We start from the raw sequence: 115343 nt of genomic DNA, 5'->3' as shown, positions 1-115343 counted from the left end.
ATAGATAAAATACGATCTGCAACTTGCGCTAATAAGTTATCGCCAGCATCATGCCCTAAGCTGTCATTGACTTCTTTAAAGCGGTCTAAATCAATAAACATCACAGCGAGTAGATCATCGTTTCGCTTAGCCGCACTTAATGCAATTGAAAGCCGGTCATTAAATAAGCGTCGATTAGGCAGACCGGTCAATTCATCGTAATAGGCAAGCTGTGAAATCTTTTCTTCTGCGCGCTTACGCTCCGTGATATCACTGAAAATAGCAGCGTAAAGAATTTCATCAACATTAGGGTCTTTAATTTTAATGATGGTCAACCACTCAACAAACTCTTCTCCCCCTTTTTTGCAGTTACAAATTTCTCCCTGCCAAACTCCGTCGTACTCAATGGCATGCCACATTTTCTGATAAAAAGAACGACTGTGTTTTGTAGAACTTAAAATACTCGGCCGTTTGCCGATGACTTCATGCTCAGCAAAACCTGTTAGCTTTGTGAACGCGGGGTTTACTTGAATAATCGTGCCGTCTCTTTGAGTCAGCATAATGCCATCGAGTGAAGCATCAATAATCTTATTAGCAAGGAATAAGTTACGCTGAGACTTTTGTAGTGCAATGTCGCGTTGTTCAATTGCACGCTCTAATTCACAGCAATAAGCCGATTCAATTTCAGTAATCAAATCGGCAAATGAAATAACGCCACAAATATCGGTATCTCTCACAACAAGATGACGTACATTTCGATCAGACATCAATCGGTACGCATCAAATAGGCTGCTTTCACTATCAATTTCAATCAATGGATAACTTGCATACTGCCAACAAGGATTGAGCCATTCAGTTTGAATGATCAACCCAACAATATCACGCTGCGTAATAATGCCATGAATGTCTAACGCTTGATTATAAACAAGAACGCTTTCAAGGCGCTTCGCGCGCATAATCTCAACCACGCCTTCGATAGACATCGCTGAGTCCACAATTTCTAAATCGGTACGGTATTGCTCATGAATGGGTCTAAACTGTAAATAATGATCAAGCCCTTGATTATGAACTATATCAGAAAGGCTGAGCATTCCCGCAGGCTGCTTATCGTTATCCAATACCAACAAGTGACGAATCCCATGCTGCTGAAAACGTAATGTCGCATCACTCAGCAAGCACTGACTTGGCACAGACACAACTGGCGCCGACATCACCTCGTGAATCGCCACATCTTTAAAAACTGGGCTGGTAATGTCTACCTGCAAGCAGTCAGCTTCGGTCCAAATACCGACAATTGATTGTTCGTGTTTAACAAAAATAGCCGTTACATTATGAACATGCATCAACCGCACAGCATCAACCAGCGGAGTATGCGCAGGGCACGATACCAGCTTTTGCGAGAAAACATCACCGACCTTTTGATGGCGTCTTGGTTGATTCATAAGCAAACTTACCTAGTTTTGAAAGGAGTTAGCAATTATAATCATTTCAACCTATGTAGCTTTGATGCAGGACAATAAATGCACCAATCATTTCCCTTGATCATCTGCGCACAGCAGGAGTTGGACTACTTAAAAGATGAGAGTGATCTGGAGAGTTTCTTATTTAATTTAGATGAAAATCAAAAAAATCAGATCATTTTAATAGCCAAAAACGGCCAGCACTTTGACTTATATAATAACCAACTTGCCCCATTGAGTGATACAGATCTGGCAAAGCGCGTAACGCAACATTTAACTCAAGAAGGTATTTGTTGTCTCAGTAAAGTGACGAGACTGACCACGCAACAAGCATTTTCACTGCTGGAGTCTTAGGGCGCATCCACCAGCGCTTTTACATGAGCAACGGCGCTGCGACCTAATGCAGAAAGAGCGTATCCCCCTTCTAAAAAAGACACAATTCCCCGGCAGTGTTGTTGCTCACACAGCTCAGCGAGCTGAGATGTTAGCCATGCATAGTCATCTTCTACAAACTTTAAGCTTGCCATATCATCTTCTAAATGAGCATCAAATCCCGCACTTATGAATAATAATTCAGGCTGAAATTCAGTCAGTTTAGGAAGCCATTGCTCAAGATAAACAGCTTTTAAATCATTACCATCACTGGCAATTGGCAAGGGGGAATTAACCAGAGTTTGATTATTTTCAACAGCCGTATTCGGATAAAAAGGATGTTGGAACAAAGAACAAAATAATACATTTTCATCGTCTAAAAAGATGTCTTGCGTACCATTACCATGGTGGACATCAAAATCAACAATTGCAATGCGTTGAACCCCTTTACTTTGGGCATACTTAACCGCAATTGCTAAATTATTAAAGACACAAAACCCTGCAGAAGTGGTGCGGTTAGCATGATGGCCAGGGGGTCTTATAGAACAAAATGCCGCATCAATGTTATCAGCAAGAATTTCATCAACCGCAAGTATGCCCGCCCCTACAGCTCGCTCAATGGCTTTCATCGAGTCGGGACATAACCATGTATCACCATCTAGTTCAGCAAGGCCAGAGCTTGGAATCGTTTGCTCAACATACCGAACAAGGGATTCATCGTGAGCACGTAAGAAGTCATTCCGGGTGGCTTTAGGCGCTTGTAAATGAGTTACCGCAATATCAACACCACTTGCCAGTAAGCGATCAGTGATCATATCTAATCGTGCTGGACACTCTGGATGATCTTCTATCATTTTGTGTTTACGGCACATTGGGTGTGAGATAACAGCCGTTCTCATAACATGCTCCTTGAACAATTTTCTCCGATTATAACAAAGCCGCCATGTGGCGGCTTTGCGACTTTGGTTTACTTTTTAGCCTGTAAATCGAGGTTTCTAAAGTCAAAGCTAAAGTCAGTGACCTCGGTCGAAACGGCACGCATTGTTGCGCTACTGACACGGTTATCGGGGTTCATTTGGAACTCGATATACGCATCTGCTTCAAGCAGCTTCTCATCCCATTTAACAATAAACGTATTACCCGTGTAATGCTCAAGCTGACCTTTTAAACGTTTGGTATGAGTGAAATCAATACGTAGTTGACCATTTAATTCTTCAATTATTACATCGCCATACCAGTTATCATGCAATGTGCCTGTGTAATTAATATTAGGCAGTTTAGGTTGATAATCAGCGGGGGTTTCTGGCGTAGCGTTCGCGTAGGCCTTTTCTTTGTTCTCAAAATGCTTTTTCGCTAACTCTTCCACCCAATCTTTATCGTCAAGTTCAAGGGCATCTTCCAATACTTCGTAAGTCACAGCTGATAATGCACTGAATGCTTGCTGGTTACTTAAAATGACAATCCCAAGGTTTTTCTCTGGGAGTAACGTTACTTGCGAAACCATGCCAAGAATCCCCCCACCATGGCCTAGCTTTTTAATTCCATGAAAATCTTCAATACTCCACCCTAAGCCATAACCTCTAAATTGCTGATGATACATGTCATAGGCACTTTTTGATGCCAGTGAGGTAATGTGTGGATGCCACATTTGCTGCTGTTGTTTTTCTGTGAATAGTTGCTCACCGTTAGGCATTTTTCCGTGAGCAAGTTGTGTACGTAGCCACTGGCTCATATCGTTTACACTGGATGCTATTGCACCTGCACCACGAAAATCTTCTAAGTAATTAACGAAAAATGGGTGTAACTGACCATCCATCGGAATGTGACCTATTGCCCAGTTTTTATTGCTTTTAGGAATACGTGAAAAACCTGCTCGTGAATTCTCCATCGCAAGGGGTTGTAGTATGTTTTTTTCGATATAATCATTCCAGCTCATGCCTGAGACGCGTGCAACGACTTCGCCTGCCGTAACAAACATTAAATTGTTATACGCATACTTACTGCGAAAACTACTTGCCGGTTTTAAATATTTTAGACCTGCGATAATCTCATCAATCGATTTATCCGTGTCAGGCCAGATCATCAAATCGCCTTGGCCTAAACCAAGGCCACTGCGATGGCTTAATAAATCGCGTATGGTCATTTCTCGGGTCACGTACGAATCGTATAAACGAAACTCAGGTAGGTGATCAATCACCTTGTCATCCCAATTTAACTTACCTTCATCAATCAGTTTTGCTAACGCGGCTGCCGTGAATGCTTTTGTATTAGAGGCGATACCAAATAACGTGTCTTTGTTCACTTTTTTACCGGTATCAAGGTTCGCAATACCAAAGCCTTTAGCTAGCACTACCTTGTCATTTTCAACAATCGCAACAGCCATCCCCGGTACATCAAAACGTGCCATTGAGGTTTCAATAACTTTTTCTATTTTTTTCGTGTCGATATCGGCATAGCTGTTAAATGCACAGCTAGTTAACAGCGCAGCTGCTACGGCTAATTTACGGAATGTCATAATGTACCTTGGTGATTTTTATTGTTATGAATAGCGAACTCTTTCGCTGCTCGGGTTTTATCTGGATCATCGCGACTGTCTCGCGATAGGATAGCTTCACTGTAATGATTTGGCACGCCAGCTTCAAGTGCGCCGCGATGAACATGCTGAAGATACCAGTCGAATGGCAGTAACGCGCTGTCTAATGTATTTGCAATGTAGCAATGCGCTGTCAATTGCTCACCTTCAACCAGTTCTACACACACATCAACACAATCGTATCGTGGACCTTCAATTTCATCTAATATCGCTTTTTCAGCTAAACTTAACTGATACACCACACCATAAACTAACGCTTCAGGCTCGTGGGTTTGACGAATACTGCATTTAGCTGAGCCATCTGTGCTCACCATATCAAACGTCAGTTCGTAGCCTTTCAATACCGCTGTCCCGACACGCTTTGCTTCAGGCAGCCTAGCTAATAGACGACTTGACGACATGTTTGACCCAAATGAAAAGTTATATACTGTCATAATCACCTCACACGACTACACGAATGGCTAAGGCAATTAGCACCACACCAATGCCTCTATCAAACCAATAACCACGCTTTAAAAAAAATGCGCGAACCGATGCCTTGGAAAGCATCAGTGATAAAAATGAAAACCACAGCCAAGTAGCCACAGCCATATACACCCCATAGCTAGCTTGCACTCCAACTGGCGTATCTGGGCTAATTACAAGTGTGAATAACGACATAAAAAATAATGTCGCTTTAGGATTAAGCGCATTAGTAAAAAAGCCACGTCGAAACGCTTTGAAGTAGGATTCAGGTGCAGTTTCAGTGAGTGTTTGTTCATCAGTGTGAGCGGGCTTAGCACTGCGAATTGCGTGTACGCCTAAATAAGCTAGATATGCACCTGCCACGTATTTAAGCACCATAAATAAGCTGGGTGATTGTGACAAAATAAGCGCCACGCCTAAAACACAATAGCCAATATGCAGCAGTATTGCCGCGCCCACTCCCGCACTAGTCCAAAGCGCATTTTTACGCCCTTGTTGAATACTTTGTTTAAGCACAACAGCAAAATCAGGGCCGGGGCTTGCCACAGCAAAAAAATGCGCCACAGCAATTAATAAAAATTCATCAACATATTGCACGTGCTAACTAACCTACTTTTTGTTCATCTAAAGCAAGTAGCAAAGGATTAGCGCTATCATTAATAAAGGCTTTTATCTGCTTTTGTGCTTTTTTATATTGGCTACGTAAATGTGGTTTCAAATATTTTTTAGTTTGATTGTCTGTTTTAAAGTGCGTGACCAGTGCATGCATAAATAACGTTTGAGGCTCTGTTAATGCAGCCTGACGATTTGCATACGGATTATAACCACACCCACATCCACCTTTAAACTGATAGACCGTGTTACTCATCATAACCCCAAACCCTAAATAACACGCAAGTGCATCACTGGCCTGTGGTAAAAACTCTTTTCCACCTGGCGGTAACACGCCAACATGATGAATCAATATAGTTGCCAACGTACCAGCAAAGCTCGCCACTAAATCTTGTGGTTGGTTAATTTGATTTTGGTTAAACGACACATTAATCAAATGATTGGCAGGTACCATAAGCGTTGCACTCTCTCCTCTTAATGAGTCTTGAAACGCAAAATGAGGAAATACCTGTGGTGTTAATTGCGAGGGCGAGACCAAATTAACTGGCCACGCTTGCATGCCGGCATAATCAACAACGCGGGCAAATACCTTTTTTGCCATGTCTTCAATGCTAGACACACTGTCAGGAAAGAACTGACTATTCGGCAAAATTATTTGTGTCTGATTTAAAAAGTAATCGCTGTCAAAGTGCTCAACAGCCCACATAAACGTGTCTATTAACCATTGTTGTTCTTGTTCATCAACTAATGGGGCTGATTTAAATAGTGCTAACATAATTTACTCTTGTGAAAGTGCCCACTGCCATGCTTCGGTATTATACAAAGGCACCGTAGATAAGGCGTGATGATGGCTGCCTGTTGACTCTTTGGTTGAATAAGATAGATACAATAAAGTACGCGTTGGCGCATCATAAATGCGACGGACTTTTAACGATTTAAATAAAATACTTTTCGATGACTTAAACACCACTTCACCAGATTTACTACGATCGATACTTTGTAACTGCTGAGCCGTAATTGGTCCCGTTTGACGACACGATATCGACATATCCGATGGATCGGCAAAATCGAGGTTCGCCTCAATATGACTAATATGACAGGTTACACCGCTAATAAGTGGGTCTTGTTGTGATACAACTTTAATATCTTTAGTCGTAAATAGCCCTAAACTGACTGACGCAGCCTCATCCGAACAGCCGTTGAGCAACGCCAAAGTCGCTGCACAGGCTACATATTTCAGTAACTTCATGTTAGTTATCCTTATAAAAACGCGCGTTATGCATTTACAACAATTTGCCTGCTATGTTTCAATACTATCTCAAAACATCCTCAACAACGAGCACCTAAACAATGAAAAAGTCGCTAACTGTATTGTGCTTAATGCTAACGAGTTTCACCGCCTCTGCTGGGTATTCTGTCAGTGCAGGTTTTGGCAAGAATTTCAGTCAATCATTAGAAACCGAAGAAAACCTAAAAATTGATCTCGACGATGATAGTCAATTTACATTCAGCATTGACCGAACTATTGAATCAGCACGGTATGGGCTATTTTACTCAGCAACAACATTGAATATGGAAGCACAGAGTGATAAGAAAATCGAGATGCAATACCTACTATTTCAAAGTGCTGTTGAAGTGCCTCTAGGTAAAAACATCAGTGGCTTTGTCGGTGCACAAATTGGTGCAAACCATGTTAGTACCAACTTTACAGAGTCTGATACCTTTTTTACCACAGGCTTATATGCCGGTGCTGAGTACTTATTTACCGACAATGTACGTGTTTATGTTGAAAGTCGCTGGTTGGCGACTATTGTAAATAATGCAAGTAATGTGTCATGTACCTTGCCCACATCAGAAAACGAACAATGCCTTTGGCATTTCGACGGTGATGTGTTGAACCAATTTCAGACAAACATCGGTTTTAGCTACCGCTTTTAAGGAACACCCCATGCCGCATATTGTTATTGAACACTCTGAAGACTTACCAATTCTTCCGCAAGTGCTGGTTGAAAAAGTACACTTGGCAGTCTTTGATTCTGGTTTATTCGAACTATCAACCATAAAAACGCGTGCCATCGCTTATCAACACTACCAGCTAGGTGAAGGAAAAGACGGTTTTATTCACATTAGCGCATCGATAATGCAAGGTCGTACCGTTGAACAAAAGCAACTCTTGAGTGAGCAATTGCTGAATTGTTTGAGAACATACTGTCGTCGTTCGTACAGCTTAAGTGTCAACATTTCCGACATGAACCCAGACATTTACTGCAAGTGTTAAACAATTTGCTGAGTTAGAAACTCTATTCATAAGCATTTCATTTCTATTTAAGGCAACAAATAAGCAGTAAGCACTCACCACGCTCATTGGGCGACAATGCAAAACCCAATGAGCAACTCTGTGCATATTCAGCTCTCCCTTTAAATCAAAAGAATGTGCTGTTTAAAAAATGATAATAACTTGCTTGCTTAGTCATTAAGCGAACATCCTCAGTACACTTAGATTAGTGTCGTGGTTCTCACTCAATGCTTTACTCTCCCTCTAACACTATTTCAGCGCCGAATGCTGTTAGTAGTCGCTTTTTCAAAGTGTTACCCAGTAATAAAACAAGCTAATAAACCATCAAAAGAGAGCGAATATTACATAGTTACTGGCTTTTAGGTACTGGCTTTAACGTACTCACTTTAGACTAATGAGTTACATAGCTACAATCTTATTCGCTTCTCTTTAAAATCATCAAAAACATAACAAATTGTTTTTATTAAACAATATTTAAAAATAGATGTAAAAAAGACATATAAGCCATCAAAAATAGAGTTTAAATGATTTGTTACCTCATTCTGTACTTGCGATAACTCATTACAGGTGCTCTTTTCGCCTTACCTTAGTGATGGATGTTGCAATGAATTAACACCTTCGAGTACATCCCTAGCACCTGATGATAGAGACAAATAACGTAACGCACATAGAAAATTAGGAGGTAAAAATGAATAATCACTCCATAGCAAAGCGAAAGCATAAGTATCGTGAAGAGCAAAAAGGTGTACTGGCTTTAATGCTTGATTTTACGTTTATTATTTTCGTTACATTAATCTGCTCTTTATATATTTACTCACTTTGCTTTATATCTCTTAAAGCTTTGTAATACGCAATTAAAGAGAACCCGAGGTATTAACATGCTCTTTTCTAAGTTTTTAATTTACACATTACTTCTTACAAACTCATTGTTTATCACCACAGCATTGGCACACAATAACGATGAAAAAAGCACCAAGTATGATGATGGCCCTTATTTATTTTATAATAACAATCACATCCAACAATTTGATGTGATTAACAGCAAGCTAGAAATTACAAACTATGCTGGCCCACTTGCTATTCCTGAGGAGTTTAAAGCGACAGACAAGGATCAATATAGTGATGTAAAAAAGTTTGCTGCAATCAGTGATATCCATGGGCAATTTGCAATATTTAAAAAATTGCTCATCAACAATGGTGTAATAAACGACGCATTAAATTGGCAGTATGGTACTGGGCACCTAATCATAACTGGCGATATTTTTGACCGTGGCGACACTGTTACAGAAGCACTTTGGCTAGTATTCAAGCTTGAGCAACAAGCAGCAATTGCCGGAGGTCACGTTCATTACCTTCTCGGTAATCATGAATATCTAGTTTTGCGAAATGACCAACGCTACCTGCACCCCAAATATAAACATACCGTCTCGTTTTTTAACGATAATCTAACAGAGCAATACAGCGTGCAAAGTGTGTTAGGCCGCTGGTTAAGAAGTAAATCAACCATTATAAAATTAAATGACTTTATTTTTTTACATGGGGGCATTCATGAGGACTTTCTGAATCTAAACATGACACTTGAAAGTGCAAACCAAGCGTTTAGAGACAGCATATCTAAAAGTAAGAAGGAATTAAAAGCCAATCCTTTATGGGCTACTTTACATGGAAAAACAGGCCCTATCTGGTATCGAGGCTACTTTAGAGATGAGCAACTTAAAGATGAAGCGGTTGCTGGCGTGCTAAGAAAGTTACAAGCGAGTAAAGTAATCGTAGGCCATACTTCAATGCCATCAATCGAAATGCGTTTCGATGGTAAGGTTATCGCGATCGACAGCTCAATCAAACGAGGAAAAGAAGGTGAATTGCTCCTATGGGAAAACAACCAGTTTTTTAGAGCAACGCTTACCGGTGAAAAAAAGCCACTGTAATAAATGCAATTTAAAGCTGCAACATTAACCACCCAATGCTTAAAGGAGTGCTTAATGTTGCAGTTAACTACACCGTTAATGAGAATGGGTAATGAATAACAGGTAACTGAACAGATTAAGACGTACTTGCACTTAAGGCATTTAGTTTTAAACCCACAGTGTTAAAACCCACTTAGTCTTGTACGCGCTTAGCCTTAAGCCCTCTTGTTTTACACAGAATTTGTCCCCTATTTCGCTGCCTTGGCTATCAGATAAAGACACCGTAATTACATATACATGCCTTTTCTTTTAATACTTACCGGCAAAGCTGTAAAACAGAGGCAGCAAAACTAGAGTTAGAGAAACTAGGGTATAAACTCGGCAGGTAAACGCTTGATCTCTATCTCAGGCAATAAATAAGCGGTATAGACTAACCAACGCTCATTAGGTATGTAGGTTAAACCTGATGAGCGGCTGTATGCTCGTTCAGGTAACGCAATTAAATCAAAATGACGTTGTGTTTCTAAATCATAATAGCTAATACGGTAGTCGCCTAAGCGCACTTTATAGTAATAAATACGCCCTTCATGAAAAGCATTTTCAGCAACATATAACCATGTATAGTGATGCGCTAAATTAATATCCTGTACCAGTAATTCTTCTACACCTGTGTCGTGATGCTTAACCCAAATAGCATCATTTGAGTTACTAAATAATATATCGCCTTGCGATGTCTCAATACCATAACGAGCTTTAGTATTTACAGCCTTGCCTTTAATTTGCCCATTTAAATCATAACGGTATAAATAATCACCATCCGACACCAAAAACGATTGACTGTCTGCTGAAAATCTCGGCTTAATATCAGGCTTAAATGGCAGCGTTAGCGCTTGGCTTTGCTCGACTTTGAAATCATAAAAATATAAAGACGTGCGTCCTTTGTTTTCCAAAAAGAACAAAATATAGCGGCCATCAGGTGACCACGTGGGATCGAGTATTTGCCCTGTAACATGACTAAAATCAGTAAGCTGTTTGCGAGAACTACTATCAGGGTTCACAATCCATAATTGTGAACTACCAGATTCATCAGATACATATAAAAGTTTATTCTGTTGCTCGTTATATTCAGGAAAACGAGAGCTAAAATTAGTTGAAAGCATTGAAAAAGGTGAACTTGCAACTTGCTCGTCTATTTTCAAGCGCGTGATCACTCTATCGAGATCCCACTGATGATAATACACACTGCCATCACTACTAAAGTTAGGTGAACTCATACCTGCAATTTGTGTATTTATTAAAGAGTTGTCACTTATGTCGTAAAAGTACCCATAACGCTTTCCTGCTTCCACAGCTGTAAAAGCCAGTTTATCTTTATGTGGATGCCAATCAACGCCATGAATATCAACAAAATTATCGGTAATGCGGCGGCTTTCCCCAGAAGACACATCGATTAAAAACAATGCTTTTTGATCATTTTCAACATTTCGAGTCACCACTACTTGCTGAGCATCCGGAGAAAATGACACTGATTCATCGATTACGTCACAGTGATCTGTACAGGGTATAAATGTTTCACTTAATTGATTAGCATGTAAATCAAGTAGTTTTAAGCGACTAACAGACTTACCAGATTCAGAAATTTGTTCATCAATATAAACTAATGTACGACCATCAGCACTAATGTCTAAATCAGTTCGAAACTGACGACTACACTCAGTCAGTACCACACTGGTTGCGCTCACTAAAGAGAGTTTAACAATCTCACAAAACTTATTTGTTTGATACCGATAATAATAGAGAGTCTTTGCATCAGGACTGAATACAGAGTGGCCTTTAGTGTAAGGTGAGTCAGTGAGTTGTTTTGCTGGGTGCTCAGGAAAGTGCAAATCACGTAAGTATAAGTTGGTCGGTTTGCCTAACTGTCGCCATAAATACACTAAATAATGCTGGTCGTTTGATATCGCAGGGTATATTTCTCGCCCGGGACTTGCCGTTACGCTTTCGATACTGTTAAGGGGGAGTGAAAATGCAGTATTATCTTGATTATCGGGTTGGGTAGAAAACTGCCAATACAAAGCAACAACACTAATAACAAAAACGGCTACAAAAGCACCCGCAAGAATCGGCCTAATCAATGATAAGCGCCTACTTTTGTTTTTTTCGTTTCCACTTAACGCACATTCAGAGGGAGGTTGAACCAGTCGATACCCTGTTTTACGCAACGTTTCTATATAAGTCTGTTCAGGGTCAAGCTCTTTAAATGCTTTACGTAAATGCCATATTGCATTGGTTAATGCTTTTTCACCAACATAAAAATTCCCCTCCCATACAATATTGATTAACTCTTCTCGGGTAATAGCTTCAGGATAACGCGCAACAAGACAAGCGAGTAATTCAATAAACTTTGGTTGTAAGATTTGCTCGCTATTATCATGGATCAGTTTGTTTTCTAGCGGGTTAATAACACAACGACCCAATTGATAAGCACGATTAGTTGTTTCCATTAACTCAAAATAACCCTCATTGTTGGTATGTAGCAGTATATAGCTTATTCAAGTTATCTTAAATCCTCCCTTTTAACCAGCTTTAAAGTTAAGAACTAGTTAATAGCATCTTCACAGCTAACCTACTGATTTTAAATAAATAGACATTCAATAGATGTTAAATAGAGACATAAACGAGTCATGGTTAGTTGTAGTTGCATTCACATTTATATAAAAGTTTTAACGTCAATACCTGACAACCAGAGTGTTGCTCGCTGTACATTTATACTTAACTGCCCTTAATTGAGCTTCACTCTGGTTTTTTAGAACTAAAAATAAACACAACATAAGTAGGAACACCCGTGAGAAATCAACTAATCAAACCGTGTGCTATCGCGCTTGCTGTAACGAGCGCTTTATGCCAGCAAGCTTATGCAAATGAAGCTGAAGAAGTTAAAATTGACCGTCAACAAACTGCTAACTCTGTTAATGTTGAACCCGAAGCCAAAGAAGACGTTGAGCAAATCATTGTTACTGGTTCGCGCTTAAAGCGTGATAGTTTTTCTGTAACAACCCCCTTAGTAACGATGGACAAAGCGGCGATTGAAGACACTGGTTTATCTAATTTATCAGATATACTTGTGGATAATATGCCCGGTTTAGGTATAGATATTGGTAACACAACTAGCCAATCAAATAACTCTAATACAGGTTTATCAACTGTTGAACTTCGTAATCTAGGTGCTAATAGAACTCTTACCCTAATAGATGGTCGTCGTGTTGTAGCAAATAGTTACAGTGGTAACTATGTAAGCCTTAACACTATCCCGAGTGGTATGGTTGAACGTGTTGAAATCATTAGCGGTGGTGCCTCTGCTACTTATGGCGCTGATGCCGTAGCCGGTGTAGTTAATATTATTACCCAGTCGAAAAAAGAAGGCTTTGATTTTTCGGCTAAAACTGGCCGCACTGATGAAGGTGGAGGTAAAACCTTTACCATAGATGCAAACTACGGCAGTTCATTTGCAGAAGATCGTGGTTATATGTATGTCAGTGCAAACTGGGACCGCGATTTTGGTATTAGTTACTACGATAGAAAGCGTGCCCAGATGGAAGCCGACGTATTCTATAACGAAGATGAACTATGTAATGGTGTTGGCACAACTACGGGCGACCAATGTATGCGCGATACCACACGTGCTGACTGGCGAGATAGAAGTGACGGTCTTCCTGGCGGTGTTTTCTTAGAAAGCTCAAAGAATGATACGCAGTTTTGGTATGACGGTACAAATTTACGTGATGATTGGGCTGGAAACGAAGAATTATACGGCATCAACTCAGCTCAGTATGTAATGTTAAACGTACCGAGTGATAACTTATCACTTGCTCTAAAAGCTGATTTTGATATCAATGATAGCACTACTGCATATGCGCAAGTGCAATTTAGTAAAAGTGGTTCATTTAATAACAAATCACCAGAAGACACATCAGAAGGCAGTGAGGTCGTTTATATTAACCCAACGACTGGTGAAGCAGAACCATTCTCAGCTGGTTATATTCCTATTGATAACCCTTACGTACCGCAAAGAATTATCGATAGCGACCCGTATAAAGACCGTATATATTGGGACCGAAGATTCAATGAAGTGGGCAATATTAGCACTGACAATAACCGCGAGACAATTCGAACATGGGCGGGCTTACAAGGCACTATGTTTGATGAAATGTGGGATTGGGATGTTTCTGTAGGTTATGGTCGATACAAGCAAAAACAAGTACGCGCCAATGAACTTAGCTTAGTACGTTTAGCACAAGCCCTTGATGCTGAAAAGCTAAATGATGGCACTATTCAATGTGCTGACAGTGATGCACGTGATGAAGGTTGTGTGGCTGTTAATTTATTTGGTGAAGGCTCTATCACACCTGAAATGGCTGACTGGATCCGCTCGACACCAGTACTTGAAACAACCAATGAACAACTTACCTTAATGGGTTACATTAGTGGTGATTTATTCGAATTACCAGCGGGTTATGTGTCGTCTGTTTTTGGTGGTGAATACCGTAGAGATTCGCAAGACATTAAAACATCTACAGACATGCAAACGGGCGGTATTACTTATAACTACATGCCAGAATTTTACGGTGAAATTGATGTAGTTGAGGCCTTCGCAGAGTTTGGTATTCCCCTTTTACGTGATGCTCCTTTAGCAAAAAGTTTAGACGCTGAAACATCAATACGTATCTCTAACTACGACATTGACGAAGTAGGCACTGTTGCTAGTTATAAGTTAGGGTTATTTTGGAAACCTGTTGATACACTCGCTTTACGTGCAAATTATGCACGAGCTCAACGCGCTCCTACAATTACCGAATTCATGTCACCTGAACGTGGTGATTACGATTCATACAAAGACATCTGTGATGGGGTGACAGCAACTTCTGACGATATAGGTCACAATAACTGTCGTCTAGATCCAGCTATCGCAGCTCTAATTACAGAGGATGCTAGTTTTGAACTTGATGATGACAACAGCGGTTATTCTCCATCATCTGGTAACAGTAATATAAAAGAAGAAACCGCAGATACTTATACTGCTGGCTTCACTTATTCACCAGAGAGTCTAAAAGACTTCAATTTAGCGGTTGATTATTACGATATCGCAATTGAGGATGCAATTGATGAAATAAGTAATGAGAATATTCTATATCAATGTTACGCATCAGATACTGGCTATGGTACGACTAACCCATTTTGTAATGATATTACCCGCGGTAGTGATGGACAAATCAATAAGATACAGCAGCGTGAATATAACCTTGATGAAATTAGAACTCGCGGTTATGACGTTGTAGCTACCTATAACTTTGACCTAGATGACATGGGTAATATCGCAGTCAAACTTGATTACAACCATATCATTGAACACTCTCAAACATTTTTAGGTGAAGATGGTGATTTCGTAACAACCAACTATGTTGGCTATGGACGAGGTAAAGATAAAGCTGCATTCTCGCTTTCGTGGAGCAATGAAAACTTACGTATTCGTTGGAGCTCTCAGTTCCAAGGAAGCTTCCGAGAAGATGAACAGCTAGATCGAGATTACGAAAAAGCGATTGCTAAAAATACTGAAAAGTGTGCAAATGAATCAGCTGATTGTATTAGTAACCCTGAGCCACTTGCATTTCAAAAGTTTGGCTCATTTATAAAACACAACTTAGCAGCTTCATACACTATGGAACTAGATAATAACAGCGAATTACGTTTATCAGGTGGTATTAACAACATCTTTGATAACAATGGGGCGTTTTTCCCACATGGAACAGGTAACTTCAACTCTGATTGGGGTGGTGGTAAAGGCCGCTATATGTTTATTGGAGCGCAATATAGCTTCTAAAAAAATATTTTAATGCTCCCAAGCAATCCCTGGTAAAGGCGAAGCGTGATGGCTTCGTCTTTTTTCACCATGTTTGTACCTCAATAAGGCGTGATTCTGCTCGGGCGTATTCAAATGCTAACTTGTGGCCTTGATACAACTCACTTATGCTCCCCTCGGCTGATATAATCAACAGCCTATTTCTATCATAAAATTCATCCACTAAAGCAATAAAACGCCGCGCTTCATCATCTAAAAAATGTTCTTGTAAATCTTGTTTCTCACGCTGATAACTGTCTTCAATACCGTGTACTATCTGCTTACCTGTCGCACCTCGTCCCATAACGGGGACGTTAAGCAAATACACTCGTTTAAACTGCTCAGCTAAATAGATATAATCAGCCGTACTGCGTGCTCCTGAGCACAGCGCCATAAAATCAAACATAATGGCTTCTTTTGCCTTTAGCACGAAGCAAATACTTCGATTGTGAACCGTTATAGCCTGATTCTCAGTAATTGCTTGCTCTTGCGCATAAAAGCGCTCTTTTATTGCTTCATCATTATTGATAACAAAGTGTTTATTTTGTTTTCCAAAGCGAAGCCGATGATCAGTCTCGCCCGCAATACTCATCACACAGCAATTTTGTTGTAATAAATCAATAGTCGGTAAAAAACGTGCACGTTGTAGGCCATTCCAATATAGCCTCTCAGGCTGACAATTTGAGGTGGTAACCAGTACAACTTGATGCTCGAATAGCGCTTCAAAAAGCCCTGCTAAAATCATTGCATCGCCAATATCAGAGACAAAAAATTCATCAAAACAAAGTATTTTAATTCGCGCGGCCCACTCTTTGGCAATAACAGACAGCGGATTTTTTTGTCCTTGTAATTCTCCCAAACGTGCATGCACTTGCTTCATAAAATGGTGAAAGTGCAACCGCACTTTTTCTTTGATATCGACATGATGGAAAAACACATCCATCAGCATCGACTTACCGCGTCCAACTGGACCGTGCAGATAAAGGCCTTTAATTGGCTTTCGTCTTTTCCAGAAAGGTGTTGGGGCTGTTAACTCAAAGGCTAAACTATCAAGCGCAGTAATGGCATTGCGCTGAGCAACATCATCACTTAAGACTCCCTGCTCTATTTGCGCATTGTAGTACTGTAAAATTTGTCCTTGCTGTACTGTCATAGGTCACTAGTATCCGCTATACTCGCCGCCATTGTAGCCGACTAAAAATGTGATCCCAATGAAATTTCCATGCCGTTTAGATAAATTTATCAGCCATATTGCAGAGTTACCTCGCAGTAAAACCAGAGCGGGTATAAAGCGTAAGTACGCTAGCGTTAATGGTGAGGTGATCACCTCGTTTGATTATTCAATAACTCAAGAAGACGATGTACGTTGGCAAGGCGAACCGTTAGTATTTTTAGGTAAACGCTACTTTATGCTCAATAAGCCCTCAGGCTATGTATGCGCAAATAAAGATGACTTACACCCAACTGTGTTTGATTTATTAGACGAACCAAACATGAGTGATTTTCATGTTGCCGGACGCTTAGATATCGATACGACAGGTCTTGTTATCATCACTAACGATGGCGATTGGTCACACAAAATTACGGCCCCTAAACACAATAAATTCAAAACGTATTTAGTTGAAACACAAGAGCCTATCGATGAAGATGCTATTTTAGCTCTGCAGCAAGGTGTGCAATTACATAACGAAAAAGAGTTAACTCGCCCAGCCATTGTTGAGCAACTTGCGAGTTACAGTTTACGTTTATCAATCTGCGAAGGTAAGTACCATCAAGTTAAGCGAATGCTTGCCGCTGTTGGCAATAAAGTCGTTGAATTGCATCGTGAAAAAATAGGCGACATTCACCTTGATGAAAACTTAAAGAGTGGTGAATATCGTCCGCTAACAGACGCTGAATTGATACTCTAAATAGGGACTTGAGTAAAAATCATGATAACGCTGTCATTTTTTCTTAATTAATGCTGATAAACATGGTAGAAGATTAAAGGGGAAATAATAAAGGAGGCTGACTGTGTTATCAGGACTAGCTTTAAAAACAAAAATCACCTTTTTTGCTATCGCTATTTTTATCGCGTTATCAGCGATAGCTTTACTAGGTTTGCAATCATTACGTCATGCCAGTGAAAGCGACAATATCGCTCGCATAAACCAACTAATGAAAAGTACTACCAACATTGTAGAGCAGTTTGAGTTGATGGTTAAAAACGGTCAACTTGAAGAAGCACAAGCCAAAAAACTCGCAATCCAAGTACTTAGAGAAAATAAATATCACGACTCTGAATACGTGTATGTGGTCAACAACAACCTTGATTTTGTTGCTACTCCGCATGATCCCGAGTTGCATGGTACGAGCTTTAATGACTTTAAAGATGCCAGTGGTAACAGTATTGGTCGCATGGTTGAAAAACTGGTGGGTAATACTACCAATAAAATTATTACTTATCATTGGGACTCTGTCCGTGACGGTGAAACCGTCGACTTAACCTCTGTCGTGCAAAAAACACCTCTGTTCGGTTGGTATGTTGGTACTGGTATCAGCGCAAAAGAAGTTGATGAGCGCTACTGGAGCACCGCAAAATGGTTGCTCGCTTTATCAATGCTCATTGCGATAGCTCTCACGTTTGCTATCGCTCGGTTTGGCTCATCACTCACCAATGCTTTAGGCGGTGAAATTGATGAAGTAATTGGCATTGTTAAAAACGTATCGCGTGGTAATTTGCATTCGCCTATTCGCCAAGATGCTCCTAGTGAAAGCATTATTGCCGCTATGCATTATATGCAACAAGGTTTGCGAGGCGTTGTTGGCGGTATTAAAGACGTGACCGACAGCTTACAAAATCAAAGTGTTGACAATGAATCACGTTCAATTGAACTTGATAGACTTACTCGCAGCTTAAATGAGGAAACGCAGATAGTCGCCTCTGCAATTACCGAATTAACCGCCTCAGCGCAAACCGTCGTTGAGCATGCCGAGCAAGCCGCTTATTCAGTCCAAGAAGCTGAGAATCAAGGGCAAAGTGCCAGCCATTTAACCAACGAAGCAGCCGAAACCATTGCCCTGTTAGAGAAGCAAATTGACAATGCGGGCAATAACATTCAAGTACTTGATGATGAGGTAAATAATATCGCTAACGTACTAAGCGTTATTCAAGGTATTGCGGAGCAAACAAATTTACTTGCTCTGAATGCAGCCATTGAAGCCGCCCGAGCCGGGGAGCAAGGTCGTGGTTTTGCCGTTGTCGCCGATGAAGTGCGTGGTCTTGCGCAGCGTACTCAAACCAGTACCGAAGAAATACGTAATATGATTGGGAAACTGCAATCAGCAACGCAAGACGCTAAATCATCCGTGTCGTTAAGTATTGCAACCAGTGAACAAACGGTAGAAAAGTCGACTAAAGCAAACGAAGCACTTAATCGCGTCGCCAGCTCGCTTAGTGCCATTGCTCAAATGAGTCACCAAATTGCAATTGCAGCGAAAGAGCAGCTAGATGCAGGTGAAGATACGGCAAAACGTATTGTGACCATCTCTGATACCGCAGCACAAACAGCCAATGTATCAAATCAAGCACACACTGCGACTGATTTAATTAAAGGCCTCACCACAAACTTAGAAACCGAAACAGCTAAGTTTAGCTAATGAGTACACTTAACGTGTTATTTATGTGCATTTGTCATAATGAGTTCTCAGTGTGTCAGCACATTTAAAACAACACAGTACATGACACTAAAAAGCCCAGAAAACAACTGGGCTTTTTATTATTGATTATCTAACTAAGGCCTGAACTGTACTAGGATTTAATCTGTACCAAATCAAAGTCAGCCATCCCTGGTACTATTTTTTGCAACCGTGACTCGGTAACATCTAACGAGTTCAAACACTCACAATACTCAGAGGCTTTCATTTCAAGTTGCTCTGCTTTCTTTTGGAGGGACTTATCTATTTCTTTAGATATAATATCCATACGCTGTCCCATGTCGTTGATGCGGTCTTCAATATTTCCTTCGCGAGATTTAAAGGCATCCCCCAACGAAACTAAAATAGCGCCTAATGAACCATGCACCGCTGAGTGAATTTTTTGACTGATCTCTTTAGTAAAGAAATCATCAATTTTCGATAATGATTGCGGAGCAATAAAGAAAAAGTCATCACCGCGCTTAAATTTATCCATCAACGCGCGTTCTACATATTGTAGTTGAGTTTTTAATACTTCAGGCTCTTTATCAGACATCCCTTCAACAACTTGTTCAATTGCGCTCAACCCTAAATTCACACCGTCAGTGGCCAGTTCAACTAATTCTGGCACCGTATCTCGGATACCAAGACTAAATTGCTCAACAACTTTGGTTTCTTCTGGATTTAAATCAACCCAATAACCACGAATAAACAGCTGGTTATTATTATTAATTTGCACACGAGTTTGGCCTTTATCAACAATACGAATGACATCGTCAGTAATAATTAAGCCATGACTTAACTCGACCTCACATTGTTTTTTTTCTAACGAGGCATAACTAGAAAAGCTAGAGAATGCAATGGCCGCTGCCAATAACGAGCGAGAGAGTAACGCCATATACACCCCAAAAAGACAAAAAAGAGAGGCCGCTAGATTAGCAAATATCCAATTTTATGCAAGTAAAACGCCAAAGCCTAACGTCGCTTTCGCAATAGCTCAAACGTTCATCCATGGTAAGGCTTGGCGTTTTACTTTTTAGACTAATAAGTTAAATTGGCGAGCCCGGAGGCATGGGTAATGCCTTAAAGTTATCCGGCCATTTCCCCGTGTCTAAAAATTGCGACACCTGCTCGCTCAAAAATTGCTTAAATGCACTGTTCCCTACCGAGGCACTGCCTAGCATTGACTCTTGCTGATAACTTTTTGCAAGCTTTGCCAAGTAATAACGAAACTGCGCTTGCACCTCAGGATCAACCTCATCACTGGCAACTAAATCAGCGAACTGCTTTGCCGTTAACAGTTGTACACGCTGAGTTATTTTACCCGCTAGGCCGTCCCCCATTTTTTGCTCAAAAATTTGCTGATACGTTTGTGCTATTAACGCATCTAACCCATAAAACGCATCGCTTCTGGCGTGTTGTTGTGCCAAACGGTTAACACGTTGACTATTAAACAGTAAGCTTAAACTATGTGTCGCCGCCACTTCGGGAAGTGCCATTGCATCAAGGGTCAGTCCTGTACGACCAACAATACTCTCACGTGATTTTGACTCTCCGTACGCTTTTGGCGGAATAAGCGATAATATCGATTCAGGCAAGACAAGATTATCAGCCTTAAGCGTTTCAAGAAGCGCATTAACGGCTAATTGTTGCGTTTGTTTTGCAACCACCTGTGCACCTTTAGGTTGTGAGCCATTTCGTACTTCATATTCGTAGTTTACGCCAGCTACGAGCTTTACTGCAGCTTCAACTTGATAGCGGTGGAACAAATATAACGGCACTAACATTTCCTCTAACTGCGACAATGCAGTACCCGTTTTAATATTATGAATGCCAAAACTAGCGAGTGCTTGTTTGCGCACAGCAAGTACACGCATTAATTCATCACTGGGCGAACTGCCATTATCCCAAAGATGTCCCGTAGGGTGTGCCCCACCTTGTGCCCGAGCATCACTGTCTGAGATGAACTCAAGACCTTTACTTTTGTTTTCGGCAAGAATAGCAGCAAGCTGCTTTGTTTCATCTTGATTGCTAAAATCACTGTAGCCATATTTAACGACTTGAGTATCCCAAACGCCCATCCCAGATGCATAGCCGCGACTAACATCCAATTTACCGTGCTCATTAAAACTTAATAAAGGATGCGGGTAATCCATGACAGAGGCTCTGTCGCCAACAGACGCTGCAAAGTTGTGAGAAATACCCAGTGTGTGCCCTACTTCGTGCGCACTGAGTTGACGAATACGGTCAAGCGCCATCGCATGTAAACGCGTTGCCACTTCATTTCCTTCTAAATACGGGGCAGCTAATGCTTCTGCTAGTAAGATATCTTGACGTACACGCAATGAACCAAGAGTCACGTGGCCTTTAATTATTTCACCCGTACGTGGGTCAATCACTGAACTGCCATATGACCATCCTCGGGTTGCTCTATGCACCCATTGAATCACGTTGTAACGCACATCCATAGGGTCAGCATCATCAGGCAGCACCTTCACAATAAAGGCATTTTTGTAGCCTGCTGCTGTAAAAGCATCGTTCCACCATTTAGCCCCATCTATCAGTGCCGTTTTCACTGGCTCAGGCACACCTGGATCTAAATAATACACAATCGGCTCAACGGGCTCACTAACTGGTAAGCTTGGATCTTTTTTAGCTAAACGGTGACGCGGGATATAACGCACATACATGGTTTCATCCAGTGGTGCCGCATAATCTTTATGTTCAATACTCCAAAAACCAGCCTGCGGATGGAATTTACGCGGCGTGTAGTTATCATCGGGCAATTTAATTAAAGAGTGATGCATGTGCACTGTCAGGGCATAAGGGTGCGCACTAACTTGACGAACATACTTACCAGGGTTGCTACCTTGAAAGGTTAAAACCGCTTCAAGCTCAGTATTTTCTGGGAATGCGTTTGAGCGCGTTAAATACACCGCACTTCGATTGGCGTCTACATTAAAACTACCCTGCCCCCGAGCTGCTAAGCTGCGAGTAACGCCATGCACATCACTTAATAAGTAAGGAGTGTAATCAATTAGGGTGGCAGAATCGGATTGGGCGACAACATCAAAGCCGGCAAGAATACTTGACGCGAATGCCTCTTTTATACTTTGTTGTTCAGCGACATTGGTAGTGTTAGCGCGATAATACGTATTGAGTGCACGTAACATGACTTTATCGCCAAAACGCTCGAACTGCACAAGGTGGGTATTGCCAAGTTGCCCTCGGTCTAGACCAATATCATTCGAGCCAACGCCATACGGCAAGCTTTGTTGTAATAAAAACGGCTGCGTGAGTTTATCTACCTCAACATAGACTTTGCCGTTTTCAGTGTCGTAATAAAAGGAAAAGTAACCTGAAAAATGTGTCATTTTTTCAGTAAAATCATTTATAGACTTAATTGCTGCGTGTGCTTGGGTTATCATAGTAAGTAACACGGCTAAGAGCAGGTATCGTAGTAATGGTATTTTTTGCATAATCTTATCTTTGTTATTCGCGTTTTAAATACTGTACAGGTATTAGGCAGTATAAAGTATCGCCGATAAAAAACAGCTATTTAAGACGAAATTCAGCGCTTGCTAAGACATTCTCTCTCACACTAAAAAATGTCTAGCTACAACGTTATCAGGAAAATAGAATGCGTAGACTCCCACCGGTATTGCTAGAAGATGGCTGCCCACGAGAACTGATTTCATTGATCAGAACGGTTCTTGCGGCATGTAAAGAAATTTCATTCCGTGTTGGCCAAGGCGCCCTTTCTGGCGTATTAGGGTCAACTCTTGATGAAAATATTCAAGGTGAAACACAAAAGAAGCTTGATGTCCTTACCAACCAGCTTTTAAAAGATATCTTATTAGAATCGGGCTACGTAAAAGCCATCGCTTCTGAAGAAGAAGATTTCACTGTAGCAGGGAATCCGGACGCAAAGTATATTGTGGCGTTTGACCCGCTTGATGGTTCATCAAATACCGACATAAACTCCTTAGTTGGTACTATTTTTTCAATAATGGAAGCCCCTGAAGGTGCAGACCCAGCTGACCAAAGTATTTTCATGCAACCAGGTAAAAACCAAGTTGCGGCTGGTTATGTTTTATATGGCCCATCGACAGTACTGGCATTAACAACGGGTAAAGGCACTCGCTTTTTTACGTTAGATAAAACACACGGTACCTTTTTATTAACAGAAGACTTTGCCAGTATCCCTGAAGAGACCAGTGAGTTTGCAATTAACGCCTCTAACCAACGTCATTGGCAACCGGCTATGCAAAACTACATTACTGACTTGATTGCTGGTGATACAGGTCCTCGTGGACGCAACTTTAACATGCGCTGGATTGCCGCAATGGTCGGAGATGTTCACCGCGTGTTATGTCGAGGGGGGATTTTTACTTACCCTACTGACACAAAAGATCCCAATAAACCAAACAAATTACGTTTACTATACGAAGCAAACCCTATGGCAATGTTAATTGAACAAGCTGGCGGTATTGCTTCTACCGGCACTGAGCGCATTATGGATATCCAACCTAATGCCATTCACCAACGTGTTGCGGTGATTTTAGGTTCCAAAAACGAAGTAGAAACTTGCTTGAGTTATCATAAGTAGCGACAGCTATTAAAAATAATAAAACCGTGTTTGTTAAAGCAGCACGGTTTTTTATTACTCACTCCCGATTGTGCAATCACAGGGCCAACAAAAGTTACTTAATAAGTGCTAATAACGTAATCAGCGTCTCTTTATTCAGCTCGCCCATTTGCTCAGCATTACTCAACGCAAAAATAGCCCCTTCAACAGCACTTTCATCGATATCTTGGCGTGACTCTAAAACACTCGCCCATAATTCTAACTCATCAATATCAATTTCATTGCTGATCACACGCTCTAGTACATTACAAAAAGTTGCTTTTGTTAGTGTATATATAGCGCCTTGATCATCTGCGGTATTAACGATTACAGCCACAGCTTGCTCGCGTTTCTTACCAAAACTCGCAAACTGACTTAGTGCGTCTAATTTATCCATTTGCTATGCTTACCTATTAATATCAAAAAATTACTTCTAGCCAATGACCATCCTTAGTTGTTCACAGTGTAATGCGACACTGACATGCCGTGCCGACGATATAAACGCATGCTGGTGTAATGAGTTACCTGCTATTTTACCACTTGATGACGCCGCAACATCCTGTTTATGCCGTGATTGTACAATTAAAAAGATAAATCTATTTTTATCTACACTATATGAACAGCCCCTTGCACAGCAATTGGCTTTTGCTAAACCCTTTTCGCATCATGGAAACTTAATAGAAAATCTCGATTACACAATGCAGAACAACTACATGGTATTTAGCCGCTGGTTCTTTTTAAAGCGTGGTCATTGCTGTTCAAATGGCTGCACTCACTGCCCATTTACCGATAAATAACAGTAAAGTAGAGTATTTATTCAATTATTTTGCATTTAATTGCAAATAACGCATGACTGCAAGAATAAAAATACATTATAATTGGATATAAATTCACTTAATATCCCTTATTTATTGCTTAAACTATTAACTTAGTGTGTTTTTTAAGCATAATTTTACTGTAACTTTATCGGAATCAAACATGAATACCTTTAAGCCTGCTCTACTTGCCAGTGCAATTTCTGCGGTTTTAATCAATAGCAACATCGCACTCGCTGCTGATGATACTGTTGAACTTGATAAATCAATTGAAACTATTCAAATCACTGCAACGCGACGAGCAGGTTCAGTACAAGATGCGCCACTTAATATCACCGCTTTAAATGGTGATGTAATTAGCGATCAGAATATTGGCGATCTTGAAGATGTTGCACGCTGGGTACCCGGTTTAACAATTTCTGACCAAGGTGGTCGTGAAGGGTCTCCGATCATTGTACGTGGTCTTAATACAAATACCTCAGACCGTATTTCTGACAGTGGCACTGTTGCAACTTATGTTGGTGAAATACCGCTCAGCATCGATTTGCGTTTAACTGATGTTGACCGTGTAGAGGTCCTCATTGGTCCGCAGGGCACCCTGTATGGTGCAGGTACTTTAGGTGGCGCAATTCGCTATTTATTAAAGCAGCCAGAACTTGATATCACTGAAGGTAAAGTAACCGGTGATGTATTCAGCATGAATGAAAGTGATGGCACTGGCGGTGAGTTTGGTGTGGTATTTAACACCCCACTCATTAACGATAAACTCGCATTACGTGCCAGCTTGAACTATTACGATAACCCAGGTTACATTGATTACACCCACGTGGTTAAAGAGCCGGGTGTGTCTAACCCAAATCCTGACTTTAGCGACAGTAGCGACGTTAATGCGAACCTTAAAAGCGTCAGTGACGTGAACGATGAGCAAATTACCACTGCCCGCTTATCACTGCGTTGGTTAGCAACAGAAACAGTTGATGCAACGCTTAACTACTTCTATCAAAAACAAGAAAATGGCGGCAACTCAACATCGCAATACGGCTCGTTGGCTGATAGCAGTGCTTTGCAAGGCGTACCAGGTAAATACGACAATGTCGCGCGAGTGCTTGAACCTGGAGAAGAAGAAAACGATTTATTAAGCTTAGAAATAAAAGCAGATCTTGGTTTTGCTGAACTTGTTTCAGCATCTGGCTGGTCAAGCTACGAGCAGTCGGGTCAACGAGACCAAACAGATCTACTCTACGATATTTGGTCTGGCTATGCTGATTTCCCTGCATTTGTTGGTTACACGCACGATACATCAGAGCGCGATAATTTCACTCAAGAGCTGCGCCTCGTATCAAACAGCAGTAGTAACCTCAACTGGATTGTCGGCGGTTTCTACAACAAACTAGAAAGCCACTCTGATGACCGCGAGTATACGCCGGGTCTTACTGAGTACTGGGGGGGTGGCATTTTAAATGTAGAAGAAGATCTTGAATACATTCTCATTTCAGATAGTGAAACCACTGAAAAAGCTATTTTCGGTGAAATTGGCTACAGCATCACTGATCAGTTTGATGTCACTTTAGGTGCGCGTTTTTATGAATATGACGTATCGACTACGTCGGGCTCTGCAACACCACTATATTCAGGCGACTTTGATTCACTTGATAACCTAGTAATGGAAAATGTCAGTGCAAGCGATAGTGGTAACTTATTTAAGTTTAATGCTAATTACACGTTTGATAATGGTATTCTTGCTTACTTTACCGTCAGTGAAGGTTTCCGTATTGGTGGTGGTAATGGGATTGCACCATGCCCAGACGTATTGCCAGAGCAACAAATCGTTTGTGCACTTCCAAACGAAGAAGATTATAAACCGGATACCACCGTTAACTACGAGCTTGGTTTTAAATCATCGTGGTTGCGTAATCGCTTGCACTTTAATGCCGCGCTATTCAACGTTGATTGGAAAGATGCACAAGTCGGCAGCAGTACTGTTAACGGCCAAGAACTTATCACGTCAAATGCAGGCTCTGCCAACTCAAAAGGTGTTGAACTGTCTACCCGTGCCATGATCGGCGACAGATGGGCTGCTTATGCAACCTACGCGTACGCTAAAGCAGAGCTAACTGAAGATACACCTTATTTATTTGGTGTTCTTGATGACAAACTTGCACACTATCAAAGCTACTATGACGGCGCAAAAGGAGACCGTTTACCGGGAGCACCTGAACATCAGTTCTCATTTGGTCTGCGTTATGAGCAAGACATCCTCGGTGATAAGTTACTTAGCGTAAACTACGGGATTACAGCCCAAAGCGATGTAATCACAAAAGTAGGTTTAAAAGCCGACGGTGAAATACTGCCAGGTTACGCTCTTAGCAATTTATCAGCAAAAATTACAGGCGATATGTGGTCAGCAACCTTATACATCGATAACCTTTTTGATAAGTATGCATTTACCTCTGTACGCCGTGATAAGTCATGGGCAGGACAGTCTCAATATGCTGAGCTAAACAAAGAGTTACCTGAGTTACAACGTGTATATGGCCACTACACAACAGCACCCCGTACTATTGGCTTAAAATTTAGTTATAACTTTGAGCTATAATTAGCCTATCTCATAAAAGCCTTGCTGGTTTACCGCAAGGCTTTTAAGATGAACCATGCTTAATAGTACTCAACACGCGCTTCGCACACATATACATCAACTTCTAGCGAATAAACAATTGGCTGAAGCCCACCAGCAGTTAGTTTTACGCCTGCAGCAAAACCCGCATGATCACGTTAGCTACTTTTTACTCAGTGAAGTAAATACAGCTGCCGGTGATTTAAATAAAGCGGTTAAGTTAATTGAAAAAGCCCTCAGTATTGAGCCTTTAAATATTTATCATTTAAACCTCGCTAAGCACCTTATATTGCGAGGGGAGATAAGTCGCGCCACTGTTCATTATAAAAGTGCAATGGCAACACAGCATTACAGTGCGTTGGAGTTAGATACACTCGCCAACATTGCAACTCGCTTAGGCTATTATGATGATGCCCTTACATTTCAACAATCAGCCTATCAACTTGATAAGCAAACACCTCAAATAAGCTATAACTTAGCAGTGGCCTTAAAAGTTCACGGCCTGTTTGGCGAAGCTAAAACACTATTAAAGCAGCTTATTACTGAACACGAGCACTATTATCAAGCCCATTATTCACTGGCCGAGTTGAACAATACCGAAGAAGCTAAGCAGCACTTAAACGTGTTACAACCCCAAGCTCAACGCGTACATACAGCGAGTGATCAACAGGCGTATTTCCATAGTCTTGCTTTAAATTATGAGCATTTAAACGACTACGAGAATGCATTTAAGTACTTTACGCACAGTAAACAAGCTATTGCGCAACAACTTAACTATCAATCACAGCAACATCGTCAGTTTTGCCAAACATTAATGAGACACAGCACACACAGTCAATTATCTCCTAGTAACTCTGACTTTGCCCCTGTGTTTGTTGTAGGGATGCCGCGCTCAGGCACCACTCTCGTTGAAAAAATACTTAATCAAAGTGATGAATTACAAGGGATTGGCGAACTGAATGATATCGCACAACTCATGCAACATGGCACACAATCAAACCGTGTTATTGATAGTGAAATGTTCGCCAAGGCTTACGCTTGCGCTGACATTCACCAAACAATAACCCACTACCAACAACGAGCCGAAAAACTCAGTAACACACTGCGCAGTTGTGATAAACAACCGTTTAATTTTTACTATATTGATTTTATTTTAGCGGCTTTTCCTCACGCCAAAATAGTGTGTATGCAACGAAATTGGCATGATTGCAGCGTAGCCAATTACAGGCAGTTATATAACCCGCAAAGTGTCTTTCACCATTACAGCTTTACATTTTACGATATTGTCGCCTTTCACCAAGACTACACCGCTTTAGCGACGCACTTTGCCACTAAGTACCCTAAACAAGTGTATTTACAGAGTTACGAGCAGTTAGTCGAAGAGCCAATTAAACAAACCCAAAAGCTCTATGCATTTTGTAACTTAAATTGGCAAGCAAGCTGTTTGGCATTTTATAAAAATAACGCAGCATCAGCGACAGCGAGTAAAAAGCAAATTCGCCAGCCACTTAACAAAAATAGTATCGGCAGCTGGCATAACTACGCTGCATTTATTGATGCGGGCCTTTTTCAATAGGTAAATCGTGACAAGCGCCCCACTCACTCCAAGAACCATCGTAAACCCGAAGGTTAGTATAACCACACTCATCCGCACACAAAGCAAGGGCACAGGCCGTCACTCCTGAGCCACAGCTAAATTGCAGCTGAGTGTGTCCATTTACATGTAAGTTGAACACTGTGTGCAGTGCATCAAGAGACTTAAGCTCCCCGTCATTCAATACATCTGACAAAGGTAAAGAACGACTACCCGGAATATGACCACTGCGCATGCCATCACGTGGCTCTGCTTGCTCGCCAGTAAAACGAGCTGTAGGCCTTGCATCTAGCGTGATAATACTCGTATCTGAAAGTGAATTTAGTACCTGATCTGCCGTGATAAAATAATCTTTACGGGGCTGTGCAACAAAGTTACCTTTTGTTGTCGGCGTATAATACTCAGAGTGAACATCAAATCCCTGAGCCAACCACTTTGCTAAACCTCCACTTAAGACTTTTACGTTATCAAAGCCCATAGCCTTAAACATCCACCATGCCCGTGCTGAACTAAATAAACCTTGGTCTTCATAAATAACAACACGTGAATTCTGATTAACTCCCGCGACTTGCATGTGTTCGGTGAATTGCTCGCTACTACACATCATACTTGGGACCGGATTACTGTTATCAGCCAGTGTATTTTTAAAATCAAAGCGCTGTGCATTCGGTAGCATAGCGGCTGGAGCGTAGCTGCCCTCCTGACCTGGGCGAACCATACCCGCATCAAAAATAACCAGATCCTTCGCTGTCAGGTTATTATTTAACCATGAGGCTGAGACTATATTTTTCATTTAATTCCTGTTTAGTCATAAGTGTTTAAACGCTGCTCACGCAATTCATCAAACTTTCAAATTCTGAATATATCTTTTATTCTAAATGTTAGAATAAAAATTAGAAAAGGTTAATTAATAGAAGTCATGTCAGTTCCTATATTTGTCATTAACATGCAAGGCAGTGAAAAGCGCTGGAAAACACTCAATAATAGACTTGCGAACATAGGTATCAGCGCCGAGAGGTTTCCTGCAACAATTGGCAAGGAACTCACTAAAGAGCAATTAGATGAGTGGTATTCACCGCAAAACAATAAACAAAAATATCATCGTGACTTAACGCTAGGCGAAATAGGCTGCTATGTAAGCCACATGCGTATATGGCAAAAAATGGTCGATGAAAAAATTAATCATTGTTTAGTGCTTGAAGACGACCTGTTTATTGAAGAGCACCTAATATCAATCATAGAATTATCAAGTTCGCTGCATGGTTGGGATCTCATTAAGCTTTCTGACAACAGAGATTTTCCGTTTATTGATAGCAAAAGCCTTCAACATAATTTCACACTTGGTAATTATCGAAAAGCCCCAAATGGCACACAGGGATACTTAATAAGTTTACCTGGAGCAAAAAAATTACTTACTCGAAAACCCTTCTGCCGGCCTGTCGATGTGGATATGCAATTCCATAGCGAGGTAGGGCTGCAAATGCTAGGTATCAAACCCTATCCAATTTCAGAAGACAGAAGTTTTGAAAGTGATATAGTGATGGCAAATTCTGGAAGGCACTCATCACGATCCACATTCCATAGGAACCTAAAGTATAGAACTTACATGTATTTGCAACGAAAAGTGAAAACAGCAGATATTGAGAAAATAGTTATAACAAATATATAAAAACGGATTGTTGAAGCATATTTAAATACTAATGAAAAACTTATCAACTATAAATAACCTCTCAATCAGCGGAAATGTACTAATTGTATTACCAAAATTTATTGGTGATGTTGTCAACTGTACCCCTACAATCGGCATATTAAAAAATCTTTATCCACAAAAACAAATTTACGTTCTTGCTCGTCCTCATCTAGTTGATATTCTTGCTAGAGATGAAACAATCCATGTTATCAGTGATGAAAGGTTTAACAAAAACCAACCTACTTCTTTATTAGGCCAAGCGAAAAAGTTAAAAGAAAAGAATATAGGACTAGCAATCATACTCCGTAATTCTCTTTCTGAAGCACTACTATGTTACGCAGCGTGTATAAAGTTTCGTGTTGGTTATGCACAAAACGGCCGCTCTCCACTCTTAACACATAAGTTTAAGCTGAATAAAAACCACCATTATATTTATCGTTATTGTCGCTTAGTCAATGAAAGTCACGGCGAGCCTTTCTCCCAATTTCCCAATACCAATTTACATTATAAAAAAAGTAACTTGATAATTAAGAAAAGTGAAAGCAAAAATATTGGTATTTATTTTGGCGGGACAAACAAAGGACACCGTCACTATCCTGTAGACTTAGCAATTGACGCTTTGCAAAAAATAAATGCTGAATATAAAAGTTGTCATTTCTATCTTGTCGGCGATCCAACTGAAAAAAAAGACTCAGAGCTTCTAACTTCTCAGCTTCAACAAGATACAATCCATATCACTAACTTAGTTGGTAAAACATCACTTATTGAAATGGTTGATGTAATTGCTAGCTTAGACTTGCTAATATCAATCGATTCTGGACCAATGCATATAGCTGCAGCTGTCAATGTTCCTTTCATTGCCGTTGTTGGTTTAGGTACTTCACCTTGGAGCACGGTTGCTCCAAAACAAAAAAATTATATTGCCTTAGTCGCCAATGGTCAGCAACTTAAAGAAAGTGAATTTATTCGCGATATAAAGCCTGAACAGATTAGTCATGCTGTGACTCAGCTTATTTAAAACGAGTAATAGCAACTCGCTTAATTAAGTGGTCTATTTTGAGACAATAAAACCTCGTTGATAACAAAGCAAAAATTTCGTTATTTAGTGGTTCTCGGCAATTGCTCCTGCATTGCTCTACCTCCTGCATCCATGCAGTCGTAAATAAGAAATTTTTAACACAGGTAGTGACGGGTTTAATCCCTCACAATGATTAAGCACTATTGCGGGTTGGTATCATATTTAACCCATCTCGAAACAAAAAAGCCAAGTGCTCTTTTAGCAAACTTGGCTTTTATACGCTACATCAGTGCGTCACTTACGAAAGAATACAGCTTAGCCCTGCTTAATTAAGCCGTATTCTGTATCTAAAATGGCAATCACTTCACTGCGTGGATCACTTGGAATAGTGATCTCTTGGCCAATGATCTTACTTGCAATACCCACATAAGTATCAGATACCTCAAGCATCACAGATTCTGGCAAGGTGTAGTCTTTTGCAAGCTGCTCACGCTCATCCATACGATCTTTGTTTAATAACACATCACTGTCAGGCACATTATTGATTAATAACTGACGGAAGCCTTCTTTAGAGTTTTCGATAATTTTACCATCGCGATACGCTTGCCCATCCCAAATACGTGATGAATCAGGTGTACCCACTTCGTCGATGTATATAAGTTTGTCAGAACCATCAACGTCTTCAACGTAACCAAACTCAAATTTCGTATCTACAAAAATTTGGTCAAGTTTAGCAAGCTCTTCGCTGATTAATTTAAAGCCTTCAACCAGTAACTGTTCGTACTTCGCAACATCATCTTCCGACTTAAAATTAAACACTGACAAGTTATTAGTGATGTTTTCACGCGTGATATTGACATCATCCACTTCGGGGATCTCAGCTACGCCGGTAATAATTCCTTTCGTTGAAGGAGTGATAAGTACGTTATCTAGCTTTTGATTTGCTGTTAGACCTTCTGGTAAATCGATACCACAAAAGTTACGGGTACCCTTTGCGTAATCGCGCCACATGCTGCCCGTGATGTATTGGCGTGCAATTGCTTCCACTTTGACTGTACTTGCTTTGCGTACAATCCACACATAAGGGTGAGGAATATCAACGATATGGTTACCAGCAAGGCCTGCTTTATCAAACAATTTAAACCAATGAGATGCAACTGAATTTAACGCGATCCCCTTACCAGGCACGCCATTTAAGCCATTCTCACCTTGCCAAATACAATCAAATGCTGAAATACGGTCAGAGATAACCATAATAGCAAGCTCAGTCCCCTTTGGAACCTGATACCCTTTTTCACTAATTAAACGCGCGCTGTCCTCATCAGTTAACCAATAAACTGAACGCACTTTACCACTGTGTACCGCACCTTTGGTACGGATCGGTAAATCATCGTTTACGTCTAAAACTTTATAGCTAGTCATGCTATCTCCGATAGTATTTGGCATGCTCTTAAAAGCACATGTATGGGATTGGGGTTATGGCCGCCTATAATAATCTAGACGCTGTGAAAGCTCAATCATTGCGCTCAGATCCGCTACGAGGCTCCGCAGATAAAATCAAAAAAAAATTAAAATCACCGTAATTTTGCTGTCATAAACAATATTTAGCTATAATACGCCTCTCGCAATAGGAGGTTTTTTTGGATTACTTAACAGCTACCGCAGAAAAAAAATACTTAATGTATATTTCACAAAACTATTCGTACGCTATTTTGCGCCCATTACAGCAAGAAATCTTAGCGCGCGGTGGCCAAGTTAGGTGGTTTTTAGAGGGTAGCAACGTTAATCATGAATTCTTAAATGAAGGTGAACAGACTCTGAGTACTATAGAAGAGGTTCACAACTGGCAACCTGATGTTGTTTATGCACCTTCAAATATTATTCCTACATTTATTCCAGGAATTAAAGTCGGCGTTTTTCATGGGTTTGATGCCGGAAAGCTAAACAGAAAAGGCGAGAATGATCACTTTAAAATTCGTGGTTGTTTTGACTTATATTGTACTCAAGGACCGAATACAACGGCTCCATTTAAGGCACTTGCAACAAAACATGGCTTTTTTGAAGTGAAAGAAACCGGTTGGCCAACGCTCGATCCGTTCTTTTCACAGATCGCAAATAACCCTTATAAAAACCCAAATGATCCTAGAAAAACCTTATTGATCTGCTCAACGTTTTCAAAGCGATTATCGCTAGCCCCTAAACTTTACGAACACATTAAAGCATACAGTCAGCAAGGTAAGTGGCGTATTTTAGTGCAATTCCACCCAAAAATGCCGAGTGAGTTAGTCGAGCAATATAAAGCCTTACAAAACGATAATTTAACTTTCGTAGAAACCGATAACGTATTACCGCTACTACAAGCGGCAGATGTCATGCTCTGTGATACCTCCTCTATTCTGCTGATGTTTTTACTGCAAAGAAAGCCCGTGGTAACTTTTTGTAATCAAGCACCCGATGAGCACCTTATTGATGTAACAAACCCAGATAAAGTTGAAGACGCAATCGATTATGCGCTCACAACGCCTACTGAGCTGATGACAAAAATTGAGCACTTTTGTCAGCAGTTGCACCCCTACCAAGATGGCTTATCGAGTCAGCGTGTACTTGCAGCAAGCAATGAATTACTATTGAACAATCCAGTACTTAAGCCAAAACCACGTAACTTTATTCGTAATTTTAAAATGCGTAAAAAGTTAAATTACTGGCGATGGTAACAACGAATAGGTCGTTATGATCACGCTTTCAAATGTGCTATTTAAATGGCACGCACAACAAGCTTCGCCCACCATTAATATTGCTTCGCTGCATATTGAGCAAGGTGAGCATGTGTTTTTACATGGCCCGAGTGGTTGTGGTAAGTCGACGCTATTGTCTTTGCTTGCGGGCGTCACCACTCCCAACCAAGGGACTATCACTCTTTTAGATAAGGCTGTTAACCAATTAAGTAATAGTAAACGCGATCGTTTTCGAGCCGATCACATTGGTTATATTTTTCAAAACTTTAATTTATTGCCGTATTTATCACCTATTGAAAACGTAATTTTAGGCTGCCAATTTTCTAAATTACGGCAAAAGCAGGCGCTTAATAACAGCCCTTCTATTAACCTTGAAGCAAGTCGTCTTTTAACAGCACTTGGTTTGACAGATGCGTTACAGCATCAGGCTGTCTCTAAACTGAGCATCGGTCAGCAACAACGTGTTGCAGCTGCACGTGCATTCATTGGCAGCCCTGAAATTATTATTGCCGATGAACCGACCTCCGCACTCGATACACAAAATCGCCAAGCATTCGTTAAATTGCTGTTTGAACAAGCTAAAGCAACGCACAGTACACTGGTATTTGTAAGCCATGACGAAACCTTGCAAGGGCTTTTTAAGCGCAGTGTTAACCTTGTTGAATTACAAGGAGGCACACATGTCGCTGCTTAAACTCGCGATTAAAAGTTTACTAAACCGCAAAGCTAGTGCCTTACTCACCTTATTTACGATTGCCATTAGCGTCATGCTCTTGATGTCAATTGAGCGAGTGCGGGTCGATGCTAAAAGTAGCTTTAGTAACACGATTTCCGGCACTGACTTAATTGTTGGTGCTCGCACCGGCGACATCCAATTATTGTTATCTTCGGTGTTTCGTATTGGCCATGCTAATAACGGGGTTAGCTGGCACAGCTATCAATACATTACGCAACAACGTGGCGTAAAATGGGCCATTCCACTGTCGTTGGGTGATAGTCACAAAGGCCTTGCAGTGCTCGGGACCAATAAAGATTATTTCAACCATTATCGGTTCGGAAAAAAGCAGCCTCTTCGTTTTGCATCAGGCCAGCAGTTTAATCACTTATTTGAAGTGGTGCTGGGTTCAGAAGTTGCCAGTTCGCTTAATTATAAATTGGGCGATAAAGTCGTTATTGCGCATGGCATGGGTAACACTAGTTTTCATAATCATGATGATAACCCATTCACGGTAGTCGGTATTTTAGAGCCAACAGGTACGCCGGTTGATAAAACTCTCCATATACCACTTGCTGCAATTGACACGATTCATGGTAAATCTCATACGCACGAAGCCGACCATGTCAAAGATGAATCTCATGAGCATGAGCATGAGCATGAGCATGAGCATGAGCATGAGCATGAGCATGACGAGATTAATTTGGTTGGAAATCCTAAGCAAATTACCGCTTTTTTGCTTGGCTTCGATTCACCGCTGTACACATTACAAGTTCGCCGTAATATCAACCAATATAAACCGGAGGCTTTATTAGCGATTATGCCGGGAGTCACATTGCGTGAACTGTGGGAGATGCTGTCAATTGTCGAAAAAATCTTGCTGCTGTTTTCCATCGTCGTGGTCTTAATTAGTTTACTTGGTATGCTAACTAGCCTGTTATCGAGCCTAAACCAACGCCGAAGAGAGTTGGCAATTTTGCGTTCTGTTGGCGCGAGACCGTGGCATATATTCACCTTGATCAGTGTTGAATCGATTCTCATCACTGGGTTAGGTTGCCTGCTCGGCATTGTACTGTTCTATGGTTTAATGCTACTGAGCGCAGATTACTTGCAAAGCCATGCAGGAATAAGTCTAAATATAGCGTTATTGTCATCCTATGAACTCATGCTATTAGCTGCGATAATAGCAGCAGGCTTTATTGTTGGGTTAATTCCTGCGACCCGCGCGTATTTCTACTCACTTGCAGATGGTATGAGTATTAAAATTTAAGGAATGTTATGCAGTTTTTTCAAAAGTTCGCAGTCTTAGCGACATTATTACTATGCACAGGGGCTTATGCTGGACCACCAAAGGAAATCTTCTGGGAAGATTTAATCCCTAAAGGGCACGTGCAAATTGACACGCAAGCACAAGCAAACCATGAAGGCAGCGAGCAAAACTGGGTACAACCAGACCTTGATGCTCCTGTAGTCAAAGAACTTGATGGCCAATCAGTCAGCCTTCCGGGCTTTGTCGTCCCGCTTGAAGGGGACAGTGAGGTAATTACTGAGTTTTTACTTGTGCCGTATTTTGGTGCTTGTATTCATGTACCACCTCCACCGCCTAATCAAATTGTTCATATAACCATTAAAGGTGGCGTACCAATCGAGAGCCTATATGATGCCATTGTGGTAACAGGGGTAATAAGCACTGAGACTTGGTCCGGTGAAATAGCCCAAGTAGGCTATAAAATGAAAGCCGTCGGTGTTGCCCCGTTCGAGCTATAATTAAAAAGCACGCCAACGGGCGTGCTTTTTACTGCCTTATTAATACACGCTTATTTTTGGCAATTTGCACAAAACACGGTACTTCTTTGGCCTAATCTAATTTCTTTTAACGGCTCTTTACAGGTAACGCACGGCTCACCTTTGCGGCCATACACCAATAATTGCTGAGCAAAATAACCCGGTTTACCATCACTTTGCGCAAAATCTTTTAACGTCGTGCCGCCTTGAGTAATCGCCGCAGCTAGTGTGTCTTTAATTATAGGCACTAATTGTTGATAACGTTTTAAGGATACCTTTCCCGCTTCACGTTTGGGGTGGATCCCCGCTTTAAATAGCGACTCATTGGCGTAGATATTCCCCACACCAACAACCACGGCATTATCCATAATAAATTGCTTAACCGGTACTTTCTTGTTTCTTGATTGCTCGTAAACACGCTCAGCAAAAAAATCATCAGTAAGAGGTTCTGGGCCTAGCTTGGTCAGTAAAGTATGGCACTCGCCAGGTGCTTGCCATAAACATGCCCCAAAGCGGCGCGCATCATTTAGCCTAAGCGCTTTTCCAGACTCTAAAACAAACTCGATATGGTCATGTTTTTTAAGTGGTTCATCGGCATTCACAACGCGTAAATTGCCTGACATTCCCAAATGTAATATGACACTTCCACGCTCACAACCCAGTAATAAATACTTTGCTCTGCGTTCAATCGAGTTAACTTTAAGACCTTGTAACTGATATACATCATCAGGCACTGGCCAGCGCATGCTGGCATTATGAATATTCACTTTAGTCACTACGTGGTCGAGCACATGCGGAGTAATCCCCAACCGACTTACTTCAACTTCTGGTAATTCAGGCATCTGTCATTCTCTTAAACGGATATAACGGAAATAACTGAGCGGCATCGGCGTGTTCAAGCGCAAATACACGCTGTAACCGCTTATCGAGTAGGTAGTAATTTCCTTCAATGGTATAAAGTTGATACACCGCAGGTAATTGCTCACCCGCTAACCACACTGAAGCAACATAGTTCGCTGATGTCTTCGAAAGCTTACTTACAGGTATACTTGCAAGATTGAGCTGTTGATGCTGCCACAGCTCAACTAATTGCTCTAACGCTTGCTCATCCCCGTGCCATGTTGTTTCTTGTAAGTTTTGACTACGCCAAGAAGTGCCAATTCGCTCAATTTTAAGTTCGGGAAATGCCATCGCCAAAATAAAACTTTGTTCAGGTAGCAGCGCGTGCATGCCGTCCTCTGCAGGTTGAGTATTGAGCTTTTTATGTAAACCATTGAAGAAAAAAATCATCAATAGCATTGAAATAATGACCACATTATTCCACGCTTTTCTGCTCAATCGCATGTGTATCTTCCTCTACTTTCAATACGTTAAAGTGTAACTAAAATTCTGGTTAATTGGCAGTTGTAATTGATCAACAAAATTTCATGTCTGTTATGTATCAATCTGTAGAGACTTTGCTAAAATATCTGCCAAATTTAAAGGAGTTCCGTCAATGTCAATGTATGTAGTGGGCCATAAGATCCCTGATTCAGATTCAATTTGCGGTGCAATTGCGCTTGCTTACTTAAAAAACCAAATCAATGAACCGGCCATTCCAACGCGTTTAGGTGAAATATCACCTGAAACACAATTTATCTTAGATAAATTTGGCTTCGAAGCACCTGAGCTTAAACTTAGCTACGCAGGTGAAGACGTTTATATCGTTGACCATACAGAAAAAACACAAGCACCTGATGACATCGATGAAGCACGCGTTGTAGGTGTAGTCGATCACCACAAATTAGGCGACTTAACATCATCAACACCTCTTGAGTGTTGGATTCGTCCGGTGGGTTGCTCAAATACCATTATTAAAATGATGTATGATTTTTACAATGTAGAAATCCCGAAAGACATCGCGGGCATCATGTTATGCGCTATTTTAAGCGACACCGTTATCTTTAAATCACCAACATGCACCACTGCTGATATTAAGTGTGTTGAAGCACTTGCTGACATTGCCGGTATCGAAGATTTCAAAGAACTTGGCATGGAAATGTTCAAAGTAAAATCTGCAGTAGAAGGCACGCCAGCTCGCGACCTAGTTATGCGTGATTTTAAAGACTTCAACATGAACGGCAAGCTAGTCGGTATTGGTCAACTAGAAGTCATTGACCTTGCTGTTTTTGATGAGATCAAAGCAGACCTTGAAGCTGACATCGTGAAGCTAAAAGAAGAAGGCGGCCGTCACTCAGTATTACTACTATTAACAGATATCATGAAAGAAGGCTCACAGATGCTGATAAGCTCTGATGACGTTGCTGTTATTGAAGCGGCATATGATGTTAAATCTGAGAATGGCAAAGTATGGTTAGATGGTGTATTAAGCCGTAAAAAGCAAGTTGTACCGCCACTACAAGACGCATTCGCAAAAATCTAATTGTCATTCGCGGTGCCGAATATAGATAAGTAAAAGCCGATATTATATCGGCTTTTTTATTGTCGAACGCAAAGATTAAAGCTGCGTCGCATTACGCTGACGTAATACCTCAAATAAGCAAATACCGGTCGCAACCGATACATTTAAACTTGATACCGTGCCTGCCATGGGTATTTTAACGAGTAGGTCGCAGTGCTCGCGAGTTAGACGACGCATACCGTCACCTTCGGCTCCCATCACTATGGCCATTGGACCTGTTAAGTTAGCATCAAATAATTCGGTGTCAGTTTCACCCGCTGTGCCAACAACCCACACACCTGCGTCTTTAATTTCACGTAATGTGCGTGCAAGGTTTGTCACTTGTACTAAAGGCACTGTTTCAGCGGCACCACAGGCTACCTTACGTGCTGTGCCATTAAGCTTTGCAGACTTATCTTTAGGCACAATAATCGCGTGTACGCCTGCTGCATCCGCACTGCGTAAACACGCACCTAAATTATGCGGATCGGTTATGCCATCTAACACTAACAAGAAAGGCGTGTCTTCGCGGGCAATGATTTCGTCGAGATCTTTTTCATTGTACATTCGCGCTGCTTTCACGTTAGCAATGATCCCTTGGTGCTGTTCACCATTGGCTTTGTTATCAAGTGCTTTGCGCTGCATAAATTGCACTGAAATACCGAACTTACGAGCTTCATCAATAATCGGGTTTAAACGCTTATCTTCACGCCCTTTTAGCGCATAAATTTCTAAAAAGCGCTCAGGCTCTTTTGCTAAAATAGCTTCAACAGAGTGAAAACCAAAAATTAATTCATTACTCACGTATTATTTGCTCCTCAGCTAGTACGTTTTCGGGCGTTCTTGCCCGGTCTTTTTGCCTTTTTGGTGGCTTTTTTCTTGCTCTTCTTCTTACCTGCTTTTACAACATCCGCTTGTTTGCTGTTAGGTTTTTTACGCCCTTTTGCATGAGAAGACTTGCCACGCTTTGCATTATCTTTCTCTGAAGATTTAGGGTCTGAGCGACTATCATCCCCTTTTTTGCCAGGGATTTTCCCTGCTTTTAACTGCGCACGAATACTCGGTTTTGCAGGTGCACTTTGCGCACGGCGTCGCGCATAGCGGTCTTGCGGTACATTACCAGCAAACACTAAATTAATTCGACGCTCATCTAAGCTGACAGACGATACCTGAACCGTCACTTTATCGCCTAAGCGATGAACCGTATGAGTTTGCTCACCAATAAGACAGTGTTTTGCATTGTCATAATGGAAGTATTCATTGCCAAGATTCGTTACGTGGATCATGCCATCTATTTGTAAGTCGTCTATGCGAACAAATAAACCAAAGTTAGTGACCGATGAAATAACCCCGCCAAATTCATCGCCAACATGGTCTTGCATAAACTCACATTTAAGCCAATCGGCGACTTCACGGGTCGCATCATCTGCGCGACGTTCAGTGGTTGAACATTGCTCGCCTAAAATATCAACTTCATCATTACTGTAAGCATACTCGCCCGACGTTTGTTGGCCTTGTGCTTTTAAAACAGCTTTAATCGCACGGTGCACAACTAAATCAGGGTAACGGCGAATTGGCGATGTAAAATGCGCGTAAGCAGGTAACGCCAAACCAAAGTGCCCAATGTTGTCTGGTTGATACACAGCCTGTTTCATCGAACGTAATAACATGGTTTGAATTAACTCGGCTTCAGGACGGTCACCTAGTTTTGCAAGTACATGTGTTATTTCTTTTGGTGTCGGCTCATCTGACAATGTTGACTCAATGCCCAGTTCAGATAAAAAGTTTCTGAAAAAACCAAGCTTTTCAGCATCAGGTTCATCATGCACACGATAAAGTGCACTGGCCTCATGTTTTTCTAATAAACGAGCTGCCGATACATTCGCCAAAATCATGCATTCTTCAATGAGCTTATGCGCATCATTACGCACCACAGGAACGATTGATTCAATTTTTCGGTGAGCATCAAACACAAAACGCGTTTCTAGCGTTTCAAACTCAATTGCACCACGCTCTTGACGAGCTGCTTTCAGTGCCATGTACATTTGATGTAAATCAGTTAAATGCGGCACCATTGGCGCGTATTCTTCGCACAGCCTTTCATCACCTTGCAAAATTGCATGCACTTTAGTGTAAGTAAAACGGGCATGTGAATTCATCACCGCTTCGTAAAACTTATAATTCTCTAAGGTGCCCTGCTCAGATACGGTCATCTCGGCAACCATACATAAGCGATCAACATTGGGGTTTAATGAACACAAACCATTTGACAACACCTTCGGCAACATGGGAATCACTTGCTCAGGAAAGTACACTGAATTACCGCGTTCTATCGCTTCTTTATTCAGTGGCGTGTTCATACCAACATAATGTGATACATCAGCAATCGCGACCCATAAACACCAACCACCTGATGGTTTTCGCTCACAGTAAACGGCGTCATCAAAGTCTCGTGCATCTTCACCATCAATTGTTACTAATGGTAAATCACGTAAATCGACTCGGCCTTGCTTTGCTTGCTCATCAACAAATTCACCTAAATGGGCAACTTGCTTTTCAACGGCTTCAGGCCATACATGCGGAATATCATGGTTTCGAAGTGCTACTTCAATTTCCATACCGGGGGCTAAATGCTCACCCAATACTTCCGTTACTTTACCCACTGCATTCATGTGACGACTTGGGTTTTGCGTGATCTGAACTTGAACCATTTGATTATGGCGCGCGCCATTCTCACTGCCAGGCAGTATCATAATATCTTGCGTGATTCGCGGGTCTTCGGCAACAACCACCGCAATGCCATGCTCAACAAAATAACGACCAACAATCGGGGCGCGCTCATTCGTTAACACTTTAATGATACGCGCTTCGCATTTACCACTGCCGCCTTTGCGATTGCCTTTAGCAAGCACAATGTCGCCATGCAGCACCATGTTCATCTGGTGTTTTGCGATAAACCAATCTTTATTTTCGCCTTCAACTTCTAAAAAGCCGAACCCATCACGATGGCCAACTACTTTGCCTTTCACAAGGCCTGATTCATCAATCAACGCGTAGCATTTAAATTTATTGAAATACAACTGACCGTCACGCTCCATAGCGCGCAAACGACGTTTAAACGCAATTTGGCGTTCAGTGTCATCCACGTGTAATTCGTCACAAAGTTGTGTGAAGTTTGCTGGTTTAGCGCGAGATTCTAAGTGAGTAAGTATAAACTCACGGCTAGGGACTGGGTTTTCGTACTTTTCTTGTTCTCGACTGAGATTGGGATCCTGTTTTGTCATTCACTATCTTGTTAGTTGGTTATGTTGTTATTTTAACCCATAACCACGCAATGAGACAGGCAAATGCTATGAAACTTTTAAGAAATTAACTAAATATGCCAAAAATAACACGTTGATATTCTTCGCAGTAAAGAGTCTGTGGTAATATTTTCTGAAAATAACAACAACCTAACAAATATATATGGATATTAATTTAACCCACTACCTTGCAGCAATGGCGTACAACAGCGCATACATCGCTCTTTTTATCGCGATAATCGCACTCGCAAAGCTGTCGTATAACTTAGCAACCTCCTACAACACCACAAATCAATTAACAGATAATGCCAATACAGCATTAGGTTTATCAATTGGTGGCTATTTGGTCGCTATTACGATTATTTATGGGTTTGTACTAGCAGGACCAAGCAAGGGCCTACTGACCGACTTAATTAATGTATCGCTGTATAGTGTACTCGGCATGGTGTTATTAACATGCTCACGCTTTCTAAATGATAAGTTACTGCTGCGTTTATTCTGCAACCAAGAACAGTTAATTAATCGACAAAATGAAGCCGTTGGCTTAGTACAAGCTGCTAATTACATGGCTGCAGCCTTAATCATTGGTGGCGCTTTAACGGGTGAAGGGACGTGGTTATCAGCCATTGTATTTTACGCACTCGGACAGCTTTTGCTGATCATGTTTGCTAAAGGCTATGATCACCTCACTGCTTTTGACCTGCATGAACAGCTTGAAAAAGGCAATAAAGCTGTAGCGATGAGCTTCTCAGGCACCATGTTAGCGTTAGCAATCATTCTGTGCCATGCCCTGCTTGGTGGCTTTCATACTTGGCAACAAAGTCTTAGTTTATTTTTTATTGATGCGTTGTTTGGCTTCTTAATCTTGCCGATCGTACGTTACTTGGTTGATAAAATTATCTTCAGTAAAATCTCTCTTGACCAAGCTATGCATGACAATAATACCGCTGTTGCCGTTATCGAAAGCAGCATCGCAATAAGTGTTGCAGTGATTATCACGATCGCTATTTAAGCTTATTGGAGTAAGGATGAACATCTATAAGCTTTTTACTATCGCGTCGATTGCTTTTTTAAGCTGTTTTTTGATACGCGCAGACCTTCAAGAGCCTCTGCAAAATGGCCAATATGGCAACTTCAAAGAATATGATGGCCAAGATAAGCCCTATTTATTTAATGTTCCTGAAGATGGCCAAATGATGCGTTTCGAGATCAAAGGCCGCTTACCTTTGAACTCATGGAAAGCCATCGATATTGAAATTTTTGATCCTGAAGGTAATTACCTATTCAGTTATTCTGATGAACTATGGGCTGAAACGGGTCGAGATTCAGAAGGTAAATGGACCGAGTACCGAGAGAAAGTTCATCACGAGGTGCATTTTCCTAAGAAAGGCCAATACAGTGCTTATGTTAGTAGCAGTTTTGGCCCAAACACACGTGCAGAGCATTTTAGTTATTCGTTTCGCATCATTCCGATTAAAGGCAATAGCAACATATTATTACCCTTTATGTGGCTATCAGGAATAGTAGCGGGCATGTGCATTTTTGTGGTTCTACATCGCTTTGAAGCAGAGCGTGAAGGCTCTGATATTACATATAAGCCAATTAATAAATTAAACCCCGAAGCCATAAAAGCCATGGAAACCCGTGTCGCCGTTTGGCCTATCGTGCTGCTTTTTTTCACCCCCATTGGTCTTGCCTCTATGTATGCTTACAGCAAAAATGATGATGAACGTGATTGGCTTATGTACTCTCTTTATCACAGCAACATCACGGTAGATAAACAATTACGAGAACAGAGTATTGGCAGCCCAGGTTTTCGCTCTCGAGGCGGTTCTGGTGGAAAGTAAAACAATCCGTGAAAGCCATATTTTACTGTTTAGTATTTTTGTTGCGGGTCTGTGCTCTATTATTTATGAGCTATTAATTGCCACAACAGGGGCTTATTTTTTGGGTGACAGCATCACCCAATTTTCTCTCACTATCGGCGTTTATATGGCGGCGATGGGCATCGGGTCGTATTTTTCGCGCTTTGTCCCTGATAACCCCTTATTGGTGTATTTTATAGCCTTTGAACTAGTGCTCGCATTGTTAGGCGGGCTTAGTGTTCCCCTTCTCTACTTTGCTTACGCATACTCTTTGCCGTTACAGGCAATCAGTGTCATATTAACCACATTAATCGGGGTGTTAATTGGTTTAGAAATTCCGCTTTTAAGCCGTTTGATGGAAAAGCACTACGCGTTAAAAGCCAATCTTGCCAATGTATTATCAATAGACTACTTTGGCGCCCTACTGGCGACCTTGTTATTTCCTTTTCTATTTTTGCCGTGGTTAGGTGTATTTAAAACGTCACTTAGCTTTGGCTTAATGAATCTCAGTATTGCACTGTTATTACTGTGGTATTTTGTAGACCATATAAGCCGCAACCGACGGAAAATACTCAGACTAACGCTTGTATTAGTCAGCGCAGTATTAGGATTGAGTTTATATGCCAGTCAACAACTCACACATCATTGGCAGAGCCAAATTTATGATGATCGCGTGGTTCACTCAGCACAAACGCCCTATCAGCAAATCGTTCTAACGCGCCACAAAGATGACATTCGCCTCTATTTGAATGGCGGTTTACAATTTTCTTCGATAGATGAATACCGTTATCACGAAGCGCTTATTCACCCAGCGATGGTGAGGCACGGTAATGCAAAACGCATTTTAATTTTAGGGGGCGGTGATGGTCTTGCTGCCAGAGAGCTGCTTAAATACCCACAACTAGAATCCATTACTCTTGTTGATTTAGACCCTAGCGTCGCAGAGCTTGCTCGATCTAACTACAACCTTACAGAGCTTAATCAACACTCGCTCAGTAACCCTAAAGTCACGGTGGCTCATCAGGATGCATATGTATTTATAGAACAAGATAAAACGTTGTTTGATATTATTTTTATTGATTTGCCAGATCCTAAAGCAATCAATTTAGCTCGATTATATAGCCAACAATTTTACCAACGAGTAAAACGTCGCTTACCCGACAATGGAATCGTCGTAACGCAAGCTACCAGCCCGTTTTTCGCAAAACGCGCATTCTGGTCAATTAATAATACGATGAGTGCAGCAGGCTTTGCCCATACTTTGCCTTATCACTTGAACGTTCCTTCATTTGGTGAGTGGGGGTTTGTTATGGCATGTAAACTTCAATGTGCTAATCATCAAACACTCAATGTAGATACTCGTTACTATCGGCCAGAAAATGATGCACAGCTATTTATTTTTACGCCAGATATCAGTGCAAATAACGAAAAAGTCTCGACCCTCGATGAGCCCAATGTGCTGCACTATTATTTAAAAGGCTGGAAACACTGGAACTAAACCAATGGATTAGCCCATAGGATGGTTTACAAAGCAAAGGATTACCGTTAAAAAGAGAGTTAAGCATAATAATAACAAGGGTCGCAATGCAGGCGCACAAACAAAGTCTTATGTACTTACACATTGCAGTGTTGCTATTTGGTGGAACTGCGTTGTTTGCCAAGCTCATTAACTTAAGTGCATTAGACATTACCGTATACAGAACAGGTATTGCCGGTTGTGCCTTATTGATCTTACTTTATATCCAAAAAAAGGCGATTAAACTCCACTCTCGCCGTGATTATCTTATTGCTCTATTACTCGGGGTGACAGTCGGTATTCATTGGTTAACCTACTTTGCAGGAATGCAATTAGCCGGTATTGCTGTTGGCATGATTGCCTTTTTTACTTACCCCGTGATCACTGTATTTTTAGAGCCTCTTTTTCATGGTCGTAAACCGCAACTGAAAGATATTATTAGCGCTGTAGTGGTGATGTTCGGTATTTACTTACTCATCCCAGATGCAAGCCTTGGGAATGATGTTACGCTTGGCATTGCGACCGGTATTTTATCAGCCTTCTTTTTTGCTTTTAGAAATATTATTCATAAGCATTACTTTAGCCAATACGGTGGCCCACAGACCATGCTTTATCAAACGTGGATTGCCTGTATTATGCTGTGCGCCTTCCTTGAAGTACCGCCATTACAAGTTGATACAATTAATTGGCTGCTATTGATCACCGCTGGGGTTATTTTTACAGCAGCGCCGCATTCACTTTTTGCTGCAAGTTTACAACACTTATCAGCCTCAACGGCTGGATTAATTTCTTGCTTGCAACCGCTATACGGCACGTTTTTGGCTTTTTTAATTTTGCATGAGCAACCAACAATAAGCACAATTATGGGGGGCGTTTTGGTTATAAGCGCCGCTTTTTATGAAACATGGTCAGTGACTCGGAAACACACGCAATGATAAAAGTATTCGCTCACAGAGGTGCCAGTGGTACCTACCCAGAAAATACCAAAAGTGCCATATTAGCCGCTGTAGATTTGGCTGTTGACGGTATTGAAATCGACGTACAAAGCTGCCTTGATGATTATATGATTATTCATGACACATGGCTTGACCGGACCACATCAGGTCGCGGTAAAGTGAATGCCTGCAGCAAAGCCCAAATTCAACAGTTCGATGCAGGTAATGGCGAAATAGTGCCAACGCTACAGCAAGCGATTGATTGGGTTAATGATAAAACACTGCTCAATTTAGAACTCAAACATACCTTTTCACTTGATAAGTTTGTAGAGCTTATTGAATCAAACATTAGCACTGGAAAGTTATCAAGAGATAATCTTTTAGTCTCATCCTTTGATCATCATCAACTCATGTGGCTCAAGCAAAAGTTACCCTGGGTGAAGATTGGCGCGTTAACCGCATCAATTCCTATCAATTACAGTGAGTTTGCGCAAAAGCTGCATGCCTACAGCATTCATATTGATAAAAACTTTATAAACCATGAGTTTGTTGCCGATGCCAAACAACGTGGACTTAAAGTCTATGCGTATACGGTCGATAAGGTAGAAGATATCGAGTTAATGCTTGATTATGGCGTGGATGGAATTTTTACTAATTTCCCATGCCATACACAAATGACACTGCAGTCGCTGTGACTCAAAAAGAATAAGCTATACTGTGTCGAATAACGTGGAATTAAATAAGACTAAGAAACGCCCGACATGAATCAACATAACACCTCAATGAGTAGCTATATGCGCATTTATAATTTTATCGAACAAACTTTCTTTTACACCTTAACGCGTAAAATTGTCGGTAACTTGGGGTTTGTGTTTGCCTTTCAGGTCATTACTTTAATTTGGCTTTACAGTAGCTTATCTGAACAGCAAGCAAGCACAGGGCTATTCTGGCTCATGACACTCGTTATTGTTGGCAGTTTTATTTTCACACTTTTTTATATGCGTTTTTTAATTGTGCGGCCCGTACAGGCTATGCGCGATACTTTAGCGCAAATTAATCGTCATGATGCTGACTTATCGGCAAAACTCCCACACTTTACCTTTGATGAATTTCGCGATTTAAGCGAGCAATACAATACTTTTACATCTCACCTAAGCCAGCTACTGGCCACCACATACCAAAGTGCGCAAGCCAGTGCCGATAGTAGTTCAAAAATGACAGAATCGATGCAGCAAACAGCGAAGCTTAGCCATCAACAAATTACGTTTAGCCATACAATTACCGATGCAAGTAATCAAATTACGACAAGTTTAGAGCATATCTCTGCAAACACCGACAGTGTTCATACGGTTAACAGTGAGCATCTAAGTTTTGTACAACATTCAGCTGCGGAACTATCTACTCTGGTAAAAAAAGTGGCCATGATCAGCCAAATTCTTGGCAACTTTTCTGCGACCGTGTCGGGGTTAAAAGAAAACAGTGAAAATATTCGTGCTATTTTAAAAATGGTTGAAGAGTTTTCTGATCAAACAAATTTGTTAGCCTTAAATGCCGCCATTGAAGCTGCACGTGCTGGTGAAGCTGGCCGAGGGTTTGCGGTTGTTGCTGATGAAGTTAGAACTCTTTCTGTAAAAGTGAACGATGCAACCCGTCAAATTAGCGACTTTATTAATCAAATGAATAGCTTGGTAAACGAAACAAATAAAGAGTCTGAGTTATTAATTAGCCATTCAAGTGAAGCTGAAACAGCCATTAGCAATACCTCAGCAGGGTTTAGCAACATGCTGAGTGAGTTTGAGCAAAATCAACAGCAGCTACAACAGATTGTTAGTGCTGTTCATTTACTAGAACAAACACAAACTCAAACACACCAAAGTGTCGAGCAAATTGTGGCGTTAGGTGAGCAAGCGAAACAGCAAATAGATGAATCCCTTGCTGATTGTGAGCAATCACATTTACTTAGCCAACAAACCCAACAACAGCTAAAGCGGTTTGTTTAATGGGCGCTGAAACGCTTTTAATTCTAAGCTTTCTATAACTATGATAAAGTAGCCATTCCTTGGCTACTTTTTTATTCACCGTGACAACACCTATCGATTACCAGCAACTCGCGCAGCAAATTAAGCAATGGGGTAAAGACCTTGGTTTTGCAGAAGTCGGGATCACCGATATTGATCTCTCTCAGCACGAAGCCCAGCTTCAACGTTGGTTAGATTTGGGTTACCACGGCGACATGGAATACATGGCTGCGCATGGGATGAAACGTGCCCGTCCAGCAGAATTAGTACCGGGTACTCAGCGTGTTATCTCGGTTAAAATGAACTACCTTCCACCCGATGCCAGCTTTGCTAAAAACCTCAAGCAAACCGAAACAGCGTACATAAGTCGCTATGCGCTAGGTCGGGACTACCATAAGCTCATTCGTAATCGCCTCAAAAAATTAGGCCAAAAAATAGAACAACAAGTAGGTCAGCTAGGATTTCGCCCATTTGTGGACTCTGCGCCAGTCCTTGAACGGCAATTAGCAGAAAAAGCAGGGTTAGGCTGGCGTGGAAAACACAGCCTTCTGATAAATAAAGAAGCGGGTTCGTGGTTTTTCTTAGGCGAGTTATTTGTTGATATTCCACTGCCTATCGATAACGAAAATACCTTTGAAGGCTGTGGCAAGTGTGTGGCGTGTATGACTCTGTGCCCGACAGGTGCGATTGTTGAGCCGTATGTAGTCGATGCCCGTAAATGTATCTCTTATCTCACGATTGAGCTGCAAGGCCCTATTCCTGAAGAGTACCGTTCATTACTTGGTAACCGTGTGTATGGCTGTGATGACTGTCAACTCGTGTGTCCGTGGAATCGTTATGGACAAATAACCGATGAAGCCGACTTCCATCCTCGAACGCAATTAAAAGATCAAGACTTACTCACACTCTTTGCATGGGATGAAGCCACATTCCTAAAAAACACTGAAGGCAGCCCGATTCGTCGTATTGGCCATGAGCGCTGGCAAAGAAATCTAGCGGTTGGACTTGGTAATGCTGACTATAGCGACACAATTATTATCGCGCTTAAAAAGGCGCTTCAAAGTGCAACGCCACTGGTCGCAGAGCACATAGAGTGGGCGCTTTCACAACAACAGAACAAGCGTCAGCTTAAATTACGTAAAACCGCACGTTTGATTCGTATTGTTGAAAAAGGCTTACCACGAGATGCTTAAAGCGCGGCCAGTACCGCGCGTACTCAATGAGTGTGTCATTGCTTTAATAAGACCGATAAATCGTTTTCAATCTCTTTAAATGCGGCCTTTACTCCCTGCACTGACTCTTCACGTGCTACTGAGTTTTGAATGGTTTCATCGACTTTTTGATAAATAAAGATCTCTTGGTCTTCGTCTAATCCCATTGTGGGTATTCGTTGTTCCAAATCCTCTTGTAACTGTTTAAACACCGCTTCGTTATTAATACGATTGTCATTCAAAAGCTCTATGAGCCCCTTAAACTTACTGTGTACTTTAGACACTGCGTCATTCAGTTGCTGTTGCTGTTTAACCAGTTCTTTTTTTGTAATTATCGCTTTAAGCTGCTGCTCGGTCACACTCACTAAAAAGCAAATGTGGTCACGAATACGGCCATGTTTATCGGGATCTTGTTCTGGCATATTCAAAATGAGTAAGCTAATCATTTCATAATTTACTAAAATTCGACTCGAAAATTCATGTAAACGGCCTTTGTTTTTAAGCATTTCAAATAGCTCAACAACAATGGGCGAACAAACACCTGACACTGAAAAGTGCTCTAGACCCGATGCTAAGCGAAATTCAACATTACTTTGTAAGTCAAATGCGCTTAAACAATGAAGTAATGCTTTACCCAACTCTTTTTCATCATCAATTAAACCGATATGCTCGATATAATTAACAATTTGGCCCATTTCACTACTGTTAGCCATTGCATTAAAGGCTGTTGATGTGGCGTCTTCCACTTGTTGTTCAAGCATTTCTTTTTCGATCAGTACTTGGTTTAAGTGTTGTAGCTTGAGCTTTAATTCATCATGCCCAAAAGGTTTTACAATATAATCTTCAGCCCCTACAGAATACCCTTCCATACGCTCTTCAACCGTGCCTCTGGCCGACACAAACATAACGATTATTTTTTCTGTATTCGGGTTTTCTTTTAACTTTCGGCATACTTCATAACCACTCATTTGTGGCATGCTAACATCCAGCAAGATAACTTGTGGATCAAACGCTTCAACAACATCTAAACATTCTGGACCGCTGTTGACCATTTTCAGCTCAAAATCGAGTTCTTCGAGGATCTCTTCAATTATTTCTAAGTTAAATGGTTCATCATCGACGGCTAAAATTCGCTTCAAGGCCATGTCTAGTTCTTCCGTTTTGTTAATTAAGCTTCATAGTTTGCTCTTCAGTCGCTAAATGCTGAGGCAAATCTATATTCAAAGGTAATCGCACTAAAATTGTAGCGCCCCCATATTCGTTGTTATGTGCGGAGATAGTGCCTTGGTGTAAACTCACAAACTCCCGACAAATAGCTAACCCAAGGCCTGTGCCTCCTGCGCCACTATTGGTTTTGCTACTTTGTTCAAACTTGGCAAATACTTTTTCAAGTTCACACTCTGGAATACCAATACCACGGTCAACAACCGCTACTTCAGCGATGTTATTTTGCACTGATAACTGAATATCTATCTCGCTGAACGGTTCACTGAATTTCAGCGCGTTTCCTAATAAATTGCGCATAATTTGATTGATCTGTTCTTCATCACAATCCAGAACGATATCTTGCCCAGTTTCCAGTAGACGAATCATTATATTTCGCTCAAGTGCTGTGCCAGACACATCATCAATACTGGTTTTTATAATGTTGATCAGATTGTGTTTTTGAGGGTTAAATGGAAACTTGCCAACATCCAATTTAGATAAGTCGAGTAGGTTATTAAGCAGCGATAACAACCGCTCTCCACTTTGCTCTATCCGCGATAAATACTTGTTTAACTTATCTTTATTTAGATCGTCATTTGCAACTTTTTCAAGCCCAAAGCGTGCAAAACTTAAAATAGAATGCATGGGAGTTCTTAACTCATGAGACATATTAGCTAAAAACTCTGATTTACTCAGATTTGCGGCCTCGGCAACGTTTTTAGCATGCTCAAGTTGTGCAGTACGCGCTTTAACTTCTTCTTCTAGCATGTCTTTTGCTTCAAGCAGCAAGTCTTCTTTTTCTTTCAGGTGGGTAACATTTTTAAAGATAACCGCCAACGCAATTTCACCATGGTGATCTATTTCGTTAAACGAGCCTACCAGAGGAACCTCATTGCCGTTTTCTTTAAGCAGTCTTAAGTCACAGCTAAATTGACGATTTTTATTCAGGGTGCTTATTTTATCTTTAATACGGTTTATTGAAGGTGTATCAAAAAAGTCAAACACCGAGCAGTTTTCAAACTCTTTAAGCGGTTTTTCAAATAACAGTTCACAGGCATCATTGGTTTCAATAATTTTACCCGTGCGATCAAACAATATAATCGCATCGGGAGTGTGTTTAAAAATAACCCTTAACAGGCTGTCTTTTTCTATGAGGGCATCAACGGTATTTTGTAAACGCTCAACTAACTCTGCGTTGTGGCGTTTGAGTAGCTCCGTTTGCCATAATTTATGAACCGACTGTAATAGGCTATTATCATCAACGGGCTTAACCAGCACATCCTCTACCCCCTGACGAATAGCTTCAATCATCGAAACCTGTTCAGGCTTTGAGGTATACAGTAAACAACGGCTGTTAGGCTGCGTCCCTTTCAGCTTGTTAAACAACTCAAGTCCAGTGCCATCTTCAAAGGTAAAGTCGCTTATTAATAAATCAATGCTGTGTTGATTTATTATTTCAATAGCTGAAAGCTTACTCCCAGCTTTAAAGGTTTTAATGTGCGCGCCTTTTAAGTTTTGAGTAATTTTTTCTAATCGTTCTGGGAGATGGTCAACAACCAATACCGTGGGCAGCTTTAAGATGTTGTCACTACCCAGCTCTAACACCCCTTCCAATAAAGTGCTAATTTCTTTGTTTGCAAAAAATGGGTAAATAACCACTGAATTAGGCAGCAAGCGATTAATTTCACTGAAGTGCTCGAGTAAATCACTACGCTGTGCTTTGGGTGCAAGCAATAAAAAATTTTCTTGCGAAAACACCCCACTCAGTTTCTTTATAGTTTCTGTCGGCACACCATGAGAAGCCGCAACTAAATCAAATTCTTGAGTTAAAACAGTGTCATCTATCATCGAAAAGTGCAATAACTCGACTTTACAGCCAATGAGTTCCAATAACACTTTTACGCGCATTGCTAAAACACTATTACTATCGACAATTAATATTCTTCGCACAGTACACTAGGCTCAAATTAATGATAATTACCTAATTAGAGTAGTCGAAAAAAAACAAAGTCACTAAATTTACACTGCTTTTTTTATTACTTTAAGATCTAAGTGCTTACCTAAAATAACGAGGCTGTATGCTTTATCATCCATAATTGCAACTTCAGGCAGTTCTCCCCAAACCTGATAATCAAAACGATTAAACAGTTTAATGCTCGGCAGGTTATGACTAAAAATAAACGCTAGCAAAACTTTTATATTAAGCGTTTTGGCATGCTCCTCTGCAAACGAAAGCAACGTTTTACCTAACCCCTGCCCCTGAGCGTTTGAGGTAATATATATACTAATTTCGACTGTGCCATCATACGCTGGACGCCCATAAAAAGATTTATAGCTGAGCCATGCAAGTACTTTCGAGTTTTGCTCATACACAAAAATCGGCCTTTGTTCTGTATGGGCTGCGAACCATGCTTGTCGCTCAGCCACCGTTACCTCTTCGGTATCTGCGGTTACCATACGCCCAGGAATTGTTTCGTTATAAATAGCGACAATCTGTGTTAAGTCGTGTTCTGTTGCTGTTCGAATAGTCATAAATAACTGAAATTAAATGATCACTTTCTCGCATATTAGCGTATATTCATCACAAATAACTAGCAGGAAATCATTATGAATAAATATGCTTTGTTACTCTGTGCAAGCCTTATGTCTACTCATCTTGCAGCAGAATCTCCCCCGTCAATTCAAGACCCAGTCGCAGAAACTCAATGTGATGACTTTACCAATGTAACGCTGCGTAAATTACGCTCAAAAGAAAGTGTTAATCTTTGCGAATTTAAAGGTAAGCCATTGCTCATAGTGAATACCGCAAGTAACTGTGGATTTACGCCACAGTTTGAGGGTTTAGAAGCAATTCATAAAGAATACAAAGACCGTGGTCTCGTTGTTCTTGGTTTCCCTTCTGATGACTTTTTCCAAGAAGAAGATGACGAAAAAGACACCGCAAAAGTATGCTACATTAATTACGGTGTTACCTTTACCATGTTCGCTACCAGCGCGGTGCGTGGTAGTGACGCAAACCCAATTTTTAAGCACCTAAACGAAGCAACAAGTTCACCTAATTGGAACTTTTACAAATATATTGTTTCGGCAGACCGTAAAACGGTTGAGCGTTTTAACAGTAAAACCAAACCAGAATCAAAAGCTATGCGTGACGCGATTGAAGCGCAGTTAGCTGCAAAATAAATTTAACCTTTCGTTCAGCAAATTTTGAACTAAACTCATTATTTAATTTAGAAAAACACACAATGGGGAGTTATTATGGCAGTAGCCAGCGCAAGACATATACTCGTAGACAGTGAAGCACAATGTCTAGACCTTAAACAACAAATTGAACAAGGCGCAGACTTTGCAGAACTCGCGCGTACTCACTCAAATTGTCCTTCAGGCCAAGATGGCGGTGCGTTAGGTGAATTTGGTCCGGGCATGATGGTTCCAGAATTCGATAAAGTTGTTTTTTCAGCGCCAATAAATCAAGTGCAAGGGCCTGTGCAAACTCAATTTGGTTATCATCTACTTGAAGTAACTAGCCGAACAGACTAACTTCATAATGAATCGTTAAAAGCCGCTTTCGCGGCTTTTTTTTTGATAGGAAACTAATCTATGAAACTGCTTGGTTCAACAACTTCACCGTATGTCCGCCGGATACGAATGTGGGCACTGAACAATGATATTGCGCTTGAGTTTATTAATTTAGATATTTTTTCACAGCAAGATAGACACACTATGATTGCACACAATCCCGCTCGAAAAGTTCCGATATTAATTGATAATGGTTTTAGTGTATGCGATTCAAACTCAATTATTCGCTACTTATTAGAAAAATCAGATCAACCTTTATTGAGCTGGCAGCAAGAAAACCTTTTAACCATTATTAACGCCTGCAATGACTCGCTCGTTGAAATGCTACTGTGCCAGCGCTCAGGATTTGATACAAAAGACGATAAATTGTTCTTTAATTTACAAAATGAACGAATTGCTGAAACATTGCGCTATTTAAATAGTCATTTATCTGAGCCTGCATTTAAAAGCTGTGAATACCTCAACATCAGTTTATACTGCTTGCTAGATTGGATTTGCTTTCGTGAATTAACTGATTGGAGTCAACTCGAGAATTTAGCGGACTTTTATCAACAATTCTCAGCAAAAGCAGCTGTAAAACACACAGATCCACGAAATTAATGATAAGGGTTAAGCAAATGAGCGATATCGAAATAGAATCAGAATTAGTTAACTTTGTTGAAAAAGTACGTTTAAACGAGTCTATGTGGGCACTTGGTGCCGAAGATGGTGGTTTTGTTGTGTGTGAATCAAACCAATTTAGCGACACCGATGTGTTGTTGCTATGGGGCACAGAAGACGCTGCAAAAGCACAATGTAAAGACGAGTGGAATGACTATACACCGGTAGAAATTGGTTTAGACGAATTTTTAGATGAGTGGGTTGAAGACTTAAACGAGGATGATGCGCTCGTTGGTCTAAATTGGAACGACGACCAAGTATGCGTCGAAATAGAGCCTGTAGGTCTTGCTAAGGCCCTTTGCGACTAACTATATTGACAGCAAATGGTACTGTGGTTACAGAGTGCCATTTGCTGGAAACTTTACATTTCTCAGGTATACTCTTCAAGACATCTTTATTATCAAGGTATTAGGTTGAAGTCCCATCTCGGTCGTAGGCCCTTTTCGGCCATGGAGTTACATACCCTGTATACTGGTTACATCTTTAGTGATCAGCTTTTGCCCCGTGAACAAGCAAAACACTGGCATTTTTGGCTTCCTCTTTTTGCTTATTATACTGGCGCTTACAGTGATGAAATTGGCCATCTCACCCTTGATGATATTGTCACATTGTCAGATGTGCGTTGCTTTCACTTTCATACCCACGGCAAGATAAAGTCACGCTTTGTGCCGATTCATGATGCCTTATTCGCAGCAGGGCTTGACCCATACCTAGACTTTTTAAAAGCACAAGGGCATACCCGCTTAATGTTTGACTTACCCTCTAAGTCAGGACGTTACAGTGAAAAAGTCCGTATTTGGTTTTCTGGTGAAGGTGAACGAGCTGGTTATCTACAAAAATGTGCCATTCCCAATGTTGATCAACAAGGGATGAAAACGGCTATCAGCAGTTTAAGACTCAACTTTGAACAACAAGTGCGTATTCATGCAATACAAGCTAACAGTAAAGATGCGTTTAACTATTTAATGGGCTTTAAAGAGTTTTCAGGCTCTTTATTTAACGATATGTCGTTGCTTAACGGCATTCTACAAAATGTGAGGCAAATTAATCCACAGTTGCACTGGCAACGCTTCATTGAACGCCATCATTAAATTGACAAACTTTGTTACTAACTAATTATTACTGTTCAATTTAAAACCTGATAGCATGGAAGACAGCACTCAAAGTCAGTGCCTTTCTAACAACAAAAAATCAGGGATACTTATGTTCTTAAAAAGCCTATTAACTGTGAGTGTTGCACTTGCGGTTAGCTCAGCCCATGCCAATGAATATGTAATAGAAAAACTAGCAAAACCTAGCTCACAACAGGTAGAGCTGACACTTGATCCTGCTAAAGACACTTTTTCTGGCCACACTGAAATTGCCATCGAAGTACTCAAAGCAACGAACTATATTGAATTAAACGGTATTGATTACGCGGTCAGTATGGCAAAAATTCTAGGTGACGAAAATTGTGACCTAAGTGCAGACATGCTGAAAACAGGCAAAGTAAAATTTTCGTGTGATGAAAAAATCCAACCTGGAAAGTATACGCTAACGGTTGATTTTACTGCGCCTTATAACCGCCAAAGTGTGGGCTTATATAAAACGCTTGATCAAGGTACTCCCTATTTATTTACTCAATTTGAAATGAGTGATGCACGCCGTGCCTTCCCTGTTTTTGACGAACCGAGTTATAAAATTCCATTTCAGTTAACGATTACTGCACCGACAACACAAAAAGTGTATGCCAACACGCCGGTATTAAAAACCACGGTCAATGGCGATATGACAACACACTATTTTGATAAAACGCCTCCTATTCCCTCTTATCTTGTAGCAATGGCGGTCGGTCCTTTTGAAGAGCTAGAAATTAAAGGCATGCCAATTCCTGGCAGAGTATTAACGCCACAAGGTAAGATTCATCTTGCGGATTACGCCAAAGAAAATATGCCTCGCGTTCTCAAAGCACTGGAAGATTACTTTGGTATCCCTTACGTTTATAAAAAATTAGACTCGGTTGCAGTGCCTGAGTTTCCATTCGGTGCAATGGAAAATGCTGGTCTTGTAACTTATCGTGAAGACATTCTATTAGTTGACTTAGCGACCGCGACTCGTAGTAAAAAAGAACGTAATGTATCAATCATTGCACACGAACTTGCACACCAATGGTACGGTAACCTTGTTACCATGAAGTGGTGGAATGATTTATGGCTAAATGAAGCGTTTGCAAGCTGGATGGCGGCAAAAATTACGGCACAAATTAACCCTGAATTTGAATCACACTTAAATTTACCGCAAAACTATGTGATGGCATTAGATGCACGCTTAAGCACGAAACCCATTCGTAAACCGATTAAAACTGAAGCTGATATCATGGATGGCCTTGGCCTTGCTTACAGTAAAGGGAGCGCGGTACTGTCTATGGTTGAAAACTGGATAGGCGAAGATGCTTTCCAGCAAGGTATTCAAGCCTACTTGAAAAAATTCTCGTATAAAAATGCTGAAGCAGCTGACCTGTGGCAAGCATTAGGTGAAGCTTCAAATAAAGATGTGGCGAGTGTATTAAAGTCATTTATTGAGCAATCTTCTTTTCCACTTATCAAAGTAACCCAAGACGGTAAGAAAATTACCATCAGCCAGAGCCGTTTTGTGAATGCAGGTGTTGAAGCCCCTGCTCAACTGTGGAACGTGCCTGTTGCTATAAAATATGGTGCAGGTGACAAAGTAAAAACAGCTAACTTGCTGCTAAACAAAGAAACACAACAGCTAACACTTGATTTTGAACCTGAGTGGATTTACCCAGATCAAGGAGCTATGGGCTATTACCGTTGGTTACTAGACGATGCGCAGTTTAATGCCCTGCTAGATAACGCAGCTGACAAATTAACAGTCCGTGAGCGTTTGGCACTCCTTTCTGCCGCTGACTCTTTACTTGATGCCGGTGTTATTTCTGCTGCCCGCTTAATGCAAACCCTAGAAACATTTGTGAGCGATGCACACCCACTTGTAGCGAATACAGCATTGGGTTACTTAGCTTCGCAAAAACGTGTTTTTGAAGACGATAGCAACCGCGACTTATGGCCTAAGTTTATCCGTAAGAGCATTGCTCCTGCCGCGAAGCAATATGGCTTAACAGCCAAAGCTGATGAAGATGCTGCAGTATCTCAGCTACGAGCACAAGTGATCAGCCGACTAGGTTTTGATGGTGAAGATCGCAAAGTCATTGATACGGCTAAAGCACAAGCCGCACTTTACTTAAACAATCCTGAAAATGTTGACCCATATTTAGCATCAACCTACTTAAACCTTGCAGCTTATCATGGTGATGAAAAACTACTCGCGAAGTACAAAGAAACGTTCAAAACCACAAAAGATCCGCAAGTACGCACAAAAATGCTTGCTGCAATGGGTTATTTTGGTAAACCAGAGCTACAAAAAGCAGTCCTTGAGTACAGCCTAACTGATGAAGTAACGGCCTCAGATATGCGTACTTTATTAGGGGGTCTAAGTTATGGTAAAGAACGCCAAGCGTTGTTCATTGATTGGATTTATAACAACTACGATGCCATCACTAAAAACTTACCGCCATTTTTTGTACCGAACTTACCGTTTTTCACAACGGCAAGTTGTGATGCTCAAAGCTTAGCCACAACAAAAACCTTCTTCACTGATAAAATCTCTGAAGTACCAGGGTATGAGCGCTCACTCAGCAAGCTTGAAGAAAGCGTCAATGACTGCCTTTCGCTTAAAAAGCGCGAGCTGGCCTCGGTGAATAGTTTTCTTAAACGTTAACAGCACAATGTGAAAAAGGGTCACATTGTGACCCTTTTTTATTACCATAACTCTTAACGAGTCCGCACTTATAGCCGTGTCTGTCATTAACTTATAATGCAATTAACCAACTGCATTCATTAAAATAGCGACACTATTATTGCGTTAAAATTATTGTGTTAAAATTATTGCGCTAAAATTTTATTAAATTGCTTAATAAACTGTTCTGCCGCTAACACTGAAGTAACTTTAAATGCGAGCCCATAATGAATAGGCTGGGCACTTTTATAAATACGTGTAGGAAAACGTGTCATTTCACTGCTATGGAAATAATCTTTAATGCGAGAGATGCCGTCCAATGCTTCAAAGTCGTCACTAAACACCTCAAAAACAGGCCTAATGACTAATTTAGCCTGCCCGCTTTGTTCATGCACATAAAATGCTTCTTTGGAATTAGCGGGCATAAACTCATTAATATTTTTTATTTTAAAGTTACTACGACAGCCAATTTTTATCAGTTGTTCAGTAAGTTGTTCTGCAGAGAAAGACAAATGCGCGCCTATTTTAAAACGAGAAGTAGTAGCCACATTACAGTAATCCCTTAAAAAGCGTTACTTATTTATCACAAACAAAGGCAAGTTTCTTATTATGGTAACTCAAACGTGTTATCTTGGTTTCACAATAAGACGTTAAATCTAACCATTGAGAAACCGGCTCTGGATTCATTAAATCTCGCTTATAAACGCGATTATTAATCGCATAAATAACCGTCTGCTCATCGAACAAGGTGAAATCTTGTAATTGTGCCGGTAGACGTAAAATATCTGTTACTTGGTCAAATTGGGGTGTAAAACGCGCCAGCCAATGTTGCTTATCTTTGTGGTAGCTAAATAAGTAGCTATTCGTTTGCGCATCAAAAAGTAAGGTTCGGCCAATAGCATTCGCAACGACCTTCGGTTTAGCAGCTGCAACCGTGGTATATTGTAAGGTATGTGGTTCGCCCAAAATAAACATAACAAGGTCGTTGTCGGCGCCCCATGCATGGTAACCTACAGGCTCAATCCACTCGAAGATACGCGCAGCAGATTGTTCACCCTGCAACGGATATTGCCAGAGCTTTTGCTTACCATCTTCTTCCACAACGATGGCTGACAACGCCTGCTTGTTAGGCATTAATGTGGGTGAATATTCGCTAACAGCAGAGTGCGTTAAATTTGTTGCTTGCTGAGTTGTAAAATTATAGAAATATAAATCTGTTTGCGATTGTCCATCATCGCCAAGCACCTCATGCGTGTAATAAAGCCCCTCATCAATTAAGAACGGTTGGTTATTGTAACTTTTATTATCCGTAATTCTTGTTACCTTCATACCATAAGGGGTCTCAAGATCAGCCAGTAACACTTCGCTTTTAGGCATAGCTGCGTCCGCTTGGCTGCTTAAAAACGTTCCAAATGCGCCAAAAAGGAAAGAGGTAAGTAATCTCATTATGTTCTCTCGTTTTAATTTTTATTGGCTCATGATAGCGTTATTTAATCAGGCAGTCACTTGACCTTACTATGCTCGACCTTTATAACTAGGACGTGTTCGTTTTTTATCAGTTTTTCTGATTGGTAAAAGTAACACTGCACGGCTTAACAAATAACGAGAACAACTATGTCAGCTAAACACCCTATCATCGCAATTACCGGCTCATCTGGCGCTGGCACCACCACCACCACCAATGCCATTAAGCATATTTTTAGAAGCTTAAATATAGATGCGGCCTTTATTGAAGGCGATAGCTTTCATCGTTATACACGACCAGAAATGGATAAAAAAGTGCGAGAAGCACAGCAAGAAGGCAAACATATCAGTTATTTTGGTCGTGAAGCGAATGACTTTGGTGCGCTTGAGCAACTGTTTTATCAATACGGCGAAACAGGCCAAGGTAAAATCAGACGTTACTTACATACCTTTGATGAAGCCGTTCCTTATAATCAGCTACCGGGGACTTTTACACCGTGGCAAGACTTAGAATCGAATACAGATATACTCTTTTATGAAGGCTTACACGGCGGTGCAGTAGACCAAGATCACGATGTTGCAAAGCATGTTGATTTATTGATTGGTATGGTGCCAATTATCAACCTTGAGTGGATCCAAAAACTAATCCGCGACACCTCAGAGCGAGGCCACACGCGTGAAGCGGTAATGGGGTCTATTATTCGTAGTATGGATGACTATATAAACCAAATCACCCCTCAGTTTTCTCGTACTCACATCAATTTCCAGCGCGTACCGACTGTAGACACTTCAAACCCATTTAGTGCAAAAGATATTCCCTCGCTTGATGAAAGCTTTGTGGTTATTCGCTTTAGAGGTATTGAAGATGTGGACTTCCCCTATTACTTACGCATGATAGAAGGCAGCTTTATGTCACGTATCAATACGCTAGTAGTGCCTGGAGGAAAAATGGGCTTAGCCATGGAGCTGGTACTAACACCACTCATTAAAGATATTATTCTAAAAAAACGTGCCCTTGAAAATTTAGCCCCCGTTGACTTGCCGATTTAAATGACTCGGGTACACTGCTGACTCAGCCTGGAATGACGGAGTAGTCAGCTTGAAAACGACATTAAATGTAATTGTGGGATCTAAAAACCCTGTAAAAGTGAATGCTGCTAAACATATTTTTAGCCTTTACTTTCCTGAGCACACCATTCAGTGCCAAGGTGTTCACGCACCATCTGGCGTCCCCGACCAACCTTTAGGTGAAGATGAAACCCGCATAGGGGCAGAAAATCGCGTAAAATACTGCCAAGCGCATTACGAAGCCGATTTCTACACAGCAATGGAAGGTGGCGCAGAGCAATTTAGTTACGGCGCAGCAACGTTTGCATTCGTCGTTATTGCCAATAGCGAACAATTCAGTGTCGGCCGCAGCAGCAACTTACCTTTACCACCTCCTTTCTTCAAGGCATTACTTGCGGGTAAAGAGTTGGGCGATGTGATGGATGAAGCTTTCAATACCGTCAATATCAAACAGCAAGGTGGTGCAATTGGCTTATTAACCAATCACAATGCAACACGCGAAAGCACCTATATACAAGCGCTTACATTGGCTATGGCACCGTTTTTACACCCTACACTTTATAACCAATAAACTTGGAATATCATGAAGTATACACATGTTTTATTTGATGCCGATGAAACCCTGTTTAGTTTTAACGCATTTGCAGGTCTTAAAGTAATGTTCGCCAATTACGGCGTAGACTTTACAGAGACAGATTATCATGACTATCAATTAACCAATAAACCACTATGGGTTGCCTATCAAAAGCATGAAATTACTGCCAATGAGCTACAGATAACCCGTTTTACCGAATGGGCAAACAAACTCAATGTGCCCGCTCAAACGCTTAATGATGCCTTTTTAGAAGCGATGGCATCTATTTGTGTGCCATTGCCCGGTGCCGTTGAGCTACTCAATAAGCTAAAGCCTCACGCAAGATTGGGTATCATTACCAATGGTTTTGCCAAACTTCAGCAAAAGCGCCTAGAGCATACAGGACTGCAAGACATGTTTGATTGGCTGGTGATTTCTGAGCTAGTGGGTAAAGCCAAACCCGCACCCGAGATTTTTCAACACACTTTTCAGTTAATGGGTAATCCACCGAAAGAACAGATTTTAATGGTGGGTGACACCGCAGCCAGTGACATTCTCGGTGGCCATAATGTTGGCATTGATACCTGCTGGCTTCAGCACCCTGGCGTTGAGTTACCTGAAGGGATTACACCCACCTACCAAATAAATCAGTTATGTGAACTGGAAGCTATTCTTGGTTTATAGCAACTCAAAATGATTAAGTATTTTTGCGGATTGGTAATACAAGTTATGCTTATCGTAAAGCAAAAAAAATGACGCTTTAAAGCGTCATTTTTTATAACTGTAATATGCGTGCGATTAAGCTGTTGCTACTTCAAGGCCTGGTGCTGGCATCGTCACTGGCGTATCGAATGTTGCCCATTCCCATGCTGACTCAGTTGCCATAATTTTACGAAGTAACTTATTGTTTAAATCATGGCCTGACTTATAAGCCGTGATTTTACCTAGAATGTTATGGCCCGTCATAAACATGTCGCCCACACAGTCTAAGATTTTGTGTTTAACAAACTCATCGCTGTAACGTAAGCCGTTTGGATTCAATACTTTAAATTCATCCAAAACAACTGCGTTATCCATGCTACCACCTAAGGCTAGGTTGTTTGCATGCATATATTCAATGTCTTTCATAAAGCCAAAAGTACGCGCACGGCTGATTTCTTCAGTGAAGCTTTGTGCCGTAATATCTAAACCAATACGTTGGCGACTTTCATTGATAGCAGGATGATCAAATGCGATCTCGAAATCGATGTGAAAACCATCGTATGGTTCGATCTCAGCCCATTTATCACCTTCTTCAATACGTACTTTTTCTTTAATACGAATAAAGCGCTTAGCTGCATTTACTTCTTTAATGCCGCCTTTTTGTAACAAGTAAATGAATGGTAATGCACTACCATCCATAATAGGCACTTCTGAGCTGTCTAATTCAACAATTAGATTATCAATACCCATTGCCGCTACCGCAGCAATTAGGTGCTCAGTCGTTGATAAGCGAACACCATCTTTGTTTGTTAAACAGGTACACAATTGCGTATCACCAACGGCTTCAGGTGTTGTTTCAAAATCAACAACCGGATCAAGGTCCACACGACGAAATACTATCCCAGTATTTGCGCTCGCAGGTCGGAGAGTAATAGTGACCTTCTCACCTTTATGAAGTCCAATTCCTATGGCTTTGACTACTTCTGCAATCGTACGCTGTTTAATCATAGGTTCGCTCACTTATAGTTACAGTTAGACGGCGGATTGTATCATAAATACATCCAGCTGCCAAATTTGTTTATTTATCGAACAAATTATCAGTAGAAAGTCTTAGTCAGCTTGCTTTCTTAAGAAAGCGGGGATGTCAAAATAATCGCCACCCTCTGATTTATCAGACTTTTTATTGCTCTCAGCTGTCTTTGACGAGACAGAGCTGCTTGTTGTGCTTTGCTTTACAGGCTCTTGCTTTTCAGATGTAGCTGACATGCTCACATCATCACTGCTGCCTTGACTTGCAAAGCTTGGTACATACATGCTGCTAGTCGTTTGGTTCATTGAGCTTTGTACATCAGAGCCTGATGCTTTCTTAAAGCCATTATCAACGATGCCAAACTGTGGACGACGATCGCCCCCTAAACCTGTTGCAACAACAGTTACACGTAACTCGTCGCTCATTTCTGGGTCAATTACCGCACCAACAACCACGGTTGCATTTTCAGACGCTAATGCTTTAACGTGGTTACCCACAATTTCAAATTCTTCAATCGCAATATCCATGCCCGCAGTGATATTAACAAGAATGCCTTTAGCACCTGTTAAATCAACATCTTCAAGTAATGGACTTGAAATAGCGGCTTCTGCTGCTTCTTGTGCACGGTCTGGGCCAGATGCTGACGCTGTGCCCATCATCGCAGTTCCCATCGCTGACATTACAGTACGTACGTCGGCGAAATCCACGTTGATTAGACCTGAGCGTGTGATTAATTCTGCAATGCCTTGAACAGCACCAAATAACACGTCATTTGCTTTTGCGAAGGCATCTAATAGTGTAGTCCCTTTGCCTAAAACTTTAAGCAATTTATTGTTCGGAATTGTAATAAGAGAGTCTACAATTTCTGACAATTCATTAATGCCTTGTTCAGCCGCTGCAGCACGCTTTTTACCTTCAAAATCAAACGGACGAGTAACCACTGCAACCGTTAAGATCCCTAACTCTTTTGCAATTTTTGCAACCACAGGCGCAGCCCCCGTACCTGTACCGCCACCCATACCGGCTGCGATAAAGACCATGTCAGCGCCTTCAAGGCTAGCACGGATAGTTTCAGCGTCTTCTTCTGCTGAATTACGGCCTACTTCAGGGTTTGCACCCGCACCTAAACCAGAGGTGATCTGTGTACCTAGTTGCACGGTTACATCGGCAGATGAATTACGTAATGCTTGTGCATCCGTATTTGCCGCAATAAAACGTACACCTTCAATTTGTTGTTTTACCATGTGTTCAACAGCGTTACCGCCGCCGCCGCCCACACCAATTACTTTAATGACAGCTTCTTCGCTGTGCTGTTCCATCATATCAAACATCTTTACTCTCCGACTTGAGCTTTAAAACTCACCTTGGAACCACTTCGTAATACGGTTCCACCAATTATTATCACCTTCAGCTTTCGATTTTTGTGCATTCATCGATTGCATAGTACGGCCGTATTGTAACAAACCAACCGCGGTCGCGTACGAAGGATCATCCACATAATCTGTCAAACCAACAATCCCGATTGGTTTGCCAATTCTGACTGGCATTTGGAAAATGTCTTCTGCCACTTCCATTGCCCCTGTCATTTTTGCTGTTCCGCCAGTGATGACGAGACCCGCAGCAATTTGGTCTTCTAAACCTGAGCGGCGTATTTCTTCCATAGCCAGCTCAAATAATTCTCTAAAACGCGGCTCAACAACCTCAGATAAGGTATGACGAGACATAATACGCGCAGGTCGCCCACCCACACTTGGCACTTCAATCGTGTCTTCGTTGCTCGCCATTTGGCTGCTTGCACAGGCATATTGTACTTTGAGTGACTCTGCATGTGATATAGGTGTTCTAAATATTTTTGCAATATCACCCGTTACTTGATTACCCGCAACAGGAATAACGGCTGAGTGACGAAGCGCACCATTAATATAAATGGTGATATCCATTGTACCGCCACCAATATCCAGCACCGCTACCCCTAACTCTTTTTCATCATCAGTCAGTACGGAATAACATGACGCTAATGCAGTAAAGATAAGTTGGTCCACTTCAAGACCACATCGCTCTACACATTTTTCAATATTTTTTGCCATGTCGTTTGAGCAAGTAATAATGTGGGCTCGCGCTTCCATTCTCACGCCACTCATACCCAATGGGTTTTTAATGCCTTCTTGCATATCAATGCTGTATTCTTGCGGTAATGCATGCAGCATTTTGCGCTCTGCCGAAATTGGCACTGAACGCGCAATATGAATCACATTTTCAATGTCTTCATCTGTCACCTCGGTGTTGTTAATAGCAACCACACCGCTTTCATTCTGACACTGAATATGCTTACCAGAAATACCTAAGTACACTGAACTAATGCGGCAATCGGCCATCAGTTCTGCTTCGTCAATAGCACGACGAATCGATTCAGAAACAAGGTTAAGGTCGTTTACGCCACCTTTATCCATACCATGCGATACCTGGCTGCCTACCCCCACAATACTGAGCTTATTATCTGCGGTGATTTCACCAACGGTGGCCACTACTTTTGAGGTGCCAACGTCTAATCCAATCACTAGGTTTCTTTCTGCTGACTTAGTCATGCCTTACTCTTATTTTCTAATTGTTCTTCTTGAAGTGGCTTCCAGCTCACTGCAAGACCGGTATCGTACCGTAAATCAACAACATCAATTTGTGCATCTGCACGTTGTTCCATGCGCGGATAAACGTCAATAAAACGTTGTACACGCTTCGCTTTTTCTTTGCGGCCTAAATTCAGGCGTATGCCGTTATCAAGCCATAACTGCCACGAAAAACGCTCAGAGAGCGCTAAACTTGTCAGCTCTAAATCATTCACCCTTAGCATTGCTTGAAACTGACGAAAAGCCGTCCAAGCTTCTATTTCACTGCCTTCAGGGCCATATAGCTGCGGTAGCGTATCAGGTAATTTATCACTACTTGCTTGGAACACTTCCCCTGATTGATTCAAGAGTAAATCACTGTTCCAATGGGCTACCGCTTGGTGCTCAACCACATACACTTGTAAGGTATCTGGCCACTGTTTTCTTACCGATGCCGTTGCGACCCATGGCAGACTTTGTACCAAGCGTTGCACATGTTTGACATCCAATTCAAAAAAACTCGATAAGTCGGCTTTTTTTATCGCACTAATAATTGCTTTTTCATCAGTGTATTGAGGCTGTCCAAGCACTGATAAATGCTTAATTTGCGCATCTTTGTTTTCAACCAACCAATCAGACACCCCTGTGGTAATCTTTACTAAAGAAAAAATGACCACCAGAAAAAAGCTCACACCAAAAATCAGCGACCAATTAAGTTGCTGTTTTAACTGTTGCGCTTTCTTCAAAAAAGGATGCATATTAAAGTGTTTGCTCCAGAATGCGAACAACTAATTGTTCAAAACTTGCACCATTGGCTTTAGCCGCCATTGGCACCAACGACTTTTCGGTCATGCCTGGGACTGTATTCACTTCTAATAAGTAAAAATTCCCCTGTTCATCACGCATTGCATCAACACGCCCCCAGCCACTCGCGCCAACCAAATCAAAGGCTTTAAGAGCCATATCTTGCAATAATTGTGTTTCTTGCTGAGATAAATCTGCAGGGCAATGGTACTGCGTGGTATTTGATTGATACTTAGCCTGATAGTCGTAAAAACCATTCGGTGTTGTCATTTCAATAACAGGCTGAACATCTTGACCTAAAACAGCAACGGTAAATTCACGACCCGTAATCCATTGCTCTACGAGTACTTGGCTGTCAAATTTAAAGGCCGCATTTAAAGCGGCATCTAACTGCTCAGCCGTATGCGCTTCAGCCATACCAATGCTTGACCCTTCATGTGATGGCTTAACCATCACCTTACCAAATTCATTTATGATTGCTTGGCTATCAAACTCATGGCGGCTATCAACAACGGTGTAAGGTGCTGTGCTTAAACCCATTGCTTTAAATAAATGCTTACAACGCACTTTATCCATAGCCAATGCAGAGCCCAATACATCACTGCCAGTATAAGGAAGTCCCATAAATTCAAGCGCACCTTGAATCGTACCATCTTCACCGCCTCGGCCATGAAGTGCGATAAATACTCGTTCAATATTGCGCTCTTTTAATTGCCAAAGAGGCTGTTCTTTAGGATCAAATGCGATGGCATCAACGCCAACACTCTGCAATGCGTTCAATACGGCTTGGCCCGATTTAAGCGAGACTTCTCGTTCAGCTGATGTACCGCCAAAAAGAACTGCTACTTTGCCAAATTTGTCGCTTGTCTGGCTCATACATTTACCTGCTTAAGTTGTTCAATAGACAAGTTGCTTGCTGCTAACTTTTTCACTAATTGGCCTATGTTACCAGCGCCTTGCGTTAAAACTAAATCATTATCTTGCATTACATCAGCAAGCACACCTGCAAGCTCTGCACTGCTTGCTACATGCAATGGCTCTTTGCCGCGTTGGCGTAAACTACGACATAAACTCTTACTGTCAGCACCGACTATGGGCTCTTCACCTGCAGCATAAACATCAAGCAGTAATAACTGATCGACATCGGCAAGTACTTTAACGAAATCTTCGTATAAATCTCGAGTACGGCTATAACGATGCGGTTGGTATACCATGACTAACCGTTTATCTGGCCAGCCTTCACGTACAGCAGCAATGGTTGCGGCCACTTCAGATGGGTGATGCCCATAATCATCGACTAACATCACATTACCGCGTTCATTTTCAAATGTGCCGTAATGTTGAAAACGACGGCCTACACCTTCAAATTTTACCAGCGCTTCTAAAATTGCATTATTTGCAATATTTTGATCTTTTGCCACCGCAATCGCAGCGGTTGCATTTAATGCATTGTGCTTGCCTGGCATATTCAAGCTAACAGCTAAGCTTTCACCGTGTTTATTCACTACATTGAATGAACAGGTATTGGCTGTCTGGCTAAAATCAACCATGCGGTAATCAGCATCGGCCGATTCACCGTAGGTGATCACTGGGCGACCAAAACGAGGAATAAGCTCTGCAGCCACCTCAGAATCTATGCAAACAACCGCTAAACCGTAAAATGGCAAGTTATGAATAAAGTCGACATAGGTGTCTTTCATTTTCTCAAAACTGCCACCATAGGTATCCATATGATCTTCTTCGATATTTGTGATCACCGACACCATCGGCTGTAAGTGTAAAAACGACGCATCACTCTCATCGGCTTCGGCAATTAAAAAATCACTTTTCCCAACCTTTGCATTACTACCCGCACTGTTTAGCAAGCCGCCAATAATAAAAGTGGGATCAAGCCCTGCTTGTGCATAAATGCTCGCAATTAAACTTGTCGTCGTGGTTTTACCATGTGTTCCAGCCACGGCAATGCCATGACGAAAGCGCATTAATTCTGCAAGCATCTCTGCACGGCGAACAATCGGAATACGCGCCGCTTTTGCTGCTTTAATTTCTGGGTTTTGATCGTTAATCGCACTTGATACCACGACCACGCTGGCATCTTTGACATTATTTTCATCATGCCCGATAAACACTTCTGCGCCGACATGAATCAAGCGTTCTGTCATGGCACTGTGTGCGATATCTGAGCCGGTAATACGGTAGCCTTCAAAAGCAAGTACTTCGGCAATGCCACCCATCCCTGCGCCACCAATACCAATAAAGTGGATGGTGTCAATTCGACGCATCGCAGGACGAGTGCTGTTTTCTTTCATCGTGCTTTCTTTCACTACTTATCTCTTCTATTTGCTAGCTGCTCACAGCACTTCGCAACATTGGCTGTGGCATCTAAAATGGCAAGCTGTTTCGCTTTACTTGCCATAGTTGAAATTTTTTCTGGTGCGTTTAAGTAAGGTGATAACACATTCACAACCGCACCTTTTGTAAACTCACTTTGCGGCATCAGCAAAGCGGCTTGCGCGGCGACTAAATACCCTGCATTAGCCGTTTGATGGTCATCCACTGCATGTGGAAACGGCACAAATAGAGCCATTCGACCCGCCGCAGCGATTTCACTTACTGTCAATGCACCAGCACGGCAAATTACCAAATCGGCCCATTGATAAGCGCTATCCATATCATCAATAAATTCAGTCACTTTGCTAAAATCAGCTAACCCTAACTGTTGATAGCTCGCGGTGACATTAGGTTCATTATTTTTACCCGTTTGGTGCCATATATTAAGCGTTGTTTGCGCTGAAAGCTCACTGAATACAGCCGGTAAAGTCTGATTCAATACTTGCGCCCCCAGCGAACCACCAACCACTAGCACATTAATCGGCGTTTGCGTTTGCTTAGCCGTTACCGTCGCAACACTAGCGCGCACTGGGTTACCAACGATTTCACACTGCCCTTTAGCAAAAGCCGAAGGAAAAGCAGCCAAAACCTTATTCGCACACTTTGCTAACCAACGGTTACTCATACCTGCCACTGCATTCTGTTCATGAATAACCAGAGGGATCCCTAAGCTTTTTGCGGCAATTCCTGTTGGGCCTGTCACATAGCCGCCCATGGCGAGTACGACATCAGGCTTTTGCGCTTTTAAAATTTTACGCGCCTGCAAAATGGCATTTATCACCATAAAAGGGGCTTTAATCAAGCGCTTTATACCATTACCGCGCACACCTTTTACGTTAATAAAGTCAATTTCAATATTGTGTTTGGGCACAACATTGGCTTCCATTCTATCGGGTGTTCCAATCCAGCTTACCTGCCAACCTTGCTGCTTTAAAAAATCTGCAACCGCAATGCCAGGGAAAATATGCCCACCGGTGCCACCAGCAACTACAAGTAATTTTTTACTCATCGTTTGCCTCCGCGTGAGGTAGCTTGCTTTGTCGCCATTTTGGTTTCAAAATCAATTCGCAAAAGTACACCTGTTGCGATGGTCATAATTAATAAACTAGAACCACCGTACGAAATAAACGGCAAGGTTAAGCCTTTGGTCGGTAAGATCCCCGCACTTGCGCCGACATTTACCATGGTTTGAAAGGCAAACCAAATACCAATCGCAAAGGCAAAATAACCTTCATACTCTTTACCGCACTTCAACGCTTTTTGACCAATAAGCAAGGCTCTAAAAACAAATATTGCAAGCACCACTAAAATACTTAACACCCCAAAAAACCCTAACTCTTCACCTATAACAGCGAAGATAAAGTCATTGTGTGCTTCGGGAAGGTACTGTAGCTTTTGCACACTATTACCTAAGCCTTGGCCAAACCAGCCACCTTGACTGTATGCCATTAGCGACTGTACTAATTGGTAACCTTTTCCGAACGGGTCTTCCCAAGGTTCAAGAAAGCCTGTAACACGTGCCATACGATAAGGTTCAGCAATAATCAGCACGACTACCGCAGCAATCCCCGTTAATATAAGACCAAAGAATTGCCATAGTTTTGCACCCGCTAGAAAGAGCAAGCCCACCGTCGTAACAAACAGAACCACTACGGTGCCTAAGTCAGGCTGCATCAATATCAATAAAGCATACACACCAAACACGGCTAACGGCTTAAAGAAGCCTTTCAGGTTTTCTTGTACTTCTGCGCGCTTACGCACTAAATAGCCAGCAATATAACTAAAAAAATACAGCTTAGCGGCTTCTGCTACCTGAAAACCAATGGGTCCCACTGGTATCCAGCGCTTTGCACCATTGACCTCACGACCAACTATCAATACCAGTACCAGTAAAGCTAAGCCCAGCAAGAGTAAATAAGGGTTACTGCGTTTCCACCAATCCATTGGGACATTGGTGGCTATCCAGAATAGAAAAAAGCCCATAATTAAGAACATGCTATGGCGAATAATGATGTGATAAGGATTATCAAATAAACGCTCAGCGGTGGGCATCGATGCACTGGTCACCATCACAAAGCCAACCCCAATCAACATCAACATGCAATACATCAACGGCACATCATAAAGTTGTGCAGATTGTTTAGGTGTAAGCGCGTCACGAATATCAGCAAATGCAATCATACTGCCTCCGCCAATACGCACTGGGTAAAGTCATCCCCACGCTGCATATAGTTGTTATACATATCTATGCTGGCACAAGCGGGGGCAAGTAATACGATATCGCCCTGATCACTCAGCTGTTTTGCAAGTAGCACTGCTTCATGCATGTTGTTAGTAAGGTGGCCTTTATCTGAAAGCGCCACTAATGCTTTTGCATCTTTACCAAAGCAGACCAAGGCTTTTACTTTGTCGTTCAAATACGGTTTTAGGGCATCTAAATCAGCCCCCTTCGCATCGCCACCGGCAATAACAACTAATTGCTTTGCTTGATCGGCTAGGCTTTCAATTGCGGCGATAGTCGCGCCAACATTCGTTGCTTTTGAGTCATTAAAATACTTTACACCACTAATTTCAGCGACAAACTGACACCGGTGCGCAAGTCCAGTAAAGGCACTAAATGCTTGCAGATAGTGCTCGGCTGTGATTTCAAATGGGCTTAATAACGCCATCACTGCCAATGCATTTTGTTGATTATGCGAACCCACAACATTTAAGCTGCTTACAGGTAACAGAGGCTTACCTTGTGCTGCAAAATATTGTTCACCCTGTTGATCAACTAAAGAGTAATCGGCATTACGAAGTGCAAAGCTTAACTGCGGCTGCTTTGCAGTGTGTGTTGCCGCATCAATGGCATTCACAACACAAAGCGCTGCGCCATTATAGATACGTTGCTTCGAGTCGATATAAGCTTGATAGCTTGGGTAGCGATCTAAATGATCTTCACTCACATTGAGTACACACGCACTGTGTGCTTTTAAGCTCTGGGTGGTATCAAGCTGAAAACTTGATAACTCAAGCACAAAAACATCGTAGTCATGCGCTAATAAATCAAGTACAGCCGTGCCTATATTGCCGCCAAGGCCCACTTTATAACCCGCAGCTTTGAGTACCTCAAATGCCAGCGTCACCACGGTTGATTTTCCGTTTGACCCCGTCACTGCCACAATAGGCTTATCTGTTGAGCGCGCGAAGAGCTCAACATCGCCAATCACTTCTACCCCCGCAGCCATTGCTTTTGCGACTGCTGGCGTTGTTAAACTAAGCCCAGGGCTGATAATAATGATGTCGGTATTGCTAAGCGCTGCATTATCTAAATCACCAAAGTGGGTAACCAGCTCACTCGAATGCTCAGCTAGCCAATCAGCACCTGGCGGCTGCTCTCGGCTATCCACAACCTTTGGCTGAATATTCTGAGACAATAAAAAACGCACAATGCCCAGACCGGTTACACCGAGTCCGAGCACTGTTATGTGTTTATTTTTAATCTCGTTAATTACTGTCATTTACCTGATCTTCAATGTCGCAAGGCCCGCAAGCACGAGCACAATCGAAATAATCCAAAAGCGCACAATCACACGTGGTTCTGGCCATCCCTTTAACTCATAATGGTGATGAATAGGCGCCATTCTAAAAATGCGCTGCCCACGTAACTTATATGAACCGACTTGTAAAATTACCGATAAAGCTTCCATCACAAACACACCGCCCATAATAATGAGCACTAATTCTTGGCGAACTAATACCGCAATAATGCCCAGTGCGCCGCCAAGCGCAAGCGAGCCCACATCGCCCATAAATACTTGTGCTGGGTAAGTGTTAAACCATAAGAAACCAAGCCCTGCCCCCACAATCGCAGTGCACACTACAACCAGTTCGCTTGCCAGCGGTAAATGAGGAATATGTAAGTAGCTAGAGAAATTCACGTTACCCGTTAAATAAGCAATAATGGCCAGAGCCGACGCGACTAAAATAGTCGGAACAATTGCTAAACCGTCAAGCCCATCCGTAAGGTTTACCGCGTTAGATGTGCCGACAATAACAAAGTAAGTCATGACGATATAAAACAAGCCAAGTTGTGGCAGTACATCTTTAAAAAACGGCACTACTAACGATGTTTCAGTGCCTTGCTGCGCAGTAAAATAAAGTGCGCTTGCCACAACTAAGGCGATCACTGACTGCCAAAAGTACTTCCACTTAGCGATGAGACCTTTGGGGTCTTTACGAATTACTTTACGGTAGTCATCAATAAAGCCCACTACGCCTAATGATCCCACAACAAATAACGTTGCCCACACATATTTATTTGATAAATCAGCCCACAACAGCGTACTGGTAAAAATCGCACCAAGAATCAAAATTCCGCCCATAGTAGGCGTGCCTTTTTTAGACAGATGAGATTCCGGACCATCATGGCGAACCACTTGACCAATCTGCATTTTTTGTAAACCGCGAATAAGCTTAGGGCCATAATAAAGTGAAATAAGTAAGGCGGTTAAAATACCTAAAATCGCTCGCAGCGTCAGGTATGAAAACACATTAAAGCCGCTGTAATACTGTGTTAAATACTCTGCCAACCACACTAACATGACGTTACCCCATTGTTGCCATCTTGCTGGCTGTTAACTAAATCTGCTACCACAAGTTCCATACGAGAACTTCGCGATCCTTTCACTACAATGGTGGTCTTTTGCTGAGATTCAGCGAGCACACTTTGTAATTGTTGTAATAATTGCTCACGGCTTGAGAAATGACGATTTGGCTTTTCAAAAACATCACTGGCCGACTTACTCAATACGCCAAGGCTGTAAAGTTCATCAATGCCCTTTTGCTGAGCATACTCACCCACTTGTTGGTGATAAAAACGTGCTTCTTCACCAAGTTCGCCCATATCACCCAAGGCGAAAATACGGCGTCCGGGCATATCGCTCAATAAATCAATGGCTGCTTTAACTGACTGCACATTTGCGTTGTAAGTATCATCAATTACCGTTAGCTTATCTGATACTTTCAGTACGTTAACACGTCCCTTTACTTCGCCCATGGATGCAAGCGCAGTTGCAATACTGTCTAAACTCACACCTAATTCAGTGGTTAACGCGGTAGCGATAAGCGCATTAGCAATATTGTGCTTACCAGGCAAAGCAAGCGTTACAGGGACTTTGTGCTCTGTTGTACACAGCATAAATGAAGCGCGCGCTTGTTCATCAAGCACTATATCTTCAGCCCAATAATCTAACTGTTGTGTGGTAGAAAAACGCTTTACTGTTCGGTGAGTCAGTTTATCTAACCAATAATCAGCAAAGTCGCTATCACAATTAACAATGGCAACCCCATCCGGTTTTAAGCCATCGTAAATTTCACCCTTCGCTGTCGCTACGCCTTGTAACGAGCCAAAACCTTCTAAGTGCGACGCGGCAACATTACACACAACAGCCACATCTGGTTTTGTCATGGCAACAGTGTAAGCAATCTCACCAATATGATTAGCACCCAATTCAATCACGGCATATTCATGCTGAGGCTCAAGGCACAACAATGTTAGCGGCACACCAATATCGTTATTAAAGTTGCCTTTAGTCGAGAGCACTTCACCGTGGCCTGACAGAATTGCTGCACACATTTCTTTTACGGTCGTTTTACCAACACTGCCTGTTATTGCGATGGTTTTTGGTGAGACTTCTGCCATCACCGCCGCCCCAATATGACCCAGCGCAATGCGAGTATCTGCGACAACAAACTGCACAATATCAACGTTAACAGGGCGCGCAACAATGGCTGCAATCGCCCCTTTTTCTTTTGCTTGCGCTACAAATTTATGGCCATCAAAGTTAGGCCCTTGTAATGCTAAAAATACTTCACCCTCGCACAGTGTGCGTGTGTCGGTATTTATATTTTTCACTTTGTGATTACCACCGCGGTAATCGGTTGCTAGAACCTGTGCTAGCCAATCAAAATCCATCGGGATCATAACTGCGCCCCTTGCGATTTTTCTTTTAGTTGTTGTTGTACATATTGGCGGTCGCAGAAGTCGATACGCTGATCGCCAATAATTTGATAGTCTTCATGGCCTTTGCCTGCAATAAGAATCACATCATCGGCATTTGCTTGCTCTATTGCATAACTAATTGCACGAGCACGGTCTGCTTCGCAGTGCGCGCGCTCTGGGTGCTCAAGTCCTGCGACCACGTCAGCAATAATTGCATTTGGGTCTTCACTGCGTGGGTTATCGCTGGTGACGATAATACGATCAGCATTACCTTCAGCCGCTTTTGCCATCATTGGACGCTTGCCTTTATCGCGGTCACCGCCACAGCCAAACACACAGCTCACGCCCCCGGGGACATGCTTTTGTAAAGCCTGCAATGCCAGTGCAAGTGCATCTGGTGTATGTGCATAGTCAACAATACAAGTTGGTTGACCCGGTGCGCTAAACGCTTGCATGCGCCCAGCAACCGGTTGCAATGATTTACATGCGTCTACTAACTGTGAAAGCGGGTAACCCATACCTAATAGCGTGGCCATTGCTGCTGCTAGGTTATAGAGGTTAAATTCACCAAATAATGCAGATTGCACCTCAGCGTGACCCCAGCTTGTTTCGAACGTTGCCGAAATACCGGTGTTGCTATAAACGACATCGCTAAAATAGACATAGCGTGCGCCTTTCGGTGCTAAATTTTTATGGCCATAACAAATTAGGTTATTGAAGTCGTACTTTTCTAACCACTGTTCGACTTGTGCATCGTCTTGATTAAGCACAACAGTTTCTGGATTATGATCACGCAGCAACATCAATTTGGCATCGCCATACGCATCCATTGTGCCATGATAATCTAAGTGATCACGCGACAAATTGGTAAAAACGGCGGCTTTAAACTGACAATGATCAACGCGCTGTTGCACCAGACCATGCGATGAAACTTCCATTGCAACCACATTCATGTGTTGATCACGTAGTTCAGATAAAATACGTTGTAAATCAACACTTGATGGAGTGGTATTGGCTAAGGGTGTTAGCTGTTCAGGGTGACCATAACCCAGCGTACCAATAACCGCTGCAGATTTATGGCATTGCTGCGCTAAATGCGCGATCATTGCCGTCGTTGTTGATTTGCCATTGGTGCCTGTTACGCCCACTAAATCTAACTCAGCAGAGGGCTGTTGGTAGAATGCAGCAGCGAGTGCTGGCAGCTTTTTAGCTAAATCAGACACTAAGTAAAGTGGTTCGAAATGACTTTCAAACTCACATAAGCGATCAGCAATCACAGCAACCGCACCACTTTCAATGGCTTTCTTTATAAACTGGCCGCCATCAAGCTGATGGCCTTTAATTGCCACAAATACATCACCGGGATGAACATCGCGACTATCTAGACGCAGTTGATTGACTAATAAAGAATTAGCCTCCACGTCAATATGATTAAGAATGGGTTTTAAATCACGCATCGTTATCTTTGCCTTCCACGTACGCAACCGCATCTTTGTCCGGTGCGACGTTTAAAATTCTTAAGGCATTGGAGACAATCTCTGCAAATGCAGGACCTGCCGTCGCTCCGCCATAATAAACATCTCCACCCGGTTCATTTATCATTACCACAACAGCTAAACGAGGATTGCTGGCTGGCGCTATACCTGCAAAATAACCGACATATTCGTCACCATAACCACCCACAGCGGCCTTTTTAGAGGTCCCTGTTTTACCCGCTGCACGGTAGCCATCTACGTGAACTTTTTGTGCCGTACCGCCTTTTTCAAATACACTTTCCATCATGTGAACAACGGCTTCAACATCCTTTTGTTGAAAAACACGCTCGCCTTCAGGAATTGAATCTTGCTTCAGCACAGTCAAAGGACGCATAACGCCACCCGACCCTAACATGGCATAAAAACGCGCCATTTGTGCCGTGCTTACCGCTAAGTTATAACCAAACGATAAAGCGGCAATTTCGTGATCAGACCAACGACGGTGTGGATAAAATAAGCCACTACTTTCACCGACCATTCCGGTGCCGCTGTCACTGCCAAAGCCAACTTTTTCATAAAGGCCCACAAAATAGTCTTTCGGTACGGTTTGGCTGACCTTCGTCACACCCATATTACTTGAGTACTTTAAGATTTCTCTTAAGCTCATTTCGCCGTGATTACGCGTGTCTTGTACTAAGCTCCCGCCAACGCGCATCCAGCCTGGGTAAGTATCAATAATTTCATCCGGTTGGATTGAGCCGTAGTCTAAACCAGCCAAAATGGCTAGTGGCTTAACAGTCGAACCCGGTTCAAACAAATCGGTAATGGCACGGTTACGGCGTTTGTGTGGTGCTGCGTCTGATAAATTATTCGGGTTGAATGAAGGGCTATTAACCATTGCCAGTACTTCACCGGTTTTTACATCTACGACCATAGCCGAGCCCGATGTTGCTTTGTAAGATAATACGGCTGACTTCACCGCTTTATAAGCAATGGCTTGAATACGTTGATCAATACTTAAATGGATATTCTCTGGTTCTACACGCTCACGCTCATCAAGTACTTCAACTTCGCGGCCTTGGGCATCTTTACGAATAGTACGCTGGCCTTCAACACCGGTTAGTTGTTGTTCGTATAGTTTTTCGATTCCTTCGATTCCATGACCGTCGATATTCGTAAAACCAATCACGTGCGCAGTCACTTCGCCAGCAGGATAATAACGTTTTGATTCGTCGAGTAAATGAATACCAGGCAAACGTAAATCACCAATATAATTAGCAACCGCAGGCGTTACCTGACGCTTTAAATATACAAATCGGCGTTTCGGATTATCGCGCAGGCGCGCATTGATTTTAGTTGGCTCAATACGCAGTACATCCGCCAGCTCACGCCAACGAATATCATTGCTGTAATAAGCGGCAATGCGTCTATTTAATTCTGCGGTGTTCTCTGCCAGTGCATTTTGATCTTCACCATTTTTACGCGCTTGGCGAAGCACTTTGCTGACCAACGATTTATGCAATGCTTTGGGGTCTGCATACACACTAACCACAGGCACACTTACCGCCAGCTCTTTGCCATTGCGATCAAAGATCATACCGCGTTGTACATGTTGTTTTTCAACACGTACTGTGCGTTTATCACTTTCTGAACGCGCTTTGTCTGGTTCAATTACTTGCAAAAATGCGGCACGCGCTACCAGCGTCATAAAGACTAAAAATACAACCGAGCACACCAGCATAAAGCGCCATGTGATCAAGGTATTAGTTGGCTTTTTCCTTCTGCTTATCATTGCAGTATTACCACCTTTTCGTCTTGGCTGGTTGGCCGTTTCATTTCTAATTGCATGGTTGCAACTTCTTCGATACGTGCATGCTGTGAATAAAACTCTTCTTCTACCAACAAGTAGCGCCATTCAAGGTCTAGTTCATCACGCTCTTGCAATAACTTATCTTGTTCTATTAACTGTTGACGAGCTAAGTGAGTTACCTGCACGACACTCAAGCTCGATGCGAGAATCACAACCAACAAGGCCAAGGTCAGCTTATTAGCTCCTAGGCCTTTGAAAATCTCTAAAAATAAATTTGGTTGGCGATGTGTCGCTTTTGCTTTCATTACAACCTCTGTGCAACCCTTAGCACCGAGCTGCGCGAACGAGGATTTAATTCAATTTCTTCCTTGCTCGGCTTAATGGCTTTACCCACTGCTTTTAACGTCAGGTTTTTATTTATTTGTGCATCTGTTAAAGGCAGACCTCTGGGTATCGCCTCTCCCTTACTCTGTTTCTTAATAAACTGCTTAACAATACGATCTTCGAGTGAGTGGAACGAAATAACCACCAGCCGTCCACCCGGCTTTAATACTTCAACAGCAGCTTGAAGCGCCGTTTGAATTTCTTCGAGCTCACTGTTGATATAAATTCGAATCGCCTGAAAGGTGCGTGTTGCAGGGTGCTTATGTTTATCTTTTACTGGCACGGCTTGATCAACTAAATCAGCCAATTGTTTGGTACTCGTAATCGGTGTGTGCTCGCGAGTTTCAATAATTTTATGAGCAATACGACGACCAAATTTTTCTTCACCAAAGGTTTTGATCACATGGGTAATGTCTTCAAGTTCCGCTTCGGCTAACCACTGTGCAGCACTGCGACCACTGGTTGGGTCCATGCGCATATCAAGCGGGCCATCTTTCATGAAACTAAAACCGCGTTCTGCATCGTCTAGTTGAGGTGATGACACACCAATGTCTAATAAAATGCCATCGACTTTACCAATTAAGTCATTGTCTTCCGCCACCGTTTTTAAATTAGAAAAACGGGTATGAGCAATTGAAAAACGGGCATCATCAGCAAATTTTTCGGCAGCTTTAATAGCTTGCGGATCTTGGTCGATTGCTTGTAAGCGACCGTGATCATTTAGACGCGCTAAAATTTGTCCTGAGTGTCCACCGCGACCAAATGTGCCATCCATGTAAATACCTTCGGGCTTTATGTCCAAAGCATTTATGGTTTCTTCCATCAGTACAGAGACATGTTCAAATTGCGCTGTCATTAGCTATTTTTTGCCTTTTTTATTTGTGGTTAGAGTGAGAAATTATCGAATTCGGGATTCGCCTCAAAATCGCCTAGGCGTTCTATCTCAGTATCTTGGCGCATTTGTTCATGCCAACGATCTTCATCCCAAATCTCAAACTTATTCATCAAGCCAACCAACATGATTTTTTTTCCAAGTTCAGCATGTGCACGTAAAGACGGTGCAAGCAAAATTCGGCCATTTTTATCGAGTTGATACTCTGTAGCGTTACCAAGCAACATACGTTGCATTCGGCGTGCACGTGGATTCATATTAGAAATTTTTAATAACCGCGATTCAATTTCAAGCCACTCAGCCAACGGATATAACCACAAACAAGGCTCATTAAGTGCTACGGTGCAAATAACGGTGCCCTGATCTTCAGACAAGATCGCATCTCGGTACTTAGTCGGTACCGCAAAGCGTCCTTTATCATCCAAACTCAGAGAGCTCGCACCCCGAAACATAGCTTGCCTTAAAATTAGGTTGTAAATCGTTAACGATTATTACTGATCCAATTTGATCCACTAAAAACCACTTTTTACCACAGTGCTCCAGTTTAGGGCTTGACAAGCTATTTTGTCAAGTAAGCAGATCATCATAACTTGCTTGTAAAGCCAGAAAAAATAAGGCTTCAAGCAAAGCTACTGAATTACGTGGGAAAAAGTGGGAAACAAAGAAAAAAATCTTTTTTGCAGTTTTCTTGGCAAGCTATTGGGTAAAAATGGCTAATGAATGACCAATGAATAATTACAAATTAGTAGAATAAAATCGAATTCGGTAATTTTTACGCAATAACCCTGCAATAGTTACGGGTAATACCGACTTATATGAGCCATTAATTTCATAACAACCTGATATTAAATAATATTATTTGTTGGTACGAAGGTTGCGACAGTGTACTTACCAATTTAATGGCAATTTTTAAGGAATGATTATGACTACCGCAACAAACAAATCGAATTCAAGCACCACAAGCAGTGCAGATACGAAAGCGGCTCAAGTAGAGGCGCCATTTACTGAAAAAGCAACCGAAGCAGCGCATCATGCCGTTGATGCTCTATCATCACGTGCAGCAAGCGCTGAACACAGTGTTCGAGAGGGAGCTACTAATTCGGCAAAAACATTGTCTGAAAAACAAGCGGTTGCGCGTGAAAAAATAAATGAATACAGCGGCAAAACACGTCAACTAGCATCTGAAAACCCATTAGCGACAGCAGGTATTGCATTTGCAGCAGGTATGCTAGTGAGCGCACTAATCCGTCGTAATAAGTAACGATTATGTCGCACTCTCACCCTACTGATGAGAAAACGCAAGAAACCACTGATCAGCAACTCCATGCTGATCAGTGGCAAGATCATCTTGCCAAACTCACTGACTACACTAAACAGCTTTACGTTGATTACCGTCAACAAATGGGGATCTGCAAAGATTTAGCTGCTGCTGAATGGCGTTTGTCAATGCGTTCACTGGCACTCACCATAATATTGATCGTCTGTTTTGCTGGGGGATTGGTGTTACTTTGGGCTGGACTATTAGCATCCATCGGTCTTGCTATATTTAGTCTAAGTGAATCAATTTGGCTGTCAGCGGTGTCGCTGTTTACCATGCAAATACTTTGCTTAATTTGGCTGTGGAAAAATATTGGTTATATCAGCAGCAAAATTGGCTTTGATAAAACCATAACAAGTATTCGACAGTTACTAAACCTCAATAAGGAAAAATGATGTTTATTGATTACTTCATAAAAAAACCGCAGAAAAAGGTTAATAACTTAAGCCAGCAAATGGATTTACTCGATGAATTGAAACGCCAACATCACCAAGCATTCAATTATCGCTTAAAGCGATTCGCCGTTACTAAAGTCGGGCTTGCGAGTGCCTTTTCGGCGGGTGTAGGTTATGGGGCTTTAAAAAATGATGATCATCAGCATGGAAAGCTTAAACAACTCAGTCAATTTAGCTGGCTGTTACGACTGTTGTGATCTTTATCACAAAAAATACGCTTTTTACTTCTCATTTGTTAGTCTTTTCTTTACCGTGTAAATAAGTTTTGCGTGTTAACAGGATAACCTAATTGAAAAAACGGATTGTATTAACCGGTGGCCCCGGTGGCGGTAAAACAACAGCAATCGACTTATTACGACGCGAGTTCTCGAAACAAATTGTGGTAGTGCCTGAATCGGCAACCATGTTATTTGGCGGCGGAATAGAACGGGGTAATGCCCCTCACCTTGTAAAAGCTCACCAGCAAGCTATCTTCAGCTTACAGAAACACCTTGAACATATTCAACGTACTATACACCCTGATCGTTTAATGCTGTGCGATCGTGGTAGCTTAGATGGTCTCGCATATTGGCCAGGTGATCAGGCGGAGTTTTTTCAATGCTTAGGGACCGATCTTCACACTGAACTTAATCAATATGATGCTGTGATTTTTTTTGAAACCGCGGCCAAGTCAGGGCAAAGTATCCACAGTAACAACCCTGTTCGTAACGAGTCTGACCAGCAAGCAATTTTGCTAGATGATAAATTACAAGCAGTATGGTCACAGCACCCGCATTTTAATCTCGTAAAAAGCGCTGAGTCGTTTATTCAAAAAGTCATGTTTGGTATCGACACTATTCGCGACGTAATGAAAGGGTATCAGTAGCAGCTCACATGAGCTGCTACTCTGAGTACTATAATTGGTCACGATTGTGCGCTCGGCCATAGTCTATATCGGGTCCTTTTGGCACCACTTGCGTCGGATTTATCATCGTATGGCTGAAGTAATAGTGACGTTTTATGTGGTAAAAATCGACCGTCTCACTCACCTTTTCAATTTGGTATAACTCGCGTAAATAATGACTAATTGCAGGGTAACTTTCGATGGTGCGTAAATTACATTTAAAATGACCCACATAAACACTGTCAAAGCGAATTAAGGTCGTGAATAAACGCCAATCAGCCTCTGTGAGTGTGTCGCCCACTAAGTAGCGATTATGAGTCAAACGCTGTTCTATTTTATCAAGAGCGGCAAACAAATCATCAAACGCTTCGGTGTACGCTTCTTGCGTTGTTGCAAAGCCTGCACGGTACACACCGTTATTGATATTGTGATAAACAAACTCGTTTATTTCATCAATTTCAGTACGTAGCGCTGCAGGGTAAAAATCGCGTTCATTGTTAGTAAGTTCATTGAATGCACTATTAAACATCCGAATAATCTCTGCAGACTCATTACTGACAATGCGCTGGGTCTGTTTATCCCAAAGTACAGGTACCGTCACTCTGCCAGAATAATCAGCTTTGTTACGTGTATAAATTTGATGCATATAGTCGCTATCAAATAAAGCATCACCTGTGCTGTGATTATCTTTATCGAATGTCCACCCATGCTCTAGCATGTCAGGACTCACAACCGAGACACTAATGTAGTCTTCAAGGCCTTTTAAATGGCGAAAAATCAGCGTGCGATGAGCCCATGGGCACGCTAATGAAACATACAAGTGATACCGACCTTTCTCAGCCTTGAATCCCCCATCGCCACTTGCCCCTTTGCTACCATCAGCCGTTACCCAGTTACGCAACTGCGCTGATTCACGCTTAAATTCACCTTGGTTGTTGTCTGTGTCGTACCATTTATCTTGCCATTGGCCGTTTACAAGTAATCCCACGATAACCTCCTAGAGTGTGCCAAATTTACCTTGTTGATAATCTCGTACAGCCTGATGTAACTCTGCTTGCGTCGTCATAACAAAAGGTCCCATATGAGCAATCGGCTGCTTTAGTGGTTCGCCCGCAAGCACCAAGACACCCGCCCCCGTTTGCGAATTAAATTCAATGTCACTGCCAGGCTCTAAAATTAACAAGCTCCCCGCTTTAACAGGCCCTCCCTGTTCAGTATTAATTTCTCCCGTGTGTATATACAACATCACTTTAGTTTGCTTAAGAGGCGCGTGTTTAAATTCAGTGCCGGCAGGCAAAGTCACATCAGCTAACATGCCATTAGCGGCTAAATCTTGTAAGCTTGAAACCTGCTCTTCACTGGCAAACTGCCAACTACCTGCAAGCGCTTTTAACTCAACCCCTTGATCATTACGAGTCACCGGTGCGGGGGCTTCTGTTGTATCTTGGTAACGCGGTGCTCTGAGCTTTTCTGCACTTGGCATATTTAACCAGATTTGGAATCCATGCATGCCTTCTTTTGCATCTGCTAACGGCATTTCACTGTGGATCACACCAAAGCCAGTACTCATCCATTGCACATCACCTGCACGAATCGCTTTTTTGTTACCCATTTGATCTTGGTGCTCAAACCCTCCTTTAATAATATAAGTGAAGGTTTCAATGCCACGATGAGGGTGTGCAGGAAAGCCCCCCATAAAATCACTGTGATCGTCAGACTTAAGCTCATCGATCATTAAAAATGGATCTAAGTATTTTCCATCAAAGCCTGGGATACGGCTAATATTGACACCATCACCATCTTGAGTGGCATGGCTATTTAATTGTTGAATCACTTTCATAACGTTACTCCCGTAAATTATATGAAATGATTGTAGACGCCAATTTAACTAACAACCATGCGTAAAATTAGCGCCAATCGTTCTATTCAGAAGAATGTTTAGTCTGCTGTGTCATCAATGTATCTGCTACGGTTGCTCCGCGCTCTCCGACTTCTTTTTCGGGGCCGACAGTACTATCAATGACCGTTTGCTGTTCAGCACTGGCATTAATTGCCGCCCCAAAAATAATGATATAAGCACTGATATAAAGCCACATCAGCATAATAACCACGCCCCCTAAAGAGCCATAGGTTTCGTTATAACGTGCAAATTGCGAGACATAAAATGAAAAACCAACCGATGCCCCGATCCATAATACAGTCGCGAGCATTGAACCCGGTGTGATCCAACGCCACTTAGCGGGGTTTCGATGAGGTGCGTAGCGGTATAAAAATGCCAATGCACCGTTAAAAATGATTGCCAGCAGCGGCCAAGTTATCAGCGTGATCATTAAATCTATTAGCTCTGTTAGGCCAACCAGGTTAAGCACAATAGGTAAAATACCAATAATTAATAACGCCACGAGAGCGACGATTATAGCACCCAACGAAAATAAAAAACGGACCAGTAACGCCACAAAAAATTGCCGTTTGTTATGCTGATGGTATGTAATATTACAGGCCGTGATCAGCGCTTGGCAGCCCTTACTGCTACTCCAGACTGTTAACAATAAAGTGCCTATAGCACTCATACTCAAGACTTTTTGCGATTGCTGCGTCACTTCACTCACTTGCAGTAAAATAATATCGCGACTACTGGCAGGTAAAATTGCAATCACTTTAGATAACTGCTCATGAATGTCCGTTGGTGAAGCAAAATAGGCATAAATAGACACAATGGCAGCCAGTGCAGGAAAGATTGCTAGCAGTGCATAAAATGCGACACCTGCCGCAACAAACGATAAATTATCTTGTGATAAATTATGATATACCCGTTTGCTTATATCCCACCAACCCCGTAATGGAATTTCCAGCGGCGAGCGAGCCTGAAAACCGCGATTGCCATGAGACATATTCTTCCTCACTTTCTACTTAGCTTAAGGTGTCGTTGCAAACTACTTGCCACTAATAATGGCGTCTAACTTGCATTGAGCTACGCTTATAACTGCCCGGCTATAATCCATGGAGTGGTGCAATGAATTTTTATTTATATCTTACTAATCAAGTAACTAATTTAATCACACCCATACTATCAACCACGACGTCGACGCCAATTGAAAGCCTTACGTGGTACGATTTAAACTCACAAGTTACGCAGTTTTTACACACTGCTTGGCAAATGTTACCGGCTCTCACACTCGGTATTGTCGCCATTATTATTTGCTACTTACTGGCTCGCCCTTTGTCATATGTACTGATTAAACCACTGGGTTTTGTGAGTGAAAGTAAGCTTTTACATGTCGTTACACGGCGCTTTTTTAGCATCGTTATTATTTTGTTTGGGGTGTACTTATTTTTACGTCTTGCAGGGCTAACCAGTTTTGCCGTCGCTATCATGAGTGGTACAGGATTGGTGGGCTTGATCCTTGGCTTCGCATTTCGTGATATCGCCGAAAATTTTATCTCGAGTATGCTACTCAGCGTACAGCGACCGTTTCGGATTGACGATGTAATAGAAGTAGATGGCCGCTTAGGGGTAGTAAAAAAAGTCACAGCTCGCGCCACTACTTTGGTGGATTTTGATGGTAATCATATTCAAATACCGAATGCTACCGTCTATAAAAATGTCATTAAAAACCTTACTGCGAACCCCAAAATGCGCGGCCATTTTACAGTAGGCATTGGCTACGATAATGACATTCGCTATGCTCAGCAATTAGCCATGCAAGTCGTAAGTCAAAACCCTGCCGTTATTAATGATCCCCCCAGTCAGGTTCTCATTGAATCGCTTGGATCTGCCACGCTTAATTTAACCATTTATTTTTGGGTAAACAGCAGTGAACATAGCACGGTTAAAGTAGCATCTCAGCTAATGCGAATGTTAGTAAACACCTATTTAGCAGAAAAAATTAGTATGCCAGATGATGCTCGCGAACGAATTATTTTAAATACCGATGCCGAGCACACCAGTCATCACACCACTTCGCCCCCACAAACATCAAACACTCTCGACGACCATAGCTTGGATGATATAAGTAGTGATGCAGATGATATTCGTGAACAAGCCGATCAGTCTCGCGATCCTGAGCAAGGCAGTAATATTATTTAATACTTATCCTGTAAATTAAATACATCTATTACACCAAGATTGAACTGTGTTAGTTGTATATATTATTGCGGACATGCTGCAATTTTGATTACCTGTTAACTTTTGTAATTGTCTTTCAATTAAGATAAAAAGAAACAACTGAAACCCACTATTAAAATAATCTCAGTGATTTAGGTATCGTTATGACAATAGATAGACGACGTTTTTTAAAATCTGCCGCAGCTATTACCGCCGCGACAGTCGTGACTGGCTGTGCGAAAAGCCAACAAGGTGATAATCAAAGCACACCACTTGCGTCACAAGGTAAAAGCGTAATGGGCTTAGCTGTGCCTGCGATGGATGTGGTACGTGTTGGTTTTATTGGCGTTGGTCAACGTGGTAGCGGCCATGTAAAACACCTTTGCCACATTGAAGGTGTTGAAATTAAAGCTATCTGTGACACAGATCAGCTAATGCTCGAGAAATCAATTAACTATGTTGTTGAAAAAGGCTTACCTAAACCAACTGCTTACACGGGGTCTGATAAAGCCTATTTAGACATGCTGGCTCGCAATGACATCGACATCGTGATCATTTCAACACCTTGGCGTTGGCACACACCAATGAGTGTTGAAACCATGGAAAGTGGTAAACATGCCTTTGTTGAAGTACCCGCAGCAACCACTATGGAAGAGTGCTGGCAACTAGTAAACACTGCTGAGCGCACTCAAAAGAACTGCATGATGATGGAAAACGTTAACTACGGCCGTGACGAGTTAATGGTTCTAAACATGGTTCGTAAAGGCGTATTTGGCGAGTTACTGCATGGTGAAGCCGCTTATATTCATGACCTGCGTTGGCAAATGAAAGAAATTGACCGCAGTACCGGCTCGTGGCGTACTTACTGGCATACAAAAGTAAACGGTAACTTATACCCCACTCATGGCTTAGGCCCCGTTTCTCAATATATGAACATCAACCGGGGTGATCGCTTTGATTTCGTAACATCAGTCAGCTCACCTGCACTTGGCCGTGCAGCCTACGCAGAACGTGAATTTCCTGCAGGCCACGAACGTCGTTCACTGAAATTTACTGCTGGCGACATGAACACCAGCATTATTAAAACAGTGAAAGGCCGAAGCATTATGGTTCAGCACGACACCACAAGCCCACGCCCGTACAGCCGCCATAACCTAATTCAAGGTACTAATGGGACATTTGCAGGTTTTCCTAACCGCATTGCCCTAGAAGATGTACCACCAGCCATTGCAAAAATCTACCAGCAGCAATATGAAGCTGAAGTAGCAGCATGGGAAAGTGCGGGCTCACAAGGCCGTAAACCACATATGCAAAATTTCCATCGCTGGGATCACGATATGGAAAAATGGCGTGCAGAGTTTGATCATCCATTATGGCAACGTATGGGTGAAGAAGCCGTTCGCAACGGTGGTCACGGCGGCATGGATTTCATAATGTTATGGCGCATGATTTACTGCTTGCGTAACAATGAACCACTGGATCAAGATGTTTACGATGCTGCAGCCTGGTCATCTATCTTTCCACAAAGTATGGCATCGGTTGCAGACAGAAGTAACAGCAAAACGATACCAGACTTTACCCGTGGCGCTTGGCAAACAGGTAAGCCACTCGGGATTGTGTCTTAACACTTCCTCTCCATGGAACACTAAAAAGCCCGCCCTTTGCCCTGCGGGCTTTTTTATTTTAGATGTTGAGAGAAGCTTTAAACACGAAAAAGCCCGCAACTTGGCCGGGCATTTCGATTTGTTCTAAACCTTACTGAGCATGAGCTGCAGCACGGAAAATCGTGTTAGTGAGCAATACATTCATGCCTTCAAGGTAGGCGCGATACGTCGGTGATTGTGTAAAGCCTATCACCATGCCTTTACCTAGTGGTTGATGAACAAGGAGCGGCTTGTAAGCTAGCTGAGCTTTGTTTTGCTGCCACAAATAACCACTCGCCAGTACATCGTCTTTACCTATGAACCACGCTAAGTTTTTGCCTGAGTTAAGTTTAATTGGCGTGTAAATATCATTACCGTAAGCCACCGCCACTAAATTTTTATCGACGCCTGCGGTTAACCAATGCTCTTGGTCTACTTCAACATTAGCAAGTACACCGGCTACATAGTCTGGCGAGGTGTGTGGTTCGATGCTCGCTGCTTTTAAATCATCACGAGAAGCGAATAACTGCCCTGCCACTTTACTGCTTTTATCATCGCTGCTGTCGGCTTTTTCTTCTCGGTAGGCTTGCTCGCGCTTAACATCTAATAAGCCGTAATCAGCATGGGTGGTAAAGCGGTTTGCATTACCGAGTGCAATCAACACGCCACCAGCTTCAACCCAGCTTTTTAAATTAGCCGCGCCCGATTTACCTAATGCTTGCTCGTAATTACCTTCCGGTAAAATCAACACTTGGTAATCACTTAAATCAGCCCATGCAAGCATTGGTGTACGAATAGCCGTTACCGGATAGCCGAGCTGTCTTTCTATAACAAAACGGGTGTTACCAGCGCTTAGCTCACTAGTAGGTACATCCCATGCAATCGCCACTTTTGGCGCCACCATTGGCACTGTTTTATTACTACCAAAACTGGGGCCATCAATCACCCAGCTTGAATCAACACCATCGACTATGGCACCTGTTTGCTCTGCAATTTGACTAATTTTAGTCAGTAAGTCTTTATCGTTTAAGCGCTTTTCAATCACTAAACTGCCCGCTGGGTAGTTAGTTTTATCACCTAATACAAATGCTTGGTCAGCACTTTTAAGCTTAACGCCTGCTTGCAGCGCTGCGGTTAAAAAGCGTGCAGCGGCCGTGTCGCCCCAAGCAACTATATAAGCCACTGAGGCTTCTGGGTTATTCACTTTACCAATCAGTGTGTCGTTAGCCTGAACCGCTTTACTGTCAGCGCTCACAGCCTTACTACAGCTATCGCTATCAACATTAAACATCATTGGCAGCGACCAGCCTGTGACATCATAAATTTCGTCGCCTAGGTTACGAGCACGGCGTCTTTCTTGTTCTTTCACAAAGGCTTCAGCCATATCAACTTGGTCTGTAAATGTAGTACGAACAAATACACCACGCGGCTGCGCTGTATCAATAAAGTAGCTACCCGCTTTGTATTTAACACCGCATGCTTTGAAATCTTCATTTGCTTGTTGAACTTCTACGCCGTGTTCAGCCATTAACGTCGCAAGTTTATGCGTTCCTTCACGGTTACTTTGGTTCGGTAAAATATACACACGTTCTTTACTCTTCTTACCTGAATCAATTGCATCAACTTGATATTGGTAAAAGTCATTAAGTAGCTTCTCACGTTGATTAGCTGCACCTTCGGCGGTAGAAATTGATGCCACAAACTGACGCTTCACTGTATTAAAATAAGTGAGAAGTTCACCGGTGTTTTTTTCAAAAACATGGCCGCGAGCAGAGCCTACTTCGTAGGTTGATGCTGACGCACCATAAAATACAGGCCAACTATCACCGTACCCAGGATAAAAAGCATCAAAAATTTCGCGGGTAAAATAATCAAAGCCAAACTCATCAAAATATTTAGCATGATTTTGGCCAATAGCATCCATATTGGCTATTTGCGTTTTTGTCATATGGGGATTGAATGGCTGAGCAGCCGGCGCAAAATAATATGATTGATCGCCGCCCATTTCATGAATATCAACCACTACTTGAGGTTTATATTTATTAATTGCAGCTACTCTACCCTTTGTTTCAGGCTGAGTAAGTGCTAACCAATCACGATTCATATCGAACAGATAATGATTAACTCGACCTCGAGGCCAAGGCTCATTATGCTCTGCACTTAAACGGTCTGCGCTGTGCTCTAATCCGACAGTGGCATAATAGCGAGAAACAAAGCGCTCACGACCATCAGGGTTTTGTAGGGGATCAATAAATACAACGGTGTTCTCTAATATTTTACTGTTAATGGTATCGTTCGGTGCCGCTAATAAATGGTAAGCGGTGAACAGTGCCGCATCGGTCGAGCTAATTTCATTACCGTGTACTGCATACTGCAGCCACACTGAAGTGGGTAAGTTTTTGATGAGTGACTTTGCATCTTTCGCAGATGTACTTCGTGGGTCTGCCAGCGATTGCGTGTTTTTTGCAAGGGTTTCTAATGAGCGAATATGCTCAGCGGTGCCAACAACCGCATAAACAAGCTCACGACCTTCCCAGCTGTTTGCATACTTAAAAACTTTAATACGCTCAGGAGCGGCTTGCTCAAGGGCTGTTAAATAACGACGCATATCGTTGTAATTAGTAATGCGCTCACCTACATCATAACCAAGAACCTGCTTAAATGTAGGTATATCCGTGTTGTAAACCGTGCCTGGCCACATAGTCTCTGTATTGTTGATACTTGCTGCGGCACTCAGGCTGACAGACATAGCCATAATACACAGTGAGACGGCTTTGATTGCTCCCTTCGCAAACATATAAATTCCACCCATTTAAAAAATCTGAATAAACAGTTACTAACATATAAAACTATTGAAAATAAGGGAATTAAAAGCGTTAGAAAGGTATAAATTAGGGTTAACTGGGAAATAACACCCCTTGTCAGCGAGAGTCATAAGAGCAAGGGGCATTAGGTGTCATTTTCTGTTTTATGCTTTCGCTTTTAAGAAATCATAAAGTTCGTCTTTCAGCGCAGCTCTTTGGTGTTTCTTTTCATGCATTTCACTGTCATCAATCGGAGAACTATTAAGCTCAAGCTCTCTAATTTCTTTATCCATGTCATCGTATCGTTGCATGGTATTTTTAAAATGGGCATCGCTTTTGGCAAGGTTGTGGATTAATTCATTAAACTCTGGGAATTCATTCAATAACGAGTGTTTTTCGCCTAGCATGGGCAGCTCCTTTGGCTAGAATTAAAGTTCAAATTCACTGTATCATTCTGTGAAACAGAGTCAACGTAGCAACCTTGTTCAAGATCAATAATGATGGCGATTAGGGAATGATTATACTTGGTTAAAAATTGCTTGTGATTTAGAAAGCAAAAAGCCCACAGTTTTCACTGTGGGCTTTCATTAATTTGGTGAGTCAGCCAGTAAGCCGGGTTCTGTCGTGGATAATCATTCGTCTAGGCCATAAATCGCTCTATGGCTCAAGCAACCTACCCGGTTCTCACGTGGGCCACGCGTTCATTATTTAAAATGATAGAACCCTATTTGGTCTTGCTCCGGGTGGAGTTTACCTTGCAACCAACTGTTACCAGTGGCCCGGTGCGCTCTTACCGCACCCTTTCACCCTTACCAACCGAAGTTGGCGGTCTCCTCTCTGCTGCACTTGTCGTAGGCTCGCGCCCCCCAGCCGTTAGCTGGCACCCTGCCCTGTGGAGCCCGGACTTTCCTCCCCCTGCGCATTTTCGTTGCAGGCAGCGATTATCTCGGCTGACTCGGCGCGCAGTATACCTGAGCATGCAGCCGAGTGCAGTAAAGAATTAGTCTTTTTCGTCAATAATTGCTTTATAAAGCGCGTTTTTCTTTAAACCGAAATACTCTGCAACCACGCCACAGGCTTTTTTAAGTGGCATTTCGGCTTCGAGTAAGCCAAGCATACGGCGGGCATCTTCTGGGATATCATCGCTTTGCTTCGCTTTACCCGGCAGCATTAATACTATTTCGCCGCGCTGCTTTGTTGGATCATTCGTTAAAAACTGCTTTAGCTCAGCAACGCTGCCATTGAAAAAAGTTTCGAATGTTTTGGTCAATTCTTTGGCAAATACCACCGGTTGGTCTGAGCCTAATGCGGCTTCTAAATCATCAAGGCTTGCCATGATGCGGTGGGTACTTTCGTACATAATGCTCGTGATACCTGAATTAACAGCCTCAATAAAAAAAGTTTGTCTGGCTTTACTTTTCGCAGGTGTAAAACCGATAAACTGAAAGCGGTCGGTCGGCAAACCAGAACAACACACTGCCGTAATGGCTGCACATGCACCAGGTACTGGTGTAACATGTGCACCTTGCTCACGACACAAGTTTACCACGGCATAACCCGGGTCACTGATCAGTGGCGTGCCCGCATCTGAAACCAACGCGATATTCATTCCTTGCTCTAGCCAATCGACGATTTGCTGGGCTTTTTGTTTTTCATTGTGATCATGCAAAGCAAAGGTTTTTGCTTTGATATTAAAGTGGCTTAGCAACTTTCCTGTGTGACGAGTATCTTCAGCGGCTATTAAGTCAACCTCAGATAGGGTTTGTATGGCACGCTGGCTGATGTCATCAAAGTTGCCAATTGGTGTGGCTACAATGTAAAGAGTGCCGATTTTATCTGAATTCTCCTCATTTAACATTGAGGTCTCCTGCGTCAGTCAGTAATATAAGCAAATCGCGTTAACGTATTGGGAAATCATTGTGCGACTTAAACTTGTTAGTCTATTAATTGTATTGTCGGGGTTATCGGCTTGTAGCACAACCGAAAAACCATCAAATACGGCAGAAAATCAGTCGGGGCAAGCAAACACAGCCCTATCACAACTAACCGATGCGCAATCAATGTACCAAGCAGCGTTAAATCGCCAAGGTGCCGATAAAATTCAATTACTTTATACCGCTCGCGATGCAGCAATTACTGAGCAGCGCTGGTCATTGCTTGAAACAATCTGTTTTGAGCTCGAGAGCACACCAAGCGTAGATCAAATTCAAAACAAGCTTTACATTGCTTTAGCACAAGAGAAACAAGGTAAAAGTGATCGCGCATTAGAGCAACTACAGTTGCTCGAATCACAACTCACCTTGCCAGAGCATAAAGCATGGCATCAATATTTAACGGCTCGCGTTTATGCATCACAAGGCATGCCTAAACAAGCAATGCCTTATTACTTTGCAGCATCAACCATTAGCAACGAAAATAATTTCACGGTTGCTGATTTAAATAAAGACTTATGGGCAAGCCTTACTCAACTATCTTCTTATGCGCTTGAGCGCTTTAATCGCGGCTCGGTGGTACAACAAGGTTGGGTTAATCTGGCGCTTTATCACCAAGTGTATTTAGGGGCGCCGGTTGAATTGCATCAAGCGATGAATAACTGGATGCGACGCTATCCAGGTCACCCTGCAGCAGAGATTTTACCTAAGAAAGTCACTGAGCTTGTGCAAGTTGAGCCTCTTAATGTCAATCGTTTAGCGGTGCTTATTCCACTATCAGGCGCTAACGAACGCTTAGGCGACGCATTAAAAGCGGGTGTACTTGCCGCACTTGATACTCATCCACTTGAACAAACACTGTTTATTGATGAATCACTTTCTGCCGCTGAAATCAGCTTAAAACTCAGTGAATTTAAAGCTGACTTTGTGATTGGCCCATTGCTTAAAAGTAATATTGAAAAGCTAAGCACAGCACAAACGCTGATTGATTACCCTGTTATGCATCTTAATAGTTTTGAGGGTGAGCGTATCTCACAGCAGCATTTTTTCTTTGCATTAAGCCCTGAACACGAAATACAACAAGCATTAGAGCGCTTTTTAACCGCTGGTTACCAAAAGCCAATGCTACTTGCTCCAAACAACAGTAACGGCCAGCGCCTCGTTGAGTACTTTAACCAACAATGGCAACGTTACAGTGAAGTGAAACCACAAGTTGGTTTTTACGCAGGTAAAGATGACATGCCAAAAACTATCACGGGCTTGTTAGAAGTGGACCAAAGTAAAGAGCGGATCCAAGTGGTTAAGTCGCTCTTTAAGCAAGAAGTCGAAAGTGAAACTCGCTCGCGTAGCGATATTGATGTTATTTATATTTTAGGTGATGCAACTGAAACTCGCCTCATCAAACCGTACTTAGATGTTAATGTAAGTACTTTCGCAGATCGTATTCCGCTATACGCAAGCTCTAAAAGCCATAGCAAACAAATAGACAGTACCGATAAAGGTGATCTAGAAGGGCTGTATTTTACTGAACTACCTTGGATGCTTGACGGTCAGATAAAGCAGCATAACTTGCGTCAGCAATACGAACGCTTATGGCCTGAAAATACAGATATAAGTCAGCGCTTATTTGCCATGGCATATGATGCAACCAGCCTATTAGGTGATGTTAAGCAACTAAGTATGATTCAAGGAAAACGTTTTGCTGGCATCAGTGGCGAATTAAGTATTGAAACGAATGGGTATGTTACCCGTACGTTAGATTGGGCGCAGTACAAAAACAAACAAATCATTGCCGTTGAATTAGCAACAGAGCAACCGATTCCGTTATTTATGCAATCGGCAACAGGGATTAATTCGGCTGATTAAGTAACGACAGCACAAGGATGAAAGCATGTCGTGGTTTAAACAATTGTGGCACAATAGCCGCGAAAAAGGCCTGTACTATGAACAACAGGCTGAGCAGTATTTAAAGCAATATGGCCTAACAGCCATTGGGCGTAATTATTTATGCCAATATGGTGAGCTTGATCTCATTATGCGCGAAGGGCAAACCTTGGTGTTTGTTGAAGTGAAATTTAGAAAAAACAAACTTCGCGGTGGTGCAAATTACGCGCTCAGTAAGCAAAAACAGCAACGGCTTAGACGAACGATCGCCCATTACCTTGCTGAAAAAAAATTATCAAATCAGGCTATGCGAATTGATTATGTTGCCATAACAGGTGAACTAAATAGCGAAATAAACTGGTTTAAAAATGTGTACTAACGCCGCTTGGCGTCGGCTTAATTGGTAGGTTATGCAAGATACAATAAAAAAGATTTTCACCGAGAATATTCAAGTTCAAATTGCGGCTGGCGAGGTGCTCCCAAGCGCCCTTGAATCAGCGGCATTTACCATTGCACAAAGCCTTATCAATGGTAATAAATTGTTATGCTGTGGTACCGCGAGTTGCCATATGCTTGCACAACATATGGCTGGTTTATTAATTAACTTTTACGAAACTGAGCGTCCGTGTCTACCTGCAGTAGCCTTGGCACAGGAGCAAGTTAACTTAGGTCCCAACAACAATATTGATGATCACGAAACCTTTGCAAGGCAAATCCGTGCTTTCGCACAACAAGGTGACTTACTGCTAGCTATCGCCGTCAATGGTAATGAAAAGCAAATAATTTCTGCCGTAGAAGCGGCGTTAACTCGCGATATGAAAGTGATTGTGTTAGTAGGTGACGATGGGGGTGAATTAGTTGGCTTGCTTGGCCCTAACGATGTTGAAATCCGCGTGCCATCAAAACGCCCTAGCCGCATTGTTGAATCTCATTTAGTGAACTTGCACTGCCTGAGCGAGCTTATCGATTTAACCTTATTCCCACAGGAAGAAAATTAATGTTTAAACAGTCTCTTATTGTACTTGGTACCATTTTATTGCTGCAAGGCTGTGCAGCTGCAGTTGTTGCTGGTACCGCAGGTGCTGTCACTGCGGCCAATGACCGTCGTACTATTGGCTCGCAAATTGACGATAATAATATCGAAATAAAAAGCTCTATCGCACTGAGTGAAAACGAGCGCATACATAAATACGCGAATGTGAATGTTGTGAGCGTTAATGGCATTGTGTTGATGATAGGCCAAGTCGCCAACCAAGAAATGAAAGACGAAGCGCAACGAGCAATCGAAGGTGTTGACGGTATTCGTAAAATTCATAATCAAATTCGCATCAGCTCAAATATAGGCATGAGTACGCAAACTCACGATTCGTGGTTAACCTCAAAAGTTAAAACGCAGCTTATTACCGCAGAGAACATCAGTGCCAATAACATTAAAGTTGTCACAGAGAATGGCGAGGTATTTTTAATGGGCTTAGTGAGCGATACGGAGGCTAATTTAGCGGTTGATGTTGCCCGTAACATCTCAGGTGTAGAGCGTGTCATTAAGGTGTTTGAGTATTTATAGTTAATCACTCAATATTCATTAATAAAAAACCCGCATTTAAGCGGGTTTTTTTTGAGCATTTGAAAAGGCTACTTGATCACTCGTAAGTGAGCACCCTTCTTTTTCTCAGGCTTAGCAGGTGGCTCATCATCTGGCGAAATATCGTCAGGCGTTTCAACACTTTCTAATACCGGAGCAAACTCTTCTTCGTCCTCGATGAATTCTTCTGCAGTAAATACAGTCCCTTCACCATTCTCACGTGCATAAATTGCGAGCACAGCCCCCATAGGCACATACACTTGCATCGGTTGACCACCAAAGCGGGCATTAAAGCTTAGCTGTTGGTTATCCATAGCAAAGTTTGTAACTGCCGATGGGCTAATGTTTAAGACAATTTGACCGTCTTGAACAAATTGCGTTGGTACTTGTACAGCAGGAAAATCAGCGTTCACAACAAGGTGCGGTGTGCACTGATTATCAACAATCCAATCAAAGAAAGCGCGTAGTAAATAAGGACGATTTGGCGTCATTATAAACGGATCTCACGCTCTGCTTCAGTCAATGAAGCTTGGAAAGATTCACGCTCAAATAAACGCAGCATGTATTCTTTAAGTTCTTTAGCTCCCGAACCTGAAAGCTCAATGCCCAGTTCAGGTAAACGCCATAATAGCGGTGCTAAATAACAATCAACTAAGCTGAATTCTTCGCTCATGAAATAAGGCGCTTCAGAGAAGATTGGTGCAATTGCAAGTAATGCTTCAGTTAGCTCTTTACGTGCTTGTGCTGCTTCACTGCTACCGCTTGTGATTTTATTCGCTAAGCTGTACCAATCAGTATCAATACGGTGCATCATTAAGCGACTACGGCCACGCATAACCGGATAAACAGGCATTAGTGGAGGATGAGGAAAACGTTCATCAAGGTATTCCATGATGATGTTTGCCTGATATAAACCAAGCTCACGATCGATCAGTGTGGGTACTGTACCGTAAGGGTTAATTTCATGAAGTGCTTCTGGCAGGTTATCCTTTTCAGCCAGGTGAATGTCAACACTTACACCTTTTTCAGCAAGTACAATGCGTACTTGATGGCTATACATACAGTTAGCACCAGAAAACAGGGTCATTACAGGGCGCTTATTGGCAGCTACGGCCATGCCTACCTCCATTATATTACAAAAACAGCAATAGGGGCTTAAGCCCCTATCACAAAATTACCTTTCAAAACGTCCAGAATTAGTGAACATCTCTCCAGTATTCTTTCTTCAGCATGAATGCCAAGATAAATAGAATCACTAAGAAACCAATTACCTTAAGACCTAACGCTTCTGACTCTAAACGTGACGGTTCGCCTACGTAAGCTAAGAAGTTAGTTAAGTCACGAGCAGCACGATCGTACTCGTCGTCACTCATTTCACCTGTACCATCTGTTTCAGTGCCAACAACCTTAGTCACTGTGTGACCATGTTCCTCGACTTCTTCAGTGATAGGTGTCGGTAAACCTTGTAGTTCTTGAAGAACGTGCGGCATACCTACCGATGGGAAAACAATGTTGTTTACACCAAACGGGCGAGATTCATCTTTATAAAATGACTTCAGATACGTATAGATCCAGTCAGTACCACGAACTCGCGCTACAAGCGTTAAGTCCGGTGGCGCTGCGCCAAACCATTTAGCTGCGTCATCTTTCGCAATTGCATTCTTGATGTGGCTACCTACTTTTGAACCGTCAAAAATAAGTTGCTCTTGACCAATTTCAGTAGGAATACCGATATCGCGGAACGTACGCTCATAACGTTGATACTGCATTTGGTGACAACCAAGACAGTAGTTCATGAACAATTTAGCACCACGTTGCAAAGACGCATTGTCTTTTAGGTCAATGTTCGCGTCCATTAAAGGAACCGAAGGACCTGCTGCCATCGTCAACGTTGGCAACAATGCGAATAAACCGATAATTAGCTTTTTCATCATTTCGTCAACCTCGTTGGTAATGGCTTAGTTTTCTCGTTCTTGCTGTAAACAAATAACAATACGAAGAACATAAAGTATGTCACAGTCGTGATTTGCGATAACAGCGTTTTGAAATCAGTTTGTGGTGTTGCACCAACCCAACCTAAGATAACAAACGTTACCACGAATTGAGCAATGTTTAACTTGTGTAAGCCACAACGATAACGAATAGAACGAACCGAACCACGGTCAATCCAAGGTAGTAACGCAAGCACTACGATAGATGCACCCATCGCGATAACACCAATTAGTTTATCTGGGATAGCGCGCAGAATCGCATAGAATGGCGTAAAGTACCAAACAGGGAAAATGTGCTCAGGTGTTTTCAGTGGGTTCGCTGCTTCGAAGTTTGGCGCTTCTAAGAAGAAACCATTCATCGCAGGCATAAAGAATACAACCCAACAGAATAAGATTAAGAAACCAACCACACCCACAATATCTTTAACTGTGTAGTAAGGGTGGAACGGAATTGCATCAACAATGTCTTTCTTGTTGGTGTAATACTCGTGGAATTTAAATTTAGGCTTATCTTCTTCAGCCACAGAGCCTTTCTTACGCTTAATTTCAACACCGTCTGGGTTGTTTGAACCCACTTCGTGTAACGCAACAATGTGTAAGAACACTAAGATAACGATAACTAAAGGAAGCGCGATTACGTGTAGTGCAAAGAAGCGGTTAAGCGTCGCACCCGAAATTACGTAGTCACCACGGATCCAAAGCGTTAAATCATCACCAATAACCGGAATCGCACCGAACAGTGAAATGATTACCTGCGCACCCCAGAACGACATTTGTCCCCAAGGTAGTAAGTAACCCATGAAAGCTTCAGCCATTAGCGCTAAGAAGATGAACATACCGAACAACCACAGTAACTCACGTGGTTTTTGGTAAGAACCGTAGATCATGCCACGGAACATGTGCAGATAAACAACGATAAAGAACGCTGATGCACCTGTCGAGTGTAGGTAACGAAGTAACCAACCGTATTCAACATCACGCATGATGTATTCTACTGATGCGAATGCACCTTCAGCTGATGGTACAAAGTTCATTGTTAACCAAATGCCTGTTACGATCTGGTTAACAAGCACTAACATAGCTAATGAGCCAAAGAAGTACCAGAAGTTAAAGTTTTTAGGTGCTGGATACTGTGCAATGTGCATGTTCCAAACACGAGTCATTGGAATACGATCGTCGATCCAACCAATAATTTTACCAAACATTACGCCGCTCCTTTTTCTTCACCGACTAAAATAGTCGTGTCATCAAGGAAGGTATACGGAGGAATCTCTAGATTCAATGGTGCAGGTACAGATTGGAATACACGACCCGCCATATCAAATTTAGAACCGTGACACGGACAGAAGAAACCATCATCTGTGCCTTCAACTTTCTCACCAAAGCCACCTTGTAAGAAGCTTGGTGAACAACCTAAGTGCGTACAAATACCAACAGCAACGAAAATTTCTGGACGTTGCGAACGGTATTCGTTCGTTGATGATTCAGGTTGTTGAGGCTCTTCAGACGCTGGATCACGAAGTTGCCCCTCGTGAGCTTTCATCTGCTCAAGCATTTTTGGTGTACGATTGATAACCCAAACAGGTTTTCCTCGCCACTCAACACGAATTAATTGTCCTGGCTCAAGCTTGCTGATATCTACTTCTACAGGCGCACCCGCAGATTTAGCTCGCTCACTTGGATTCCAAGACGCAATAAAAGGAACAGCAGCCCCAGCCGCACCAACACCACCAACAACAGAGGTAGCTATGGTTAAAAAGCGACGTCGGCCATTGTCTACAGGCGCATTGCTCATCCACTTATCTCCACTATGATTCCCAACACTTGCCATATTGAGAACATCAGTTACAGCAGGTTAATTTTTAGAAATTTTAAAATAGACGCGATCATAATTAAAACCCTTGATTAAAACAAGGTTATTCACAGTCCCATGCTCGAATAAACCCCATTTAATGAATTATTAATTTGGGTAAGCTCGAGTATGAAGCCGTTGGTTATGATAACGCATATAAAAAACAATATACTGACCAAGATCAACCTCACTAAGAGGAAACAGAAATCTGCATTAGCTGTTGTTGAACTCACTCACATTACTTGCCCCCCAATTGTAGCAAAAAAATTCATCAATTAACTGATGGATTTGAGCTTATTTTGCGAAATCGTGAAGTTTTTTTAATGTAATACGAAGGAATTGCCAAGACCGGTTAAATATCGAACGAAAAAAATGGACCATACGCAGGTTACAACTTTCTCTGTTTGATCCCTATTCACATCAGTAATCGTAAATTTAGTGGTTAGTGGTTAGTGGTTAGTGGTTAGTGGTTAGTGGTTAGTGGTTAGTGGTTAGTGGTTAGAACAAAATAAATTACTTTAACCTCAAACACGCTTTTTATGTGTGTGATCTAACGTCTAATTTCTAACGTCTAATTTCTAACTTCTAACTTCTAACTTCTAATTTCTAACTTCTAATTTCTAACGTCTAATTCCTAGAAGAAATAGCTGAAAACAAAAAACCCAGCCGAAGCTGGGTTTTTGAAATTCTGATAAACGTAAATATTAACGTTTTGAGAATTGTGGACGCTTACGAGCTTTCTTAAGACCCACTTTCTTACGTTCAACTTTACGCGCATCACGAGTAACGAAGCCTGCTTTACGAAGTGTAGGACGTAATGACTCGTCAAACTCCATAAGTGCACGAGTGATACCGTGACGGATAGCACCAGCTTGACCAGTAGTACCACCACCTGAAACAGTGATGTGTAAGTCAAACTTTTCAGTCATTTCAACGTGCTCTAATGCTTGACGAACAACCATGCGAGCAGTTTCACGACCGAAGTACTCTTCTAGAGAGCGCTTGTTAATTACGATGTTACCAGTGCCTGGGCGTAAGAATACGCGAGCACTTGAACTTTTACGACGACCTGTACCGTAGTATTGATTTGCCATGATAGTGCTCCTTAAATGTCTAGAACCTGAGGCTGTTGTGCAGCATGGTTGTGCTCAGTACCCGCGTAAACTTTAAGTTTACGGTACATAGCGCGGCCTAAAGGACCACGTGGCAACATGCCTTTAACAGCTTTTTCGATGATCATTTCAGGCTTTGCAGCTTGAAGCTTGTCGAAAGTAGTAGACTTAAGACCACCTGGGAAACCAGTATGTGAGTGGTACATTTTGTCTTTTGCTTTATTACCAGTAACAGTAACTTTCTCTGCGTTGATAACGATGATGTAATCACCAGTATCTACGTGAGGAGTGTACTCAGCTTTATGCTTACCGCGTAGGCGACGAGCGATTTCAGTAGCGATGCGACCTAAAGTTTTACCTTCAGCGTCAACTACGTACCAGTCACGTTTTACTGTTTCTGGCTTAGCAACAAACGTTTTCATTTATTAAAATCCAATGTTTTTTAATTTAAAACCACAGGTAATTATTTTTAATTACCGCTCTAAGTTGAATGCTTTAACCCCTTCGAGTTTAAGACTTTGCGCCATCAATTAGAGGCTAAACTAATATCTGGCAATAGAACGCAACGTGGCAGACGCGGGAGTATACCAGCACTTAAACCACATTGCTAGATGATGGTTGTTTTTTATTCTAAGAAATCAGAAATCAGAAATCAGAAATAATATTTACGCACTTAATGTGAGCGATGGCTTTTTTATCAACTTATTTATAAAGAAAGCGTCATCTCAAGTGGCTAATTTCTGAAAACTCACAAAAAACAACTCAACAATGACTATGCTAAATGCTCTCGCGCTAAATATTCGAGCGACTGCATTTCTTGTAATCGGCTAATACAGCGCTTAAATTCAAAGTTTAAGTTACCTTCACTGTAAAGTTCAGTGATCGGTTTTTCTGCAGAAATAATAAGCGTCACATTGCGCTCGTAAAACTCATCAACCAATGCAATAAAACGACGTGCGGCATCGTCATTTGCTTGTCCTAATGCTTTTACATTCGAGAGTATGACGGTGTTGTATAAACGGCTGATCTCCATATAGTCGACCTGACTACGGGCTGTTTCACACAACTCGCTAAAATCAAACATCACGATACAATCAGACACTTTACGGGTTTTTATCATGCGCCCTTCTATTTCAATAGCGGTATCTAAAATGCCGGGCTCAGGTGAAAGCTTATCAAAGTATTCAAATAAGTTTGCGTCTGCTTGCGCATCGAGCGGACTATGAAAAATTTCGGCCTGCTCTAAGGTCCGTAAACGGTAATCAACCCCTGAATCAACATTTACTATTTCAGTATTTGCTTTTACTAATTCAATTGCTGGTAAGAATCGCGCACGCTGCAAGCCATTTCTATATAGCTCATCCGGAACAATATTCGACGTTGCCACAAGCACAATACCGCGCTCGAACAAGGCTTCCATCAGGCCGCCTAGCAACATTGCATCCGTGATATCTTGTACAAAAAACTCATCGAAACAAATAATATCTGTCTCCGACTTAAAGATATCAGCAACGACGTTCAGTGGATTACTGGTGTTTTTTAACTTTTTAAGCTCATCATGTACACGGTGCATAAACCGGTGAAAGTGCACACGCATTTTACGCTCAGTAGGCAGTGCTTCGTAAAATGTATCAACCAAATAGGTCTTACCTCTACCAACACCGCCCCAAAAATAAAGCCCTTTTATAGCTGGCGTGCTATCTTTAGAAAAGAGCTTGGCAAACCATCCCTTGGCGGCTGGCTTGTCAGCAGTTAAGTCATCATAGAGTCTTTGCAAATGACGAACCGCATTTTCTTGCGCTGCATCATGTACGAAGTCTTCACGTTGTAAATCTTGTTGGTATTTCTGCCAAGGAGTCATAGGTCGTTACAATAAAACACAGTTAAATTTGCACAGTATATTAACACGCATCGTATCTCAGGGTATATTAGCCCGCAGTATGATTTCACAATCAAATTAAGCATATTTTAATAAAGATTGGACTATAAATGCTTTTAAGGCATAAGTTTTAGTTATTTTTCCCAAAGGGGTGGATTTATGGGCACAATTACCTGGGTAGGTATTTTAATCATCGTTGCAATCGCAGCATTCTTTATTGGTGCATTTGTAACCAAAAAGCAATTTAAACAAGACGAGCTAGAGCATCAAGTAGAACAAGCCAACAATGCACTTGAACAATATCGTCAAGACGTTGCCGATCACCTTGCGAGCACTGGCAAACTGGTTTCAAAAATGAAAGACAACTACGATCAATTGCTCAATCATGTTGAAGAAACAAATAAGTTACTCCTAACAGATAAAAAGCAGCACCCTAATGAGCCGTTCTTTTCAAAAGAAACCACGGAGCAATTGCAACATTCATTACAAGACCGCCAAAGCGATCGCTCAAACGCAGAAGCGCAGCCTGCCGACTATGTAGTAGGTGAAACAGGTCTATTTGCAGGTTCAAATAAAGTTTCAGAACATTCTAAAGCCTCTTGATGAACTTTTTTTTGACCCCATAGTCTTTAGATATAACAGCTTTATATCTAAACGAAGAAAAGGGCTGCTTATGCAGCCCTTTTTAGTTTTTGCTTTATCTCTGAAGTGGAGTAAACCCAGACTATGAAAATGAAATTATCTGTTATTAGTGCTGCTATTTTATCTACTAGCTTATTGTTAACCCCTGCAATTTCAATGGCCAAACTTCCGGTGGCTGTCAATGGTCAACAACTGCCAACGCTCGCACCAATGCTTGAACAGATCACCCCAGGCGTCGTGAGTATTCAAGTATCAGGGTCTAAAGAAGTCCGCCGTAGAGCAACCCCTTTCGATGACTTTTTTGGTGTGCCGCGTGGGGGCAGTCAAAAGCGTCAATTTAGTGGTCTTGGTTCTGGTGTGATTATCGATGCCGATGAAGGTTATGTAGTGACCAATAATCACGTTGTTGAAGATGCCGAAAAAATGGTGGTCACGCTTGAAGATGGCCGTGAGTATGAAGCAACAAAAATTGGCAGTGACAAAGAGTCTGATATTGCCTTGTTACAAATCGATGCTGAGGATTTAACCGCTTTAAAAATTGCAGATTCAGATAAGCTTCGCGTCGGTGATTTTGCTGTCGCGATTGGTAACCCGTTTGGTTTAAGCCACACTGTAACCTCTGGGATCGTAAGTGCCCTTGGCCGCAGTGGTCTAAATATAGAGGGCTATGAAGATTTCATCCAAACCGATGCTGCGATTAACCAAGGTAACTCGGGAGGCGCGCTTGTTAATCTAAACGGCGAGTTAATCGGTATTAACACCGCAATTTTAGGTGCCTCTGGCGGTAACGTGGGAATTGGCTTTGCCATTCCATCAACAATGATGAAAAACCTTGTTGATCAAATTATTGAACACGGTGAGGTACGCCGCGGCTCACTCGGTATTTCAGGCCGTCCGTTGGATGCAGGGCTTGCAAAAGCGCAAAAGCTTGATGTTAAGCAAGGTGCCTATGTCATGCAGGTAATGGATGACACCGCAGCGAGTAAAGCGGGCATAAAAGCCGGAGATGTTATTATTAGTGTTGATGGTACTGAGATCAGTGGCTTCCACGAACTGCGCAGTAAAATTGCGACCCTAGGTGAAGGCAAAAAAGTGAAGCTCGGTATCTATCGTGATGGCAAAGTGAAAATAGTAAATGTCACACTTGATGGCGCCGCGACTTCTGTTTCAGCAGGTGAAGAAACACACCCTGCATTCCAAGGCGCAACGCTTGAAAACACGCAAAAGAGCGATGGGAAAGGTGTTGAAGTTGCCTCAGTAGAAGCACGTTCACCTGCCGCACGTGTGGGCTTAGAAGAAGGTGACGTGATCATGCAAGTGAACCGCCAACGTGTTGAGAATATTCGTGACATGAATAAAATTATCGAAAACACGCAAGGTAACATCGTACTCGGTGTGAAACGCGGCAGAGAGCTTGTTTTTGTTCTGATCCAGTAAACTTAATTGATAAATCATGAAAAAATAACAGCGGTGCTTGCCGCTGTTATTTTTTTTGTGCCATCATTAGGGGATTGCTCACTGATAATAAGAATATTGTGCTAAAACTATTTAAATTTATTCTTCCACCACTTTTTACCGGATTAGGGATTGCTTTTTTGGTGGTGTTATTTAGCCCCAGTTTACGCAGCGCACTTTTTCCTAATGTAAACTTACCAGCCGCGATGTCGTCTGAGCATATGAGCTTTTCTAGCGCTGTGCAAAGAGCCGCTCCTTCGGTGGTGACCATCTTTTCTGAGAGCATTTCAAACCAACCGCGATACAAACGTCAAAATACGATTCAAGAGTTAGGATCTGGCGTGATCATGTCGCAAGATGGCTACATATTAACCAATTACCATGTGATCAATAATGCGGACCAAATTATTGTGATCTTAACCGATGGCCGTCGCTTTTACGACGTTCAACTAATTGGTTTTGATACCATAACTGATTTAGCCCTCCTAAAAATAAATTCTGATCATTTACCTGTGATCCCCGTCAACGATAACTTCAAGCCCCGAGTAGGCGATGTTGTGCTCGCAATTGGTAACCCACTCAATTTAGGTCAAACAATTACCCAAGGGATTATTAGCGCTACCGGCAAACAAAAGATCACCGACAGCCCCTACAATAACCTATTACAAATGGATGCGGCCATAAATGTGGGTAACTCAGGGGGAGCATTAGTTAACTCACGAGGCGACCTTGTGGGTATCACATCAGCGCAATTTAAAACCCGTGAAAACTTAGATATTCAAGGTATCTTCTTTGCTGTTCCCTACTCTCTTGCAAAAGATATTATGGAAAAGCTAATTAAACATGGCCGTGTCGTTCGTGGTTACCTAGGCTTTACTGGAACCGCTGTGGACAGCACCGGAAAAGATGTAAGCGACAGCTACACTCCAGTAACGGGTATGCGTATTAATAACCTAGATCCCCTTGGTCCTGCATGGCAAGCGGGTATAAAAGAGCAAGATATTGTCATTAAAATTGCCGGATTATCGGTTGCAAACCCACAGCAAGTGCTTGAGAAAATAGGCAATACAGAGCCGGGTAAAGAAATTGAATTTGAGCTGTACCGTGATGGCAAGATTCTAAAAATAATGGTCACCGTCGCAGAACTCGAAACCAAGTTATAGCAATAAAAAAGGCCTATATAATATAGGCCTTTTTTAAACAAGCAGTGCTGTTCTTAACTCGAACGACGCTTAATATTAGCACCCAATGCACTGAGCTTATCTTCTATGCGTTGATAACCACGGTCAACGTGATAGATTCTATCAACGATTGTTTCACCTTGTGCCACAATCCCCGTCAGTATAAGACTGGCTGACGCACGTAAATCCGTTGCCATCACTTGTGCACCCGATAACCTTTCGGTATCACCACAAATCGCCGTGTTGCCCTCTAAGCGGATATTGGCTCCCATACGCTGTAACTCAGGGACATGCATAAAACGATTTTCAAATATCGTTTCGGTAATTGTTGCACTGCCCTTCGCCACAACATTAAGCGCGGTAAATTGTGCTTGCATGTCTGTTGGGAAGCCAGGATGTGGCATGGTCTTAATATTCACCGCTTTTAATTCACGGCCACGCATATCTAAGTAAATACTGTTATCGGTTACTTCTACGAATGCATTTGTCGCACGCAGTTTCTCAATAACAGGGTCAAGGCTATGGTGATCGGTGTTTTTACAAAGCACTTCACCACCGGCCATCGCAGCAGCAACCAAAAAAGTGCCCGTTTCGATACGGTCAGGTAAAATACTGTACTCGCAGCCTGACAGTGATTCGACACCTTCAACTTCAATTCGGCTCGTACCGGCTCCGGTTATCTTTGCCCCCATGGCAATTAAACAGTTAGCAAGATCCGTGATTTCAGGCTCGCGTGCTGCATTCTCAAGCACCGTTTTGCCATCAGCCAGTGTCGCTGCCATCAATAAATTTTCTGTGGCCCCTACACTTACCATTTCCATGAAAATTTCAGCGCCTTTCAAACGACCGTCTACTTTGGCGTTAATGTAGCCGTTTTCTACTTTGATAACCGCCCCCATACGCTCAAGGCCTTGGATATGGATATCAACAGGACGTGCACCTATCGCACAACCGCCAGGCAGCGATACTTGTGCTTCACCAAAACGTGCCACAAGCGGGCCAAGTGCAAGCACTGACGCACGCATTTGCTTTACTAACTCATACGGAGCGAGTGTTTTATTAACGGTTGCACCGTCGATAACCAGCGTATCTTGTTGCCATTCAACATTAGCACCTAAGGTCTTTAATAAAGCCTCTGTGGTACCAATATCGCGTAAACGAGGCACATTGCTAAAAGTACTTTTACCCTGCCCTAAAAGCGCAGCAAAAAGAATTGGAAGAGCGGCATTTTTAGCGCCAGAGATAGTAACTTCACCTGCCAGTGAGGTACCACCTTGAATAACGAATTGATCCATAAGTGGAGCCTACGACTATTGAGGTAAAATGAATTTTTGTTCGCGTTTCCATTCAGTGGGTGTGAATGCTTTAATTGACACCGCATGAATTGTACCGTCTGAGATAGTTGACATTAACGGGGCATACACCAATTGCTGTTTTTTAACGCGAGTTAAACCGTCAAAACACTCACCCACTGCAATCACTTCATAGTGGCTACCATTTGCTTTAACAATGACTTCATCTAATTTTAGTTCGTCGCGTAATAACGTTTCGACTTGGCTTGTTTCCATAAATCTCACTCAAATAAGTTTGTGACCTGTCCCAACTGCATTAACTTTTGCAATTGCTCAGGTGTATTTTGCAGTTCAAGGCGAATACCTTGCTGCTTTAATTCTGCGAAAGAGTGAATTAACCAAGCTAAGCCCGCTGTGTCAACCCTCGATACATCAGAAAGGTCAAAATACCATGTTTTATGCTTAGATTCTGGCTTAGCGTTAAGAAGGCGTTCATGGCCGATTGAATTTCGAGTCAGTTCACCACTGACTCGAAACTGGTTATCTTCAAGCTGAGTAATCGATATTTTACTCATCACCACCTTCGCCTCTAAACTGAACAGGAAGCTGGCTCTTTTGCTCAAGTAAGTCACTCACATACTCAATACCTTGCTGGCGAAGGATACCTTGCATTTCGCTTTGCTTAGCATCTAGTAAACTGATGCCCTCAGCAATCATATCGTATGCACGCCAATTTCCATCTCTGTCTTCGCGTACTTTAAAATCGATTTTAATATCAGGTTTACCTGGTTCAACAATCTTCGTTTTTACAACGACAACATCTTGGCCTTTAAACGGCTGCGCAGGTGCAAACTCGACACTTTGATTGGTGTACTGAGTAAACACACCGGCGTATGTGGCGATCAAATATTTTTGAAATACATCGATAAAGCGCTGAAGCTCTTTAATCGCTTTGGCTTTTTCTTCTTTATCTTCAATCGCACGCACTTTTGAGACATGATTACCCAATACACGCAATGCCGCGTATTTGTAATCAATGTAGGGCATTAACTCTTCTTCAACAATGGTACGAAGATACTCTTTGTCTTTCTCTATTAGTGGTTGATCGTTGGTGATTCTTGCAAAAGTGTTATCAGACACTTTACGCACCATTTTATAAGGGTCTTTTAAATCAACCTCGGGTTCAGCGGCCTGTGTATTAAACGCAAATACCACAGCCAAACAGATTAAAAATTTCTTAAACATAATTATTCACCACCCTGGTTGAATAAGAACTGACCAATCAACTCTTCTAATACTAACGCTGATTTTGTATCGGTAATAAAGTCACCATCGGCGAGCGCTCTACTTTCAACACCGAACAAATCATCCAATCCTGCATCTTGCTCATCCACAGTCACATCTTCACCCATACAACGTTGTTCAGCAGATTGCGGTGCAATAACAGGATTAATCCCCAAATACTGCTCACCTAAAATCCCTGATGTTAAGATAGAGATAGACGTTGTGTCTGAAAACTTACATAAATAATTGGCGTCAATGGCCATATTAACCACTGGCACAAACTCTTTTGGATGAATTGAAATAGACTCAACACGTCCAATCACCACGCCCCCGACTTTAATTGGGGCACGGGCTTTTAAAGAGCCAATATTTTCAAACTTTGCATTCAGTTGGTAAGTTTCACCGTTACCACTAATGCCAGCGTTAGCCACTTTAAATGCTAATAAAGCAAACGCAGCAATACCAAGGGCTACAAAAAAGCCAACTAAAATTTCTAATTTCCGTGAATTCATCTTTATACCCTAATTAGCTGGTAAACATTACCGCTGTTAAAATAAAGTCAAAACCTAAAACTGCCAGTGACGAGTGCACAACGGTTTCTGTTGTCGCTTTGCTGATCCCCTCAGAAGTAGGAATACAGTCATAGCCTTTGTAAAGCGCAATCCACGTCACAATCATGGCAAAAACAAAACTTTTAATCATGCCATTTACAATGTCTTCTTGAAATGACACTTGCGATTGCATAATCGACCAGAAACTACCTGAGTCAACACCTAGCCAATCAACCCCCACTAAATGCGCCCCAATAATAGCGACGGCAGAAAAAATAAGAGCCAACAATGGCATGCTTATAAAACCCGCCCAAAAACGCGGTGCAATAATGCGTTTCAGTGGGTCTATCGCCATCATTTCTAAGCTTGATAATTGCTCTGTGGCTTTCATTAAACCAATTTCAGCGGTCAGCGCACTGCCTGCTCGACCTGCAAATAACAAAGCGGTGACAACAGGCCCTAACTCACGAAGCAAACTCAGCGCCACTAAGGGACCTAAACTGTCTTCGGCGCCATAGCCAACTAATACGGTGTAGCCCTGCAGCGCGAGCACCATACCGATAAATAAGCCAGATACCATGATAATGAGTAATGACTGTGACCCGACCATATACAATTGGCGGATCAGTAATGGCGTGCCTTTTTTAACGTTTGGCACACTCACCAAAGCACCAAACAGCATTTGCGTAGAGCGACCAAGCGCAGCAAAACGCCCTAGCGTTTTGTGACCTAACCTCTGTAATAGATCAAGCATGGTGTACCCCTAACAACTCTTCTTCATACGCAGGAGCAGGATAATGAAATGGGACAGGACCATCCGACAACCCTTTTAAGAACTGCTGAACAAGCTCTGATTGATGATTTAGCATTTGCTCAGGCGAGCCTTCACCAATCACGCCTTGATCAGCAATAATAATGACATGATCAGCAATACTGAGTACTTCTGTCACATCGTGCGTCACAATTAATGAAGATAAACCTAACACTTGGTTTAATGACTTTATTAATTTAACCAACACCCCCATTGAAATTGGGTCTTGGCCAGCGAATGGCTCATCATACATGATAAGTTCGGGGTCAAGCGCAATAGAGCGCGCTAACGCCGCACGGCGTGCCATTCCTCCAGATAACTCTGAAGGCATTAAGTCTTGCGCACCACGCAAACCAACCGCTTGTAATTTCATGAGCACGACAAGGCGAATAAGATCTTCACTAAGTTGAGTATGTTCACGCAAAGGAAAAGCGATATTGTCAAATACAGACATATCGGTAAATAAAGCGCCGCTTTGAAACAGCATACTCATTTTGGTTCGGGCAGCGTACAGCTCCTTGCGCGACATGCTTGGAATACTGTTGCCCTCAAATAAAATGTCACCAGAATCAGGCTTAAGTTGACCGCCAATTAAACGCAACATGGTGGTTTTACCAATGCCGCTGGGTCCCATGATAGCGGTTATTTTGCCTTTCGGAATGTTAAAACTCATATTTTTATATATGATTCTATCGCCCCGTGAAAAGGTTACATCCTTGATTTCTACTATTGATTGCGACAAGTCGCTCTCCATAACTTTTTTCACTAGTTCTGCCATTTTAAGGGTTTTTTAGTCAAGATGGAAAAAACAAATCGTAAAATTTTGTAATATTTACTATCAAATGAATCTAAGACTAATAACGTATGGCTTAACCCCCGCTTAAATTAAGATTGTAACAACACCGCCCTTAATCATTGCCAGCTCATTCTTTTACTTATACTTTCAGGTTCGGTTTTGTTACTATTTGCAGTCATCTGTTTAAGTAATATTGGCGTATCACAATGGTGACTTCTTTTGTCATTTTAATTATTGGTTTTGCAGCACTCGTTTGGAGTGCCGATCGTTTTGTTTATGGGGCAGCCGCGCTGGCAAAAAATATGGGGATCCCCACCCTAATTATCGGTTTAACGGTTGTGGCTATGGGGTCATCAGCACCTGAAATGATGGTGTCGGCATCTGCAGCACTTGCAAACAAAACAGTTACCGCTGTCGGAAACGCTATTGGCTCTAATATTACCAACATTCTGCTTGTACTGGGGGTCACGGCCCTATTACGTCCTCTGTCTGTTTCTTCAATGACGCTAAAACGCGAAATGCCACTTGTGTTAATCGTATCGATTGGCGCGTGGTATGTATTTTCAGACAACTATTTTTCATTCGCCGAAGGGATTGCTTTAATACTTGCTTTTGCCGTATTTATTGCCGGATTAGTGATCATTTCATTGCGAGCAAAAAATCAAGATGACCCTTTTGTTAGTGAAGCCTGTGAAGATGTACCCGATAATGTCAGCACGCGTTCGGCAGTATTATGGCTTGTGGTCGGCATGATTTTGCTACCAATTAGCTCACACTTTCTAGTGGGTTCGGCGGTTGATATTGCCAAATATTTTGGTCTTTCTGATCTGGTTATTGGTTTAACAATTATTGCTATTGGTACTAGTTTACCTGAGCTTGCTGCCTGTATTGCAGGTGTCTTAAAAAATGAAGACGATTTAGCACTGGGCAACATTGTTGGCTCAAATATTTTTAATTTGCTGGCTGTACTGCCACTGGCAGGTATTATTAATCCATCGGTTATCGACCCATCAGCCGCTAACCGCGATGCACTTATTATGATAGCGGCCACCATTGTGTTAATTGCCATGTCATTGAACTTAAAAGGTGCACGTCGTATCAATAGAATTGAAGGTGGCTTTTTGTTAGTCGCATTTATTGCATATCAAGGCTATATTTTCAGCCAAATAGGATAATCAATGACGCAACATAGCTTTATCGCGCAAGGCAAGCGCGTACTCGAAATTGAAGCGCAAGCATTAAAAGAAATTGATCAATACATTGACCAGCATTTCAATAATGCCTGTCAATTAATGTTCCAATGTACTGGGCGAATTATCGTTATTGGCATGGGCAAGTCAGGCCACGTAGGTAATAAAATTGCTGCCACACTCGCCAGCACAGGAACACCTGCATTTTTTGTTCACCCAGGTGAAGCAAGCCACGGTGACCTTGGTATGATTACCCGTGATGACGTGGTTATGTGCATTTCAAATTCAGGGGAAACGAGCGAAGTTGTCAGTATTATTCCTGTCATTAAGCGCATTGGCGCAAAAATGATTTCGCTAACAGGTAACCCAGACTCAACAATGGCCACGCTTTCTGACGTACATGTGTGTATTAAAGTAAGCAAAGAAGCGTGCCCACTGGGCCTTGCGCCAACAGCCAGCACAACGGCAACGCTAGTCATGGGCGATGCAATGGCTGTAGCACTGCTTGAGGCAAGAGGCTTTACAGCAGACGATTTTGCACTTTCTCACCCGGGCGGAAGCTTAGGAAAACGTTTATTACTTTGTCTTAGTGATGTTATGCACGCAGGTGAGGCCACTCCCATTGTTAATGAATCACAAAGTATCAAAGATGCATTAATTGAAATGTCGGCTAAAGGCCTCGGTATGACTGCAATTGTTGGTGATGACAACACACTATCGGGACTTTTTACTGATGGTGATTTACGTCGTATTTTAGAGCAACGAGTTGATATTCACAGCACCGCAATTAGCCAAGTAATGACTCGCTCATGCACAACTGCACACGCTGATATGCTGGCCGCAGAAGCGCTTAATATTATGGAACGTAAACGTATTAATGGTTTGATTGTAATCGACAAAAGCAACACCCCCATTGGCGCGCTTAACATGCAAGACCTTTTAAAAGCAGGAGTACTTTAAGCATGACATTTGCTGAGCTTTACCAACCAGTAAGCACAGACGTGAGTCAACGTGCTCAAAAAATAAAACTGCTTATTTGTGATATTGATGGTGTTTTTTCAGATGGCCGTATTTATTTGGGCAATCAAGGCGAAGAGCTTAAAGCTTTCAATACAAAAGATGGATTCGGCATTAAAGCCCTTATCAATAGTGGTTTTCAGGTGGCCGTAATCACGGGACGCCATTCACAAATAGTTCAGCAGCGAATGACTAGCCTTACGGTACAACATATTTATCAGGGCCAAGAGAATAAGCTCATTGCTTATCAAGAGTTAAAAGATAAACTTAGCTTAACAGATGAGCAAATTGCCTATATTGGTGACGATGGTCCAGACTTACCGGTTATGGAAAAAGTCGGATTTGCCGTTGCTGTTAATGATGCTCATCCATTAATCAAAAAACTGGCTCATTACACCACCCTGTTACCTGGTGGCTTTGGAGCTGTGCGTGAACTAACTGATTTATTAATGCTAGAAAATGGCAAACCGCTAACTAGCGATGGAACGAGCGCATGAATATAGCCCGTATTTTACTAAGTATTGTTTTTGTTTGTAGCATGGTTTGGTTATGGTATCCGTACTTTAATCAACCGACAAACACAGTGCTCAGTGAAGACGAGATTATCGCTACACCTGATTACACCGCAATCGCATTAAAGCAAACAGCCTATGATGATCAAGGTAAAATCAGTCATAAAGTGGCCGCAGCTAAAATGGAGCTGTATCAACAGCTCGGGTTTACCTTTTTTGAGCAACCCATTTTCACCATTTACGGTGATCAGCAAGTTTGGCAAGTAAAAGCCAAAGAAGCCACGTTATATGAAAACGATCAGCTTGTATTCGAAGGGGATGTGGTTGCTAAAAACCTTACCCATAATGGCATGATCGAAGATATTAAAGCTGAGAACATTAACATCGACATTGACAAAATGACCATGTTTTCTAAGCAACCTGTCACGCTGACAGGGCCGAATTTAAAAATTACCGGTAAAGGTTTAAAAGCCGATTTAAAAGCCGAAATTGTTGAGTTAACTAACCATACACGAACCATATACTATGACCAATAAACTTAAGAAATTACTCCTGATCCCAAGCTTATTGATTGCGTTTTCTGGCGCAGCTGCTGAGCAGGCTGGCACACCAATCAGC

Annotated in this window: 112 protein-coding genes and 1 other RNA gene (2 of these 113 cut by a window edge); 52 read left to right on the top strand and 61 right to left on the bottom strand. The window is 42.0% G+C overall.

What is annotated here, in order from left to right:
• A protein-coding gene (locus tag IT970_RS02745) for an EAL domain-containing protein (RefSeq protein ID WP_196857585.1) crosses the window boundary here: on the bottom strand, nucleotides 1-1421 show its 5' portion. It extends 1084 nt beyond the left edge of the window; 1421 of the gene's 2505 nt are visible here — the first part of the coding sequence; the start codon lies at nucleotides 1419-1421; the stop codon falls past the left edge of the window.
• A gap of 78 nt (nucleotides 1422-1499) precedes the next feature.
• Between IT970_RS02745 and IT970_RS02740 the strand changes: the two genes are divergently transcribed.
• On the top strand, nucleotides 1500-1793 hold the full coding sequence (locus tag IT970_RS02740) for a DUF4144 family protein (RefSeq protein ID WP_196857584.1): 294 nt from the start codon (nucleotides 1500-1502) through the stop codon (nucleotides 1791-1793).
• Here the strand turns inward: IT970_RS02740 and IT970_RS02735 are convergent.
• The 6 genes from IT970_RS02735 to IT970_RS02710 form a co-directional block, all read right to left on the bottom strand.
• Nucleotides 1790-2710 carry a histone deacetylase family protein gene (locus IT970_RS02735; RefSeq protein ID WP_196857583.1) on the bottom strand — a complete coding sequence of 307 codons (921 nt, stop codon included), beginning with the start codon at nucleotides 2708-2710 and terminating at the stop codon, nucleotides 1790-1792. The genes IT970_RS02740 and IT970_RS02735 overlap by 4 nt on opposite strands.
• A 68-nt stretch (nucleotides 2711-2778) precedes the next feature.
• Nucleotides 2779-4326: a serine hydrolase gene (locus tag IT970_RS02730; RefSeq protein ID WP_065978128.1), complete on the bottom strand. Its 1548-nt coding sequence runs from the start codon at nucleotides 4324-4326 to the stop codon at nucleotides 2779-2781.
• The gene (locus tag IT970_RS02725) at nucleotides 4323-4838 is read right to left on the bottom strand and encodes a gamma-glutamylcyclotransferase family protein (RefSeq protein WP_036971050.1); all 516 of its coding nucleotides are present in this window, start codon (nucleotides 4836-4838) and stop codon (nucleotides 4323-4325) included. The genes IT970_RS02730 and IT970_RS02725 overlap by 4 nt, the downstream gene beginning before the upstream one ends.
• A 7-nt stretch (nucleotides 4839-4845) precedes the next feature.
• Nucleotides 4846-5466 (bottom strand): LysE family translocator, encoded by a 621-nt coding sequence (locus tag IT970_RS02720; RefSeq protein WP_196857582.1) that lies wholly within the window; start codon nucleotides 5464-5466, stop codon nucleotides 4846-4848.
• A 7-nt stretch (nucleotides 5467-5473) separates the two neighbouring features.
• Nucleotides 5474-6256, bottom strand: a complete 783-nt coding sequence (locus IT970_RS02715; RefSeq protein ID WP_036971055.1) for a hypothetical protein — start codon at nucleotides 6254-6256, stop codon at nucleotides 5474-5476.
• Between the two features lie 3 nt (nucleotides 6257-6259).
• Nucleotides 6260-6730, bottom strand: coding sequence for a CreA family protein (locus IT970_RS02710; protein ID WP_065978130.1), 471 nt, complete (start codon nucleotides 6728-6730; stop codon nucleotides 6260-6262).
• Nucleotides 6731-6831: 101 nt separating this feature from the next.
• On the opposite strand from IT970_RS02710, the gene IT970_RS02705 reads away from it, so the two are divergent.
• The 3 genes from IT970_RS02705 to IT970_RS02695 all read left to right on the top strand — a co-directional run bounded on the left by IT970_RS02705 (nucleotide 6832) and on the right by IT970_RS02695 (nucleotide 9705).
• Nucleotides 6832-7419 carry an outer membrane beta-barrel protein gene (locus IT970_RS02705; protein ID WP_180311352.1) on the top strand — a complete coding sequence of 196 codons (588 nt, stop codon included), beginning with the start codon at nucleotides 6832-6834 and terminating at the stop codon, nucleotides 7417-7419.
• Nucleotides 7420-7429: 10 nt separating this feature from the next.
• A complete protein-coding gene (locus tag IT970_RS02700; protein WP_065978132.1) occupies nucleotides 7430-7759 on the top strand; it encodes a 5-carboxymethyl-2-hydroxymuconate Delta-isomerase in 330 nt (109 codons plus the stop codon).
• Between the two features lie 896 nt (nucleotides 7760-8655).
• On the top strand, nucleotides 8656-9705 hold the full coding sequence (locus IT970_RS02695; RefSeq protein WP_118843992.1) for a metallophosphoesterase: 1050 nt from the start codon (nucleotides 8656-8658) through the stop codon (nucleotides 9703-9705).
• 344 nt (nucleotides 9706-10049) lie between these two features.
• Here the strand turns inward: IT970_RS02695 and IT970_RS02690 are convergent, their stop codons facing one another.
• Nucleotides 10050-12188 (bottom strand): winged helix-turn-helix domain-containing protein, encoded by a 2139-nt coding sequence (locus tag IT970_RS02690; RefSeq protein WP_196857581.1) that lies wholly within the window; start codon nucleotides 12186-12188, stop codon nucleotides 10050-10052.
• Between the two features lie 341 nt (nucleotides 12189-12529).
• Between IT970_RS02690 and IT970_RS02685 the strand changes: the two genes are divergently transcribed.
• Complete coding sequence (locus IT970_RS02685; RefSeq protein ID WP_180311350.1) at nucleotides 12530-15562, top strand: TonB-dependent receptor plug domain-containing protein; 3033 nt, start codon at nucleotides 12530-12532, stop codon at nucleotides 15560-15562.
• A gap of 64 nt (nucleotides 15563-15626) precedes the next feature.
• Here IT970_RS02685 and zapE (IT970_RS02680) read toward each other — a convergent pair whose 3' ends face one another.
• Entirely contained in the window at nucleotides 15627-16733 is a 1107-nt protein-coding gene (gene zapE, locus IT970_RS02680) for a cell division protein ZapE (protein WP_196857580.1), read from the bottom strand.
• Between the two features lie 58 nt (nucleotides 16734-16791).
• Between zapE (IT970_RS02680) and rsuA the strand changes: the two genes are divergently transcribed.
• Complete coding sequence (gene rsuA / locus IT970_RS02675; RefSeq protein WP_036971079.1) at nucleotides 16792-17490, top strand: 16S rRNA pseudouridine(516) synthase RsuA; 699 nt, start codon at nucleotides 16792-16794, stop codon at nucleotides 17488-17490.
• Between the two features lie 103 nt (nucleotides 17491-17593).
• Nucleotides 17594-19219, top strand: coding sequence for a methyl-accepting chemotaxis protein (locus IT970_RS02670; RefSeq protein ID WP_196857579.1), 1626 nt, complete (start codon nucleotides 17594-17596; stop codon nucleotides 19217-19219).
• A gap of 151 nt (nucleotides 19220-19370) precedes the next feature.
• Here the strand turns inward: IT970_RS02670 and IT970_RS02665 are convergent, their stop codons facing one another.
• Nucleotides 19371-20153: a YggN family protein gene (locus IT970_RS02665; protein ID WP_036971085.1), complete on the bottom strand. Its 783-nt coding sequence runs from the start codon at nucleotides 20151-20153 to the stop codon at nucleotides 19371-19373.
• Between the two features lie 151 nt (nucleotides 20154-20304).
• Nucleotides 20305-22734 carry a zinc-dependent metalloprotease gene (locus IT970_RS02660; RefSeq protein ID WP_036971088.1) on the bottom strand — a complete coding sequence of 810 codons (2430 nt, stop codon included), beginning with the start codon at nucleotides 22732-22734 and terminating at the stop codon, nucleotides 20305-20307.
• Nucleotides 22735-22895: 161 nt separating this feature from the next.
• On the opposite strand from IT970_RS02660, the gene IT970_RS02655 reads away from it, so the two are divergent.
• A complete protein-coding gene (locus IT970_RS02655; RefSeq protein WP_036971090.1) occupies nucleotides 22896-23864 on the top strand; it encodes a class 1 fructose-bisphosphatase in 969 nt (322 codons plus the stop codon).
• Nucleotides 23865-23958: 94 nt separating this feature from the next.
• Here the strand turns inward: IT970_RS02655 and IT970_RS02650 are convergent, their stop codons facing one another.
• Entirely contained in the window at nucleotides 23959-24279 is a 321-nt protein-coding gene (locus IT970_RS02650) for a hypothetical protein (protein WP_182396117.1), read from the bottom strand.
• 43 nt (nucleotides 24280-24322) lie between these two features.
• On the opposite strand from IT970_RS02650, the gene IT970_RS02645 reads away from it, so the two are divergent.
• From IT970_RS02645 to IT970_RS02635, 3 genes are all read left to right on the top strand, one after another.
• Entirely contained in the window at nucleotides 24323-24679 is a 357-nt protein-coding gene (locus IT970_RS02645; RefSeq protein WP_074988837.1) for a DUF5522 domain-containing protein, read from the top strand.
• Nucleotides 24680-24860: 181 nt separating this feature from the next.
• Nucleotides 24861-27293 carry a TonB-dependent receptor gene (locus IT970_RS02640; protein ID WP_196857578.1) on the top strand — a complete coding sequence of 811 codons (2433 nt, stop codon included), beginning with the start codon at nucleotides 24861-24863 and terminating at the stop codon, nucleotides 27291-27293.
• 55 nt (nucleotides 27294-27348) lie between these two features.
• The gene (locus tag IT970_RS02635) at nucleotides 27349-28887 is read left to right on the top strand and encodes a tetratricopeptide repeat-containing sulfotransferase family protein (protein WP_182396116.1); all 1539 of its coding nucleotides are present in this window, start codon (nucleotides 27349-27351) and stop codon (nucleotides 28885-28887) included.
• On the opposite strand, the gene IT970_RS02630 is transcribed toward IT970_RS02635, so the two are convergent.
• Nucleotides 28862-29698 (bottom strand): sulfurtransferase, encoded by an 837-nt coding sequence (locus tag IT970_RS02630; RefSeq protein ID WP_196857577.1) that lies wholly within the window; start codon nucleotides 29696-29698, stop codon nucleotides 28862-28864. The two genes, IT970_RS02635 and IT970_RS02630, sit on opposite strands and share 26 nt — an antisense overlap.
• Nucleotides 29699-29824: 126 nt before the next feature.
• Between IT970_RS02630 and IT970_RS02625 the strand changes: the two genes are divergently transcribed.
• The gene (locus IT970_RS02625; protein ID WP_196857576.1) at nucleotides 29825-30574 is read left to right on the top strand and encodes a glycosyltransferase family 25 protein; all 750 of its coding nucleotides are present in this window, start codon (nucleotides 29825-29827) and stop codon (nucleotides 30572-30574) included.
• Nucleotides 30575-30605: 31 nt separating this feature from the next.
• A complete protein-coding gene (locus IT970_RS02620) occupies nucleotides 30606-31613 on the top strand; it encodes a glycosyltransferase family 9 protein (protein ID WP_075594063.1) in 1008 nt (335 codons plus the stop codon).
• Between the two features lie 315 nt (nucleotides 31614-31928).
• Here IT970_RS02620 and IT970_RS02615 read toward each other — a convergent pair whose 3' ends face one another.
• Nucleotides 31929-33035, bottom strand: coding sequence for a phosphoribosylaminoimidazolesuccinocarboxamide synthase (locus tag IT970_RS02615; protein WP_036971109.1), 1107 nt, complete (start codon nucleotides 33033-33035; stop codon nucleotides 31929-31931).
• 218 nt (nucleotides 33036-33253) lie between these two features.
• On the opposite strand from IT970_RS02615, the gene IT970_RS02610 reads away from it, so the two are divergent.
• From IT970_RS02610 to IT970_RS02595, 4 genes are read left to right on the top strand one after another with little or no spacing between them, the layout of a single operon-like run.
• A complete protein-coding gene (locus tag IT970_RS02610) occupies nucleotides 33254-34327 on the top strand; it encodes a CDP-glycerol glycerophosphotransferase family protein (RefSeq protein ID WP_231387309.1) in 1074 nt (357 codons plus the stop codon).
• 16 nt (nucleotides 34328-34343) lie between these two features.
• A complete protein-coding gene (locus tag IT970_RS02605; RefSeq protein WP_036971112.1) occupies nucleotides 34344-35042 on the top strand; it encodes an ABC transporter ATP-binding protein in 699 nt (232 codons plus the stop codon).
• Nucleotides 35029-36333 (top strand): ABC transporter permease, encoded by a 1305-nt coding sequence (locus IT970_RS02600; protein WP_196857575.1) that lies wholly within the window; start codon nucleotides 35029-35031, stop codon nucleotides 36331-36333. The genes IT970_RS02605 and IT970_RS02600 overlap by 14 nt, the downstream gene beginning before the upstream one ends.
• Before the next feature lie 8 nt (nucleotides 36334-36341).
• Entirely contained in the window at nucleotides 36342-36830 is a 489-nt protein-coding gene (locus IT970_RS02595; RefSeq protein ID WP_196857574.1) for a DUF3299 domain-containing protein, read from the top strand.
• A gap of 50 nt (nucleotides 36831-36880) precedes the next feature.
• Here IT970_RS02595 and mutM read toward each other — a convergent pair whose 3' ends face one another.
• A complete protein-coding gene (gene mutM, locus IT970_RS02590) occupies nucleotides 36881-37690 on the bottom strand; it encodes a bifunctional DNA-formamidopyrimidine glycosylase/DNA-(apurinic or apyrimidinic site) lyase (RefSeq protein WP_196857573.1) in 810 nt (269 codons plus the stop codon).
• On the bottom strand, nucleotides 37683-38192 hold the full coding sequence (locus tag IT970_RS02585) for a hypothetical protein (RefSeq protein WP_196857572.1): 510 nt from the start codon (nucleotides 38190-38192) through the stop codon (nucleotides 37683-37685). Before IT970_RS02585 ends, mutM begins: the two co-directional genes overlap by 8 nt.
• Before the next feature lie 151 nt (nucleotides 38193-38343).
• On the opposite strand from IT970_RS02585, the gene IT970_RS02580 reads away from it, so the two are divergent.
• Nucleotides 38344-39270 (top strand): manganese-dependent inorganic pyrophosphatase, encoded by a 927-nt coding sequence (locus tag IT970_RS02580; protein ID WP_036971127.1) that lies wholly within the window; start codon nucleotides 38344-38346, stop codon nucleotides 39268-39270.
• Nucleotides 39271-39345: 75 nt separating this feature from the next.
• On the opposite strand, the gene rlmB is transcribed toward IT970_RS02580, so the two are convergent.
• On the bottom strand, nucleotides 39346-40092 hold the full coding sequence (rlmB, locus tag IT970_RS02575; protein WP_075594453.1) for a 23S rRNA (guanosine(2251)-2'-O)-methyltransferase RlmB: 747 nt from the start codon (nucleotides 40090-40092) through the stop codon (nucleotides 39346-39348).
• Between the two features lie 14 nt (nucleotides 40093-40106).
• On the bottom strand, nucleotides 40107-42572 hold the full coding sequence (gene rnr, locus IT970_RS02570; RefSeq protein WP_118843985.1) for a ribonuclease R: 2466 nt from the start codon (nucleotides 42570-42572) through the stop codon (nucleotides 40107-40109).
• A 181-nt stretch (nucleotides 42573-42753) separates the two neighbouring features.
• Here rnr and IT970_RS02565 point away from each other — a divergent pair, with 181 nt between their 5' ends.
• The 7 genes from IT970_RS02565 (at nucleotide 42754) to queG (ending at nucleotide 50117) form a co-directional block, all read left to right on the top strand.
• A complete protein-coding gene (locus IT970_RS02565; RefSeq protein WP_231387308.1) occupies nucleotides 42754-43602 on the top strand; it encodes a DUF350 domain-containing protein in 849 nt (282 codons plus the stop codon).
• 16 nt (nucleotides 43603-43618) lie between these two features.
• Entirely contained in the window at nucleotides 43619-44437 is an 819-nt protein-coding gene (locus IT970_RS02560; RefSeq protein WP_036971135.1) for a hypothetical protein, read from the top strand.
• Nucleotides 44427-45953: a polyamine aminopropyltransferase gene (locus tag IT970_RS02555; RefSeq protein WP_231387307.1), complete on the top strand. Its 1527-nt coding sequence runs from the start codon at nucleotides 44427-44429 to the stop codon at nucleotides 45951-45953. Before IT970_RS02560 ends, IT970_RS02555 begins: the two co-directional genes overlap by 11 nt.
• Before the next feature lie 86 nt (nucleotides 45954-46039).
• Nucleotides 46040-46906 (top strand): DMT family transporter, encoded by an 867-nt coding sequence (locus tag IT970_RS02550; protein ID WP_118843983.1) that lies wholly within the window; start codon nucleotides 46040-46042, stop codon nucleotides 46904-46906.
• Nucleotides 46903-47601 (top strand): glycerophosphodiester phosphodiesterase, encoded by a 699-nt coding sequence (locus tag IT970_RS02545; RefSeq protein ID WP_065978148.1) that lies wholly within the window; start codon nucleotides 46903-46905, stop codon nucleotides 47599-47601. Before IT970_RS02550 ends, IT970_RS02545 begins: the two co-directional genes overlap by 4 nt.
• An 87-nt stretch (nucleotides 47602-47688) precedes the next feature.
• The gene (locus tag IT970_RS02540; protein WP_074988893.1) at nucleotides 47689-48906 is read left to right on the top strand and encodes a methyl-accepting chemotaxis protein; all 1218 of its coding nucleotides are present in this window, start codon (nucleotides 47689-47691) and stop codon (nucleotides 48904-48906) included.
• 59 nt (nucleotides 48907-48965) lie between these two features.
• Complete coding sequence (gene queG, locus IT970_RS02535) at nucleotides 48966-50117, top strand: tRNA epoxyqueuosine(34) reductase QueG (RefSeq protein ID WP_231387306.1); 1152 nt, start codon at nucleotides 48966-48968, stop codon at nucleotides 50115-50117.
• Nucleotides 50118-50152: 35 nt separating this feature from the next.
• On the opposite strand, the gene IT970_RS02530 is transcribed toward queG, so the two are convergent.
• The 3 genes from IT970_RS02530 to IT970_RS02520 all read right to left on the bottom strand — a co-directional run bounded on the left by IT970_RS02530 (nucleotide 50153) and on the right by IT970_RS02520 (nucleotide 53873).
• Nucleotides 50153-51280 (bottom strand): response regulator, encoded by a 1128-nt coding sequence (locus tag IT970_RS02530; protein ID WP_036971147.1) that lies wholly within the window; start codon nucleotides 51278-51280, stop codon nucleotides 50153-50155.
• Nucleotides 51281-51299: 19 nt separating this feature from the next.
• Nucleotides 51300-53249: a hybrid sensor histidine kinase/response regulator gene (locus IT970_RS02525; RefSeq protein ID WP_118843982.1), complete on the bottom strand. Its 1950-nt coding sequence runs from the start codon at nucleotides 53247-53249 to the stop codon at nucleotides 51300-51302.
• Nucleotides 53250-53360: 111 nt separating this feature from the next.
• The gene (locus IT970_RS02520; RefSeq protein WP_036971153.1) at nucleotides 53361-53873 is read right to left on the bottom strand and encodes a GNAT family N-acetyltransferase; all 513 of its coding nucleotides are present in this window, start codon (nucleotides 53871-53873) and stop codon (nucleotides 53361-53363) included.
• Nucleotides 53874-53984: 111 nt separating this feature from the next.
• On the opposite strand from IT970_RS02520, the gene IT970_RS02515 reads away from it, so the two are divergent.
• The 6 genes from IT970_RS02515 to IT970_RS02490 all read left to right on the top strand — a co-directional run bounded on the left by IT970_RS02515 (nucleotide 53985) and on the right by IT970_RS02490 (nucleotide 59354).
• The gene (locus tag IT970_RS02515; RefSeq protein WP_371915649.1) at nucleotides 53985-54524 is read left to right on the top strand and encodes a glutathione peroxidase; all 540 of its coding nucleotides are present in this window, start codon (nucleotides 53985-53987) and stop codon (nucleotides 54522-54524) included.
• A 75-nt stretch (nucleotides 54525-54599) separates the two neighbouring features.
• Nucleotides 54600-54881, top strand: coding sequence for a peptidylprolyl isomerase (locus IT970_RS02510; protein WP_036971157.1), 282 nt, complete (start codon nucleotides 54600-54602; stop codon nucleotides 54879-54881).
• Nucleotides 54882-54941: 60 nt separating this feature from the next.
• The gene (locus tag IT970_RS02505) at nucleotides 54942-55520 is read left to right on the top strand and encodes a glutathione S-transferase family protein (RefSeq protein ID WP_118843981.1); all 579 of its coding nucleotides are present in this window, start codon (nucleotides 54942-54944) and stop codon (nucleotides 55518-55520) included.
• A 17-nt stretch (nucleotides 55521-55537) separates the two neighbouring features.
• A complete protein-coding gene (locus IT970_RS02500) occupies nucleotides 55538-55888 on the top strand; it encodes a DUF2750 domain-containing protein (protein ID WP_036971160.1) in 351 nt (116 codons plus the stop codon).
• A 105-nt stretch (nucleotides 55889-55993) separates the two neighbouring features.
• Complete coding sequence (locus IT970_RS02495; protein ID WP_065978154.1) at nucleotides 55994-56671, top strand: hypothetical protein; 678 nt, start codon at nucleotides 55994-55996, stop codon at nucleotides 56669-56671.
• A 112-nt stretch (nucleotides 56672-56783) separates the two neighbouring features.
• Nucleotides 56784-59354: a M1 family metallopeptidase gene (locus tag IT970_RS02490; RefSeq protein WP_065978155.1), complete on the top strand. Its 2571-nt coding sequence runs from the start codon at nucleotides 56784-56786 to the stop codon at nucleotides 59352-59354.
• A 164-nt stretch (nucleotides 59355-59518) separates the two neighbouring features.
• Here the strand turns inward: IT970_RS02490 and IT970_RS02485 are convergent, their stop codons facing one another.
• Both IT970_RS02485 and IT970_RS02480 read right to left on the bottom strand, forming a co-directional pair.
• Entirely contained in the window at nucleotides 59519-59884 is a 366-nt protein-coding gene (locus IT970_RS02485) for a hypothetical protein (RefSeq protein ID WP_118843980.1), read from the bottom strand.
• A gap of 64 nt (nucleotides 59885-59948) precedes the next feature.
• A complete protein-coding gene (locus IT970_RS02480; protein ID WP_196857571.1) occupies nucleotides 59949-60818 on the bottom strand; it encodes a hypothetical protein in 870 nt (289 codons plus the stop codon).
• A gap of 168 nt (nucleotides 60819-60986) precedes the next feature.
• On the opposite strand from IT970_RS02480, the gene IT970_RS02475 reads away from it, so the two are divergent.
• Genes IT970_RS02475 through yjjG form a run of 3 tightly spaced genes read left to right on the top strand, consistent with a single transcriptional unit; the run spans nucleotide 60987 to nucleotide 63162 of the window.
• Nucleotides 60987-61886, top strand: a complete 900-nt coding sequence (locus IT970_RS02475; protein WP_036971173.1) for a phosphoribulokinase — start codon at nucleotides 60987-60989, stop codon at nucleotides 61884-61886.
• Between the two features lie 49 nt (nucleotides 61887-61935).
• Nucleotides 61936-62475 carry an inosine/xanthosine triphosphatase gene (yjjX, locus tag IT970_RS02470; protein WP_065978158.1) on the top strand — a complete coding sequence of 180 codons (540 nt, stop codon included), beginning with the start codon at nucleotides 61936-61938 and terminating at the stop codon, nucleotides 62473-62475.
• Nucleotides 62476-62487: 12 nt separating this feature from the next.
• Nucleotides 62488-63162: a pyrimidine 5'-nucleotidase gene (gene yjjG, locus IT970_RS02465; protein ID WP_075594461.1), complete on the top strand. Its 675-nt coding sequence runs from the start codon at nucleotides 62488-62490 to the stop codon at nucleotides 63160-63162.
• A gap of 114 nt (nucleotides 63163-63276) precedes the next feature.
• On the opposite strand, the gene lpxC is transcribed toward yjjG, so the two are convergent.
• The 16 genes from lpxC to mraZ form a co-directional block, all read right to left on the bottom strand.
• Entirely contained in the window at nucleotides 63277-64188 is a 912-nt protein-coding gene (lpxC, locus tag IT970_RS02460) for a UDP-3-O-acyl-N-acetylglucosamine deacetylase (protein ID WP_036971181.1), read from the bottom strand.
• A gap of 102 nt (nucleotides 64189-64290) precedes the next feature.
• Nucleotides 64291-65541 (bottom strand): cell division protein FtsZ, encoded by a 1251-nt coding sequence (gene ftsZ / locus IT970_RS02455; protein WP_036971183.1) that lies wholly within the window; start codon nucleotides 65539-65541, stop codon nucleotides 64291-64293.
• Between the two features lie 21 nt (nucleotides 65542-65562).
• The gene (ftsA, locus tag IT970_RS02450) at nucleotides 65563-66795 is read right to left on the bottom strand and encodes a cell division protein FtsA (protein ID WP_036971185.1); all 1233 of its coding nucleotides are present in this window, start codon (nucleotides 66793-66795) and stop codon (nucleotides 65563-65565) included.
• Nucleotides 66792-67571, bottom strand: a complete 780-nt coding sequence (locus IT970_RS02445; protein ID WP_065978161.1) for a cell division protein FtsQ/DivIB — start codon at nucleotides 67569-67571, stop codon at nucleotides 66792-66794. The genes ftsA and IT970_RS02445 overlap by 4 nt, the downstream gene beginning before the upstream one ends.
• A 1-nt stretch (nucleotide 67572) precedes the next feature.
• On the bottom strand, nucleotides 67573-68493 hold the full coding sequence (locus IT970_RS02440; protein ID WP_074988827.1) for a D-alanine--D-alanine ligase: 921 nt from the start codon (nucleotides 68491-68493) through the stop codon (nucleotides 67573-67575).
• Complete coding sequence (gene murC / locus IT970_RS02435; protein WP_206770699.1) at nucleotides 68490-69926, bottom strand: UDP-N-acetylmuramate--L-alanine ligase; 1437 nt, start codon at nucleotides 69924-69926, stop codon at nucleotides 68490-68492. The genes IT970_RS02440 and murC overlap by 4 nt, the downstream gene beginning before the upstream one ends.
• 14 nt (nucleotides 69927-69940) lie before the next feature.
• The gene (murG, locus tag IT970_RS02430) at nucleotides 69941-71017 is read right to left on the bottom strand and encodes an undecaprenyldiphospho-muramoylpentapeptide beta-N-acetylglucosaminyltransferase (RefSeq protein ID WP_118843978.1); all 1077 of its coding nucleotides are present in this window, start codon (nucleotides 71015-71017) and stop codon (nucleotides 69941-69943) included.
• Complete coding sequence (gene ftsW / locus IT970_RS02425) at nucleotides 71014-72189, bottom strand: cell division protein FtsW (protein WP_036971195.1); 1176 nt, start codon at nucleotides 72187-72189, stop codon at nucleotides 71014-71016. Before ftsW ends, murG begins: the two co-directional genes overlap by 4 nt.
• Complete coding sequence (gene murD, locus IT970_RS02420) at nucleotides 72186-73511, bottom strand: UDP-N-acetylmuramoyl-L-alanine--D-glutamate ligase (RefSeq protein WP_118843977.1); 1326 nt, start codon at nucleotides 73509-73511, stop codon at nucleotides 72186-72188. Before murD ends, ftsW begins: the two co-directional genes overlap by 4 nt.
• Entirely contained in the window at nucleotides 73512-74594 is a 1083-nt protein-coding gene (mraY, locus tag IT970_RS02415) for a phospho-N-acetylmuramoyl-pentapeptide-transferase (protein ID WP_036971198.1), read from the bottom strand.
• On the bottom strand, nucleotides 74588-75976 hold the full coding sequence (locus IT970_RS02410) for a UDP-N-acetylmuramoyl-tripeptide--D-alanyl-D-alanine ligase (RefSeq protein WP_118843976.1): 1389 nt from the start codon (nucleotides 75974-75976) through the stop codon (nucleotides 74588-74590). The genes mraY and IT970_RS02410 overlap by 7 nt, the downstream gene beginning before the upstream one ends.
• Nucleotides 75973-77451 (bottom strand): UDP-N-acetylmuramoyl-L-alanyl-D-glutamate--2,6-diaminopimelate ligase, encoded by a 1479-nt coding sequence (gene murE, locus IT970_RS02405; RefSeq protein ID WP_118843975.1) that lies wholly within the window; start codon nucleotides 77449-77451, stop codon nucleotides 75973-75975. The genes IT970_RS02410 and murE overlap by 4 nt, the downstream gene beginning before the upstream one ends.
• Entirely contained in the window at nucleotides 77444-79261 is a 1818-nt protein-coding gene (locus tag IT970_RS02400) for a penicillin-binding transpeptidase domain-containing protein (protein ID WP_036971205.1), read from the bottom strand. Before IT970_RS02400 ends, murE begins: the two co-directional genes overlap by 8 nt.
• Nucleotides 79258-79584 carry a cell division protein FtsL gene (gene ftsL / locus IT970_RS02395; protein ID WP_036971208.1) on the bottom strand — a complete coding sequence of 109 codons (327 nt, stop codon included), beginning with the start codon at nucleotides 79582-79584 and terminating at the stop codon, nucleotides 79258-79260. The genes IT970_RS02400 and ftsL overlap by 4 nt, the downstream gene beginning before the upstream one ends.
• Complete coding sequence (gene rsmH, locus IT970_RS02390; protein WP_036971210.1) at nucleotides 79584-80519, bottom strand: 16S rRNA (cytosine(1402)-N(4))-methyltransferase RsmH; 936 nt, start codon at nucleotides 80517-80519, stop codon at nucleotides 79584-79586. The genes ftsL and rsmH overlap by 1 nt, the downstream gene beginning before the upstream one ends.
• Nucleotides 80520-80548: 29 nt before the next feature.
• Nucleotides 80549-81007: a division/cell wall cluster transcriptional repressor MraZ gene (gene mraZ / locus IT970_RS02385; RefSeq protein ID WP_036971213.1), complete on the bottom strand. Its 459-nt coding sequence runs from the start codon at nucleotides 81005-81007 to the stop codon at nucleotides 80549-80551.
• Nucleotides 81008-81477: 470 nt separating this feature from the next.
• On the opposite strand from mraZ, the gene IT970_RS02380 reads away from it, so the two are divergent.
• The 4 genes from IT970_RS02380 to IT970_RS02365 all read left to right on the top strand — a co-directional run bounded on the left by IT970_RS02380 (nucleotide 81478) and on the right by IT970_RS02365 (nucleotide 83193).
• Entirely contained in the window at nucleotides 81478-81816 is a 339-nt protein-coding gene (locus IT970_RS02380) for a DUF883 domain-containing protein (RefSeq protein ID WP_074988822.1), read from the top strand.
• 5 nt (nucleotides 81817-81821) lie between these two features.
• The gene (locus tag IT970_RS02375; RefSeq protein WP_075594465.1) at nucleotides 81822-82268 is read left to right on the top strand and encodes a hypothetical protein; all 447 of its coding nucleotides are present in this window, start codon (nucleotides 81822-81824) and stop codon (nucleotides 82266-82268) included.
• Nucleotides 82265-82525 (top strand): hypothetical protein, encoded by a 261-nt coding sequence (locus tag IT970_RS02370; protein WP_371915648.1) that lies wholly within the window; start codon nucleotides 82265-82267, stop codon nucleotides 82523-82525. Before IT970_RS02375 ends, IT970_RS02370 begins: the two co-directional genes overlap by 4 nt.
• Nucleotides 82526-82617: 92 nt before the next feature.
• Nucleotides 82618-83193 (top strand): AAA family ATPase, encoded by a 576-nt coding sequence (locus IT970_RS02365; RefSeq protein ID WP_075594466.1) that lies wholly within the window; start codon nucleotides 82618-82620, stop codon nucleotides 83191-83193.
• A 28-nt stretch (nucleotides 83194-83221) separates the two neighbouring features.
• Here the strand turns inward: IT970_RS02365 and IT970_RS02360 are convergent, their stop codons facing one another.
• From IT970_RS02360 to IT970_RS02350, 3 genes are all read right to left on the bottom strand, one after another.
• Complete coding sequence (locus tag IT970_RS02360) at nucleotides 83222-84199, bottom strand: glutathione S-transferase family protein (RefSeq protein ID WP_065978171.1); 978 nt, start codon at nucleotides 84197-84199, stop codon at nucleotides 83222-83224.
• Nucleotides 84200-84208: 9 nt separating this feature from the next.
• The gene (locus IT970_RS02355) at nucleotides 84209-85051 is read right to left on the bottom strand and encodes a pirin family protein (protein ID WP_036971229.1); all 843 of its coding nucleotides are present in this window, start codon (nucleotides 85049-85051) and stop codon (nucleotides 84209-84211) included.
• Nucleotides 85052-85133: 82 nt separating this feature from the next.
• A complete protein-coding gene (locus tag IT970_RS02350; RefSeq protein WP_075594467.1) occupies nucleotides 85134-86102 on the bottom strand; it encodes a YihY/virulence factor BrkB family protein in 969 nt (322 codons plus the stop codon).
• A 122-nt stretch (nucleotides 86103-86224) separates the two neighbouring features.
• Here IT970_RS02350 and IT970_RS02345 point away from each other — a divergent pair, with 122 nt between their 5' ends.
• Together IT970_RS02345 and IT970_RS02340 are read left to right on the top strand one after the other, a co-directional pair.
• Nucleotides 86225-87298 (top strand): mechanosensitive ion channel family protein, encoded by a 1074-nt coding sequence (locus IT970_RS02345; RefSeq protein ID WP_036971234.1) that lies wholly within the window; start codon nucleotides 86225-86227, stop codon nucleotides 87296-87298.
• Nucleotides 87299-87480: 182 nt separating this feature from the next.
• Nucleotides 87481-88941, top strand: a complete 1461-nt coding sequence (locus tag IT970_RS02340) for a Gfo/Idh/MocA family protein (RefSeq protein WP_074988818.1) — start codon at nucleotides 87481-87483, stop codon at nucleotides 88939-88941.
• 130 nt (nucleotides 88942-89071) lie between these two features.
• On the opposite strand, the gene IT970_RS02335 is transcribed toward IT970_RS02340, so the two are convergent.
• The 4 genes from IT970_RS02335 to rsmI form a co-directional block, all read right to left on the bottom strand.
• Nucleotides 89072-91756 (bottom strand): M14 family metallopeptidase, encoded by a 2685-nt coding sequence (locus tag IT970_RS02335; protein WP_196857570.1) that lies wholly within the window; start codon nucleotides 91754-91756, stop codon nucleotides 89072-89074.
• A 171-nt stretch (nucleotides 91757-91927) separates the two neighbouring features.
• Complete coding sequence (locus IT970_RS02330) at nucleotides 91928-92170, bottom strand: YdcH family protein (protein WP_036971241.1); 243 nt, start codon at nucleotides 92168-92170, stop codon at nucleotides 91928-91930.
• A 185-nt stretch (nucleotides 92171-92355) separates the two neighbouring features.
• Nucleotides 92356-92721, bottom strand: an RNA gene (rnpB, locus tag IT970_RS02325) — RNase P RNA component class A.
• 42 nt (nucleotides 92722-92763) lie between these two features.
• Nucleotides 92764-93621, bottom strand: coding sequence for a 16S rRNA (cytidine(1402)-2'-O)-methyltransferase (rsmI, locus tag IT970_RS02320; RefSeq protein ID WP_036971244.1), 858 nt, complete (start codon nucleotides 93619-93621; stop codon nucleotides 92764-92766).
• A gap of 61 nt (nucleotides 93622-93682) precedes the next feature.
• Here rsmI and IT970_RS02315 point away from each other — a divergent pair, with 61 nt between their 5' ends.
• From IT970_RS02315 to dolP, 4 genes are read left to right on the top strand one after another with little or no spacing between them, the layout of a single operon-like run.
• Entirely contained in the window at nucleotides 93683-95560 is a 1878-nt protein-coding gene (locus IT970_RS02315) for a penicillin-binding protein activator (protein ID WP_065978175.1), read from the top strand.
• Between the two features lie 25 nt (nucleotides 95561-95585).
• Nucleotides 95586-95957: a YraN family protein gene (locus tag IT970_RS02310; RefSeq protein WP_036971250.1), complete on the top strand. Its 372-nt coding sequence runs from the start codon at nucleotides 95586-95588 to the stop codon at nucleotides 95955-95957.
• Between the two features lie 31 nt (nucleotides 95958-95988).
• A complete protein-coding gene (locus IT970_RS02305) occupies nucleotides 95989-96576 on the top strand; it encodes an SIS domain-containing protein (RefSeq protein ID WP_036971252.1) in 588 nt (195 codons plus the stop codon).
• Nucleotides 96576-97142 carry a division/outer membrane stress-associated lipid-binding lipoprotein gene (gene dolP, locus IT970_RS02300; protein ID WP_036971254.1) on the top strand — a complete coding sequence of 189 codons (567 nt, stop codon included), beginning with the start codon at nucleotides 96576-96578 and terminating at the stop codon, nucleotides 97140-97142. Before IT970_RS02305 ends, dolP begins: the two co-directional genes overlap by 1 nt.
• A 68-nt stretch (nucleotides 97143-97210) precedes the next feature.
• Here the strand turns inward: dolP and IT970_RS02295 are convergent, their stop codons facing one another.
• From IT970_RS02295 to zapE (IT970_RS02260), 8 genes are all read right to left on the bottom strand, one after another.
• Nucleotides 97211-97651 (bottom strand): ClpXP protease specificity-enhancing factor, encoded by a 441-nt coding sequence (locus IT970_RS02295; RefSeq protein WP_036971255.1) that lies wholly within the window; start codon nucleotides 97649-97651, stop codon nucleotides 97211-97213.
• On the bottom strand, nucleotides 97651-98277 hold the full coding sequence (sspA, locus tag IT970_RS02290) for a stringent starvation protein SspA (RefSeq protein WP_036971257.1): 627 nt from the start codon (nucleotides 98275-98277) through the stop codon (nucleotides 97651-97653). The genes IT970_RS02295 and sspA overlap by 1 nt, the downstream gene beginning before the upstream one ends.
• 79 nt (nucleotides 98278-98356) lie before the next feature.
• Nucleotides 98357-99094 carry a cytochrome c1 gene (locus IT970_RS02285; protein ID WP_036971260.1) on the bottom strand — a complete coding sequence of 246 codons (738 nt, stop codon included), beginning with the start codon at nucleotides 99092-99094 and terminating at the stop codon, nucleotides 98357-98359.
• Nucleotides 99091-100356 (bottom strand): cytochrome b, encoded by a 1266-nt coding sequence (locus tag IT970_RS02280; RefSeq protein ID WP_036971263.1) that lies wholly within the window; start codon nucleotides 100354-100356, stop codon nucleotides 99091-99093. The genes IT970_RS02285 and IT970_RS02280 overlap by 4 nt, the downstream gene beginning before the upstream one ends.
• Nucleotides 100356-100946, bottom strand: a complete 591-nt coding sequence (gene petA, locus IT970_RS02275) for a ubiquinol-cytochrome c reductase iron-sulfur subunit (RefSeq protein ID WP_036971266.1) — start codon at nucleotides 100944-100946, stop codon at nucleotides 100356-100358. The genes IT970_RS02280 and petA overlap by 1 nt, the downstream gene beginning before the upstream one ends.
• A 761-nt stretch (nucleotides 100947-101707) precedes the next feature.
• Complete coding sequence (rpsI, locus tag IT970_RS02270; RefSeq protein WP_095209788.1) at nucleotides 101708-102100, bottom strand: 30S ribosomal protein S9; 393 nt, start codon at nucleotides 102098-102100, stop codon at nucleotides 101708-101710.
• A gap of 8 nt (nucleotides 102101-102108) precedes the next feature.
• Nucleotides 102109-102537 carry a 50S ribosomal protein L13 gene (gene rplM, locus IT970_RS02265; protein ID WP_036971273.1) on the bottom strand — a complete coding sequence of 143 codons (429 nt, stop codon included), beginning with the start codon at nucleotides 102535-102537 and terminating at the stop codon, nucleotides 102109-102111.
• Nucleotides 102538-102887: 350 nt separating this feature from the next.
• A complete protein-coding gene (gene zapE / locus IT970_RS02260) occupies nucleotides 102888-103976 on the bottom strand; it encodes a cell division protein ZapE (RefSeq protein WP_036971276.1) in 1089 nt (362 codons plus the stop codon).
• Between the two features lie 177 nt (nucleotides 103977-104153).
• On the opposite strand from zapE (IT970_RS02260), the gene IT970_RS02255 reads away from it, so the two are divergent.
• From IT970_RS02255 to IT970_RS02245, 3 genes are all read left to right on the top strand, one after another.
• Nucleotides 104154-104597, top strand: coding sequence for a YhcB family protein (locus tag IT970_RS02255; RefSeq protein WP_036971279.1), 444 nt, complete (start codon nucleotides 104154-104156; stop codon nucleotides 104595-104597).
• 123 nt (nucleotides 104598-104720) lie between these two features.
• Nucleotides 104721-106073 carry a Do family serine endopeptidase gene (locus IT970_RS02250; RefSeq protein ID WP_074989677.1) on the top strand — a complete coding sequence of 451 codons (1353 nt, stop codon included), beginning with the start codon at nucleotides 104721-104723 and terminating at the stop codon, nucleotides 106071-106073.
• A gap of 98 nt (nucleotides 106074-106171) precedes the next feature.
• Nucleotides 106172-107254, top strand: coding sequence for a trypsin-like peptidase domain-containing protein (locus IT970_RS02245; RefSeq protein WP_036971284.1), 1083 nt, complete (start codon nucleotides 106172-106174; stop codon nucleotides 107252-107254).
• 53 nt (nucleotides 107255-107307) lie between these two features.
• On the opposite strand, the gene murA is transcribed toward IT970_RS02245, so the two are convergent.
• Genes murA through IT970_RS02210 form a run of 7 tightly spaced genes read right to left on the bottom strand, consistent with a single transcriptional unit; the run spans nucleotide 107308 to nucleotide 111964 of the window.
• Nucleotides 107308-108567 carry a UDP-N-acetylglucosamine 1-carboxyvinyltransferase gene (gene murA / locus IT970_RS02240; RefSeq protein WP_036971287.1) on the bottom strand — a complete coding sequence of 420 codons (1260 nt, stop codon included), beginning with the start codon at nucleotides 108565-108567 and terminating at the stop codon, nucleotides 107308-107310.
• 15 nt (nucleotides 108568-108582) lie between these two features.
• Nucleotides 108583-108840 (bottom strand): BolA family protein, encoded by a 258-nt coding sequence (locus tag IT970_RS02235; RefSeq protein WP_065978178.1) that lies wholly within the window; start codon nucleotides 108838-108840, stop codon nucleotides 108583-108585.
• A gap of 5 nt (nucleotides 108841-108845) precedes the next feature.
• Entirely contained in the window at nucleotides 108846-109139 is a 294-nt protein-coding gene (locus IT970_RS02230; RefSeq protein ID WP_036971292.1) for an STAS domain-containing protein, read from the bottom strand.
• Nucleotides 109132-109809 (bottom strand): MlaC/ttg2D family ABC transporter substrate-binding protein, encoded by a 678-nt coding sequence (locus IT970_RS02225; protein ID WP_074989675.1) that lies wholly within the window; start codon nucleotides 109807-109809, stop codon nucleotides 109132-109134. Before IT970_RS02225 ends, IT970_RS02230 begins: the two co-directional genes overlap by 8 nt.
• A gap of 2 nt (nucleotides 109810-109811) precedes the next feature.
• Nucleotides 109812-110360 (bottom strand): outer membrane lipid asymmetry maintenance protein MlaD, encoded by a 549-nt coding sequence (gene mlaD / locus IT970_RS02220; RefSeq protein WP_036971296.1) that lies wholly within the window; start codon nucleotides 110358-110360, stop codon nucleotides 109812-109814.
• Nucleotides 110361-110373: 13 nt separating this feature from the next.
• Nucleotides 110374-111153, bottom strand: a complete 780-nt coding sequence (gene mlaE, locus IT970_RS02215) for a lipid asymmetry maintenance ABC transporter permease subunit MlaE (protein WP_036971298.1) — start codon at nucleotides 111151-111153, stop codon at nucleotides 110374-110376.
• On the bottom strand, nucleotides 111146-111964 hold the full coding sequence (locus tag IT970_RS02210; protein WP_074989679.1) for an ATP-binding cassette domain-containing protein: 819 nt from the start codon (nucleotides 111962-111964) through the stop codon (nucleotides 111146-111148). Before IT970_RS02210 ends, mlaE begins: the two co-directional genes overlap by 8 nt.
• A gap of 248 nt (nucleotides 111965-112212) precedes the next feature.
• On the opposite strand from IT970_RS02210, the gene IT970_RS02205 reads away from it, so the two are divergent.
• The 5 genes in view from IT970_RS02205 to lptA are tightly spaced (at most 3 nt apart) and all read left to right on the top strand, a layout consistent with a single transcriptional unit that may run on beyond the window.
• Complete coding sequence (locus IT970_RS02205) at nucleotides 112213-113181, top strand: calcium/sodium antiporter (protein WP_196857569.1); 969 nt, start codon at nucleotides 112213-112215, stop codon at nucleotides 113179-113181.
• A gap of 3 nt (nucleotides 113182-113184) precedes the next feature.
• The gene (locus IT970_RS02200) at nucleotides 113185-114156 is read left to right on the top strand and encodes a KpsF/GutQ family sugar-phosphate isomerase (protein WP_036971306.1); all 972 of its coding nucleotides are present in this window, start codon (nucleotides 113185-113187) and stop codon (nucleotides 114154-114156) included.
• Between the two features lie 2 nt (nucleotides 114157-114158).
• Complete coding sequence (kdsC, locus tag IT970_RS02195; RefSeq protein WP_036971309.1) at nucleotides 114159-114710, top strand: 3-deoxy-manno-octulosonate-8-phosphatase KdsC; 552 nt, start codon at nucleotides 114159-114161, stop codon at nucleotides 114708-114710.
• Nucleotides 114707-115261, top strand: a complete 555-nt coding sequence (gene lptC, locus IT970_RS02190; protein ID WP_036971312.1) for an LPS export ABC transporter periplasmic protein LptC — start codon at nucleotides 114707-114709, stop codon at nucleotides 115259-115261. Before kdsC ends, lptC begins: the two co-directional genes overlap by 4 nt.
• A protein-coding gene (gene lptA, locus IT970_RS02185) for a lipopolysaccharide transport periplasmic protein LptA (RefSeq protein WP_036971315.1) crosses the window boundary here: on the top strand, nucleotides 115251-115343 show its 5' end (the start). It continues 429 nt past the right edge of the window; the window shows 93 of its 522 coding nt (coding positions 1-93); its start codon is at nucleotides 115251-115253; its stop codon lies off the right edge, out of view. The genes lptC and lptA overlap by 11 nt, the downstream gene beginning before the upstream one ends.

The sequence above is a fragment of the Pseudoalteromonas sp. A41-2 genome, from assembly GCF_015767615.1.
Taxonomy (GTDB): domain Bacteria; phylum Pseudomonadota; class Gammaproteobacteria; order Enterobacterales; family Alteromonadaceae; genus Pseudoalteromonas; species Pseudoalteromonas lipolytica.
This window is presented reverse-complemented; position numbering and strand designations above follow the sequence as displayed.

What these genes read in the sequence shown, in the direction of transcription:
- IT970_RS02740 (WP_196857584.1), top strand. Translation starts at nt 1,500, where the DNA reads ATGCACCAATCATTTCCCTTGATCATCTGCGCACAGCAGGAGTTGGAC.
- IT970_RS02735 (WP_196857583.1), bottom strand. Translation starts at nt 2,710, where the DNA reads ATGAGAACGGCTGTTATCTCACACCCAATGTGCCGTAAACACAAAATG.
- IT970_RS02730 (WP_065978128.1), bottom strand. Translation starts at nt 4,326, where the DNA reads ATGACATTCCGTAAATTAGCCGTAGCAGCTGCGCTGTTAACTAGCTGT.
- IT970_RS02725 (WP_036971050.1), bottom strand. Translation starts at nt 4,838, where the DNA reads ATGACAGTATATAACTTTTCATTTGGGTCAAACATGTCGTCAAGTCGT.
- IT970_RS02715 (WP_036971055.1), bottom strand. Translation starts at nt 6,256, where the DNA reads ATGTTAGCACTATTTAAATCAGCCCCATTAGTTGATGAACAAGAACAA.
- IT970_RS02710 (WP_065978130.1), bottom strand. Translation starts at nt 6,730, where the DNA reads ATGAAGTTACTGAAATATGTAGCCTGTGCAGCGACTTTGGCGTTGCTC.
- IT970_RS02705 (WP_180311352.1), top strand. Translation starts at nt 6,832, where the DNA reads ATGAAAAAGTCGCTAACTGTATTGTGCTTAATGCTAACGAGTTTCACC.
- IT970_RS02700 (WP_065978132.1), top strand. Translation starts at nt 7,430, where the DNA reads ATGCCGCATATTGTTATTGAACACTCTGAAGACTTACCAATTCTTCCG.
- IT970_RS02695 (WP_118843992.1), top strand. Translation starts at nt 8,656, where the DNA reads ATGCTCTTTTCTAAGTTTTTAATTTACACATTACTTCTTACAAACTCA.
- IT970_RS02690 (WP_196857581.1), bottom strand. Translation starts at nt 12,188, where the DNA reads ATGGAAACAACTAATCGTGCTTATCAATTGGGTCGTTGTGTTATTAAC.
- zapE (WP_196857580.1), bottom strand. Translation starts at nt 16,733, where the DNA reads ATGACAGTACAGCAAGGACAAATTTTACAGTACTACAATGCGCAAATA.
- rsuA (WP_036971079.1), top strand. Translation starts at nt 16,792, where the DNA reads ATGAAATTTCCATGCCGTTTAGATAAATTTATCAGCCATATTGCAGAG.
- IT970_RS02665 (WP_036971085.1), bottom strand. Translation starts at nt 20,153, where the DNA reads ATGGCGTTACTCTCTCGCTCGTTATTGGCAGCGGCCATTGCATTCTCT.
- IT970_RS02660 (WP_036971088.1), bottom strand. Translation starts at nt 22,734, where the DNA reads ATGCAAAAAATACCATTACTACGATACCTGCTCTTAGCCGTGTTACTT.
- IT970_RS02655 (WP_036971090.1), top strand. Translation starts at nt 22,896, where the DNA reads ATGCGTAGACTCCCACCGGTATTGCTAGAAGATGGCTGCCCACGAGAA.
- IT970_RS02650 (WP_182396117.1), bottom strand. Translation starts at nt 24,279, where the DNA reads ATGGATAAATTAGACGCACTAAGTCAGTTTGCGAGTTTTGGTAAGAAA.
- IT970_RS02645 (WP_074988837.1), top strand. Translation starts at nt 24,323, where the DNA reads ATGACCATCCTTAGTTGTTCACAGTGTAATGCGACACTGACATGCCGT.
- IT970_RS02640 (WP_196857578.1), top strand. Translation starts at nt 24,861, where the DNA reads ATGAATACCTTTAAGCCTGCTCTACTTGCCAGTGCAATTTCTGCGGTT.
- IT970_RS02635 (WP_182396116.1), top strand. Translation starts at nt 27,349, where the DNA reads ATGCTTAATAGTACTCAACACGCGCTTCGCACACATATACATCAACTT.
- IT970_RS02630 (WP_196857577.1), bottom strand. Translation starts at nt 29,698, where the DNA reads ATGAAAAATATAGTCTCAGCCTCATGGTTAAATAATAACCTGACAGCG.
- IT970_RS02625 (WP_196857576.1), top strand. Translation starts at nt 29,825, where the DNA reads ATGTCAGTTCCTATATTTGTCATTAACATGCAAGGCAGTGAAAAGCGC.
- IT970_RS02620 (WP_075594063.1), top strand. Translation starts at nt 30,606, where the DNA reads ATGAAAAACTTATCAACTATAAATAACCTCTCAATCAGCGGAAATGTA.
- IT970_RS02615 (WP_036971109.1), bottom strand. Translation starts at nt 33,035, where the DNA reads ATGACTAGCTATAAAGTTTTAGACGTAAACGATGATTTACCGATCCGT.
- IT970_RS02605 (WP_036971112.1), top strand. Translation starts at nt 34,344, where the DNA reads ATGATCACGCTTTCAAATGTGCTATTTAAATGGCACGCACAACAAGCT.
- IT970_RS02600 (WP_196857575.1), top strand. Translation starts at nt 35,029, where the DNA reads ATGTCGCTGCTTAAACTCGCGATTAAAAGTTTACTAAACCGCAAAGCT.
- IT970_RS02595 (WP_196857574.1), top strand. Translation starts at nt 36,342, where the DNA reads ATGCAGTTTTTTCAAAAGTTCGCAGTCTTAGCGACATTATTACTATGC.
- mutM (WP_196857573.1), bottom strand. Translation starts at nt 37,690, where the DNA reads ATGCCTGAATTACCAGAAGTTGAAGTAAGTCGGTTGGGGATTACTCCG.
- IT970_RS02585 (WP_196857572.1), bottom strand. Translation starts at nt 38,192, where the DNA reads ATGCGATTGAGCAGAAAAGCGTGGAATAATGTGGTCATTATTTCAATG.
- IT970_RS02580 (WP_036971127.1), top strand. Translation starts at nt 38,344, where the DNA reads ATGTCAATGTATGTAGTGGGCCATAAGATCCCTGATTCAGATTCAATT.
- rnr (WP_118843985.1), bottom strand. Translation starts at nt 42,572, where the DNA reads ATGACAAAACAGGATCCCAATCTCAGTCGAGAACAAGAAAAGTACGAA.
- IT970_RS02565 (WP_231387308.1), top strand. Translation starts at nt 42,754, where the DNA reads ATGGATATTAATTTAACCCACTACCTTGCAGCAATGGCGTACAACAGC.
- IT970_RS02560 (WP_036971135.1), top strand. Translation starts at nt 43,619, where the DNA reads ATGAACATCTATAAGCTTTTTACTATCGCGTCGATTGCTTTTTTAAGC.
- IT970_RS02550 (WP_118843983.1), top strand. Translation starts at nt 46,040, where the DNA reads ATGCAGGCGCACAAACAAAGTCTTATGTACTTACACATTGCAGTGTTG.
- IT970_RS02545 (WP_065978148.1), top strand. Translation starts at nt 46,903, where the DNA reads ATGATAAAAGTATTCGCTCACAGAGGTGCCAGTGGTACCTACCCAGAA.
- IT970_RS02540 (WP_074988893.1), top strand. Translation starts at nt 47,689, where the DNA reads ATGAGTAGCTATATGCGCATTTATAATTTTATCGAACAAACTTTCTTT.
- IT970_RS02530 (WP_036971147.1), bottom strand. Translation starts at nt 51,280, where the DNA reads ATGGCCTTGAAGCGAATTTTAGCCGTCGATGATGAACCATTTAACTTA.
- IT970_RS02525 (WP_118843982.1), bottom strand. Translation starts at nt 53,249, where the DNA reads ATGCGCGTAAAAGTGTTATTGGAACTCATTGGCTGTAAAGTCGAGTTA.
- IT970_RS02520 (WP_036971153.1), bottom strand. Translation starts at nt 53,873, where the DNA reads ATGACTATTCGAACAGCAACAGAACACGACTTAACACAGATTGTCGCT.
- IT970_RS02515 (WP_371915649.1), top strand. Translation starts at nt 53,985, where the DNA reads ATGTCTACTCATCTTGCAGCAGAATCTCCCCCGTCAATTCAAGACCCA.
- IT970_RS02510 (WP_036971157.1), top strand. Translation starts at nt 54,600, where the DNA reads ATGGCAGTAGCCAGCGCAAGACATATACTCGTAGACAGTGAAGCACAA.
- IT970_RS02505 (WP_118843981.1), top strand. Translation starts at nt 54,942, where the DNA reads ATGAAACTGCTTGGTTCAACAACTTCACCGTATGTCCGCCGGATACGA.
- IT970_RS02500 (WP_036971160.1), top strand. Translation starts at nt 55,538, where the DNA reads ATGAGCGATATCGAAATAGAATCAGAATTAGTTAACTTTGTTGAAAAA.
- IT970_RS02490 (WP_065978155.1), top strand. Translation starts at nt 56,784, where the DNA reads ATGTTCTTAAAAAGCCTATTAACTGTGAGTGTTGCACTTGCGGTTAGC.
- IT970_RS02480 (WP_196857571.1), bottom strand. Translation starts at nt 60,818, where the DNA reads ATGAGATTACTTACCTCTTTCCTTTTTGGCGCATTTGGAACGTTTTTA.
- IT970_RS02475 (WP_036971173.1), top strand. Translation starts at nt 60,987, where the DNA reads ATGTCAGCTAAACACCCTATCATCGCAATTACCGGCTCATCTGGCGCT.
- yjjG (WP_075594461.1), top strand. Translation starts at nt 62,488, where the DNA reads ATGAAGTATACACATGTTTTATTTGATGCCGATGAAACCCTGTTTAGT.
- lpxC (WP_036971181.1), bottom strand. Translation starts at nt 64,188, where the DNA reads ATGATTAAACAGCGTACGATTGCAGAAGTAGTCAAAGCCATAGGAATT.
- ftsZ (WP_036971183.1), bottom strand. Translation starts at nt 65,541, where the DNA reads ATGTTTGATATGATGGAACAGCACAGCGAAGAAGCTGTCATTAAAGTA.
- ftsA (WP_036971185.1), bottom strand. Translation starts at nt 66,795, where the DNA reads ATGACTAAGTCAGCAGAAAGAAACCTAGTGATTGGATTAGACGTTGGC.
- IT970_RS02445 (WP_065978161.1), bottom strand. Translation starts at nt 67,571, where the DNA reads ATGCATCCTTTTTTGAAGAAAGCGCAACAGTTAAAACAGCAACTTAAT.
- IT970_RS02440 (WP_074988827.1), bottom strand. Translation starts at nt 68,493, where the DNA reads ATGAGCCAGACAAGCGACAAATTTGGCAAAGTAGCAGTTCTTTTTGGC.
- murC (WP_206770699.1), bottom strand. Translation starts at nt 69,926, where the DNA reads ATGAAAGAAAACAGCACTCGTCCTGCGATGCGTCGAATTGACACCATC.
- murG (WP_118843978.1), bottom strand. Translation starts at nt 71,017, where the DNA reads ATGAGTAAAAAATTACTTGTAGTTGCTGGTGGCACCGGTGGGCATATT.
- ftsW (WP_036971195.1), bottom strand. Translation starts at nt 72,189, where the DNA reads ATGATTGCATTTGCTGATATTCGTGACGCGCTTACACCTAAACAATCT.
- murD (WP_118843977.1), bottom strand. Translation starts at nt 73,511, where the DNA reads ATGACAGTAATTAACGAGATTAAAAATAAACACATAACAGTGCTCGGA.
- mraY (WP_036971198.1), bottom strand. Translation starts at nt 74,594, where the DNA reads ATGTTAGTGTGGTTGGCAGAGTATTTAACACAGTATTACAGCGGCTTT.
- IT970_RS02410 (WP_118843976.1), bottom strand. Translation starts at nt 75,976, where the DNA reads ATGATCCCGATGGATTTTGATTGGCTAGCACAGGTTCTAGCAACCGAT.
- murE (WP_118843975.1), bottom strand. Translation starts at nt 77,451, where the DNA reads ATGCGTGATTTAAAACCCATTCTTAATCATATTGACGTGGAGGCTAAT.
- IT970_RS02400 (WP_036971205.1), bottom strand. Translation starts at nt 79,261, where the DNA reads ATGATAAGCAGAAGGAAAAAGCCAACTAATACCTTGATCACATGGCGC.
- ftsL (WP_036971208.1), bottom strand. Translation starts at nt 79,584, where the DNA reads ATGAAAGCAAAAGCGACACATCGCCAACCAAATTTATTTTTAGAGATT.
- rsmH (WP_036971210.1), bottom strand. Translation starts at nt 80,519, where the DNA reads ATGACAGCGCAATTTGAACATGTCTCTGTACTGATGGAAGAAACCATA.
- mraZ (WP_036971213.1), bottom strand. Translation starts at nt 81,007, where the DNA reads ATGTTTCGGGGTGCGAGCTCTCTGAGTTTGGATGATAAAGGACGCTTT.
- IT970_RS02380 (WP_074988822.1), top strand. Translation starts at nt 81,478, where the DNA reads ATGACTACCGCAACAAACAAATCGAATTCAAGCACCACAAGCAGTGCA.
- IT970_RS02375 (WP_075594465.1), top strand. Translation starts at nt 81,822, where the DNA reads ATGTCGCACTCTCACCCTACTGATGAGAAAACGCAAGAAACCACTGAT.
- IT970_RS02370 (WP_371915648.1), top strand. Translation starts at nt 82,265, where the DNA reads ATGATGTTTATTGATTACTTCATAAAAAAACCGCAGAAAAAGGTTAAT.
- IT970_RS02355 (WP_036971229.1), bottom strand. Translation starts at nt 85,051, where the DNA reads ATGAAAGTGATTCAACAATTAAATAGCCATGCCACTCAAGATGGTGAT.
- IT970_RS02350 (WP_075594467.1), bottom strand. Translation starts at nt 86,102, where the DNA reads ATGTCTCATGGCAATCGCGGTTTTCAGGCTCGCTCGCCGCTGGAAATT.
- IT970_RS02345 (WP_036971234.1), top strand. Translation starts at nt 86,225, where the DNA reads ATGAATTTTTATTTATATCTTACTAATCAAGTAACTAATTTAATCACA.
- IT970_RS02340 (WP_074988818.1), top strand. Translation starts at nt 87,481, where the DNA reads ATGACAATAGATAGACGACGTTTTTTAAAATCTGCCGCAGCTATTACC.
- IT970_RS02335 (WP_196857570.1), bottom strand. Translation starts at nt 91,756, where the DNA reads ATGTTTGCGAAGGGAGCAATCAAAGCCGTCTCACTGTGTATTATGGCT.
- IT970_RS02330 (WP_036971241.1), bottom strand. Translation starts at nt 92,170, where the DNA reads ATGCTAGGCGAAAAACACTCGTTATTGAATGAATTCCCAGAGTTTAAT.
- rsmI (WP_036971244.1), bottom strand. Translation starts at nt 93,621, where the DNA reads ATGTTAAATGAGGAGAATTCAGATAAAATCGGCACTCTTTACATTGTA.
- IT970_RS02310 (WP_036971250.1), top strand. Translation starts at nt 95,586, where the DNA reads ATGTCGTGGTTTAAACAATTGTGGCACAATAGCCGCGAAAAAGGCCTG.
- IT970_RS02305 (WP_036971252.1), top strand. Translation starts at nt 95,989, where the DNA reads ATGCAAGATACAATAAAAAAGATTTTCACCGAGAATATTCAAGTTCAA.
- dolP (WP_036971254.1), top strand. Translation starts at nt 96,576, where the DNA reads ATGTTTAAACAGTCTCTTATTGTACTTGGTACCATTTTATTGCTGCAA.
- IT970_RS02295 (WP_036971255.1), bottom strand. Translation starts at nt 97,651, where the DNA reads ATGACGCCAAATCGTCCTTATTTACTACGCGCTTTCTTTGATTGGATT.
- sspA (WP_036971257.1), bottom strand. Translation starts at nt 98,277, where the DNA reads ATGGCCGTAGCTGCCAATAAGCGCCCTGTAATGACCCTGTTTTCTGGT.
- IT970_RS02285 (WP_036971260.1), bottom strand. Translation starts at nt 99,094, where the DNA reads ATGATGAAAAAGCTAATTATCGGTTTATTCGCATTGTTGCCAACGTTG.
- IT970_RS02280 (WP_036971263.1), bottom strand. Translation starts at nt 100,356, where the DNA reads ATGTTTGGTAAAATTATTGGTTGGATCGACGATCGTATTCCAATGACT.
- petA (WP_036971266.1), bottom strand. Translation starts at nt 100,946, where the DNA reads ATGAGCAATGCGCCTGTAGACAATGGCCGACGTCGCTTTTTAACCATA.
- rplM (WP_036971273.1), bottom strand. Translation starts at nt 102,537, where the DNA reads ATGAAAACGTTTGTTGCTAAGCCAGAAACAGTAAAACGTGACTGGTAC.
- zapE (WP_036971276.1), bottom strand. Translation starts at nt 103,976, where the DNA reads ATGACTCCTTGGCAGAAATACCAACAAGATTTACAACGTGAAGACTTC.
- IT970_RS02255 (WP_036971279.1), top strand. Translation starts at nt 104,154, where the DNA reads ATGGGCACAATTACCTGGGTAGGTATTTTAATCATCGTTGCAATCGCA.
- IT970_RS02250 (WP_074989677.1), top strand. Translation starts at nt 104,721, where the DNA reads ATGAAAATGAAATTATCTGTTATTAGTGCTGCTATTTTATCTACTAGC.
- murA (WP_036971287.1), bottom strand. Translation starts at nt 108,567, where the DNA reads ATGGATCAATTCGTTATTCAAGGTGGTACCTCACTGGCAGGTGAAGTT.
- IT970_RS02235 (WP_065978178.1), bottom strand. Translation starts at nt 108,840, where the DNA reads ATGGAAACAAGCCAAGTCGAAACGTTATTACGCGACGAACTAAAATTA.
- IT970_RS02230 (WP_036971292.1), bottom strand. Translation starts at nt 109,139, where the DNA reads ATGAGTAAAATATCGATTACTCAGCTTGAAGATAACCAGTTTCGAGTC.
- IT970_RS02225 (WP_074989675.1), bottom strand. Translation starts at nt 109,809, where the DNA reads ATGTTTAAGAAATTTTTAATCTGTTTGGCTGTGGTATTTGCGTTTAAT.
- mlaD (WP_036971296.1), bottom strand. Translation starts at nt 110,360, where the DNA reads ATGAATTCACGGAAATTAGAAATTTTAGTTGGCTTTTTTGTAGCCCTT.
- mlaE (WP_036971298.1), bottom strand. Translation starts at nt 111,153, where the DNA reads ATGCTTGATCTATTACAGAGGTTAGGTCACAAAACGCTAGGGCGTTTT.
- IT970_RS02210 (WP_074989679.1), bottom strand. Translation starts at nt 111,964, where the DNA reads ATGGAGAGCGACTTGTCGCAATCAATAGTAGAAATCAAGGATGTAACC.
- IT970_RS02205 (WP_196857569.1), top strand. Translation starts at nt 112,213, where the DNA reads ATGGTGACTTCTTTTGTCATTTTAATTATTGGTTTTGCAGCACTCGTT.
- IT970_RS02200 (WP_036971306.1), top strand. Translation starts at nt 113,185, where the DNA reads ATGACGCAACATAGCTTTATCGCGCAAGGCAAGCGCGTACTCGAAATT.
- kdsC (WP_036971309.1), top strand. Translation starts at nt 114,159, where the DNA reads ATGACATTTGCTGAGCTTTACCAACCAGTAAGCACAGACGTGAGTCAA.
- lptC (WP_036971312.1), top strand. Translation starts at nt 114,707, where the DNA reads ATGAATATAGCCCGTATTTTACTAAGTATTGTTTTTGTTTGTAGCATG.